This window comes from Ruegeria sp. YTSC230, assembly GCF_059609665.1.
This window is the reverse complement of sequence record NZ_JBXWMC010000006.1, coordinates 167,639-278,309: the sequence shown is the minus strand read 5'-3', so window position 1 is coordinate 278,309 and position 110,671 is coordinate 167,639. Positions and strand designations below refer to the sequence as shown.

121 protein-coding genes, 1 tRNA gene and 2 pseudogenes (2 of these 124 cut by a window edge) are annotated in these 110,671 nt (G+C 56.0%); 55 read left to right on the top strand and 69 right to left on the bottom strand.

From position 1 onward, the window contains the following. On the bottom strand, window positions 1–208 hold the 5' portion of the coding sequence (locus tag AC2FD9_RS14180; protein WP_496837464.1) for a hypothetical protein. Its footprint begins 188 nt before the window's first position; 208 of the gene's 396 nt are visible here — the first part of the coding sequence; its start codon is at window positions 206–208; its stop codon lies off the left edge, out of view. A 45-nt stretch (window positions 209–253) separates the two neighbouring features. Beyond that, window positions 254–1,453 (bottom strand): aminotransferase-like domain-containing protein, encoded by a 1,200-nt coding sequence (locus tag AC2FD9_RS14175; RefSeq protein ID WP_282120834.1) that lies wholly within the window; start codon window positions 1,451–1,453, stop codon window positions 254–256. Between the two features lie 155 nt (window positions 1,454–1,608). Here AC2FD9_RS14175 and AC2FD9_RS14170 point away from each other — a divergent pair, with 155 nt between their 5' ends. Continuing rightward, the gene (locus AC2FD9_RS14170; protein WP_496837462.1) at window positions 1,609–2,376 is read left to right on the top strand and encodes an FCD domain-containing protein; all 768 of its coding nucleotides are present in this window, start codon (window positions 1,609–1,611) and stop codon (window positions 2,374–2,376) included. A 7-nt stretch (window positions 2,377–2,383) separates the two neighbouring features. On the opposite strand, the gene AC2FD9_RS14165 is transcribed toward AC2FD9_RS14170, so the two are convergent. The 7 genes from AC2FD9_RS14165 to AC2FD9_RS14135 form a co-directional block, all read right to left on the bottom strand. Next, window positions 2,384–3,637, bottom strand: a complete 1,254-nt coding sequence (locus AC2FD9_RS14165) for a glycosyltransferase (RefSeq protein ID WP_496837460.1) — start codon at window positions 3,635–3,637, stop codon at window positions 2,384–2,386. 93 nt (window positions 3,638–3,730) lie between these two features. Further along, complete coding sequence (locus AC2FD9_RS14160; protein ID WP_496837459.1) at window positions 3,731–4,666, bottom strand: hypothetical protein; 936 nt, start codon at window positions 4,664–4,666, stop codon at window positions 3,731–3,733. 131 nt (window positions 4,667–4,797) lie between these two features. Then, the gene (locus tag AC2FD9_RS14155) at window positions 4,798–5,358 is read right to left on the bottom strand and encodes a F0F1 ATP synthase subunit B (protein ID WP_496837458.1); all 561 of its coding nucleotides are present in this window, start codon (window positions 5,356–5,358) and stop codon (window positions 4,798–4,800) included. A gap of 5 nt (window positions 5,359–5,363) precedes the next feature. After that, window positions 5,364–5,915, bottom strand: a complete 552-nt coding sequence (locus AC2FD9_RS14150; protein ID WP_058278974.1) for a F0F1 ATP synthase subunit B' — start codon at window positions 5,913–5,915, stop codon at window positions 5,364–5,366. 86 nt (window positions 5,916–6,001) lie between these two features. Beyond that, window positions 6,002–6,226: a F0F1 ATP synthase subunit C gene (locus AC2FD9_RS14145; protein WP_005981269.1), complete on the bottom strand. Its 225-nt coding sequence runs from the start codon at window positions 6,224–6,226 to the stop codon at window positions 6,002–6,004. A 48-nt stretch (window positions 6,227–6,274) separates the two neighbouring features. Then, window positions 6,275–7,033 (bottom strand): F0F1 ATP synthase subunit A, encoded by a 759-nt coding sequence (locus AC2FD9_RS14140; protein ID WP_058278975.1) that lies wholly within the window; start codon window positions 7,031–7,033, stop codon window positions 6,275–6,277. Window positions 7,034–7,035: 2 nt separating this feature from the next. Then, complete coding sequence (locus AC2FD9_RS14135) at window positions 7,036–7,368, bottom strand: AtpZ/AtpI family protein (RefSeq protein ID WP_058273313.1); 333 nt, start codon at window positions 7,366–7,368, stop codon at window positions 7,036–7,038. Between the two features lie 231 nt (window positions 7,369–7,599). On the opposite strand from AC2FD9_RS14135, the gene AC2FD9_RS14130 reads away from it, so the two are divergent. Continuing rightward, a complete protein-coding gene (locus tag AC2FD9_RS14130; protein ID WP_058273314.1) occupies window positions 7,600–7,935 on the top strand; it encodes an ArsR/SmtB family transcription factor in 336 nt (111 codons plus the stop codon). Window positions 7,936–7,937: 2 nt separating this feature from the next. On the opposite strand, the gene AC2FD9_RS14125 is transcribed toward AC2FD9_RS14130, so the two are convergent. The 4 genes from AC2FD9_RS14125 to AC2FD9_RS14110 all read right to left on the bottom strand — a co-directional run bounded on the left by AC2FD9_RS14125 (window position 7,938) and on the right by AC2FD9_RS14110 (window position 10,588). Beyond that, entirely contained in the window at window positions 7,938–8,351 is a 414-nt protein-coding gene (locus AC2FD9_RS14125) for a universal stress protein (protein ID WP_282169927.1), read from the bottom strand. 106 nt (window positions 8,352–8,457) lie between these two features. Next, a complete protein-coding gene (locus AC2FD9_RS14120; protein ID WP_282169928.1) occupies window positions 8,458–8,736 on the bottom strand; it encodes a hypothetical protein in 279 nt (92 codons plus the stop codon). Window positions 8,737–8,798: 62 nt separating this feature from the next. Beyond that, entirely contained in the window at window positions 8,799–9,713 is a 915-nt protein-coding gene (locus AC2FD9_RS14115; protein ID WP_282170082.1) for a DMT family transporter, read from the bottom strand. Continuing rightward, entirely contained in the window at window positions 9,710–10,588 is an 879-nt protein-coding gene (locus tag AC2FD9_RS14110) for a LysR family transcriptional regulator (RefSeq protein WP_058273318.1), read from the bottom strand. Before AC2FD9_RS14110 ends, AC2FD9_RS14115 begins: the two co-directional genes overlap by 4 nt. 118 nt (window positions 10,589–10,706) lie before the next feature. Here AC2FD9_RS14110 and AC2FD9_RS14105 point away from each other — a divergent pair, with 118 nt between their 5' ends. Further along, window positions 10,707–11,288, top strand: a complete 582-nt coding sequence (locus AC2FD9_RS14105) for an FMN-dependent NADH-azoreductase (RefSeq protein WP_058279048.1) — start codon at window positions 10,707–10,709, stop codon at window positions 11,286–11,288. Window positions 11,289–11,359: 71 nt separating this feature from the next. Beyond that, window positions 11,360–12,100: an aspartate/glutamate racemase family protein gene (locus tag AC2FD9_RS14100; protein ID WP_496837455.1), complete on the top strand. Its 741-nt coding sequence runs from the start codon at window positions 11,360–11,362 to the stop codon at window positions 12,098–12,100. Here the strand turns inward: AC2FD9_RS14100 and AC2FD9_RS14095 are convergent, their stop codons facing one another. Then, on the bottom strand, window positions 12,101–12,631 hold the full coding sequence (locus tag AC2FD9_RS14095; protein WP_109312303.1) for a prolyl-tRNA synthetase associated domain-containing protein: 531 nt from the start codon (window positions 12,629–12,631) through the stop codon (window positions 12,101–12,103). 88 nt (window positions 12,632–12,719) lie between these two features. Between AC2FD9_RS14095 and AC2FD9_RS14090 the strand changes: the two genes are divergently transcribed. From AC2FD9_RS14090 to AC2FD9_RS14030, 13 genes are all read left to right on the top strand, one after another. Further along, window positions 12,720–13,238, top strand: coding sequence for a hypothetical protein (locus AC2FD9_RS14090; protein ID WP_109312248.1), 519 nt, complete (start codon window positions 12,720–12,722; stop codon window positions 13,236–13,238). A 161-nt stretch (window positions 13,239–13,399) separates the two neighbouring features. Further along, complete coding sequence (gene ffh, locus AC2FD9_RS14085; RefSeq protein ID WP_496837454.1) at window positions 13,400–14,905, top strand: signal recognition particle protein; 1,506 nt, start codon at window positions 13,400–13,402, stop codon at window positions 14,903–14,905. Continuing rightward, a complete protein-coding gene (locus AC2FD9_RS14080) occupies window positions 14,902–15,459 on the top strand; it encodes a GNAT family N-acetyltransferase (RefSeq protein WP_496837453.1) in 558 nt (185 codons plus the stop codon). The genes ffh and AC2FD9_RS14080 overlap by 4 nt, the downstream gene beginning before the upstream one ends. Continuing rightward, window positions 15,456–16,001 carry a GNAT family N-acetyltransferase gene (locus AC2FD9_RS14075; protein ID WP_496837452.1) on the top strand — a complete coding sequence of 182 codons (546 nt, stop codon included), beginning with the start codon at window positions 15,456–15,458 and terminating at the stop codon, window positions 15,999–16,001. The genes AC2FD9_RS14080 and AC2FD9_RS14075 overlap by 4 nt, the downstream gene beginning before the upstream one ends. Next, entirely contained in the window at window positions 15,998–16,549 is a 552-nt protein-coding gene (locus AC2FD9_RS14070; protein WP_282120821.1) for a GNAT family N-acetyltransferase, read from the top strand. The genes AC2FD9_RS14075 and AC2FD9_RS14070 overlap by 4 nt, the downstream gene beginning before the upstream one ends. Then, window positions 16,546–16,842 carry a chorismate mutase gene (locus AC2FD9_RS14065; RefSeq protein WP_058273325.1) on the top strand — a complete coding sequence of 99 codons (297 nt, stop codon included), beginning with the start codon at window positions 16,546–16,548 and terminating at the stop codon, window positions 16,840–16,842. The genes AC2FD9_RS14070 and AC2FD9_RS14065 overlap by 4 nt, the downstream gene beginning before the upstream one ends. 42 nt (window positions 16,843–16,884) lie before the next feature. Then, complete coding sequence (rpsP, locus tag AC2FD9_RS14060; RefSeq protein WP_058273326.1) at window positions 16,885–17,274, top strand: 30S ribosomal protein S16; 390 nt, start codon at window positions 16,885–16,887, stop codon at window positions 17,272–17,274. A gap of 12 nt (window positions 17,275–17,286) precedes the next feature. Continuing rightward, window positions 17,287–17,922 (top strand): 5,6-dimethylbenzimidazole synthase, encoded by a 636-nt coding sequence (gene bluB / locus AC2FD9_RS14055; protein ID WP_496837451.1) that lies wholly within the window; start codon window positions 17,287–17,289, stop codon window positions 17,920–17,922. 6 nt (window positions 17,923–17,928) lie between these two features. Beyond that, window positions 17,929–18,078, top strand: a complete 150-nt coding sequence (locus AC2FD9_RS14050; protein ID WP_496837449.1) for a hypothetical protein — start codon at window positions 17,929–17,931, stop codon at window positions 18,076–18,078. Then, window positions 18,071–18,574: a ribosome maturation factor RimM gene (gene rimM / locus AC2FD9_RS14045; RefSeq protein WP_058278985.1), complete on the top strand. Its 504-nt coding sequence runs from the start codon at window positions 18,071–18,073 to the stop codon at window positions 18,572–18,574. Before AC2FD9_RS14050 ends, rimM begins: the two co-directional genes overlap by 8 nt. After that, window positions 18,574–19,389: a hypothetical protein gene (locus AC2FD9_RS14040; protein WP_282169937.1), complete on the top strand. Its 816-nt coding sequence runs from the start codon at window positions 18,574–18,576 to the stop codon at window positions 19,387–19,389. The genes rimM and AC2FD9_RS14040 overlap by 1 nt, the downstream gene beginning before the upstream one ends. Then, complete coding sequence (gene trmD, locus AC2FD9_RS14035) at window positions 19,386–20,195, top strand: tRNA (guanosine(37)-N1)-methyltransferase TrmD (RefSeq protein ID WP_282169938.1); 810 nt, start codon at window positions 19,386–19,388, stop codon at window positions 20,193–20,195. The genes AC2FD9_RS14040 and trmD overlap by 4 nt, the downstream gene beginning before the upstream one ends. A gap of 197 nt (window positions 20,196–20,392) precedes the next feature. After that, entirely contained in the window at window positions 20,393–20,755 is a 363-nt protein-coding gene (locus AC2FD9_RS14030; RefSeq protein WP_496755569.1) for a hypothetical protein, read from the top strand. On the opposite strand, the gene AC2FD9_RS14025 is transcribed toward AC2FD9_RS14030, so the two are convergent. Next, window positions 20,752–21,555: a glycoside hydrolase family 25 protein gene (locus tag AC2FD9_RS14025; RefSeq protein WP_282120816.1), complete on the bottom strand. Its 804-nt coding sequence runs from the start codon at window positions 21,553–21,555 to the stop codon at window positions 20,752–20,754. The two genes, AC2FD9_RS14030 and AC2FD9_RS14025, sit on opposite strands and share 4 nt — an antisense overlap. Window positions 21,556–21,933: 378 nt before the next feature. Between AC2FD9_RS14025 and rplS the strand changes: the two genes are divergently transcribed. Continuing rightward, window positions 21,934–22,317: a 50S ribosomal protein L19 gene (gene rplS / locus AC2FD9_RS14020; RefSeq protein ID WP_058273331.1), complete on the top strand. Its 384-nt coding sequence runs from the start codon at window positions 21,934–21,936 to the stop codon at window positions 22,315–22,317. An 11-nt stretch (window positions 22,318–22,328) separates the two neighbouring features. After that, window positions 22,329–22,550, top strand: a complete 222-nt coding sequence (gene rpmE / locus AC2FD9_RS14015) for a 50S ribosomal protein L31 (protein ID WP_010437577.1) — start codon at window positions 22,329–22,331, stop codon at window positions 22,548–22,550. A gap of 79 nt (window positions 22,551–22,629) precedes the next feature. Here rpmE and AC2FD9_RS14010 read toward each other — a convergent pair whose 3' ends face one another. The 3 genes from AC2FD9_RS14010 to AC2FD9_RS14000 form a co-directional block, all read right to left on the bottom strand. Beyond that, the gene (locus AC2FD9_RS14010; RefSeq protein ID WP_496837446.1) at window positions 22,630–23,094 is read right to left on the bottom strand and encodes a GNAT family N-acetyltransferase; all 465 of its coding nucleotides are present in this window, start codon (window positions 23,092–23,094) and stop codon (window positions 22,630–22,632) included. A 59-nt stretch (window positions 23,095–23,153) separates the two neighbouring features. After that, a complete protein-coding gene (locus tag AC2FD9_RS14005; protein ID WP_496837444.1) occupies window positions 23,154–24,749 on the bottom strand; it encodes an MFS transporter in 1,596 nt (531 codons plus the stop codon). A gap of 81 nt (window positions 24,750–24,830) precedes the next feature. Continuing rightward, window positions 24,831–25,718, bottom strand: coding sequence for an AEC family transporter (locus AC2FD9_RS14000; protein ID WP_472724392.1), 888 nt, complete (start codon window positions 25,716–25,718; stop codon window positions 24,831–24,833). Between the two features lie 217 nt (window positions 25,719–25,935). Between AC2FD9_RS14000 and AC2FD9_RS13995 the strand changes: the two genes are divergently transcribed. Then, window positions 25,936–26,745, top strand: coding sequence for a division plane positioning ATPase MipZ (locus tag AC2FD9_RS13995; protein ID WP_058273335.1), 810 nt, complete (start codon window positions 25,936–25,938; stop codon window positions 26,743–26,745). A 323-nt stretch (window positions 26,746–27,068) separates the two neighbouring features. Further along, window positions 27,069–28,535: a uracil-xanthine permease family protein gene (locus AC2FD9_RS13990; protein ID WP_108861328.1), complete on the top strand. Its 1,467-nt coding sequence runs from the start codon at window positions 27,069–27,071 to the stop codon at window positions 28,533–28,535. A 77-nt stretch (window positions 28,536–28,612) separates the two neighbouring features. Here AC2FD9_RS13990 and AC2FD9_RS13985 read toward each other — a convergent pair whose 3' ends face one another. Together AC2FD9_RS13985 and AC2FD9_RS13980 are read right to left on the bottom strand one after the other, a co-directional pair. Further along, window positions 28,613–29,857 carry an adenylate/guanylate cyclase domain-containing protein gene (locus AC2FD9_RS13985; protein ID WP_282169941.1) on the bottom strand — a complete coding sequence of 415 codons (1,245 nt, stop codon included), beginning with the start codon at window positions 29,855–29,857 and terminating at the stop codon, window positions 28,613–28,615. Between the two features lie 60 nt (window positions 29,858–29,917). Continuing rightward, entirely contained in the window at window positions 29,918–30,370 is a 453-nt protein-coding gene (locus AC2FD9_RS13980) for a MarR family winged helix-turn-helix transcriptional regulator (protein ID WP_108861329.1), read from the bottom strand. A gap of 57 nt (window positions 30,371–30,427) precedes the next feature. Here AC2FD9_RS13980 and hmgA point away from each other — a divergent pair, with 57 nt between their 5' ends. From hmgA to AC2FD9_RS13945, 7 genes are all read left to right on the top strand, one after another. Next, complete coding sequence (gene hmgA, locus AC2FD9_RS13975; protein ID WP_496837441.1) at window positions 30,428–31,783, top strand: homogentisate 1,2-dioxygenase; 1,356 nt, start codon at window positions 30,428–30,430, stop codon at window positions 31,781–31,783. Window positions 31,784–31,805: 22 nt separating this feature from the next. Continuing rightward, window positions 31,806–33,062, top strand: coding sequence for a fumarylacetoacetase (gene fahA / locus AC2FD9_RS13970; protein ID WP_496837439.1), 1,257 nt, complete (start codon window positions 31,806–31,808; stop codon window positions 33,060–33,062). Between the two features lie 10 nt (window positions 33,063–33,072). Continuing rightward, window positions 33,073–34,023 carry an MBL fold metallo-hydrolase gene (locus tag AC2FD9_RS13965; RefSeq protein WP_496837438.1) on the top strand — a complete coding sequence of 317 codons (951 nt, stop codon included), beginning with the start codon at window positions 33,073–33,075 and terminating at the stop codon, window positions 34,021–34,023. Window positions 34,024–34,160: 137 nt separating this feature from the next. Further along, window positions 34,161–35,771 carry an FAD-dependent oxidoreductase gene (locus tag AC2FD9_RS13960; protein ID WP_108861333.1) on the top strand — a complete coding sequence of 537 codons (1,611 nt, stop codon included), beginning with the start codon at window positions 34,161–34,163 and terminating at the stop codon, window positions 35,769–35,771. A 5-nt stretch (window positions 35,772–35,776) separates the two neighbouring features. Then, the gene (locus AC2FD9_RS13955) at window positions 35,777–35,974 is read left to right on the top strand and encodes a DUF2783 domain-containing protein (RefSeq protein ID WP_496837435.1); all 198 of its coding nucleotides are present in this window, start codon (window positions 35,777–35,779) and stop codon (window positions 35,972–35,974) included. Window positions 35,975–35,993: 19 nt separating this feature from the next. Then, a complete protein-coding gene (gene maiA, locus AC2FD9_RS13950) occupies window positions 35,994–36,632 on the top strand; it encodes a maleylacetoacetate isomerase (protein ID WP_496837434.1) in 639 nt (212 codons plus the stop codon). Between the two features lie 87 nt (window positions 36,633–36,719). Then, the gene (locus tag AC2FD9_RS13945; protein WP_496837432.1) at window positions 36,720–37,061 is read left to right on the top strand and encodes a DOPA 4,5-dioxygenase family protein; all 342 of its coding nucleotides are present in this window, start codon (window positions 36,720–36,722) and stop codon (window positions 37,059–37,061) included. Here AC2FD9_RS13945 and AC2FD9_RS13940 read toward each other — a convergent pair. Together AC2FD9_RS13940 and AC2FD9_RS13935 are read right to left on the bottom strand one after the other, a co-directional pair. Beyond that, complete coding sequence (locus AC2FD9_RS13940) at window positions 37,058–38,686, bottom strand: acyl-CoA synthetase (protein WP_496837430.1); 1,629 nt, start codon at window positions 38,684–38,686, stop codon at window positions 37,058–37,060. The two genes, AC2FD9_RS13945 and AC2FD9_RS13940, sit on opposite strands and share 4 nt — an antisense overlap. Before the next feature lie 92 nt (window positions 38,687–38,778). Continuing rightward, window positions 38,779–38,901: a hypothetical protein gene (locus tag AC2FD9_RS13935; RefSeq protein ID WP_267885466.1), complete on the bottom strand. Its 123-nt coding sequence runs from the start codon at window positions 38,899–38,901 to the stop codon at window positions 38,779–38,781. 3 nt (window positions 38,902–38,904) lie between these two features. Between AC2FD9_RS13935 and AC2FD9_RS13930 the strand changes: the two genes are divergently transcribed. Continuing rightward, a complete protein-coding gene (locus tag AC2FD9_RS13930) occupies window positions 38,905–40,302 on the top strand; it encodes an aminotransferase family protein (protein ID WP_496837428.1) in 1,398 nt (465 codons plus the stop codon). Between the two features lie 162 nt (window positions 40,303–40,464). Then, window positions 40,465–40,926, top strand: coding sequence for a hypothetical protein (locus tag AC2FD9_RS13925; RefSeq protein ID WP_496837426.1), 462 nt, complete (start codon window positions 40,465–40,467; stop codon window positions 40,924–40,926). 13 nt (window positions 40,927–40,939) lie between these two features. On the opposite strand, the gene AC2FD9_RS13920 is transcribed toward AC2FD9_RS13925, so the two are convergent. From AC2FD9_RS13920 to pyk, 6 genes are all read right to left on the bottom strand, one after another. Beyond that, window positions 40,940–41,650 (bottom strand): hypothetical protein, encoded by a 711-nt coding sequence (locus AC2FD9_RS13920; RefSeq protein WP_496837424.1) that lies wholly within the window; start codon window positions 41,648–41,650, stop codon window positions 40,940–40,942. A 186-nt stretch (window positions 41,651–41,836) separates the two neighbouring features. Beyond that, entirely contained in the window at window positions 41,837–42,202 is a 366-nt protein-coding gene (gene rplT / locus AC2FD9_RS13915; RefSeq protein ID WP_058273348.1) for a 50S ribosomal protein L20, read from the bottom strand. Window positions 42,203–42,216: 14 nt separating this feature from the next. Beyond that, window positions 42,217–42,417, bottom strand: a complete 201-nt coding sequence (gene rpmI / locus AC2FD9_RS13910; protein ID WP_010443552.1) for a 50S ribosomal protein L35 — start codon at window positions 42,415–42,417, stop codon at window positions 42,217–42,219. Window positions 42,418–42,599: 182 nt separating this feature from the next. Further along, window positions 42,600–44,150, bottom strand: a complete 1,551-nt coding sequence (locus tag AC2FD9_RS13905) for an alanine/glycine:cation symporter family protein (protein ID WP_496837422.1) — start codon at window positions 44,148–44,150, stop codon at window positions 42,600–42,602. Window positions 44,151–44,164: 14 nt separating this feature from the next. After that, the gene (locus AC2FD9_RS13900) at window positions 44,165–44,602 is read right to left on the bottom strand and encodes a universal stress protein (RefSeq protein ID WP_058279007.1); all 438 of its coding nucleotides are present in this window, start codon (window positions 44,600–44,602) and stop codon (window positions 44,165–44,167) included. Window positions 44,603–44,846: 244 nt separating this feature from the next. Further along, entirely contained in the window at window positions 44,847–46,292 is a 1,446-nt protein-coding gene (gene pyk / locus AC2FD9_RS13895) for a pyruvate kinase (RefSeq protein ID WP_058273351.1), read from the bottom strand. 132 nt (window positions 46,293–46,424) lie between these two features. Between pyk and AC2FD9_RS13890 the strand changes: the two genes are divergently transcribed. From AC2FD9_RS13890 to AC2FD9_RS13880, 3 genes are all read left to right on the top strand, one after another. Next, a complete protein-coding gene (locus tag AC2FD9_RS13890; RefSeq protein WP_496837419.1) occupies window positions 46,425–47,162 on the top strand; it encodes an N-formylglutamate amidohydrolase in 738 nt (245 codons plus the stop codon). A gap of 67 nt (window positions 47,163–47,229) precedes the next feature. Further along, complete coding sequence (locus tag AC2FD9_RS13885; protein ID WP_058273353.1) at window positions 47,230–47,469, top strand: DUF6868 family protein; 240 nt, start codon at window positions 47,230–47,232, stop codon at window positions 47,467–47,469. A 77-nt stretch (window positions 47,470–47,546) separates the two neighbouring features. Next, window positions 47,547–47,861, top strand: a complete 315-nt coding sequence (locus tag AC2FD9_RS13880; protein WP_282120799.1) for a DUF1244 domain-containing protein — start codon at window positions 47,547–47,549, stop codon at window positions 47,859–47,861. A 43-nt stretch (window positions 47,862–47,904) separates the two neighbouring features. Here AC2FD9_RS13880 and AC2FD9_RS13875 read toward each other — a convergent pair whose 3' ends face one another. The 3 genes from AC2FD9_RS13875 to dgcN all read right to left on the bottom strand — a co-directional run bounded on the left by AC2FD9_RS13875 (window position 47,905) and on the right by dgcN (window position 50,818). Continuing rightward, window positions 47,905–48,765: a D-amino-acid transaminase gene (locus AC2FD9_RS13875; RefSeq protein ID WP_109312218.1), complete on the bottom strand. Its 861-nt coding sequence runs from the start codon at window positions 48,763–48,765 to the stop codon at window positions 47,905–47,907. An 11-nt stretch (window positions 48,766–48,776) separates the two neighbouring features. After that, a complete protein-coding gene (gene dgcA / locus AC2FD9_RS13870) occupies window positions 48,777–49,742 on the bottom strand; it encodes an N-acetyl-D-Glu racemase DgcA (RefSeq protein WP_109312217.1) in 966 nt (321 codons plus the stop codon). Between the two features lie 74 nt (window positions 49,743–49,816). After that, window positions 49,817–50,818, bottom strand: a complete 1,002-nt coding sequence (gene dgcN, locus AC2FD9_RS13865; protein ID WP_496837416.1) for an N-acetyltransferase DgcN — start codon at window positions 50,816–50,818, stop codon at window positions 49,817–49,819. 295 nt (window positions 50,819–51,113) lie between these two features. Between dgcN and AC2FD9_RS13860 the strand changes: the two genes are divergently transcribed. Continuing rightward, complete coding sequence (locus tag AC2FD9_RS13860; protein WP_058279015.1) at window positions 51,114–52,073, top strand: L-malyl-CoA/beta-methylmalyl-CoA lyase; 960 nt, start codon at window positions 51,114–51,116, stop codon at window positions 52,071–52,073. A gap of 41 nt (window positions 52,074–52,114) precedes the next feature. On the opposite strand, the gene AC2FD9_RS13855 is transcribed toward AC2FD9_RS13860, so the two are convergent. Then, window positions 52,115–52,690, bottom strand: coding sequence for a PA14 domain-containing protein (locus AC2FD9_RS13855; protein WP_282169958.1), 576 nt, complete (start codon window positions 52,688–52,690; stop codon window positions 52,115–52,117). A 115-nt stretch (window positions 52,691–52,805) separates the two neighbouring features. Beyond that, window positions 52,806–53,258: an Lrp/AsnC family transcriptional regulator gene (locus AC2FD9_RS13850; RefSeq protein WP_058273360.1), complete on the bottom strand. Its 453-nt coding sequence runs from the start codon at window positions 53,256–53,258 to the stop codon at window positions 52,806–52,808. A 73-nt stretch (window positions 53,259–53,331) separates the two neighbouring features. On the opposite strand from AC2FD9_RS13850, the gene AC2FD9_RS13845 reads away from it, so the two are divergent. From AC2FD9_RS13845 to AC2FD9_RS13835, 3 genes are all read left to right on the top strand, one after another. Next, window positions 53,332–53,928: a LysE family translocator gene (locus tag AC2FD9_RS13845; RefSeq protein ID WP_109312213.1), complete on the top strand. Its 597-nt coding sequence runs from the start codon at window positions 53,332–53,334 to the stop codon at window positions 53,926–53,928. A 223-nt stretch (window positions 53,929–54,151) separates the two neighbouring features. After that, window positions 54,152–54,835 carry a hypothetical protein gene (locus AC2FD9_RS13840; RefSeq protein ID WP_282169959.1) on the top strand — a complete coding sequence of 228 codons (684 nt, stop codon included), beginning with the start codon at window positions 54,152–54,154 and terminating at the stop codon, window positions 54,833–54,835. A 101-nt stretch (window positions 54,836–54,936) separates the two neighbouring features. Next, window positions 54,937–55,899 carry an acetyl-CoA carboxylase carboxyltransferase subunit alpha gene (locus AC2FD9_RS13835; protein WP_108861352.1) on the top strand — a complete coding sequence of 321 codons (963 nt, stop codon included), beginning with the start codon at window positions 54,937–54,939 and terminating at the stop codon, window positions 55,897–55,899. 4 nt (window positions 55,900–55,903) lie between these two features. Here AC2FD9_RS13835 and AC2FD9_RS13830 read toward each other — a convergent pair whose 3' ends face one another. The 3 genes from AC2FD9_RS13830 to AC2FD9_RS13820 all read right to left on the bottom strand — a co-directional run bounded on the left by AC2FD9_RS13830 (window position 55,904) and on the right by AC2FD9_RS13820 (window position 58,516). Next, window positions 55,904–57,031, bottom strand: coding sequence for a lytic murein transglycosylase (locus tag AC2FD9_RS13830; protein WP_282153124.1), 1,128 nt, complete (start codon window positions 57,029–57,031; stop codon window positions 55,904–55,906). 111 nt (window positions 57,032–57,142) lie between these two features. Continuing rightward, window positions 57,143–57,790 carry a GntR family transcriptional regulator gene (locus AC2FD9_RS13825; protein ID WP_058279022.1) on the bottom strand — a complete coding sequence of 216 codons (648 nt, stop codon included), beginning with the start codon at window positions 57,788–57,790 and terminating at the stop codon, window positions 57,143–57,145. 30 nt (window positions 57,791–57,820) lie between these two features. Further along, window positions 57,821–58,516: a M48 family metallopeptidase gene (locus AC2FD9_RS13820; RefSeq protein WP_496837411.1), complete on the bottom strand. Its 696-nt coding sequence runs from the start codon at window positions 58,514–58,516 to the stop codon at window positions 57,821–57,823. Between the two features lie 100 nt (window positions 58,517–58,616). Between AC2FD9_RS13820 and AC2FD9_RS13815 the strand changes: the two genes are divergently transcribed. Then, on the top strand, window positions 58,617–58,943 hold the full coding sequence (locus AC2FD9_RS13815) for a TIGR02300 family protein (protein WP_108861356.1): 327 nt from the start codon (window positions 58,617–58,619) through the stop codon (window positions 58,941–58,943). A gap of 142 nt (window positions 58,944–59,085) precedes the next feature. Beyond that, window positions 59,086–59,161, top strand: a tRNA-Ala gene (locus AC2FD9_RS13810). Window positions 59,162–59,383: 222 nt separating this feature from the next. On the opposite strand, the gene AC2FD9_RS13805 is transcribed toward AC2FD9_RS13810, so the two are convergent. Further along, a complete protein-coding gene (locus AC2FD9_RS13805; protein ID WP_496837410.1) occupies window positions 59,384–60,802 on the bottom strand; it encodes an MFS transporter in 1,419 nt (472 codons plus the stop codon). Between the two features lie 69 nt (window positions 60,803–60,871). Here AC2FD9_RS13805 and AC2FD9_RS13800 point away from each other — a divergent pair, with 69 nt between their 5' ends. The 3 genes from AC2FD9_RS13800 (at window position 60,872) to AC2FD9_RS13790 (ending at window position 63,553) form a co-directional block, all read left to right on the top strand. Then, window positions 60,872–61,279 carry a helix-turn-helix domain-containing protein gene (locus AC2FD9_RS13800; RefSeq protein ID WP_282120794.1) on the top strand — a complete coding sequence of 136 codons (408 nt, stop codon included), beginning with the start codon at window positions 60,872–60,874 and terminating at the stop codon, window positions 61,277–61,279. 415 nt (window positions 61,280–61,694) lie between these two features. Next, the gene (locus AC2FD9_RS13795; RefSeq protein ID WP_282169986.1) at window positions 61,695–62,897 is read left to right on the top strand and encodes an Aq_097 family APC-type transporter; all 1,203 of its coding nucleotides are present in this window, start codon (window positions 61,695–61,697) and stop codon (window positions 62,895–62,897) included. 290 nt (window positions 62,898–63,187) lie between these two features. Beyond that, window positions 63,188–63,553, top strand: a complete 366-nt coding sequence (locus tag AC2FD9_RS13790) for a hypothetical protein (RefSeq protein ID WP_282169987.1) — start codon at window positions 63,188–63,190, stop codon at window positions 63,551–63,553. Between the two features lie 204 nt (window positions 63,554–63,757). Here AC2FD9_RS13790 and AC2FD9_RS13785 read toward each other — a convergent pair whose 3' ends face one another. From AC2FD9_RS13785 to AC2FD9_RS13770, 4 genes are read right to left on the bottom strand one after another with little or no spacing between them, the layout of a single operon-like run. After that, window positions 63,758–65,545 carry a DUF3604 domain-containing protein gene (locus tag AC2FD9_RS13785; RefSeq protein ID WP_496837407.1) on the bottom strand — a complete coding sequence of 596 codons (1,788 nt, stop codon included), beginning with the start codon at window positions 65,543–65,545 and terminating at the stop codon, window positions 63,758–63,760. Window positions 65,546–65,550: 5 nt separating this feature from the next. Further along, window positions 65,551–67,467 (bottom strand): DUF3604 domain-containing protein, encoded by a 1,917-nt coding sequence (locus tag AC2FD9_RS13780; protein WP_496837405.1) that lies wholly within the window; start codon window positions 67,465–67,467, stop codon window positions 65,551–65,553. 15 nt (window positions 67,468–67,482) lie between these two features. Further along, on the bottom strand, window positions 67,483–68,238 hold the full coding sequence (locus AC2FD9_RS13775; protein WP_496837403.1) for a hypothetical protein: 756 nt from the start codon (window positions 68,236–68,238) through the stop codon (window positions 67,483–67,485). A 26-nt stretch (window positions 68,239–68,264) separates the two neighbouring features. Further along, a complete protein-coding gene (locus tag AC2FD9_RS13770; protein ID WP_496698430.1) occupies window positions 68,265–69,242 on the bottom strand; it encodes a SphA family protein in 978 nt (325 codons plus the stop codon). 203 nt (window positions 69,243–69,445) lie between these two features. Between AC2FD9_RS13770 and AC2FD9_RS13765 the strand changes: the two genes are divergently transcribed. The 5 genes and pseudogenes from AC2FD9_RS13765 (at window position 69,446) to AC2FD9_RS13745 (ending at window position 74,312) form a co-directional block, all read left to right on the top strand. Then, entirely contained in the window at window positions 69,446–69,994 is a 549-nt protein-coding gene (locus AC2FD9_RS13765) for a Crp/Fnr family transcriptional regulator (protein WP_496837401.1), read from the top strand. 889 nt (window positions 69,995–70,883) lie between these two features. Next, window positions 70,884–71,387 (top strand): HupE/UreJ family protein, encoded by a 504-nt coding sequence (locus AC2FD9_RS13760; RefSeq protein WP_282169993.1) that lies wholly within the window; start codon window positions 70,884–70,886, stop codon window positions 71,385–71,387. 251 nt (window positions 71,388–71,638) lie between these two features. After that, window positions 71,639–72,308, top strand: a pseudogene (locus AC2FD9_RS13755) (transposase); the annotation flags it as partial. Between the two features lie 236 nt (window positions 72,309–72,544). Then, window positions 72,545–72,862, top strand: a complete 318-nt coding sequence (locus AC2FD9_RS13750) for a hypothetical protein (RefSeq protein WP_496837400.1) — start codon at window positions 72,545–72,547, stop codon at window positions 72,860–72,862. 436 nt (window positions 72,863–73,298) lie between these two features. Beyond that, the gene (locus tag AC2FD9_RS13745) at window positions 73,299–74,312 is read left to right on the top strand and encodes an autotransporter domain-containing protein (protein ID WP_496837398.1); all 1,014 of its coding nucleotides are present in this window, start codon (window positions 73,299–73,301) and stop codon (window positions 74,310–74,312) included. Window positions 74,313–75,214: 902 nt separating this feature from the next. Here AC2FD9_RS13745 and AC2FD9_RS13740 read toward each other — a convergent pair. The 3 genes and pseudogenes from AC2FD9_RS13740 to AC2FD9_RS13730 all read right to left on the bottom strand — a co-directional run. Beyond that, window positions 75,215–75,568, bottom strand: coding sequence for a putative quinol monooxygenase (locus AC2FD9_RS13740; RefSeq protein WP_496837396.1), 354 nt, complete (start codon window positions 75,566–75,568; stop codon window positions 75,215–75,217). Window positions 75,569–75,669: 101 nt separating this feature from the next. Continuing rightward, window positions 75,670–76,248, bottom strand: coding sequence for an IclR family transcriptional regulator domain-containing protein (locus tag AC2FD9_RS13735; protein ID WP_282170083.1), 579 nt, complete (start codon window positions 76,246–76,248; stop codon window positions 75,670–75,672). A 45-nt stretch (window positions 76,249–76,293) separates the two neighbouring features. Beyond that, a pseudogene (locus tag AC2FD9_RS13730) lies at window positions 76,294–76,431 on the bottom strand (helix-turn-helix domain-containing protein); the annotation flags it as partial. Window positions 76,432–76,501: 70 nt separating this feature from the next. On the opposite strand from AC2FD9_RS13730, the gene AC2FD9_RS13725 reads away from it, so the two are divergent. Genes AC2FD9_RS13725 through AC2FD9_RS13715 form a run of 3 tightly spaced genes read left to right on the top strand, consistent with a single transcriptional unit; the run spans window position 76,502 to window position 78,687 of the window. Beyond that, the gene (locus AC2FD9_RS13725; RefSeq protein ID WP_496837395.1) at window positions 76,502–77,857 is read left to right on the top strand and encodes a selenium-binding family protein; all 1,356 of its coding nucleotides are present in this window, start codon (window positions 76,502–76,504) and stop codon (window positions 77,855–77,857) included. Beyond that, a complete protein-coding gene (locus AC2FD9_RS13720; RefSeq protein WP_109310877.1) occupies window positions 77,854–78,219 on the top strand; it encodes a 2Fe-2S iron-sulfur cluster-binding protein in 366 nt (121 codons plus the stop codon). Before AC2FD9_RS13725 ends, AC2FD9_RS13720 begins: the two co-directional genes overlap by 4 nt. A 3-nt stretch (window positions 78,220–78,222) precedes the next feature. After that, on the top strand, window positions 78,223–78,687 hold the full coding sequence (locus AC2FD9_RS13715) for a CoA-binding protein (protein ID WP_496755601.1): 465 nt from the start codon (window positions 78,223–78,225) through the stop codon (window positions 78,685–78,687). Window positions 78,688–78,734: 47 nt separating this feature from the next. On the opposite strand, the gene AC2FD9_RS13710 is transcribed toward AC2FD9_RS13715, so the two are convergent. The 8 genes from AC2FD9_RS13710 to AC2FD9_RS13675 all read right to left on the bottom strand — a co-directional run bounded on the left by AC2FD9_RS13710 (window position 78,735) and on the right by AC2FD9_RS13675 (window position 89,283). Next, window positions 78,735–80,270: a M81 family metallopeptidase gene (locus tag AC2FD9_RS13710; RefSeq protein ID WP_496837392.1), complete on the bottom strand. Its 1,536-nt coding sequence runs from the start codon at window positions 80,268–80,270 to the stop codon at window positions 78,735–78,737. Continuing rightward, a complete protein-coding gene (locus AC2FD9_RS13705; RefSeq protein ID WP_496837390.1) occupies window positions 80,270–81,916 on the bottom strand; it encodes an amidohydrolase in 1,647 nt (548 codons plus the stop codon). Before AC2FD9_RS13705 ends, AC2FD9_RS13710 begins: the two co-directional genes overlap by 1 nt. Window positions 81,917–81,927: 11 nt before the next feature. Beyond that, on the bottom strand, window positions 81,928–82,851 hold the full coding sequence (locus tag AC2FD9_RS13700; RefSeq protein ID WP_496837388.1) for an oligopeptide/dipeptide ABC transporter ATP-binding protein: 924 nt from the start codon (window positions 82,849–82,851) through the stop codon (window positions 81,928–81,930). Beyond that, window positions 82,848–83,828: an ABC transporter ATP-binding protein gene (locus tag AC2FD9_RS13695; protein WP_496837386.1), complete on the bottom strand. Its 981-nt coding sequence runs from the start codon at window positions 83,826–83,828 to the stop codon at window positions 82,848–82,850. Before AC2FD9_RS13695 ends, AC2FD9_RS13700 begins: the two co-directional genes overlap by 4 nt. After that, entirely contained in the window at window positions 83,825–84,682 is an 858-nt protein-coding gene (locus AC2FD9_RS13690; RefSeq protein WP_496837384.1) for an ABC transporter permease, read from the bottom strand. Before AC2FD9_RS13690 ends, AC2FD9_RS13695 begins: the two co-directional genes overlap by 4 nt. A 12-nt stretch (window positions 84,683–84,694) precedes the next feature. Then, window positions 84,695–85,633, bottom strand: a complete 939-nt coding sequence (locus AC2FD9_RS13685) for an ABC transporter permease (RefSeq protein ID WP_108859860.1) — start codon at window positions 85,631–85,633, stop codon at window positions 84,695–84,697. Window positions 85,634–85,719: 86 nt separating this feature from the next. Continuing rightward, window positions 85,720–87,285, bottom strand: a complete 1,566-nt coding sequence (locus AC2FD9_RS13680) for an ABC transporter substrate-binding protein (protein ID WP_496837382.1) — start codon at window positions 87,283–87,285, stop codon at window positions 85,720–85,722. 21 nt (window positions 87,286–87,306) lie between these two features. Further along, a complete protein-coding gene (locus AC2FD9_RS13675; protein WP_496837381.1) occupies window positions 87,307–89,283 on the bottom strand; it encodes a CocE/NonD family hydrolase in 1,977 nt (658 codons plus the stop codon). A 129-nt stretch (window positions 89,284–89,412) separates the two neighbouring features. Here AC2FD9_RS13675 and AC2FD9_RS13670 point away from each other — a divergent pair, with 129 nt between their 5' ends. Both AC2FD9_RS13670 and AC2FD9_RS13665 read left to right on the top strand, forming a co-directional pair. Then, window positions 89,413–90,174, top strand: a complete 762-nt coding sequence (locus AC2FD9_RS13670) for a helix-turn-helix transcriptional regulator (protein ID WP_496837380.1) — start codon at window positions 89,413–89,415, stop codon at window positions 90,172–90,174. A gap of 364 nt (window positions 90,175–90,538) precedes the next feature. Continuing rightward, entirely contained in the window at window positions 90,539–90,772 is a 234-nt protein-coding gene (locus AC2FD9_RS13665; protein WP_496837378.1) for a hypothetical protein, read from the top strand. A gap of 396 nt (window positions 90,773–91,168) precedes the next feature. On the opposite strand, the gene AC2FD9_RS13660 is transcribed toward AC2FD9_RS13665, so the two are convergent. Next, window positions 91,169–91,993, bottom strand: coding sequence for a TauD/TfdA dioxygenase family protein (locus AC2FD9_RS13660; protein WP_496837376.1), 825 nt, complete (start codon window positions 91,991–91,993; stop codon window positions 91,169–91,171). Between the two features lie 79 nt (window positions 91,994–92,072). Here AC2FD9_RS13660 and AC2FD9_RS13655 point away from each other — a divergent pair, with 79 nt between their 5' ends. Together AC2FD9_RS13655 and AC2FD9_RS13650 are read left to right on the top strand one after the other, a co-directional pair. Beyond that, complete coding sequence (locus AC2FD9_RS13655) at window positions 92,073–92,981, top strand: LysR family transcriptional regulator (RefSeq protein WP_496755608.1); 909 nt, start codon at window positions 92,073–92,075, stop codon at window positions 92,979–92,981. Window positions 92,982–93,579: 598 nt separating this feature from the next. After that, window positions 93,580–95,562, top strand: a complete 1,983-nt coding sequence (locus AC2FD9_RS13650; protein WP_496837373.1) for an adenylate/guanylate cyclase domain-containing protein — start codon at window positions 93,580–93,582, stop codon at window positions 95,560–95,562. A gap of 618 nt (window positions 95,563–96,180) precedes the next feature. Here the strand turns inward: AC2FD9_RS13650 and kce are convergent. The 10 genes from kce to AC2FD9_RS13600 form a co-directional block, all read right to left on the bottom strand. Next, the gene (kce, locus tag AC2FD9_RS13645; RefSeq protein ID WP_496837371.1) at window positions 96,181–97,119 is read right to left on the bottom strand and encodes a 3,5-dioxohexanoate:acetyl-CoA acetone transferase; all 939 of its coding nucleotides are present in this window, start codon (window positions 97,117–97,119) and stop codon (window positions 96,181–96,183) included. A 4-nt stretch (window positions 97,120–97,123) separates the two neighbouring features. Further along, window positions 97,124–98,152, bottom strand: coding sequence for a branched-chain amino acid ABC transporter permease (locus tag AC2FD9_RS13640; RefSeq protein ID WP_108862214.1), 1,029 nt, complete (start codon window positions 98,150–98,152; stop codon window positions 97,124–97,126). Next, the gene (locus AC2FD9_RS13635; RefSeq protein WP_496837369.1) at window positions 98,149–99,012 is read right to left on the bottom strand and encodes a branched-chain amino acid ABC transporter permease; all 864 of its coding nucleotides are present in this window, start codon (window positions 99,010–99,012) and stop codon (window positions 98,149–98,151) included. The genes AC2FD9_RS13640 and AC2FD9_RS13635 overlap by 4 nt, the downstream gene beginning before the upstream one ends. Before the next feature lies 1 nt (window position 99,013). Next, window positions 99,014–99,721: an ABC transporter ATP-binding protein gene (locus AC2FD9_RS13630; protein ID WP_496837367.1), complete on the bottom strand. Its 708-nt coding sequence runs from the start codon at window positions 99,719–99,721 to the stop codon at window positions 99,014–99,016. Continuing rightward, the gene (locus tag AC2FD9_RS13625; protein WP_282121279.1) at window positions 99,714–100,442 is read right to left on the bottom strand and encodes an ABC transporter ATP-binding protein; all 729 of its coding nucleotides are present in this window, start codon (window positions 100,440–100,442) and stop codon (window positions 99,714–99,716) included. The genes AC2FD9_RS13630 and AC2FD9_RS13625 overlap by 8 nt, the downstream gene beginning before the upstream one ends. Window positions 100,443–100,492: 50 nt before the next feature. Further along, on the bottom strand, window positions 100,493–101,773 hold the full coding sequence (locus AC2FD9_RS13620; protein ID WP_496837365.1) for an ABC transporter substrate-binding protein: 1,281 nt from the start codon (window positions 101,771–101,773) through the stop codon (window positions 100,493–100,495). Between the two features lie 43 nt (window positions 101,774–101,816). Next, window positions 101,817–102,743, bottom strand: coding sequence for a 3-hydroxyacyl-CoA dehydrogenase family protein (locus AC2FD9_RS13615; RefSeq protein ID WP_496837364.1), 927 nt, complete (start codon window positions 102,741–102,743; stop codon window positions 101,817–101,819). Beyond that, entirely contained in the window at window positions 102,744–103,529 is a 786-nt protein-coding gene (locus AC2FD9_RS13610; RefSeq protein WP_108862219.1) for an SDR family NAD(P)-dependent oxidoreductase, read from the bottom strand. A gap of 11 nt (window positions 103,530–103,540) precedes the next feature. Continuing rightward, entirely contained in the window at window positions 103,541–103,885 is a 345-nt protein-coding gene (locus AC2FD9_RS13605) for a cupin domain-containing protein (protein ID WP_496837361.1), read from the bottom strand. Between the two features lie 66 nt (window positions 103,886–103,951). After that, the gene (locus AC2FD9_RS13600) at window positions 103,952–104,788 is read right to left on the bottom strand and encodes a cyclase family protein (RefSeq protein ID WP_085823200.1); all 837 of its coding nucleotides are present in this window, start codon (window positions 104,786–104,788) and stop codon (window positions 103,952–103,954) included. Between the two features lie 214 nt (window positions 104,789–105,002). Between AC2FD9_RS13600 and AC2FD9_RS13595 the strand changes: the two genes are divergently transcribed. Next, window positions 105,003–105,749, top strand: a complete 747-nt coding sequence (locus tag AC2FD9_RS13595; protein ID WP_472724740.1) for an IclR family transcriptional regulator — start codon at window positions 105,003–105,005, stop codon at window positions 105,747–105,749. Between the two features lie 188 nt (window positions 105,750–105,937). Here the strand turns inward: AC2FD9_RS13595 and AC2FD9_RS13590 are convergent, their stop codons facing one another. The 6 genes in view from AC2FD9_RS13590 to AC2FD9_RS13565 are tightly spaced (at most 59 nt apart) and all read right to left on the bottom strand, a layout consistent with a single transcriptional unit that may run on beyond the window. After that, on the bottom strand, window positions 105,938–106,999 hold the full coding sequence (locus tag AC2FD9_RS13590; protein ID WP_496837359.1) for a cytochrome-c peroxidase: 1,062 nt from the start codon (window positions 106,997–106,999) through the stop codon (window positions 105,938–105,940). A 59-nt stretch (window positions 107,000–107,058) separates the two neighbouring features. Continuing rightward, entirely contained in the window at window positions 107,059–107,436 is a 378-nt protein-coding gene (locus AC2FD9_RS13585) for a hypothetical protein (RefSeq protein WP_496837357.1), read from the bottom strand. Beyond that, a complete protein-coding gene (locus AC2FD9_RS13580; protein WP_496837355.1) occupies window positions 107,433–108,239 on the bottom strand; it encodes an amidohydrolase family protein in 807 nt (268 codons plus the stop codon). The genes AC2FD9_RS13585 and AC2FD9_RS13580 overlap by 4 nt, the downstream gene beginning before the upstream one ends. A 20-nt stretch (window positions 108,240–108,259) precedes the next feature. After that, entirely contained in the window at window positions 108,260–109,126 is an 867-nt protein-coding gene (locus tag AC2FD9_RS13575) for a dioxygenase family protein (protein ID WP_496837354.1), read from the bottom strand. A gap of 10 nt (window positions 109,127–109,136) precedes the next feature. Continuing rightward, complete coding sequence (locus AC2FD9_RS13570; protein ID WP_496837352.1) at window positions 109,137–110,441, bottom strand: TRAP transporter large permease; 1,305 nt, start codon at window positions 110,439–110,441, stop codon at window positions 109,137–109,139. Further along, a protein-coding gene (locus AC2FD9_RS13565) for a TRAP transporter small permease (protein WP_058273382.1) crosses the window boundary here: on the bottom strand, window positions 110,438–110,671 show its end. The gene runs 318 nt beyond the window's last position; only the last 234 of its 552 coding nucleotides appear in the window; the start codon falls outside the window, past its right edge; it ends in the stop codon at window positions 110,438–110,440. The genes AC2FD9_RS13570 and AC2FD9_RS13565 overlap by 4 nt, the downstream gene beginning before the upstream one ends.

Genomic DNA, 110,671 nt, shown 5'->3' with positions numbered 1-110,671 from the left:
GTGCCATAGCCAGTGCGGCCCGGTCGCGAATGGGGCCAAGGCGCGGAGCATATTGAGAGTTGATGCGTACAGCCTCGGCCAGTTGATCGCGGACCCGCACATCAAATACACTGCCGTTCACCGCCACACGGGTCGCAGGCACATCGCGAAAGTGGGGCGTGCCGGCCGAGCAAGCGGCCAGCACTAGGAGGGACAGATACCGGATCATACCCCCAGCATTGCGCCATCAAGGTTAACAAAACCTTTCCGCCGGTCAGGCGCGCAGAACCTCGCCCAATCGGCGAATACCTTCGCGGATCGTATCCTCATCCGAGTTCGAGAAGCTCAACCGGATCGTGTTGGTCCCGCTGCCGTCCGGGAAAAAGGCCCCACCCGGGACAAAGGCGACTTTGACCGTGTCCAGCGCCCGGGCTAGCAGTTCGGCCCCGTTTGTACCGACCGGCAATGTCAACCACACGAACATGCCACCTTCCGGCTTGGTCCACTGCACGCCATCGGGCATATGGTCCTGCAACGCCTGCAACATGGCGTCGCGACGGGCACCGTAGACACGACGCAGCATCGGGATATGCGTGTCGAAACAAACCCGTGCCACCTGGTCAATGGCCATCTGGTTGATGGTTGCCGAATGCAGATCGGCAGCCTGTTTCATCAACACCAATTGAGAAATCACTGGCTTTGCCGCCACGACCCAACCAACCCGCAACCCCGGAGACAAGGTTTTCGAAAAGCTTCCACAATAGATCGTGCGGCAATCCTCAATCGACCCTTTGCACGCCAATTCCAGTGCCAGAACCGGGGGGATGGCATTACCGTCATAACGCAGGGCCTGATAGGCGCCATCCTCGATCACCGCGCAGTTCAACTCATCCGCCAGATCCAGCAGCGCTTCCCGCCCCCGCAGATCCACGGTTTCGCCTGTCGGGTTGGCGAAATCGGGCGATAGATAGGCAAATTTGACCGCGCCTTCGCCCGCTGACGCCGCGTATTCTGCCGCGCCCCGGTTGCCATTGATGCTGAGCCGGTCAAAACGTGGTTCATAAGCATTGAATGCAGCCAATGCGCCCAGGTAGGTCGGCCATCCGACCAGCGCAGTATCGCCCGGCGACAGATAGAGTTTACCCAGATAATCCAATGCCTGCTGCGAGCCTGACGTGATCAGGATGTTCTCAAGCCCGCATTCCACTCCGATTGAACGCATGTGGTCGACGAGCCATTCCCGCAGCGGGACGTAACCTTCGCTGACGGAATATTGTAGCGCCTGAGCCTGCTGGTCAGGCCCCAACGCAGCTTGAAAGGCGGCCGCGAACCCTTCGGCTGGAAACAACGCGGGATCGGGGATGCCGCCTGCAAAAGAGATGATCCCCGGCTGATCCAACAGCTTTAACAATTCGCGTATCTCAGACGCTTTCATCCGGGATGCCCGCGTGGCGAACAATTCGTGCGTAGACATGAGTCTCCTCCGCTCTCAGTCATGGCCAGCGTAGAGAGGAACATCACAAAGTCAACAATGCTGACCTAATATTTTAGACCACGTGACCCCGCATTCTTGAACCTCGCCGCCATCCGTGGTCATATCATTTGACCAATTTCCGGAATGACGCCCGCATGCCTTTTCAAAAAGTTCAGACCGAAAAGCTTTCAATCGCGGTAGTTCGCCAGATTGAACTGCTGATACTGCGCGGCATACTGCGCCCCGGCGAACGTCTGCCCGCCGAACGCGAATTGGCCGAGCGGCTGGGCGTATCCCGGCCGTCCCTGCGCGACGCGATCGCGGATCTGCAAAGCCAAGGGTTGCTGACAGCAAAAGCAGGATCCGGGATCTATGTGGCCGAGGTTCTAGGCTCAGCCTTCTCCCCGGCGCTAATCCGGCTGTTCGGCAGCCATGACGAGGCGGTGTTCGATTACCTCTCGTTCCGGCGCGACATGGAAGGGTTGGCGGCCGAACGCGCGGCCCGGTTGGGGTCGGAAAGCGACCTGAAGGTGGTCCAGACGATTTTTGCCAAGATGGAAGCCGCCCATACCAGCAATGCGACCGAAGATGAGGCGCAACTGGACGCGCAATTCCACATGGCTATCATCGAGGCCAGCCATAATGTGGTCATGCTGCATATGATGCGGTCAATGTTCGATCTGTTGCGGCAAGGCGTGTTCTATAACCGCCAGATGATGTTCCGGCAGCAAACGACGCGCGAGGCCATCCTGGACCAGCACCGCGCCATCAACACCGCGCTTCAGGCACGCGACCCGGCCGCTGCCCGAGCCGCTGTCGACATGCACTTAACCTATGTCGAACAATGCCTTTGGGACGGGAAGAAGGCCGAACGCAACGAAAACATCGCTAAACAAAAATTGATGCACGAGGCCGAAGATTAGGCGGGTGTCAACACTCTGATGTTGCGCCAATTCCATACTCAGTGCTATCAGCGATCTCTTCATAGAGCGCCTGATATTGGCCAGCGACCACAGCCTCTGCAAAGCTGTCCACGGCATGTTGCCGGGCAGTACCTGACATGGCCAACCCGGTTTCATTGTGGCGGTTCTGCAGGATCGAGATAACACCTCGCGCGAGGTCTTCTGCCTCGAATGGTCGCGCCAAATACCCCAGGCTTTGATTTGGAACCAGATCCGACAACCCACTGGTTTTGAAACCTGCGACCGGAACGCCACAGCACATGGCCTCGACACCTGTATATCCCAGCACTTCGCGCCGGGATGGCAATACAAAGACATCTGCAGCCGAATAAATGCGCTTCAGCACCCGGTTGTCGCTAATCCGCCCCATGAAATGGATCGGATAAGGAAATTCGGCATCGATCTTGTCGCTACCAAATACAACTGCCTGAACATCAGGAACGGCGGAATGCACCCGTCGCATAGCCTCGACGAGGTGGGCAAAGCCTTTGTTGGGATCCTGAGTCGCTTGGACGGCACCAAACAATACCAGCGGAGCGTCCTGAGGCAGTGACAGATCGGCGCGCGCCTGGGCTTTTTCGACAGGTGCCCAGAAATCGGTATCGATTGCGTTGGGGATCACGGTGACAGGCCAATCGCGCATCAACGCACTTTGCCGAACACAGTCAGCCAGCCAATTGCTGGGGCAAACGATCTGGAAAGGTTTTTTCCAATGCGCGGCTTTTCTTTTCCAGACCCAGCGGTTCAGGTCAAAACCACTGAATTCGGATGACACGTAACCGTCACGCCACCTGTCCAGCTCGCTCACATGTTCGGCCCCGGAGAACGGCCACATGTCATGAAACGTCCAGACCACGGGATGTTTCACCGCTCCGATCTCGGCAATCGAAATCATGTCGGAATTCACCCAATGCAAATTTAATATTTGCGACGGTTGGCTGTTCAGATACGCGGCCAGACCCGACCTTGCCAGACCAAGAGACGCCAACCCGTTGACCTGAGTTCTTGCATATTTCTTTCGCAGATGACGTGCGTATTCACGCTGGCAAAGCCGCTTTAGTGTTTTCCGTGGCGCAAATTTTGTTATCCGATCCTCGTCCGGGCCATCGACGACGGTCATGTGCGAATTCGTCCCTTTGGACAGCAAGGCAAGATGCAGCCTGCGGGCAGCGATGGCGGCACCTCCGCCAGAATAGCTATGGCTAATATGGTTTACGCGCATTGGAACGAATTCCGTGAAGATGGCCGACGTCCAATCGTCAGAGCCTTTGGATTTTCGTCGCCAACTGACATCCCCATTTTCAAATGACGCCAATCAACCAAGAAGTTTAGCCCCCAGCCTTCTGATCTTGCGTCTTAAACGGGTCAAACGATCCGGTCTATAGCTGAAATGCGCCCGCAGCGCCTCGAGCGCGACCTTGTCTTCGGTGACATCGTCGGGAAGTGGCAGGTCAAAGTCATGGCAGAGATCTTTTGGCTCAACCTCGTCCACTGGTCCGCAATGGGTACCAGACCCGTCCAGGCCGATATTCTCGGCAAAAGACCTGCAAGGGGACAGACAAAGGCCATCCTGCCTGAAAATCGTTGCGTACCAGAAAATCGCCCAGGTCCGAATGTCACCGCGCAAATTGCCTTGTACCTGACCCCATAAATCCTCGGCCCCGCTCAGGTTGAACCGATGAATGTCATCATCGGAAAACTGTTGAACCAGTTTTTTCGGGTCGCGTTCGAAATGCTGCCAGCGGTCGGCCCAGCTGGCCCATCCCCAACAGCTCATGAAGCGCCAGAAAACCGCACCACGCCGATCCAACAAGGGAGGAAGGTCTTCGTTGAATCCTGCGATATGCCAGACCCGCGGGTCATCTTGGTATCGATCCAGCGCGCGGTTCATGTAGGTGAGAAACGCGGGCGAGGTCACAATGTCATCTTCTACAACAATCGCCCTGCCATAAGACTGCATCGTAGCGGTAACGCCTTCCTGAATCGACTGGGCCAACCCGGCGTTAGCATCACGTGCGCGCAATGTAAGAGTGGCAAAGCCAGTCTGCGCTTCAATCACCTTTCGGGTTTCCGCAACCGGGATAACATCATCTGCCGAACGCGGCCCATCTAGATAAGCAATTACATCGGTGCGCGCCGCCAAAGGCGACGCAGCAAGCGCCCGCAAGGTCCGCGCAGCGTGATCGGGTCGGTTGAAAGCGAACAGACAGACCGGTGCTGGATCGGCAATCGCAGGTGCTGTGTCAATCATAGCAACTCTCCCTCAGGTTTCGCGCAGGGTATTTCACGCCAAAAACATCGCCAAGAGCAGTTTCCTAAGAAAAGAAACCCGAAAGCGATCAGCCTTCGGGTCACTCTTTGTCGAAACGGCGTTGGAAGCTATCAGTGCAGCTTATCACCAACATCCGCGATGGCCGCGTCGATCAGCTTGTTCGCCTGTGCCGCGGTCATTTGCCTGGCCAGAACCGCGTTGGCAGCCGATACCGCAACTGTGATGGCCTGATCGCGGACTTCCTTGACAGCTGACGCCTCAGCCGAAGCGATCTGGTCCTGAGCTGCTGCCAGACGGCGGGCGATGGATTTCTCCAAATCGACCTTTGCCTGTTCTGCCGCCAGAATAGCGTCTTCCTTGGCTGCAGCCACGATGGCATCCGCTTGGGTCTGCACTTCACGCTGCTTGCGCTCGTACGAGGCCAACAGGCTGCGTGCCTCTTCATGCAGGGCGCGGGCTTCGTCCAGTTCGGACTTGATGCCATCGGCGCGATTGTCCAGCGCGCCACCGATCATGCCCGGAACCTTGAAGTAGAACAGGACCGCGATGAAAACGATGAAGCCAAGAGTGACCACAAAGTCGGTGTTGCCAAGCGAGAAGAACGGGCCGCTTGCAGCCAGCGCAGGGCTGGCGGCACCGACGGTCAGGATAAGGGCAAGAGTATTCCGCATGTCACTTATCCTTTCGTCTGCGCGTCAATTGCACTGTCGATGGCCTTGGCATCTGCCTCGCCGCCCAGTGCTGTGACCAGTTCAGCTGCCGTATCCTTGGCAACCACTTGAATGCTTTCCAGCGCACCGGCACGGATATCGGCAATAGCCTTTTCCGATTCAGCCGCCTTTGCAGCGATTTCCAAGTCTGCCTTGGCAATCGCGTCATCCAGACCTGACTGGATTTCCGCGCGGGCTTCCGCTGCGATACGCTGTGCCTCAGAACGGGCATCGGCCAGCGCCTTGTTGTAGGCCTCTTCAGCCTCGACCGCTTTGGCCTTCAGATCTTCGGCCGCAGCCAGGTCATTTGTAATGGTCCCCTGACGTTCCGCCAGGATTGCCGCGATGCGGGGCAAGGCCACGCGAGACAGGACCAGAAAGATGACGACCAGCGTGATGACCAGCCAGAAAATCTGGTTGGGAAACCAATCGAAGCAGAGCTGCGGCATACCGATGGCCGAGCCGTAGGCGTCGACGCAGGTGCCAGCTACTTCTTTGGCAAGGGGTTCAGTCGCCATGATGTCCTCCGTCGGAACGTTGTCTTTACAACAGGTGGGCCGCTATGGCTTGGACCCACCTGCGCGTAAGGATCAGGTTCCGCAGATTAGACGGCGAACATCAGCAGCAGCGAGACCAGGAATGCAAAGATCCCCAGGGCTTCTGCGAATGCGATACCGATGAACAGGGTTGCGGTCTGCGAAGCAGCCGCCGAAGGGTTGCGCAGGGCGCCGGCCAGGAAGTTGCCTGCTACGTTGCCCACCCCGATTGCGGCTGCGCCGGAACCGATTGCTGCCAGGCCTGCGCCGATGTGTGCGAGATCGCCTTCCATGATGTTTCTCCTTACGAATTGGAAGTTTCGATGTTTGGGTATCGGACCTTAGTGCGAAGGATGCAGCGCATCTTTCAGGTAAACACAGGTCAGAATGGTGAATACGTAGGCCTGAATAAAGGACACGAGGACCTCGAGGCCGTACATTGCGGTGATCGCCAGAACGGACACCGGTGAGATCACGGCAATCGCGGCAAAGCCTGCGAAAACCTTGATAACCGCGTGGCCTGCCATGACGTTACCGGCAAGACGAATGGAGTGGCTGACCGGACGCACGAAGTACGAGATCAGCTCGATGATCGCCAGGACAGGGCGCAGTGCCAGCGGTGCGCTGGACACCCAGAACAGACCTAGGAAGCTTGCGCCGTTCTTGACGAAACCCAGAACGGTTACGGTCAGGAACACAGCCAGCGCCAGCGGGATGGTCACGGCGAAATGCGACGTGGTGGTGAAAGACATGGGCAACATGCCCAGGAAGTTCGCGCAGACGATGAACATGAACAGGGTCATGACATAGGGGAAGTACTTCACGCCTTCTTTACCGCAAATGTCTTCCAGCATCTTGTAGATGAAGCCATAGGCCAACTCAGCAACAGACTGCATCCGGGTCGGAACAATGGCACGTTTCGAGGTGCTGAGAACCAGCAGGGCAAAGATCGCCGCAATAGCCAGAAACAACCACAGAGTCACGTTGGTCGGCGTGTACCACGCAATCGCACCGTCACCGAAAAGCGGTTTAACGATGAACTGATCCATCGGATGGAAAACCAGGCTGCTGCCTTCTGCTGCGGTGGTCTCAGTTGCCACGTTCAGTCCCTCTCGTCCTTATCGGCCGCCTCAGCAGCCGCTTGTTTCTCCTGAACCTCTTTCGCGCTGCGGAGCATAACCTTCACGCCCGCGACAAGGCCCAGCAATGTGAACAGCACCAGAAAGATCGGGATTGTCCCGAGCAGGCTGTCCAGCCCGTATCCGATGCCAAATCCGATCCCAAGACCGGAAACCATTTCGATGACCATCCTCCAGGCAAGCTCGCCCCCGGACACGTCAGCATCCGCACGAGGCTTTGGCGCTTTGGCCTTTTTCGCCGCTGTGATCTTGGCCTCCAGCTGCGCCATACGCTGCTTTTGGTCATCATCGGTCACGGGCAATTCCCTCGCACAGTCTTGGGTAGGGTGCTAAGGGGCGCAAGGCACAGAGTCAACGGTGTTAAATGTCCGACCTTCCGCAGGTTAAGTAATTGAATTTATGCAATTTATTCATGCAATTGAAGCACCATTAAAATGTCCCGATCCATCGGCGCGCGTAAAAACCACTCAATTCGTATATTCAACCAAATGGTTGACCAAAACCGGGCGCTGTGATTGAGCGATAGCATGTCCAATGACCTCGATACCGTTTTCGCGGCCCTCGCCGACCCGACCCGCCGCGCCATCCTTGCGATGCTGCTTGAGGATGACATGGCCGTCACCGACGTCGCCGACCCGTTCGAGATGTCGCTGGCGGCGATCTCGAAACATCTGATCATCCTGACCAAAGCCGGGTTGATCAGCCAGGAAAAGCGCGGGCGGGTGAAGTGGTGTAAGCTGGAACCGGATGCGCTGCGCGCGGCATCCGTCTGGATGCAGGGGTTCGGTCAGTTCGAACCGGTCAATCTGGATGCGTTTGAACGATTTCTGGAAGTCGAACTACCAGCAACAGACGATCCCTAGACCTATCTGACGACAAACACCGATACTTTGGCATGCTTGGCCAGATATCCGGCATGGCTGGAAAAGATGTGGTCCGTGATGCGCGGTGCGTGCGTCCCAACGACGATTAGGTCGGCCCCAATCTCTTCGGCGGCGCGCGTCAGGTCACCGTCTACCTCGGCAGCTACATCTACGGAATGGATATTGCGTGCCGAAACTTCAGAACCGCTCTGCTCAGTAAGTTGATCCACAATGGCTTGCAACTCGGCGCTAATCTCCGCGTCTGAATGCGTGACGTCGCCCGGCTGGGTTCCGGTCACGCTGACGATCGTGATCCGGGCGTTTTGCCATCTCGCCATTTGCGCCGCGACATCCAGAGCTTTGCGAATTTCCGGCGGCAGGTGAATATCAACCGGGATCATAATGTGACTAAACATGGCATCTTCCTCCTGCCGGCGATGTTAGCGGGCTCAGAAAAAGAGCACATTGATCTGCCTCATGTAGATGACCGCGACCATTTCCGTCAGTTTGGCCCGTTCTCAGCTAGCCTTCCTGACTATACTCGACACCGATGATCACTCCCGTTGCATCCGCAAGACACAACCACGGTGCCTGAGCGCCAGTGACCTCAATTGTCGTGATTGTTCCAGTCGGTACCGATTCAGTCGAAACCACGTTGACGTCAGCGGCCTGAACACCCGTCTCAGCCGACACGAGCGCCTCACAACTGCCTTGAAGGTCGGTCTCTGAAGACCCCTGCCCCCCTCCTTGCGTGCAGGCGGATAACATCGCACCGACGACAAATAGAATAGCTTGCTTCATCATTCCCTCCGGGTTGGTTCATCAGACCCGAGGGTTGTTAGATTACGGCCAAATGGCAAGGGTCATTCCGAGACCGGCGCAGTGTCTTTCGCAGGTTGCTCTTCGCTTTTGAGCAGCAGAACCAGCGCGATCGCGGTTAAAACGACACCGACCAGCACCATGACGGTTGGCGCAGGCCGCCCAAGCGCGATCTCCCACAGGATCACCCAGCTGGGGATCAGATAAGTATAGGCCATAACCTTGGCCGACGGCAGGCGTAGCGCTGCAAACTGGACCAGAACGAAACTGGAGGCCGTTGCGAAGATAGAAAGATACAGCAGACTGACCCAGACGATCAGCGGCAGGTTCGCCCAATCGGTTGCACGGATGTCTGACCAGCCGACCACCGTCAGGATCACGCAGCCAGCAACCAGTGTTCCAAATGTAAAGACTACCGCGGGCTCACCCCGGTTCAGTTTGCGCACCATCGGCGTGTAGATTGCATGCGCCATGCAGCCCCAGAAAAAGATGATCTCTCCGCCACCGATCTCGAAGGCGCGAAAGGACTGCCAATCGGCGCGAAAGATAACCCATAAAGCACCGGTTGCCCCCACCGTCAGGGCAAAAGCCATACGCGGAGTGGTGATCTGGCGCAGCAGAACCCATCCGGCGACCGCAGACATGACCGGCGTCAGGGTGAATACCGCAGATGTGCTGACCGGGTCGGCGGTTTTCAAGCCGTAAAACATAAGAACAAAGTAAGTGGCGAACAGCCCGCCCAAAACGGCGTATCGCCACGGCGCTTGCGCAGCGCTGCGCGGCAAACCGGTGGTGGCTAACGCGGCAATGCCGATGATGACGGCGGCAATCAGAAACCGCCCGGCTGTAATCGCCAACGGCGCAATCTGGTTGGCAACAATAGATCCCAACGAGAAACTACCCGCCACCAGCAGAGTGAATGTGATCATTGCCAAATGACCACGCCCCTGCGGTGTCACGAAAGCCAACCTTTGGACTCTTTCTTAAGGAACGATAGGAATGCCTGCACTTTGGTCGTGCGATGCAGGTCGACATGGGTCACCAGCCAAAGTTTGCCGAACCATTCGGGCAACGGCTCAATAACTTCGACCAACTCCGGATCGCGCGATGCCTCCCATCGTGCCATGAAACCGATCCCTGCCCCGGCTAGAACCGCCTCGCGCAAGCAGAAATTGTTGGTACAGCGGAATGCGATGGCCTCGGCCGGGACAGTGGCACGTAACCACTTGGAAAACGGAGCGCGGCTGTTTTCATCGTCCGTGCCGACAAACAAGTGGTCTGCAAATTCGTCAATGCTCGCTGGTTTACCTCGGCGCTCGATATATGACTTGCTGGCAAACAAGCCGACCTCCTGTTCGATAAACGGCTGCACAACATTGTCGGGTTGGTCCGGGGCGGCCCCCGCCCGGATGGCCACATGTGCCTCGCCGTATTCCAGGCGGAACAGGCGGTCCCCGGTGAGGTAGCGCACAATCAGACCCGGGTGCATGGACTGGAATTCGGACAGGGCCGGAACGACCAAGGGCGCCAGCGAGGCCAGAGACGTCACAACCAATTCGCCCGACACATCATCGCCACGCCCTTTCATTCGGCCCACTAACTGATTGAACTGATCTTCGGTGGCCTGAGCCACGCGCAGAAGGTCCTCTCCGGCATCGGTTGGGGTATAGCCACGCGCGTGGCGCTGAAAAAGTTTGACACCCAGCCGCGCCTCGATCGCGTCGATATGGCGGATCACGGTGGCATGGTGCACGCCCAAGATTTCGGCCGCGCCGCTGACAGTGCCCATCCGAGCGACCTGATAGGCGGTTTTGACTTCGTCCCAATTATCCATGCTCAAGCCCACTGTGCAAATTCCAACAATACCTGTTGGTATATCCGCGTTTCGTTCGCTGACGCAACACTCATATTGGAACCGGAAACAGTTACCCCGCCAAAAAGGAAACCCTGACATGACCAAGACCATCCTGCATATCGACGCCTCGGCCCGCCGTACCGGATCCGCCACCCGCGACCTTTCCGGCCAGATTATCGGGCATCTTGGCGCCGGGCGCATCATCCGCCGCGATCTTGCCAGCCCCCTGCCCCTGCTTACCGAAGACTGGATCAACGCCAACTTCACCCCCGCCGATCAGCGTGACGAGGTTCAACGCGATCTGCTGGCCCTGTCCGACGAGTTGGTAAGCGAGCTGCAAAACGCCGACACCATTGTTATCGGGCTGCCGATCTACAATTTCTCGGTGCCTGCGGCCTTCAAGGCCTGGATTGACCTTGTCGCCCGCGTGGGTCTGACCTTTGCCTATTCGGAAACCGGCCCCAAAGGCCTACTGGAAGGTAAGCGCGCCGTGCTGGCAATCGCGTCCGGTGGCACCGAGGTAGGGTCCGAGATCGACTTTGCCACCAACTATGCCAAGCACGTTCTAGGGTTCATCGGCATCCATGACGTCGACGTGATTGCGGCTGACAAGATGGCGCTGGATGCGGACGCCGCGTTGGCGAATGCCCAAAAAGCGGTAACTCAACTCGCCGCCTGATCCACCTCTGGCCTTTGTCTTGTGAAACGTCCAGTCTGCCTTAAGCGAGATTTGCAGACTGGGCGTTCATCATGAAGAAAATCGGCATTCTGGGCGGTGTGGGCTGGGCCTCGACCGTGGATTACTACCGAGCGATCGCAGAAGGGGCCAGCAGGCACTTTGCCAATCGCGGCCACGGCTCGCCCTTGCCGATCCCGCCTATGACAATCGAATCCGTTACGCAGGCCAAAACCCGCGCCCTGCGGGGAACCGCCGGGGACGAGACCAGTTGGTCCGGGTTTGACGCGGTGTTTCGCGAGGCATTGCTGAAGCTTGAAAACGCGGGCTGCGACTTTGGCATCATCGCCTCAAACACTCCGCACGCGCGACTGCATGCGATCCGGCAAGGTATCACCATGCCCATTCTCAGCATTTTCGATGCAACCGCTGAGGCCACAGCATCTGCCAGGGCGTCCACAGCCCTGGTTCTGGGAACGACAGTGACCATGCAGGCCAGCAATTATTCAGACCGATTGGCCGCCGAAGGGATCACTGCAAATGATCGCCTGCCCGAAACGGAAATTGCCGAGATGCAGGCGATGATCGACAGTGACTTCTACGGCGGCGCATCAGCCACGGCGCGCGCTCGTTTACTAACTTTCTGCGACAAGCACGCAAAACCTGGAACTGCGATCTTGCTGGCGTGTACCGAACTGCCGCTGGCCTTTCCCGACCACCTGGATGACCCTGTTTTTGAAGCTGACGGCCACCTGTTCGTCAATCCGTCCGCCGTCCATGTCGCCGCAGCCCTCGAAGAGGCGCTGAACGACTGATCACGGCAGCCAGGTGACTGCGCATCCGACCTGATCGAAGAATGCCATCAGGTCATCGCGCGTCATGGCGACGGTCCGATCGTTTACCAGAGGATGCATATAGATGATGTCCGTCGTTTGCGCGGTGGCGTCCATGAAGAACCGCACATCGTTTTGCACACCGTTTATCATGGCCAACGGGCTCACTGCTCCAGGGCGGATGCCAAGGTTTTGAAACAGCCGGTCCGCCGATCCGAAGGACAGATTACCGATCCCTAGCTCTGTGCCCAGCGCCTTGAGGTCAATCTCGCGGCTTTGTTCGAGCGTCACCAGATAGTTCCGCTTTTTCTTGTCGCGCAGGTACAGGTTCTTGAGGCGCAGGGAGTTTTCGCCCGGTACCAGGAATTGCTCTTCAACGCCTTTGGCATCCTCAACCGTGCGCAGGGGGATATGCGTGTGCAGACGATAGCTCAGCCCCCAGTCATCCAACCGCTGCAACAGCGCGTCTGAACTGATCGGCAACGTGTCCTGAAAAGCGGATGACGCGTCCATGGGAACCTCCTGTTGGATGCGCTCATCGCGCAACACGAGGATGAATTCAAGCCACGACAGTGCCAAAATTCAGTGTTAGCGTGCCGCCATGAAAGTGACGCGCAACACCCCGAACCAACTGATCCTGACCAACACGCCGTGGTTCATCGGCATCACGTTGGTGCTCTTTGTACTCTGTTTTGTTGGGGCTGGTTTATTCATGGTCAGCGACGGTGGCGAGGGCATATTGTTCGGCATCTTCTTTGCTCTGTTCGGTGGCGGGTTGGGTTTTGGCGCATTCTGCGTCTTTGTGCGCCGCGTACAGGTCATAATTGACCGCAGCAGCAATAGCATCTTGATCCGTCGCCAATCGATCTTTGGATATGACGCTGTAGAACATGAGTTGTCGAACCTGTCCCATGCTGAGGTGGAAACGACCACCTCGACCCGCGACAGGACCACGTCCAAGATGCATCGGCCCGTTCTGATCCTTGAAAAAGGCATGAGTGCTGGTCGTCACCCGATCGTCGAAGCCTATGTCAGCGGGCGCGGCGCAAAGCGGATGGTTGATGCGGTCAACAGCTGGCTACCCGCGCGAGAGGTTGACTCGGACAGCCAATCGGCCTAAGTCGCCGTCAAACATCCGGAAGCGTCTGATCTTCCGGTCCCTTGAGTCGTTCAGGGATCGCCCCCCACCAGCGTGTCACGCCCGTGGGGGCAATTGTGCATTTAACCGGCGCTTCCTACCTAGGAACTGCCATCAGATAACCGGCTAAGGAGGCCGAAGGCATGTTTGAAAATTTATCCGAACGCCTCTCTGGCGTCTTTGACCGGCTGACCAAACAGGGCGCCCTGTCCGAAGAAGACGTCAAAACCGCCCTGCGCGAAGTGCGGGTTGCTCTGCTTGAGGCCGACGTCTCGCTGCCGGTGGCGCGCGAATTCGTCAAGAAAGTACAGGAGCAGGCAACCGGCCAGGCGGTGACCAAGTCGATCACCCCCGGTCAGCAGGTTGTCAAAATCGTGCATGACGCGCTGGTTGATACCCTGCGCGGCGAGGATGACCCCGGTGCGTTGAAAATCGACAACCCGCCTGCCCCGATCCTGATGGTCGGTCTGCAAGGCTCGGGTAAGACCACCACCACCGGTAAGCTGGCCAAGCGGCTTAAAGAGAAAGAAGGCAAGAAGGTCCTTATGGCCTCGCTGGACGTTTATCGCCCGGCGGCGATGGATCAGCTGGCCGTTCTGGGCACGCAGGTCGGCGTCGATACCCTGCCGATCGTTCCTGGCCAGAAACCCGTCGACATCGCCAAACGTGCCAAGCAACAGGCAACGTTGGGTGGCTATGACGTCTATATGTTGGATACTGCTGGCCGTTTGCACATCGACGAAGTGCTGATGAACGAGGTCGAGCAGGTTCGTAACGTTGTTGATCCGCGCGAGACCCTGCTGGTGGTCGACGGCCTGACCGGTCAGGTCGCCGTTGAAGTGGCCGAGGAATTCGAAGCCAAGGTCGGAATCTCGGGCGTCGTCCTGACCCGAATGGACGGTGACGGGCGCGGCGGCGCGGCGCTGTCTATGCGTGCGGTCACCGGCAAGCCGATCCGCTTTGTCGGTTTGGGCGAGAAGATGGACGCGCTCGAAACCTTTGAGCCGGACCGGATCGCCGGTCGTATTCTGGGCATGGGCGACATCGTTGCCCTGGTCGAAAAAGCCCAGGAAACGATGGAGATGGAACAGACCGAGCGCATGATGAAGCGCATGGTCAAAGGTCAGTTCAACATGAACGACCTGAAGATGCAGCTGGAACAGATGATCCAGATGGGCGGCATGCAGGGCATGATGGGCATGATGCCCGGCATGGGCAAAATGGCCAAGCAGGTCGAAGAGGCGGGCATGGACGACAAGGTGCTCAAGCGCCAGATCGCCCTGATCCAGTCCATGACCAAACGCGAACGTGCCAACCCGCAACTTCTGCAAGCCAGCCGCAAGAAACGCATCGCGGCGGGTTCCGGCATGGAAGTCAGTGACCTCAACAAGCTGCTAAAGATGCACCGGCAGATGTCGGACATGATGAAGAAGATGGGCAAGATGGGCAAAGGCAAGATGCTGAAACAGGCCATGAAAGGCATGTTCGGTAAAGGTGGCCCCTCGCCTGAAGACATGGCCGCAGGCATGGACCCCAAGGCGCTGGAACAGGCGGCCAAAGCGATGGGCGGCAAGATGCCCGGTATGCCTGGAATGGGTGGCGGCATGGCCCTGCCCCCGGGTCTGAGCGGTTTCGGAAAGAAAAAGTGACAACAGCACGCTGCACCCAGCCCCCGTCCGGAAAGGCGGCGATGGCAGCAGCGCAATATCGCGCGGCCCTGCCGGTCATTCAGACCCGGCGGCTGGTTCTGCGTGCACCCACTCTGGATGACTTGCCTGTTTGGACCACAGTTTGCGGCGAGAGCTTTGGCAGTTCCGAACAGGAGGCTTGGACCGAGTTTTCCTACTATACCTCCGGGTGGCTTCTGCATGGGCATGGCCTGTTCACGGTAACCCTAAAGAACGACGATCAGATCGCTGGTTTCGTTTTGCTGGGGCTGGAATGGGATGACCGCGAACCCGAGCTTGGCTATATGTTCAGCGCTGAGCACCGCAAGCAAGCCTACGCGACTGAGGCCTGCGCGGCCGTACGTGACTTCGGTTTCGACCTGCTCGGATCGGGTCAGTTCGTCAGTTATGTCTCGCGGTCGAACACGCGTTCAAATGCGTTGGCGCAACGCCTTGGCGCGTCCCGGGACGCAGCGGCCGAGAGCGCCTTTGACGCAGATCAGCGTGTCTGGCGCTATGGCGAGGTGCAGGCATGACACCGTCGATCCCCAGGTTGGAAACCGAACGCCTGATCATGCGGGCCCCTTGCGAAGCGGACTTCGAGGCCGAGGCCGAGTTCTTTGCCAGCGATGCGTCGAAATTCGTCGGCGGCCCCCTGCGCCCTGATGAAACATGGCGCGCCATTGCCATGCTGTTGGGTCACTGGGCCATGCGCGGCCACGGGTTCTGGGGCGTCGAGGAAAAGGACACCGGCAACTATGTCGGCCATGTCGGCCTGTGGTGCCCGCACAGCTGGCCCGAAGCTGAAATCGGCTGGACGTTGATGAATAACGCAACTGGTAAAGGTTACGCGACCGAGGCCGCGCTGGCCGCGCGCGCGCATGCCTATGATGTGCTGGGTTGGGAAACGGCAATTTCGCTGATCGACCCGGAGAATCTGGGCAGCAAGGCCGTGGCCGAACGTCTGGGTGCCCAGTTCGATTACACTTTCGAACATCCGGCTTTTGGTACGATGCAAGTCTGGCGGCACCCTGCCCCGGCCGATCTGGTGAACGGCGGGATGGAGGCCTACGCATGACCTCGTACACCATCCCCACCGTAGAAACCAAAAACCTGATCCTGCGGGCTCCGCAAAAGGGTGACCTGCCCGCGATGACAACCTTCTTCGCGTCGGACCGCAGCCGCATGGTCGGCGGCCCAAAAACGCCACTGGAAGCATGGCGGTCCCTTTTGGGCCGGTTCGGGCATTGGGCCATTATGGGTTACGGTGGTTGGCACATCGTTGAAAAGGCCAGCGGCGCATTTGCAGGCTGGACCGGCATCATCAACGCGCCGGGCTGGGATGAGCCCGAATTGGGGTGGGTCATTTTTGATGGTTTCGAAGGCAAAGGAATTGCGTTCGAGGCCGCGATGGCTGCCCGCGCCTATGCCGCCCAACACCAGGGGGTGAATGGCCCGATTTCGTACATCGCCCATGAAAACAACCGCTCGCGCGCGTTGGCAGAACGTCTTGGCGCCACCTATGAACGCGAAGGCGAGGTTGTGGGTCAACGCTGCCAGGTTTGGCGGCACCCGAAACTCGAATTCCCTGACACCGCTTTGACCACCGAAAGGACCGGCCAATGAACAACCCTGTGACTCGGGCTGCGACGTTGCTGAAAGAGCATCGCGAAAGCATCGACCGGCTGGACGCGATCCTCGTCTACACGCTGGGCGAGCGGTTCAAGCACACCCAGGCCGTTGGCAAGCTCAAGGCCGAACACGACCTTCCCCCGTCCGATCCCTCGCGCGAGTCCGCGCAGATCGCACGGTTAGAAGACCTGGCGGACAAGGCCCATCTGGACCCAGATTTCGCCAAGGCTTTCCTGAATTTCATCATTCAGGAAGTCATCCGACACCACAAGAAACACCAGAACTAAACCGGTGAATCACCGGATACGCCATTCAAAGGAGATACCACCATGGCAATGAAAATTCGTCTCGCCCGCGGCGGCTCAAAAAAGCGCCCTTTCTATCGCATCGTAGCGGCTGACAGCCGTATGCCCCGCGATGGCCGCTTCATCGAAAAGCTCGGCACCTACAACCCGCTGCTGCCGAAAGACAGCGAAGAGCGCGTAAAAATGAACATGGAGCGCATTCAGTACTGGCTGGATCAGGGCGCACAACCCACCGACCGTATTGCACGCATGCTGGAAGCTGCCGGCACCCTTAACAAGGCCGAGCGCAACAACCCCAACAAGGGTACCCCGGGCAAGAAAGCTCAGGAACGCGCAGAAGAGAAAGCTGCAAAGGTTGCTGAAGCCGCCGAGGCAGCTGCTGCTCCGGCTGAAGAAGCAGCGGCAGAAGAGTAAGCAGGTCAGCGCGTGCAGGATCAGGATTTCACCGACGATTTTCGCACGCAGTTTGAACTGCTGATGCGGCTCCGGCGCGATGTGCGCCGGTTTCGCACCGATCCCGTGGACGAGGCGGTGCTGACGCGCTGCCTCGACACATTTCGTCTGGCCCCTTCGGTGGGGCTGAGCGAACCCTGGCGCGTCATTCGCGTCGAAAGCGAAGCGGCGCGTGCCGCAGCGCTAGAGAATTTCCAAAACGCCAATGAAAAGGCCCTAGCAGGCTATTCGGGCGACAAGGCGCTGAAATACAGCCGCCTGAAGCTGTCCGGCATGCAGGAAGCGCCTGTTCAGCTGGCTGTATTCTCGGACGAGACGACCAACAAAGGTCTGGGTCTAGGCGCGGGCACGATGCCCGAGATGCGCCGCTATTCTGTCGTCGCCGCGATCACCTTGTTCTGGCTCGCCTTGCGGGCCGAGGGATTGGGTCTGGGCTGGGTCTCAATCCTTGATCCAGAACAGATGAAACGCGACCTGGCTGTGCCTGACGATTGGTCTCTGGTCGGCTACTACTGTGTGGGCTGGCCGGAAGAAATGTCTGAAAGACCCGAACTTGAGCGTGCAGGCTGGGAACAGCGCAGCGCCCGATTGCACATCGAAACGCGGTAAAGCCAGATGTTCGGACTGATACGACTTCCCATCCTGTTGCTGATCGCTTTTATTGTGGGCGTGTTCTTTGAGCGCAATAACCAACGCGTGGCATGTGCCCCGGTTGGCGACTGGCAGGACGGATTATGTGTAACGACGGAAGAGCCAAATGACTGATCTGATCTGCGTGGGCAGCGTTGCGGGGTCGTACGGCGTGCGCGGCGAAGTGCGGCTAAAAAGTTTTTGCGCCATCCCTGAGGATATCGAGACCTATTCGCCCCTAACTGACGAAGACGGCAAGGAACGCTATCCCCTGGTGCTGACCCGCCCAATCAAAAACGGCTTTGCGGCGCGTTTGGGTGGGATCGAGACCAAAGAACAGGCAGACGCCATCAACGGCCTCCGCCTATTCGCGCGGCGTGATCAGCTGCCATCATTGCCTGATGACGAATTCTATCACACCGACCTGATCGAGCTTGAGGTCTACGACACCGGCGGAACGCTGCTGGGTCGTGTGAAGTCGGTACAAAACCACGGCGCCGCAGATCTGCTGGAACTGCACGGGCCGGGGTTGAAAGGCACCGTTTTTCTGCCCTTCACACTTGAGGTTGTTCCAACTGTGGATTTGGACAAAGGCCGCATCATCGCAGACCCGCCCGAGGGGCTGATCTGATGCGACGCGTTCTGCTGCATCTGGGGCTACACAAGACCGGAACCACTGCGGCACAATCGTTTCTGTATGAAAACCGCGAATTGATCTGGCCACATTTTGCACTGTTGCTGCCTTACAAGACGCGCAAATTGGGGCTGTCAGGTGCCGCGACCCGCCATTCCATCTATGGAACCGTGGGAACGCTGTCCGAATTCAGCTCGCAGACCCGAGAGTATCTGGCAACGCGGAACTTCGGCACGAAACGCGGCCTGATCGTCAGTGAAGAGAATTTCAGCGGCCTGCGTCCCAGCCGCAATATCGAACAGGGATATGCCGCCGCACCGGATCTGGCCGCTTGTCTGGTGGATGCCATCCGCGATCGGTTCGAGGATCAGGAGGTCGATATCACGATCTACCTGTCCCTGCGACAGCGCGGGGCGTGGTTGCGCAGCCTTTGGGCACACGATCTTCAGAGAACCCGCGAGGTCCAGGAATTCGACATCTTCCGCGCGAACATGGATCACCTGCCCCCGCTAGAGGAAACGGTCTCGGACATTCGCAAGAAACTGCCGTCGGTCACTGTGACCGAAGAGTGGTTGGAAGAGACGCATTTGCGACGCTTTGGTCCCGGTACGCCTTTTGCCGAATTCCTGAACTTGCCTCGGGAAAAAGCGCAGCTTTTGGTGCCGCCCACAAAATCTAACAGCAGGCTACCGGAAAGCGTGTTGGCGGAATTGCTGACGCTGAACCGATCCCATCTGGACGAAGCGGAGTTGACCCGGCAAAAAGCGCTGGTAGTAGAGCGGGCAAAGAACGCGATGGTCGGCACAATATGACAGACAAGCCAAGCAAATCTCACAGACGCAAGGCAATCCGACCCACGCTGAAGCCGCGTGAATTGATGACTCCGACCCCTGATCTGCACGGGGTCTGGAAGGCAAAAATCATCACCCTGTTCCCTTCCGCCTTTCCCGGCGTTCTCGGCGAAAGCTTGACGGGCAAAGCCTTGCAAGAAGGGTTGTGGCAATTAGAGACCGTGGATCTGCGCCAGTTCGGCGTTGGCAAACATCGCAATGTCGATGACACGCCGGCTGGCGGCGGCGCGGGTATGGTGTTGCGCGCAGACGTGCTGGGTGAGGCAATCGAACACACAATGGCTGGCGTGCAGGGCAACTGGCCATTGATCTACCTCAGCCCGCGCGGTCGCCGCATGGATCAACGTATGATGCAAAACCTCGCACGCTGCGACGGCATGACCTTGCTCTGCGGTCGGTTCGAAGGCGTCGATGAACGCGTGTTGGAACATTACGGCGTTCAGGAAGTCAGCCTTGGGGATTTCGTGATGACCGGCGGCGAGATCGCAGCCCAGGCGCTGATTGACTCAACTGTGCGGTTGATTCCCGGCGTATTGGGCAACCAGGCCTCAGCCGAAGACGAAAGCTTTTCCTCGGGTCTTTTAGAGCACCCGCAATACACCCGACCCGCAGATTGGAAAGGCCGCCCGATCCCCGACATTCTGATGTCTGGTCATCACGGGCGCATTGCCGAATGGCGGCACCAGATGTCTGAAGAGATCACCCGCAAGCGACGCCCTGATCTGTGGGAACGCTACGAGGAATCCGGGGACGACACACAGGATTGATACCCCGAGTGTGGCTTGTATGCAGCACGTTCCTGTATTTAGCGAACACCACTTGAAGCTGATGTTCTGAAAAAATACTCATCTTTCAGGTATTGCAAAATGCGATTTCAATTCAACGCATAACAGGCTGCTAAATGAAAAAAATCATATGCTTAGCTGTGCTTGCCCTTTCAGCTTGCACAACCAAGCCTCTTGAGATGGCAGTGCCCACTCAGGCGGGCCATAACCTGCACTCCGCAAAGGTCGCCGTGCAATCATGCGCCGCCGAGGAAGATATTGGGGGCAACAGCGCGGTGATTGGTGGATACGCCACGAATATCCTGCTGTGGGGCGTGATCCTGGGCCCCATCGTTACGGCGCCCTTCGACGATAAGCTTCGCTCACAGGGTGAAATTGACCAGGTGCACCGCTGCATGACCGAACTTGGCTTCGAGCGACGCGAACTGACTGATGGAGAGCGGTTCTGGCTGCATCACACATCTGGCCAAGAACGGGTACGCCGTCTGGATCACCTTGTGGCCGGAGGAACCATTGAAACTTATGGGGCACCAAGCGGCTAAGCGCCCCCCGCCTTCCATCTGGCCCATATCTCAGGCGGGCCGTTGAATGTGTTGATGTCCACTTTCCCCTGAACGCCAGGGACCAAACCCGTGCCCGTATACTGCCAAAACCGCCACGCGGCCTTGGGGTAAACGTTGCGCGGGTGCCCGGCGACCGACCGCAGCCAGAATTCCGTCTTGGGCAGGCGGGCGATATCGGTGTCACCGTAGAAATCCACGGTCGTATAGACGATCGGGCGGCGGCCATAGTGGCGCTCCAGGATATCAAGGAACCGCTTAGCCTCGGACCGGACGGTGGCGCCATCGGGTCTGATGGTGCAGGTCTTGGAATGTGGCGTCCATTCCATATCCAGCACATGCGGCAGTTCGGCACCTCGGGGCACGTTCTCGATGAACCATTTTGCCTGCTCATGCGCCGGTCGGCAAAAATAGTAGTAGTGATAAGCCCCCCAGGGAACGCCCGCGGCTTGCGCCCCGCGCCGATGATCATCAAACAAAGGATCGGCCACGTCGCCCCCCTCGGTCGCCTTGATGAATACGAAACTGACACCGGATGACTTGGCCCTGCGCCAGTCAATCGGACCCTGCCATCGCGAAACATCGAGCCCGTGAACCGGATAGTGCCCCGGATGCCGGCCTTCCCACTCATGCGGCTTGGCATCCCCAAAGCTTGGAAAAATGACCGAGGGCGACGTGGTGCTCAGAAATGCCTTAGCTTCGACCTGTTGGGGCGGAGGGCTGCTGCGACCGCAGGACAGGGTCGCGAAGGCCAAAACAGCCAGCATCAATGCTGTGCGCATGGTATGTTCCTGTTCTAAATTTCTGCTCTTATAATTCCCTCTAGAATGCCTGATCTGCCTGACAAGGCAACGGTGTTGTTGGCCGGTGGCGAAATCTTACCATCTGGCCCTGACCATTCTTGCGATTCAGGCTTGATCCCCGCCCACAAAGCCCGTAAAGCAGCGCAATCCGGTGCCGCGACATGCGACTCCGGTGTTTTGGTTTGCATCATGGCGTGACGCCCGGCTTTCTTCGGCCACGGCGCGGCAGGGCGGACCGAACCAAAGGAATATTCGATCTGACCTCTGGCGGGCTGTACGCAGGACCCGGTGAAGACCAAGAGCTCTCAGGCCGTGCTCAACTTCGTGGACCAACCACGAGCAGATAGGAGAAATGCGATGGACCTGATCGCACAGCTTGAGGCGGAACAGATTGCCGCCCTGGGGAAAGACATCCCCGATTTCAAAGCCGGAGACACCATCCGTGTCGGCTTTAAAGTGACCGAAGGGTCGCGTACCCGTGTACAGAACTACGAAGGCGTCTGCATCGCCCGCAAAGGCGGCAACACCATCGCCGGTGCGTTCACCGTTCGCAAAATTTCGTTTGGCGAAGGTGTGGAGCGTGTATTCCCGCTGTATTCGACCAACATCGACAGCATCACCGTTGTCCGCCGTGGCCGCGTCCGTCGCGCCAAACTGTACTATCTGCGCTCGCGCCGTGGTAAATCCGCGCGTATAGCAGAAGTCACCAACTACAAGCCTAAGGCTGGCGCCGAAGCGTAAGGAACGGAAAGATGAAAAAAGACATCCATCCCGATTATCACGTCATCGACGTCAAAATGACCGATGGCACCGTAGTTCAGATGAAATCCACCTGGGGCGCTGAAGGCGATCAGCTGGCTCTGGAAATCGACCCCTCTGTGCACCCTGCATGGACCGGTGGTTCGTCGCGCCTGTTGGACGCCGGCGGCCGTGTGTCGAAGTTCAAGAAAAAATACGAAGGTCTGGGCTTCTAAGCCGGAACCTTTTGAGATGCGAAGGGCCGCCCACCGGGGCGGCCTTTTTTGTGGGTAGAACGTTGCCAAAAATAAGTGGCTAAGCCAGCCGCATGATCAATTCGACCTCACCATCGACAAGCCGGCCAGTCGGCGCAAACCCGAACGATTGATAAAGCGGCAGCGCACTGCCGGGTTCGTCGACGACGCTGATCACCAGGTTAGAGCGACCCTTTTTCAAAGCCACGGATTTTGCAAAATCCAATGCGGCCATTCCATAGCCCCGGCCCTGACGAGATTTATCGACCATCAGCCGCCAGATATAGACGCCATCCGGGTCATCCTCGTCATCTAATTCTGCGTTGGGATGTGCCATGTCGATAATGGCAAGCAATCCCACCGCATCGCCGCCATCCCAAATGCCATAGATTTCTGACCCCGGTTCGAAAATCGACTGCGCCATCGTCATTAGATTTGTCGCGACAAACCCTGCCTGATTGTCGCGCACAGACAAAGCCGCCAAAGGGCGCAAGGTTCTTTGAGAGAGTAGCGCAAACTCAACCATGGAGGCCTACTATCACAGCCGGATTTCCAGCAAAAGAATTGCCAACAGTTGAAGCAAACTCAACTCTTCGCACGCGTCAGCTCGGCTGCGCTGTGTACGGGCGGGACCGGGCCCCGAAGCAACATCAACGCCAAAGCCATCCCGACTAGAGCCGCCACCGCCGCAACAAGCATCGCGCTGTCGAAGGCGTTGTCCTGCAAGTCCCTAAGGGCCTTGGCCAAAGCGCTGCTAGTTTCAGGATCCATTTTAGCGATTAGTTGTTGGATTTGGCTCGGCGTCCCATGGGTTAGGGCATGGGCCAGATCTTCTCGCTGGGCGGATCCGGTCGGCAAAGCATTCATGACCTCGGAAATACCTCTGCGGGTCGTTATTGCTTCGGCCAAACCTCCGACCACGGCGCCCAGTGTCGCGCCAAAATATAGGCAGGCGTTAATCACCCCGGATCCCTGCCCCACATGCTCTTCTGGCAACACGCGCAGACCGAGCCGGGGTAACAGTGAAAAACAGATACCCAACCCAATGCCTACGATCATCAACTTCCACCAGATCTCGACATATAGGGTGGAGTTCGAAGTTGTCATCAACAGCAAGAACCCACAGGCCATCGCCCCCAAGCCGATCACGATAGGCCATTGAAAGCTGTAGGGCGCCAGAAACCGGGGTGCGGCGACCGAGATCACGAACATGCTAAGGCTAAGCGGCATGATCGCTAAACCTGCGCCGATGGGCGAATAGCCGAAGGCATCCGGGGATTGAACGAACGTGTTGAAGTACACAAAGAAACAGAACAGCGTGAAGCCGGTGAAGAACATGCCAACGGCGGCCATGAAATAACGCGGATGCTTGAAGTATCGCAGTTCGATCAACGGATCGTCGCTGCGGCGGGACACGATAACAAGGATGATTGTCGCAACCGCCGCAACACCCAGCGGCATCAATGTCATCGGCGTTGCCCACCCGCTGCTTTCCCCATTGCTGAGCGCAAAGGACAGCGGGCCAAGGAACAATAGCAACGCAAAAGCGCCCGGATAGTCAAACTTGGCCCCGGCCTGACGCGTGTCCGGCACGTACCCACGTCGGCTGACATGCAGCCCAATCAGGAAGGCGAACACCAGCAACACCAGATCGGTCGCAAACACCGCGCGCCAGCTGATATAGTGGGCAAAGGCACCGCCGACGATCGGGCCGACGCCAATGGCAAGTCCGACAATTGCACCCCATGCACCGGTAACACCTGCACGCTGTTCTTCGGGTGTGGCGGCAGTGAGCAATGACAGAGATGTTCCAAACAGGGCCGCAGCACCCGCACCCTGCGCCCCACGTCCAAACAGAAGCATCGCGCCGTCTTGCGCAAACAGGACCGAGGCGGACCCAATTCCGAAGACAATCATACCAGCGAAGAACACGCCCATCTTGCCGGTGATATCGCCCAACCGGCTGACTATTGTGACCAGCGTGGCGCTGGCCACGGTATAGGTTGCCATCACCCATTGCAGACCGGATGGCGTCAAATCGAACTCGGCCTTGAGGTTGGGCAGGATGGTCGCAACAGCCGTTGTGTTAAACCCAACAACCATCATACAGATAGCCGTCATCGCCAGCACAACGCGGGCACCCCCCTCGTGCGATGGGTCAGAAGGCGTCTTGTCGGTCATAATTCCACCCCAAAACTCATTGTTCTTAAAAGCAATTAATCAGCAGTTTAGCGATTTTTGTCGCTGCGCATAGGGTCGGCTTTAGATCCAGTAAGACAGAGCCACCGGCAGGACGATGATCGTGGCCAGCGTCGACACAAGAATGAAACCAGCAACATCCGGCCCGTATTCCGGCACATGCTGGTCAATGAACAGGTAAGTCGCAACCGAGGACGGCATCAGGCAACACAGGATCACCGCGCCGCGCTCAGCCCCGGTGAAACCAAAAACCCATACCAAAGCGCTGGCGATTGCAATCGCCATGACCAGATGCAGAACGGTCAACAGCACCGCCCGGCCCAGGCTTTTGATCCGCAACGTTGCCAGCGTATGGCCCAATGTCAGCAGCATCAGTGGGATCGAGAGCCCCCCAAGAATGTCGAAGGATTTTGCCAGCGGTTGAGGCAAGCTTGATCCGCTCGCCATAAGGATCAGGGATAGGATCACTGCATAAATGATCGGGGACGTGACGAGCTTTCTGGGTGAAAACTCCCCCGCCGGGATCCACATGCCGACGGTGAAAATGCTGATCAGCACCACCACGACAAATCCCATTGTATAGGCCATTCCCGCATCACCCAACGCAAGAAAGGCGATAGGCAACCCGATATTGCCCACGTTCCCATGCATCAGCGGCGTCAAAAAGGCCCGAACCGGCAGACGCATGGTTTTCAGTGCCAGGAACCCCAACACTCCGAACCCAGCAATGGCCAGCGCTGCGGCCATCATGACGTCCAGAAAGGTGCCTACCGCGATCTTGGTTGTGGACAGGTGCGAAATGATCAGCGTCGGGTACCCAACGCGCGAAACGATCCCACCGATAACTTTGTTGTCGAACGGTGCCTTGATCGCGGCAAGGGCATAGCCGATTCCGGCGCAGATCAGCACCGGCAGAACCACGTTCAAAACGTTCAAAAACAGATGGTCCAACCGGTTCCCCTATTGCAAAACCCTGATTTGAACTGTGAAACAGCCTATTCGCTTTGGCAAGCGCGGGTCCTAACCGACCCAGCCGGTTGAGTTTTCCAAATTAGAGCCTGATATTGCTCTGCGCGGGCGCTTGGGGTTCTTCCCTTCCCGGCCTCCACAACATATAGTGGTCGGTAACAACGTGTGGTTAAGCACGGCGGGACGTGGGAATACAAGCATGGCACATATTATCGTAGTGGGGAACGAGAAGGGCGGCGCAGGCAAATCGACCGTGTCGATGCATGTAGCGACCGCACTGGCGCGATTGGGTCACAAGGTCAGCACACTGGACCTTGATCTTCGACAGCGCAGCCTTGGTCGGTACTTCGAGAACCGCGGCAATTTTCTGAAAAACGCGGACCTGACCCTGCCCGGCCCCCGCCATCATGACCTGCCCGAGATTGATGCGTCCAAACTGAAGCCCGGCGAGAATATCTATGATCACCGCTTGTCCGCCGCGGTGTCCGAACTGGAAAGCGACAGCGATTTCATCCTGATCGATTGTCCCGGATCGCACACCCGCCTAAGTCAGGTGGCACATTCGCTGGCCGATACGCTGATCACGCCGCTGAATGACAGCTTTATCGACTTTGACCTGCTTGCACGGATCGACTCGAAGGGTGAAAAAATCCTGGGCCCGTCGGTCTATTCAGAAATGGTGTGGAACGCGCGCCAACTGCGCGCGCAGGCGGGACTAAAGCCCATCGACTGGGTGGTTGTCCGCAACCGCGTCGGCACCCAGCGCATGGTCAACAAGGAAAAGATGCAGCGCGCGATTGAGATGCTGTCCCAGCGCATCGGCTTCCGCGTCGCTTCGGGTTTCTCCGAGCGGGTTATATTCCGCGAGCTTTTCCCACGCGGCCTGACCTTGCTGGACCTCAAGGATATTGGGGTCAAACAGCTGAACATTTCAAACATCGCTGCACGGCAAGAGCTGCGCGACATGATGAAAGAACTGAACCTGCCGGGCGTTGAGATCGACTTCTAACGGCCCCGTTTGGACGTTCCAACCCCAGCGCTACAATACCTCGCTAAAATTGTAGATCGGGTGTGCGCCCCTGCCCTTTTGGGCAATGAGTTTTGACAATACCGGCAGCTTGAAGCTTCAGCGTCGCGTTCAGGCTGACTCTGGACCGCCATTGGTATCTTTAACTAAAATACAACCATCCAAAACACCTTTTTGGTATTTTTGATAATCCCAGCTATCTGCTTGATCTAATAATAGACAACTTTGAATGGATCAGGATGTGAATTCCACACCAGGCTATCAAAGGACAGGACGCCAAAACGCGCGTTGACGGGAGGACAGCCATGACCGATTCATCCATTGGGACGCCGGAGCAACTTCGGGATCCAAACTATTTTCCAGCCATTTATCGGGCCGTACCGCTGGGGATACAGCACGTGCTTGCAATGTTCGTGTCGAACGTTACTCCGGCGATTATCGTTGCCGGCGCGGCGGGTTTTGGTTTTGGTTCAAACAGCCCGGACTTTCCCGAGTTGCTGTATCTGATCCAGATGTCGATGCTTTTTGCTGGCGTTGCCACGCTGTTGCAAACGGTAACGCTTGGCCCGGTTGGCGCAGCGCTTCCGATCGTACAGGGCACATCCTTTGCCTTCATTCCGATCATGATCCCTCTGGTTGCCGGAAAAGGCGTGGACGGTCTTGCTGCCCTGTTTGGGGGCGTGATTATCGGTGGATTGTTTCACGCCCTGTTGGGCACGGTAATCGGCAGGATACGCTTTGCACTACCGCCCTTGGTCACCGGATTGGTTGTGACGATGATCGGTCTTGCGCTGGTGAAGGTCGGTATCGAATACGCGGCCGGAGGTGTCCCAGCCAAGGCTTCTGGTGCTGAAAGTTATGGCTCGTTGTCCAGCTGGACACCCGCGCTGATCGTTGTGTTTGTTACGCTGGGGCTGAAGTTCTTCGCGCGTGGCATGCTTTCCGTATCGGCCGTCCTGGTCGGTATTTTAGTGGGCTATGTTTATTGCTTGCTGGTAGGGAAACTACCGGTCGAAGTGATCTCAGGCTCGTGGGAACGCTCTGCAGCTTTTGCACTGCCGCAGCCTTTCAAATACGGCTTCGAGTTCTCGTTCGCCGCAGTAATCGGTTTCTGCCTCATGGCCTTTGTGTCCGCCGTCGAAACGGTCGGCGATGTCTCGGGGATCACCAAAGGTGGCGCAGGTCGTGAGGCGACCGACAAAGAGATTCAGGGCGCCACATATGCTGACGGTTTTGGCTCTGCCATTGCTGGTGTCTTTGGCGGCTTCCCGAACACCTCGTTCAGCCAGAATGTCGGTCTGATCGCAATGACCGGCGTCATGAGCCGCCACGTGGTCACCATTGGTGCCATTTTCCTGATTGTGTGCGGTCTGGTGCCCAAGGTCGGCGGGTTGATCCGAACGGTTCCGATCGAAGTGCTGGGCGGCGGTGTCATTGTCATGTTCGGCATGGTTGTCGCCGCAGGCGTATCCATGCTGTCGGATGTTGTATGGAACCGTCGCAACATGGTGATCTTTGCGGTTTCGCTTTCGATTGGTCTGGGGCTTCAACTCGAAGTCATGAACGTGGCACCCGGATCGGCAAATGCGCTGCAGCACCTGCCCGACACCCTACGGGTTCTGGGCGCGTCAGGCATCCTTCCAGCAGCGTTTATCGCTATTGTGCTTAACCTGATCCTGCCAGAGACACTCGCGGATGAGGCGACAGAAGAAGTCTCTGGGGGTATGGCCGGCCACGGGCGCGGCGCGTTGGTTAAGGACGATCACGTCTGAGCCAGAAACCATTGCTTGGGCCTGTTCACAAATGGATAGGCCCAAGCCGCAATTAATTTCGGCCACGAAACGCAAACTCAATCCCGTGCGTCATTCGCCTTGTAAACCGTAAACAGTTCTTTCGGTTCCGGCACTCCACGCAGCATATAGCGACCGACAGAGACCAGCTCTGACGCGGCAGGTCGTGCAGCCTTTGCCACATCGTCCGAGATCAGGATCCGTTGCCCCAGCGACCGGTGCATTCCGGCAATCCGCGCGGTCTGGTTGACGGTCGGGCCGATGACGGTGAAGTCCAGGCGGTTCTCAGAGCCGATATTGCCGTACAGAATCTCACCTGCATGCAGCGCCAGCGTATAGTTCGACACAGGCAGGCCATCGGCAGAACGTTGTGCGTTCAGTTTCGCCATCGATACCTCCAATTCGCCGACGGCAGCCAGTGCCGCACGCGCGTCCGCATCGATCTCGCCCACATCGAACATGGCCATTAGCCCGTCGCCCATGAACTTGAGGATGCTTCCATCGCATTTGTGGACCACGTCTATCGCAGCGGCCAGATACTCGTTTAGCATCTCAATAAGGGCATCACCCGGCAGCTCTTCGGACAGGCTGGTGAACCCCTCAAGGTCAAAGTTCCAGATCACTGCGTCGATTTGCTGAAGCGACCCGCGCCTGATCTCGCCGGACAAAACGCGCCGACCGGCATCGCGTCCCAAATAGACGCGCATCAGGTCCTTTGATATCCGCTGGTTGTTTGCAGATTTCAAAGCCAATCCGAGATGCGGTAGGGCTGTATTGATCAACGCCAGATCGCTATCCTTGAACCCCTCGGGCGCGTTTGACGTCCAGGACAACAATACACCGTTCACCGCCTTTTTGGCGTCCTTCGGCTGATTGTGAGTCGGAATGTCAAAGGACACACCCGTCGCGTAATATTCAGTGGCGCCATGTTCGCGCAGTTCATTCAGCAAGGGAAATCGGCTTGGTTCGTTCTGATCCACCAACCGTTCGTGCACAACGCTTTCGCCTTCGTTCAGAACAGCAAACAGAGGGCTAGCACGCCATTGATCGCTGGGTTGTTCAGAGTATTCGAACTTTTGATATTCCCCGCCCTTGCCGTAATACCAGCTATAGCCGGTTCCGCCATAAATCGGGTGCAGGGTCGATTGGGCCGCGTGAAATCGCATCAGCGGAACGCCCAGTTCCACCAGGCGATTGCAGTACTCTTCCAGCAGTTCTTCTTTTTCGACACCCTCAAGCCCGCGCGCCACCAGCCAGTTGATCAGATCGCTTGATTTTGCCGTATCGGCATCCAAGGTCGTCATGTTTTGTCCCATTTTTGTTCTGGGCTTCATCTGGGAATTGCGGCAGTAAATTACCAGTGGTCAATTCATATGCGCCAGACGCCGAAGCATTTTGCGCAAGAGTTCTGCTTCGTCCCGGGAAAACAGGCCGGCAAGCTTTGAATCATAGGCCTCGGCCACCAGACGCAAATCCCTGTAAACCGTCTGACCTGCGGATGTCAGCGTCAATTGTTCAACCCGGCGGTCGGATGTGTCGCGATTACGGGCTAAGTATCGGCGCTGTTCCAATTTCGAAACTGCACGGCTGACCTTGGTTTTGTGAATTTTGGCGCGCTCACCTATTTCTTTCGCAGTCATCTCGCCGTAATTTCCCAGATGAAACAAGACGCGCCATTCGGTGCGAAGCATTCCGTAACGGTCCTTATAGACCTGCTGAAACTCCAGCGAACTTTCTTCGGCTGCACGGTTCAGCAGGTACGGCAGGAATTCCTGCAGATCAAAGTCATCTTTTTTGGCAGATTTGTCCTGAGTCATGCTTGTTAGTTACAAAATCAACTATTACTCGACAAGCAGCAATTGGAGGAACACGGGATGAACCATCCGACGGATCCGCACAAAATGACGCAAGCCAGCACACCCGTTGGCACGCATGCGGGTTATATGCCCGGCTTTGGAAACGACTTTGAAACCGAGGCCCTTCCCGGCGCGCTGCCGCAGGGCATGAACAGCCCGCAGCGTTGCAATTACGGCCTTTATGGTGAACAGCTTAGCGGCACGGCCTTTACAGCCAATCCGCCCGAGCGCACGTGGTGCTATCGCATTCGCCCGTCGGTCAAGCATTCGCACCGTTATGAAAAAATCGAACTGCCACATTGGAAATCCGCGCCCTGCGTTGACCCGGACGTGATCAGCCTTGGCCAATACCGCTGGGACGCAGTGCCTCATTCCGATGAGGGGCTGACATGGCTCACCGGTATGCGCACCATGACAACGGCGGGGGATGTGAACACGCAGGTGGGCATGGCCAGCCACATCTATCTGGTCACCGACTCTATGGAGGATGACTATTTCTTCTCGGCCGATTCCGAGATGTTGGTGGTGCCACAGGAAGGTCGCCTGCGGTTCGCGACCGAACTCGGAATCATTGATCTGGAACCCAAGGAAATCGCCATTCTCCCCCGTGGCCTCGTGTACCGTGTCGAGGTGCTGGAAGGCCCGGCGCGCGGATTTGTCTGCGAGAACTACGGCCAGAAGTTCGAATTGCCCGGCCGCGGTCCAATTGGGGCCAATTGCATGGCCAACCCACGCGATTTCAAGGCTCCGGTGGCGGCGTTTGAAGACCGCGAAGTGCCTTCGACCGTGACGGTCAAATGGTGCGGGCAGTTCCATACCACAACGATCGGCCAAAGCCCGCTGGACGTGGTGGCGTGGCACGGGAACTACGCGCCCTACAAATATGACCTGCGCACCTACTGTCCGGTCGGTGCAATTCTATTCGACCATCCCGATCCGTCGATCTTTACTGTCCTCACCGCGCCCTCAGGGCAACCGGGCACGGCTAACATCGATTTTGTCCTGTTCCGCGAACGCTGGATGGTGGCCGAGGATACGTTCCGCCCGCCCTGGTATCACAAGAACATCATGTCCGAGTTGATGGGCAACATTTACGGCCAGTACGATGCCAAACCGCAGGGGTTTGTTCCGGGCGGCATGAGTCTGCACAACATGATGCTGCCGCATGGCCCGGATCGGGAAGCGTTTGAAAAAGCATCAAACGCGAACCTCGGGCCAGACAAGCTGGACAACACGATGTCCTTCATGTTCGAAACCCGTTTCCCGCAGCATCTGACACCATTTGCAGCCAACGAAGCCCCGTTGCAGGATGATTACATCGACTGCTGGACGTCGCTTGAGAAAAAGTTCGACGGCACGCCGGGCAAAAAGTGACACCCAAAAGAGGTTTGAATACATGCCATTAATGAAATCCTGGGTGGCCTCGGCCAATGAGGCTGATCACCCGTTTCCCCTGAACAACCTGCCATACGGCGTTTTCTCGACCGAAGGAGGTGATCCGCGGTGCGGCGTGGCGATTGGCGACATGATTCTGGACGTCACCGCAGCCGAGGCCGGGGGACTGATCGAACTGGCAGACGAGCCGCTCTTTGACCTGCCTTTCTGGAACCCGCTGATGGAGGAAGGTCCTGCCGTCTGGGCTGCATTGCGCAACCGCCTGACCGCCTTGTTGGCCGAAGGCGCAGAGGAACAGGCGCAGGTTGAACCGTTGCTTATTGCCCAGATCGACGCCGAAATGCACATGCCTTTTGCGGTCAGCGAATACACCGATTTCTATGCCGGACGTCACCACGCGCAAAACGTTGGCACCATGTTCCGCGGACCGGAAAATGCCCTTCCGCCGAACTGGTTGCATATCCCCATCGGGTATAACGGCCGGGCTTCTTCCGTTGTCGTGTCGGGCACCGATATCCGTCGGCCTTGGGGTCAGCTCAAGTCGCCCGATCATGACATGCCCGCTTTTCTGCCCAGCCGTCGTTTTGACATCGAGCTTGAGATGGGCGCGATTGTCGGTACACCCTCGGACGGACCCATCTCGGTTCAGGAGGCCGACGACAACATCTTTGGCTATGTTCTGCTGAACGATTGGTCCGCACGCGATATTCAGGCCTGGGAATATCAACCCTTGGGGCCGTTTCAAGCCAAAGCTACAGCCACTTCGATCAGCCCGTGGATTGTGACAAAGGCGGCGCTGGAACCCTTCCGCTGCGACACGCCTGCGCGTGAATTCGAGTTATTGGATCACATCAAGGACTGCGGTCCGATGCTGTATGACATTGATCTTGAGGTCACGATGGAGCCCGACGGCAAGGACGCCACAGTCATTGCTCGGACGAACTACAACGAAATGTACTACTCGGCCGCCCAACAACTGGCGCACCATTCGACCTCAGGCTGCCCGATGAACACGGGCGACCTGCTTGGGTCTGGCACGATTTCCGGTCCAACAAAGCCAGAGCGGGGCTCGCTGTTGGAACTCAGCTGGGGTGGAAAGGAACCGCTGACGCTGGATACCGGTGATACCCGCACTTTTATCGAGGACGGTGATACACTGACCCTGACAGGTGCTGCCAAGGGCAAAGGCTACACCATCGGGTTTGGCGACTGTGTCGGGACCCTGCTGCCCGCCCTTGAAAACCCATACGCCCATTAAGGAACTCATCATGGCTAAGGCATTCGCATCCCAGGGGGACATGTCCGAAAAGAAGATCTCTTTCACCGAGGTCGGCGAGGGCCTTTATGCCTTCACCGCCGAAGGCGATCCGAATTCAGGCGTCATCATCGGCGATGATAGCGTCATGATTGTCGAGGCGCAGGCGACCCCGCGCCTGGCCAACAAGGTGATCGAATGTGTGCGGTCCGTCACCGACAAACCGATCACCCACGTTGCGCTGACCCACTATCACGCGGTTCGCGTACTGGGTGCCAGTGCGTTTGGTGCGCAACAGGTCCTGATGTCGGACATGGCGCGCGCGATGGTCGTTGAACGCGGGCAAGAGGACTGGGACAGTGAGTTTCAGCGTTTCCCCCGCCTGTTCGAAGGCCATGAAAGCATCCCCGGCCTGACCTGGCCCACCACCACATTCAGTGACACAATGACGGTTTATCTGGGTAATCGTCGGGTCGATCTTATGCATTTGGGCCGCGCCCACACCGCAGGTGATATCGTCATTCACTTACCAGACCAGAATGTCATGTTCACCGGTGACATCGTCGAATACCACTCGGCCTGCTATTGCGGCGACGGGCATTTTAGCGATTGGGGTGATACGCTGGATGAAATCAAGTGGTTCGACGTTGATGCCATCGCACCGGGTCGCGGAGACGCTCTGGTCGGCAAGGACATGGTCAATGCAGCCATCGAAAACACACGCGACTTCGTCGAAAGCACCTATCGGCCCGCCGCAAAGGTTGCAGCCCGTGGCGGTTCTCTGAAAGAGGCATGGGACGCGGTGCGCGCCGAATGCGATCCGAAATTCGCGGATTACGCGATCTACGAACATTGCCTGCCCTTCAATGTCGCCCGCGCCTATGACGAAGCACGCGGTATCGACACGCCCCGTATCTGGACCGCCCAGCGCGACTTGGAGATGTGGGAGGCCCTGCAGGGCTGAAGAAGACGGGCAAACTTGATCCAGATCGTTTTGCACAGGGGAAATAGGTGGAATCATAGGGCAAGGCCTTCTGGCGCGCACGTGCCATAGGGCGGGATCTAGTGCGCCCACGGCGCCTGAGTATCGGGGGAGAGCCCATGAACAAGATTTTCGAAGTTCCACTCTATGCCTATCAACGCAGCCCGGATCAGGACACGGCAAGCTCGGTACGACACAAGGTTATCGTGATTGGTGCCGGTCCGGTTGGGTTGGCCGCAGCCATTGACCTGGCCCAGAAAGGGGTCCCTGTCGTCGTGCTGGACGACAATGACAAGGTTAGCTTTGGTAGCCGCGCGATCTGCTTTTCACAGCGCTCTCTGGAAATCGCCGACCGTCTGGGCGCCGGGGGTAAGTTGGTCGATAAAGGCGTGCTGTGGGATGCCGGCAAAGTCTTTTTTGACAACCGTCAGGTCTATGAGTTTCACCTGCAACCCGACGCGGGCTATGCGCACCCCGCCTTCATCAATCTGCAACAATACTATTTTGAAAAAGCGCTTGTTGAACGGGTACGGGAATTGCAGGCCGATGGCGCGCCGATTGAAATTCGCGGCCAGAACAAGGTCGAAGCCGTCGGTACGCACAACGATCACGTCAAGCTTGAAGTCGAAACTCCCGAAGGCCCCTATAACGTTGAGGCGGATTGGCTGATTGCCTGTGACGGTGCAAACTCGCCTACCCGTCGCATGCTCGGCCTGGATTTCGAAGGCCGCGTATTCGAAGACAACTTTCTGATCGCTGACGTGGTGATGCAGGCGGACTTCCCGACCGAACGCTGGTTCTGGTTCGACCCGCCGTTCAATCGCGGACAGTCTGCGCTACTGCACAAACAACCCGACAACGTGTGGCGGATCGACCTGCAACTGGGCAGGGACATCGACCCCGAGCAGGAAAAACAACCTGAAAACGTGATCCCCCGGCTCAAGGCGATGCTGGGCGAAGAGATCAATTTCGAACTTGAATGGGTCTCGATCTACACGTTCCAATGCCGTCGGATGGAGCGGTTCCGTCATGGTCGCGTTTTGTTTGCTGGCGACAGCGCTCATCAGGTCAGCCCCTTTGGCGCGCGCGGGGCCAACTCTGGTCTGCAGGACACAGACAACCTGTGCTGGAAACTAAAGATGGTTATAGACGGCGAAGCCCCCGAGCTTTTGCTGGAAAGCTATAACCGCGAACGGGTCGAAGCCGCGGATGAGAACATTCGCATGTCCACCCTATCGACGGAATTTATCACGCCCAAATCCGATATGTCGCGTCTTTTGCGGGATGCGGTTTTGGACCTCAGCGAGCACTACGCATTTGCGCGCCCGCTGGTCAATTCCGGCCGGTTGAGCACACCATGCGCATATTCCGGATCATCGCTAAGTTCTGCGGATGCTCTGACCGGGCCAGAGATCACGCGCCCCGGTTCCGCCTGCCCGGACGCGCCTTTGGGCGAGGAATTTCTGCTGCCCAAGTTGGCCGGGAAATTCACTTTGTTGACTATAGATGCGGACGCTCCTGACAGTCTAGAAGAAGGCGGCGTTACGGCCACGCGACTGGCTCTCTCGGTCAAGGATGACCTGACTTTGGAGTTGAAGCGCAGGTATCTGGGCGATGCCCCGGGTGCGGTTTATCTGATCCGACCTGACCAGCACGTCGCCGCGCGCCGCGACACGTTCGAAGAAAACGCATTCCGGCAGGCGATCCGCCGGGCAACAGGTAAGGAATAAGCGACATGACAGATCTGATCCTCACCCCAAATCTGGAAAATGCCGACGGTTTCTATGCCGATCTGGTTGCGGCGCATGATGGGCTGGACAAAGCCGACAGTGACGCCCTGAACGCACGTCTGGTTCTGGTCCTGGCCAATCACATTGGGAACGCAAATGTATTGTCTAGCGCCCTGAAAGCCGCCACGCTGAAGGACACCTGACGAACTGAGGAGATCGATGATGAGCGGCGTGGTGCTGTATGACTTTTGGCGGTCTTCGGCCAGTTACAGGGTGCGCATCGCGCTGAACCTGGCTGGGATCAGCTATCGCGGCGTGTCAATTGATCTGGCTGCGGGCGAACAAAGGTCCGACAACCACTTGGCGCGTAATCCACAGGGGCTGATCCCCGTGCTCGAGATTGACGGGCTGCGGTTGACGCAATCTCTGGCCATTATCGACTATCTTGACCAAACTCGCGGCCTTGGACTGTTGCCTCCAGAGCCGGCGGCCCGGGCACATGCGCTGGCTTTGGCGCAATCCATCGCGGTCGATGTGCATCCGGTCTGCAATTTGTCCGTCGCGCAGTATGCGGCCGCGCTGAGTGATGGTGCTGACGAGATGCCCGGCACCTGGATGCGCCATTTCATTCGCCCCGGCCTACTGGCTTTTGAGGCGCTTCTCGAGGGTTTTGAACAAGCGCCCTATTGCACCGGGGCCAAGCCCGGACTGGCCGATGTTTGCCTAGCCCCGCAAATGTATAATGCGCGCCGTTGGGACGTGGGTTTATCGGACTTGCCGCGCAGTTTAAACGCCGAGGCCGCTTGTGCCGAAAATCCCGCCTTTGCCGCAGCCCACCCAGATCTCCACGCACCCGATTGATCTGGCGCACAGAGCCTGTGTGACGGCGCAAGTGGCAATACCATTTGCAGCGCCGTACCTTGTTCGAAACGTATGCAAGAGGTCCCAATGTCAGAGATCACCGGCTATCACGCCCATGTCTATTACGACGCAAATACGCAAGCCATTGCCCGGCAGGTCTGTGAAGAGGTCGCCGGCCTGTTTCCTGTTCAGATGGGGCGCATGCATGCCAAAAATGTAGGCCCCCACCCGCGATGGAGCTGCCAGCTGGGCTTTGGCCCGGACGCGTTCGATCAAGTCATGCCTTGGCTGATGCTGAACCGACAGGGCCTGACCATCTTCACCCACCCCGAAACCGGAGATCACCTGGCGGACCACCGGGACCGGGCGATCTGGATGGGCGAAATGTTGGATCTTGACCTGTCGATCTTTGGCAAGGTGGGCGCTTAAGTCAGCGCCTTTGCCTGATCCCGCAACTTGAACTTTTGGATCTTGCCAGTCGAGGTCTTGGGCAAAGGTCCAAACACCACCGTTTTGGGGGCCTTGAAATGGGCCATGTTTTCCCGACAGAAGCCGATGATATCCGCGTCGCTCGCCTGTGCGTTTGGCTTTAGTTCAACGAACGCACAGGGTGTTTCACCCCACTTGTCGTCCGGGCGGGCGACCACGGCTGCCTCCATAACGGCCGGGTGTTTGTAAAGGATATCCTCAACCTCGACCGACGAAATATTCTCGCCACCTGAAATGATGATGTCCTTGGACCGGTCCTTGAGCGCGATGTAGCCGTCCGGATGCATCACCCCCAGATCACCCGAGGCAAACCATCCACCCCGGAACGCCTTATCTGTGGCTTCGGCGTTCTTGAGGTACCCTTTCATGACGACGTTGCCCTGCATGAAAATCTCACCCATCGTCTCGCCATCAGAGGGCACAGGTTCCAGCGTGTCCGAGTCGGCAACCATCAGCCCCGACAGAGCCGTATAGCGCACACCCTGACGGATCTTCAGCGCGGCGCGGTCTTCGGCCCCCTTGTCGTTCCACTCGTCTTTCCAGGCGCAGACAACCGACGGACCATAAGTCTCAGTCAATCCATAGACATGGGTAACCTCGACGCCCATGCTTTCCATACTTTCGATCACCGCGGCGGGCGGCGGCGCGCCAGCGGTCATCACCTTGATCTCATGATCGAAGTCCTTGAGGTGATCGGGCGCGTTGGCCAGCATGTTCAGCACGATCGGCGCGCCACAGAAGTGGGTCACCTTCTCATCCCGAAACGCCGCGTAAATCGGTTCGTCCCGCACGGCCCGCAGACAGACCGAAACACCCGCATTCGCGGCCATCGCCCAAGGAAAGCACCAGCCGTTGCAATGGAACATCGGCAGGGTCCACAGATAGACCGAGTGCTTTGGCATATTCCAGTCCAGCAGGTCCGACTGCGCGTTCAGCGCGGCCCCTCGGTGGTGATACACGACGCCCTTAGGATTGCCCGTCGTACCTGACGTGTAGTTCAGCGTGATCGCGTCCCACTCATCTGTGGGTAAGGACCAGTTGAATTCAGGGGCGCCCTCGTCCAGCAAGGCATCATAGGTCAGGCCGCCCAGCTTCTCACCACCGTCAAAGCTCGGGTCCTCGATATCGACGACCAGTACATCGTGATCCACCTGTTTCAGCGCCTCTTTGACCACGCCTGAGAACTCGGGATCGACCAGAAGGACTTTGGATTCCGCGTGGTTCAGTATGAAGGCAATGATCGGTGCGTCCAATCGAGTGTTGATGGCATTCAGAACAGCACCTGCCATCGGCACGCCAAAATGCGCCTCATACATTTCCGGAATGTTGGCCGCGATGATTGAAACCGTGTCGCCCACGCTGATTCCACGTGCGGACAATGCGCCTGCCAGCCGGCGGCAGCGGGCATAGGTTTCAGCCCATGTAAAGCGACGCGCGCCATAGACCACGGAAGGATAATCCGGGTAAATGTGCGCTGTTCGCTCGATAAAACTCAGCGGTGACAACGGCGTATAGTTTGCCCGGCATTTGTCCAAATGACGCTCATAGATGCTGGCTTGTGTCATTTGCTGACCCTCCCTCTGCGGTTCTGGCGAATTGAGCACAAAGTCGTTCCTCTGACAAACCCGTAATAATACGGCGTGGCCATGGACTGGATTTACGGGATGGTGCAATCTGGCCCTATCTCCGACAGAGCTTTCGCGGTGATCTGAGCCATCGAAAACACAAAGCCGGGACGGCCCTTTTCGCCGCCCGCGCCCCAGCCATTCTGAAAGGACATGTCATGGACGGCACGTTCAACGAAAACGATCTCTCGCACGTGGTCGAAGCCGACCGCGCCCATATCTGGCACCACCTGCTGCAGCATAAGCCATTGGAAAGCAACGATCCGAAGATCATTGTCGAAGGCAAAGGCATGCGTGTCTGGGACCAGAACGGCAAAGAGCATCTGGATGCCGTGTCCGGTGGCGTCTGGACCGTTAACGTCGGCTATGGCCGCGAATCGATCTGTAAGGCGGTTCACGACCAGCTGATGAAGCTGTGCTATTTCGCAAATACCGCAGGGTCTATCCCCGGTTCGATCTTTGCTGAAAAACTGATCAGCAAAATGCCGGGCATGAGCCGCGTTTATTACACCAACTCCGGTTCCGAAGCGAACGAGAAGGCGTTCAAGATGGTTCGCCAGATCGCGCACAAGCGCTATGGCGGCAAAAAAACCAAGATCCTGTACCGTGACCGCGACTATCACGGCTCGACCCTGGCAACCATGTCTGCTGGCGGCCAGGACGAGCGTACGGCGCAGTACGGTCCGTTCGCACCAGACTTTGTCCGCGTTCCGCATTGCATGGAATACCGCAAGCACGAGCTGGGCTTGGAAGACCTGTCCGGCGAGGCATTCGGCAAAGCCGCGGCAGACGCCATCGAAGAGGTGATCCTGCGCGAAGGCCCCGAAACCGTTGGTGCGCTGTGCCTTGAGCCTGTGACCGCCGGTGGTGGCGTCATCGAAGCGCCCGAAGGTTACTGGGAACGCGTGCAGGAAATCTGCAAAAAGTACGACATCCTGCTGCATATTGACGAAGTTGTCTGCGGCGTCGGCCGTACCGGCACCTGGTTCGGTTATCAGCAATACGGGATCAAGCCGGACTTCGTGACCATGGCCAAAGGCGTTGCCTCGGGCTATGCGGCGATTGCCGTGATGGTCACCACCGAGGAAGTCTTTGACATGTTCAAAGACGACATGTCGGACCCGCTGAGCTATTTCCGCGACATCTCGACTTTTGGTGGCTGCACCGCCGGTCCAGCTGCGGCAATCGAAAACATGCGCATCATCGAAGACGAGAACCTGCTGCAGAACTGCATTGATATGGGCGACCGGATGTTGGGCAACCTGCAAGCGCTGATGGAAAAGCATGAAGTCATCGGCGACGTACGCGGCAAGGGTCTGTTCCTGGGTGCCGAACTGGTTTCCGACCGGGCCACCAAAGAGCCCATGGACGAGAAAAAGGTTCAGGCGGTTGTTGCCGACTGTATGGCGCAGGGCGTCATCATCGGGGCCACCAACCGCTCGATCCCAAGCCGCAACAACACGCTGTGCTTCTCGCCCGCGCTGATTGCAACGGCAGACGACATCGACCAGATCACTGACGCGGTCGACGGCGCACTGGGTCGTGTATTCGGCTGAACCTAACTAAAAATATCTGCCACCACCCATGCAATCACGGCAGATGAACTTAGACCGGCGCGTCCACCGCGCCGGTTTTTTTGTGTTTACACACGCGGGTTTGTCAAATGCGCCAACTCAAGTACCCTGTGGTTATCACACCCCATGCAGGAGACGTGTCCAATGGTACTCAAGCTCATCCGAAGCCTCGCCGCCGTGGCCATCCTTGCGGTCGCCACCCCTTCCAGTGCTGATGAAGGCAGCGGCTTTCCCCAGATCGTCGGCACCTGGCACGGCACCTATCTGGTGGCCTTCGCCAAATCTAACCCAAACCACGGGAAAGGCCTGCTGAAAACCGAGATGGAGCTGGAGATCACCAAACTGGACGGCAACCTGATCACCGCCACCAATCGCTGGCGGCGCATCGGGGACAAAGATTGGATCGTCGAAGAAGCAATGGGCACCTTCAGCCTGGACGATCCCACCCGCTTTGTTCTGGCTGAGGCCGGGATTTCGGGCGACGATGTGTCAGCCGGGATATTCAACGGAGTCTATCTGGATGACGTGATCATGGTCACCTATGCCGGGCCGGGAACGGGCGTGTCCTTTGCGGCGCAGTTGGTGAAGAAGAACGAAGATAAGTAGTGTTTATCGTGTCTTAATTGGGCCGTGATATTTCGACTTCTTGAAAGCGGAATGTACCGGTCCCAAAAGCTGCCAGACCAATGCCTGTACCGCCATCCGAGTTGCGGGAGCTTGCCGCCCTTTTCGAAAAGGGAACCTGGATAACCTTTGTGCCATTGGCAAAAAACAAGACATGCGCACCGCGCACCTGAAAACTAAGTTGATTTGGGCCATCCGTTTTGATCGCCTCATGCTTTGCACTATGCACAGTCCGTAGTTGGCGGCCGTCTTTTTTGAGGACATGAAAACGCCCCTGCCCATCAACAGTGAACGCCAGATAAAGGCCTGACTTACCACTGCCAACAAGAATACCCGCGCCACCATGCGCGTCGTTCTGACTTTCAACAACTGCAGAAATCAGAAGGTTCTGAGTTGCTTCAACGGATTCCGCGTCTGGAAACTTGGCCCAGGCGATATCGTTGTAATGAAGGCTTTGTGGGTTCTTTCGGTTCTCCAGCACAAGATCGCCATCAGAGACATAGATCACCCACTGCGATTTCGTCGGATTAAAGAAAATCTGACCGCCCAACATCAGAGATTGATCCTCTCCATCAAAGGATTCGTTGATGGTGGCAGGTGCAACGGCATCAATTTCCTGAACCTGTGATTTTCCCTCCGTGGAAAAACTGACGAACACCGTCGAAACCGCGAAGGCAATCTTTGCTAACTCTTTGATAAAGGCCATTTGTCTAAATCCCAAACTCAACCATTAAGGGTTATTTTGGAAACCTTGCATCTATAAACTGTTTTGGCCAGACCGGTTTCCCTTACCTCGGTTTTTTTGAACTGCCTCGAACTAATTCTTTTTCAATCAAAAAAAGGCCGCCCCAAACGGGACGGCCCTTCATTCACTGTCTCTGCTAAGAGAGGATCAGGCAGCCAGAGCGGCCTGAGCTTTGGCGACGATCGTGCCGAACGCTTCCGGTTCGTGCACGGCCAGGTCGGCCAGAACTTTACGATCCACTTCGATACCGGCCAGGGTCAGGCCGTTGATGAAGCGGGAATATGTCAGTGCTTCGTCATGCGAACGGACAGCAGCGTTGATACGCTGGATCCACAGCGCGCGGAAGTTGCGCTTGCGGTTTTTACGGTCGCGGGTTGCATACTGGTTCGCCTTGTCGACGGCCTGACGGGCAACCTTGAAGGTGCTCTTGCGGCGGCCATAGTAACCTTTGGCGGCCTTGATAACCTTCTTGTGACGGGCGTGAGTTACGGTTCCACCTTTAACGCGGGACATCTCTTAATCTCCTCTTAGCGGTCGTAGGGCATGTAGCCCTTGACGATCTTGGCGTCGGGGGCGGACAGGGTGGTGTTGCCACGGGCGTCGCGGATGAATTTCTTGGTCCGCTTGATCATGCCGTGACGTTTGCCGGCCTGGCCAGCAAGGACCTTACCGGTCGCAGTCACCTTAAAGCGCTTTTTGGCGCTCGACTTTGTCTTCATCTTAGGCATTTCCGTCTCCTTTCGGGGTTCGGTTTCAGACGCGACTCGGCATGCCATCTCGGCCGGTCACGCGATCAGAAGCGCCGTTTACGCAAGTTCGACCATACTGGCAAGGGGGTTTGGACCAGAATCTGCGCTTTTTGCAGCCTGATCAGGCACCGGGGCGACAAAGGCCGCCCCGGTGGTTTGATTTAGTGTTCGAATTTGCGGATTTCGCCAGTCTTCAGTCGGCTCGCATAGCTGGCCAGTTCTTCACGCACCACCTTCATCAGGAAGTAGAGCGCAAACACGTTCACGACCGCCATCGCAAAGATTGCCGCATCCGAGAAGTCGATGACAGGGCCAAGATTGGCCGCCGCGCCGATAACAACGAAGATGCAGAAGATGACCTTGAACACCAGCTCCTTGGCATGGCCTTCCCCGAACAGATAAGTCCAGGCCTTGAGGCCATAGTAGGACCAGCTGATCATGGTTGAGAAGGCAAACAAGACCACCGCAATCGCCAGTACATATGGGAACCAGCTGAAGGCACTTCCAAAGGCCGCCGAGGTCAGGCTGACGCCCGAGTTGCCATCAACAGTCGCAATGGCATTACCCGCTTCGTTCAGCATGTAATTGCCGGTTTCCGGATCGACGATCAGCTGCTGGGTGATGATGATCACCAGCGCAGTCATCGTACAGATCACAACCGTGTCGATGAACGGCTCAAGCAACGAGACGAACCCTTCGGTGATCGGCTCTTTGGTCCGAACCGCCGAGTGTGCGATCGCTGCAGAACCCACGCCCGCTTCGTTCGAGAACGCAGCACGACGGAAGCCTTGGATCAGCGCCCCGACCATACCACCTGCAACGCCGAGGCCGGTGAAGGCACCTGCGAAAATCTGGCCGAACGCCCAGCCGATTTGATCAGCATTCATGATGATGATCACCAACGCAGCAGCCACATACAGGATGCCCATGAATGGAACGACCTTTTCGGTCACCCGTGCGATGGACTTCAGTCCACCCACAATGACAAGGAACACGATGATTGCAAAGACAACCCCTGTGATCCATCCGGGATAGTCGCCCGTGATACCCGCGATCTGTTGATGCGCCTGATTGGCCTGGAACATATTGCCCCCGCCCAGCGCGCCCAGAATACAGAAGATCGAGAACAGGACGGCCAGAATTCTGCCTCCAGGCAAGCCAAGCTCGTCAAAGCCCTTGGACATATAATACATCGGGCCACCGGAAACGGTGCCATCCTCGTATTCGTTGCGGTATTTCACGCCCAACGTACATTCGGTGAATTTCGACGCCATGCCCAGAAGGCCCGCGACAATCATCCAGAAGGTGGCACCCGGTCCGCCAATGCCGACAGCAACCGCCACACCGGCGATGTTTCCTAGGCCAACCGTACCCGACAGCGCCGTGGCCAGAGCCTGAAAGTGGCTGACCTCACCCGCATCGTTGGGGTCGGAGTAGTCACCTTTGACAAGGCTGATCGCATGGCCAAAGAACCTGAGCTGTACAAAGGCAAAGTACAGCGTAAAGACAGTCGCCGCGACGACCAACCAACCCACGATCCACGGGAAACTGGTTCCCGGGAACGGAGCAAAGATAAAGCTGACAAATGGCCCGGTGAAATCGGCAAATGCCTGATTGATCTTGTCGTCCAGTCCAGGCGCGTCTTGCGCCATTGCCGGTGCGGCGATCAAGGCGGCAATTACAGCCAGCCAGAGATGTTTCAACATAGTCATTCTCATCCCTCCCGTCAGTTCACAACAGTGACTGGCACATCGGCGTGCATGACCAGATTTTGAGTCGAGCTGCCAAACAAGCGTTTCTTGAACCCATCGGCCGAGGCGCGCCCGACGATGATCTGCGAACCGCCATTCTCGACGGTGATTGCGTTCAGAGTTTCAGCCACGTCGCCATGACGCACGATGCCCTGCACTGTGTAACCATCTGCGGTCAGGGCTTCGACAGCCGGGGTAACAATCCGGTTCGTCGCAAGTTCGATTTCTTCTTCTCGCCGCTTGTGCCGCAATGCGTTCTCTTCAGGGGTCTGAAAAGTAAATGGGGACCATTCGATGACATAAACAACCAGCAATTCACACGTACCAATTCGGCCAGCCAGATCTTTGGCAAAGGCGATGGCGTGTTCTCCGGTTTCTGTCCCGTCCAGTCCAATGACAATTTTCGTTGTCATAACGTTCCTCCAATAATTTTGGTTATGCCGGGACCCGTGCCCCCGGCAGGGCAGCCGGAACCTGGAACTTATTAAGTGGACCGCCCATGCGCCCGAGTATCCCGGAAAAACCCTCAAAAACAGAGAGTTATCTTCCAAACACATCCGTTATTTCGGCATGTCGTTGAAATTTATATACTTTTTCCGCCTAAAATTTAGGCGTATCGGTTTGATACCAGCTTTTCAAGGCCCTGCATCGCAACTGTCACCCGGGATCAGTGTTGTAGATCAGCCGTTCATCGCAAGGCGCGATACGCAAAATATTGGTCGTTCCCGGGACGTTGAAAGGCACACCGGCAGTCACCACGATCTGATCGGCTTCGGATGCGAACCCACCGGCACGGGCCGCACGGGCCGCGTTGACGACAGCGCCTTTGAACCGCTCCAGCTCGGGCGTCATCACGCAATGACAGCCCCAGCTCAGACACAGACGCCGCGCGGTTCCCGTGGCAGGCGTCATTGCGATGATCGGAACGCCGGGACGTTCGCGGGCGGTCAGCAGCGCGGTGGTGCCGCTTTGGGTAAAACAGCAAATCGCCTTGATATCTGTTTTTTCTGCAATCTCGCGCGCGGCGGCAACGATACCATCGGCAATAGTGGTCCCCTTTGCCGTCCGGGACGCTGCGATAATCTGCGTGTAGGTCGGGTCCGCTTCGACCTCGATCGCAACCTTGTTCATGGTTTGCACGGCCTCGATTGGGTACGTACCCGCAGCGGATTCCGCGCTGAGCATGATCGCATCCGTGCCTTCGTAGATTGCTGTCGCCACGTCCGAAACTTCGGCCCGGGTTGGCATCGGGCTTTCGATCATGCTTTCCAGCATCTGAGTGGCCACGATCACGGGCTTAGCCGCCCCACGGCATTTGCGTACCAGTCGTTTCTGGATCGGGGGCACCGCCGACACCGGAAGCTCGACACCCAGATCGCCGCGCGCGACCATGATCCCGTCAGAGGCATCCAGAATGTCGTCGAATGCCTCGACCGCTGCAGGTTTTTCGATTTTGGACAGGATAGACGCACGCCCATCTGCCAGCGCGCGGGCCTCAAACACGTCCTTAGCACGTTGCACAAAGCTGAGCGCCAGCCAGTCCACGCCCAGTTGGCAGACAAATTCCAGATCGTCACGGTCCTTGGCCGACAAGGCGGCCAAAGGCAGCACCACATCAGGAACGTTCACACCTTTGCGGTTTGAGATCGTACCGCCGACCTCAACGGTGCAATTGGCAAAATCCTGGCCACAGTCCTGCACGGTCAGACGGATTTTGCCGTCGTTGACCAGAAGCCGCGCACCCTGCTCCAACGCGGCAAAAATCTCGGGATGCGGCAGACAAACGCGGTTGATATCTCCAGGCGCAGGGTCCAGATCCAGACGGAAGGCCGCGCCTTCTTCAAGTTCTTCTGCGTCGTTGGCGAACACCCCGACACGCAACTTGGGTCCTTGAAGGTCGGCCAGAATTGCGATTGGCCTGTCCAGGTCTTTTTCAATCTGTCGGATGATCCGGTGGCGTTCGCGGATCTCATCATGGCTGCCGTGGCTCATATTCAGGCGGAAGACGTCTGCGCCTGCCTCGTACAGCGCGCGGATCATGTCATAGTCATTTGACGCCGGTCCCAGCGTCGCCACGATTTTCACATTTCTCAGGCGTCGCATTGGTCTGGCTCTCCTACCGTCTTCTCTTGATTCTGCGCAAATGTTACCGCAAACATTACTCCGCCTGCTTATTGCGCAATTCCCTTTTCAAAGCAACTGCCCTAAACCTGCGACAAACTAGATGACAGGCTTATGACGTATTCCCCGTTTTTTATCCACGGCGCGGATCGGCCCTCGCGTTGGCTGATCACATGCGACCACGCATCCAACTTGGTTCCGCCCGACATCCACGGTGGCGACCTTGGCCTGCCTCGTGAAGATATGGAACGCCACATCGCTTATGATGTAGGTGCCTACGAGGTGTCAAAGCATCTGGGTGAGCTTTTGAATGCGCCCGTGATCGCAGCCAATTTTTCCCGCCTCGTGATTGATCCGAACCGCGGCGAGGATGATCCGACCTTGTTGATGAAGCTTTATGACGGGTCGATCATTCCCGGCAACCGGCACGCTGATGCGGCAGAACGAGAGCGGCGTTTGAACATGTGCTATCGCCCGTATCATGACGCGCTGGCGCAGATGGCCGCGTTGCCGCATGCAGTGATCGTGTCGATGCACTCGTTCACGCGGCAATTAAGGGGTCGTGATCCCCGCCCGTGGCATATTGGGGTTTTGCATACTCCGGACGAACGTTTCTCGGGCCCGTTGATCAGCCGTCTAGAGGCCGAGGGTGACCTTTGCGTCGGCGTTAATGAACCCTATACCGGCGTGCTGCCCGGTGATGCCATTGACAAACACTGTACCAGTTTTGGCCGCCCCAACGCACTGATCGAGCTGCGCAATGATCTGATTGCCGAACACGCGGGACAGCGGGAATGGGCCGAGCGGCTAGCCCCCATCCTGCAGGACGCGCTGGACCAAAGCGGCTTGTGACAAAAGCCCTCACTTCATTGTGAGAGCCAACCCCAGACCCCATATTATAGGGGTAAAGGAGGCCACTATGACCCAGGAGTTTCTGACGTCCGTCTTTGGCTGGATGGCCGTGCTCAACATCGCGGTTCTGCTGTTCACCACAATGATGATCTTGCTGTTGCAGGACTGGATCGCTGGCATTCACGGCAAAATGTTCCAGATGGAACGCCCCGCAGTGAAACGGGCTTACTTCCGGTACCTAGCAAATTATAAGATCCTGACGCTGATCTTCTGCATCACCCCATGGCTGGCTTTGAAACTGGCCTGATACGCTGATTGTTGAATCATCGCCCCCGGGCCGCTAGGTCACATACAGCACGCATTCCTGTAATCCGGAGCCAGACCATGGACAAGCAAACCGAAATCGAACTTCAGGCCGCCGCATTCCGTCGCTTGCAACAGCATCTGATGGAGGACCGCACTGATGTGCAAAACATCGATATGATGAATCTCGCCGGGTTCTGCCGCAACTGCCTGTCGCGGTGGTATCAGGAAGCAGCCAACGAAAAAGGTATTCAGATGGGCAAGGACGAAGCCCGTCAAATTTTCTACGGCATGACCATGGATGAGTGGAAAGCCAAATACCAGACGGACGCCAGCGCGGAAAAACAGGCCGCCTTCAAAGTCGCGTTCGAAGAGAATGTAACGAACAAGGGCTGACGCCCAAAACGAAAGAGGCCCGCCAATCTGGCGGGCCTTATCTTTAGATTGCGACCTTGCGGCTTTCGTCCAAATAGATTTCCCGCAAACGCTTGGCGATTGGTCCCGGTGTACCGTCGCCCAGCGCAACCCCGTCAATCTCAACCACGGGCATGACAAACGCGCTGGCCGAAGTGGTGAAAGCCTCATCCGCTTCCTTCGCCTCATCAATGGTGAACAGGCGTTCTTCGACTTCCATCTGTGCCTCGGCCGCCATGCGTAGCACGGCCTTGCGGGTGATGCCGTGTAGAATGTCGTTCGACAGTGGGCGGGTGACGATCTTGCCGTCCTTGACGTAGTAGGCGTTGTTGCTGGTGCCTTCAGTCACATAACCGTCCTCAATCAACCACGCATCGTCACAGCCAGCCTTCTTGGCCATCATCTTACCCATCGATGGGTACAGCAGCTGAACGGTCTTGATGTCCCGGCGGCCCCAGCGGATGTCTTCGATCGAGATGATCTTGGCACCCTTCTTGGCGGCTGGGCTATCGGCCAGACCAGGCTTGTTCTGGGTGAAAAGCACGAGGCTGGGCTTGGTATCTTCGGACGGGAAAACAAAGTCCCGATCGCCATCCGATCCACGGCTGACCTGCAGGTAGACAAGCCCTTCTTCGATGCCGTTCAGTTCCACCAGCTTGCGGTGAATTTCAAGCAGCTCATCCTTGGTGCAGGGCTCAGCCATCTCCAGCTCATCCAGAGACCGCTTCAGACGCACGGCGTGACCTTCGAAATCGATCAGCTTGCCATCCAGAACGCTGGTGACTTCGTAAACGGCGTCTGCGAACAGAAAACCACGGTCAAAGATGGACACCTTGGCCTCGGTCTCGGGCAGGTATTCGCCATTTACAAAAACGGTGCGGGTCATGTCTTGTCTCCTCAGCCCCAGAGGTCCGCTTTGGGCGGGTGCACTCCGGCATCATCAAAAATCAGCGGGTTGTCGCGGTCTTCGGCCAGCAGAAGCGGGCCGTCAAGGTCTGTCACCATCACACCTTGTGCCAACAGTGTCGCAGGTGCCATAGCCAGAGAGCTGCCAACCATGCAGCCGACCATCACGCGATAGCCTTCAGCCAGCGCCTGCTGGCGCAGGGCCAGCGCCTCGGTCAGGCCGCCCGTTTTATCCAGTTTGATGTTGACCACATCGTACTTGCCCTTGAGGCCCTGAAGGCTTGTGCGATCATGACAGGACTCATCAGCACACACTGGCACGGGGCGCTCCATTCCAATCAGGGCGTCATCTTCCCCGGCGGGCAAAGGCTGCTCGACCAGGGCTACACCCAAACGCACCAGATGCGGGGCAAGGTCGGCGTAAACCGCAGCTGACCAGCCTTCGTTGGCGTCCACGATGATCGTGGCATCTGGTGCACCTGAGCGCACAGCCTCCAGCCGGGGCATGTCATCCGGTGTGCCCAATTTGATCTTCAGCAAGGGCCGATGCGCATTGGCTGCGGCCTGCGCCTGCATTTTTTTCGGCGTGTCCAGCGACAGCGTATACGCTGTGATTTCTGGCCCCGGAACCGGCAGCCCGGCCAGATCCCAGGCCCGCTTTCCTGCGCGCTTGGCCTCAAGGTCCCAAAGGGCGCAATCAACCGCATTCCGCGCCGCCCCGGCAGGTAAAAAGTCCATTAGGCTGTCGCGGGTAAACTCGGCAGGCAAAGCTGCGATCTCGGCCTCGACCGAGTCCAGCGTTTCATCATACCTGGCATAGGGCACGCATTCGCCCCACCCCTGATGGGTACCGTCAGAAATCCGAACCGTCAGCACCTTGGCCTCGGTCCGAGACCCGCGCGAGATCGTAAAGACCTGCGCCAGCCGAAACACGTCACGAGAGACTTCTACCTGCACGCGCCAGCTCCTTCATCTTTTTCAAAATACTTTCGCCGAAGGCGGACAAGCCCGCCTCCGACGCGCCGCTTAGATCACAGTGCGGCCAGCGCATCCACCAGCTTGCCCGAACCAAAGCGGAACGGGTCAGTCGCGGGCAGGCCCATATCGGCCTCAACCTTGGCCAGATATGCGGTGGCGTCATCTTCGAACATGTGCTGCGTGTTGACCGAAATACCAACGACCTGGCAATCCGGGTTGGCAACCTTGGCCAGACCCAATGCCGTGTCGCGCAGCGCTTCCAGGGTCGGCAACTGATAGGTCGGCAGACCACGCATATGGTCGCGGGTCGGCTCGTGGCTCAGGATCAGCGCATCCGGCTGGCCGCCGTGGATCAGCGCCATGGTCACACCGGAATAAGACACGTGGAACAGCGACCCCTGCCCTTCGATCAGATCCCAGTGATCGTCATCGTTGTCAGGCGTCAGCCATTCGACCGAACCGGCCATGAAATCGGCAATGACCGCATCCAGCGGCACACCGTCCCCGGTGATCAGAATGCCTGTCTGACCGGTTGCGCGGAAGGTCGACTTCATGCCGCGCTCGCGCATCTCGGCATCCATCGCCATCGCCGTGTACATTTTGCCGACAGAGCAATCGGTGCCAACAGCCAGACAGCGCTTGCCCTTGCGCTTGATGCCGTTTGCAATCGGGTATTCCACCGAAGGTACGCGAACATCGTGCAGCTTGCGGCCGGTGGCTTCAGCAACAGCCACCAGATCGGGTTCGTCGCATAGCAGGTTGTGCAGACCAGAGGCCAGGTCAAAGCCTTCCTCCAACGCCATGACCAGAACCTTTTTCCATTCCTGGCTGATCACGCCACCACGGTTGGCAACGCCGATAACCAGCGTCTTGGCGCCGGCTTCTTTCGCCTCGGTCAGGGACATGTCGGTCAGGCCCAGATCGGCCTTGCAACCTTCCATACGGTACTGGCCAACGGCATTCTCAGGACGCCAGTCCTTGATGCCGATTGCAACTTTGGCCGCCAATTGGTCGGGCGCATCGCCCAAAAACAGCAGGTACGGTGTCTCGATCATTGCGGTTTACTCCTTTGATTCTGGCGCAATCTAGGGGACGATTTCCACGAGTGTTTCGCGTTTTCGTCTGACAACGCCCCGTCAGGTGGGAAATTTTTGCGCCTTCTTCCTAAATGGCGCACTAATCTTTCAAGCTTCCAAAGCGATTAAACTTTAATCACTGTTTTGACCCTGTATTGCGGCAATTGCTGCGATTGCATTGCCGCACCTGCACAAAGATGCTTGCTATGGCTTGCGCAATTTAATACCCCATGAGGCAAGAAAATCGTAATTTCCTTTCTCGCACGAGGTCCAGATGAGCTTTCGCATCCAACCCGCCGCCCCCGCGCGCCCCAACCGTTGCCAGTTGTTCGGACCGGGATCAAACACCAAGCTGTTCCCGAAAATGGCCGCGTCGGCCGCAGACGTAATCAACCTCGACCTTGAGGACTCGGTCGCGCCGTCGGACAAGGACGCCGCGCGCGCAAATGTGATCGAAGCGCTGAACACCGTCGATTGGGGCAACAAATACATGTCCGTGCGCATCAACGGACTGGACACACCCTATTGGTACCGCGATGTGGTGGACTTGCTGGAACAAGCCGGCGACCGGCTGGATCAGATCATGATCCCCAAGGTCGGCTGCGCGGCAGATGTCTACGCCGTAGACGCGCTGGTCACCGCCATCGAGCGCGCCAAGGGCCGTACAAAGCCCGTCAGCTTTGAGGTCATCATCGAATCCGCAGCTGGCGTCGCCCATGTCGAAGAAATCGCGGCCTCGTCTCCGCGCATGCAAGCGATGAGCCTGGGTGCAGCAGATTTTGCAGCCTCGATGGGGATGCAGACCACCGGTATCGGCGGCACGCAGGAAAACTATTACATGCTGCGCGAAGGTGAAAAACACTGGTCCGACCCGTGGCATTGGGCGCAGGCTGCCATTGTTGCTGCATGCCGGACACATGGCGTTCTGCCCGTGGACGGACCCTTTGGCGACTTCTCAGACGACGAAGGTTACATCGCGCAAGCGAAACGTTCGGCTACCTTGGGTATGGTCGGAAAATGGGCGATCCACCCCAAGCAGATCGCGTTGGCCAATCAGGTCTTCACTCCGTCGGATGAAGCCGTGTCCGAGGCACGCGAAATCCTGGCTGCGATGGAGCAGGCCAAAGCCAATGGCGAAGGCGCAACCGTTTACAAGGGCCGTCTGGTCGACATCGCATCGATCAAACAGGCCGAGGTGATCGTGGCGCAGGCCGAATTGATTGCCGCGAACTGATCTAATTGAATAAGGCGCCCTTAGGGGCGCCTTATTTGGGCCTAACGGCCAAAGACGTCGTTAGGCGTCCATGTAAAACGCTCACCTTTTTTCCCTGATTTCATCATCAGGCAAGATGTACCGAGCTTCTGAAAATAGATTATCTTCAGCGGATACCAACCCGCCTTCGGCACCTCTACTTCGGTTCGTTGATTGGCCTCACACCCCTGAATACTATTGACTTTGCCGATCTGCTGCCCGCCAACCCAGGCATCGATCCCATCGTTTGACCATGTCTCCAACTCGTAAACCCCCGGTGAGTCAAAGCGCATGTAACCGGTGATTTCTGCAGCGACGTTATAGTGGTGGTCGAATGTCAAAACATCCTCGCCCTCGTTTGTATCCCTATAATCCAAACCGATCAGCGGCTGCCCCGGCTGAGCCTTAGGCAACAACTGCTTGGCATGAGTGAGGTTGCGGATTTTGCGCTGTGTACCAGTTCCCACATATTTTACATTCAATCCCGCTTTTGGATTGGGTTGCGGACTGGCGGGCTGTAATTTGAGCGGCGCGGCCACTGCTGAACTGGCGATAAACGCCGCAGCTGCTATCAGCGCTCCAATGCGAACAAATTTCATTATCTTCTCCCTGTGTGTGGCCTGTTGGGGTTGTTCCCCTTCGATCAGGTCCTTGAGAAGACACTAGGCTGTGAAAATTCACCCGGCAAGCCGGTTGAAGATCACAATTCCAACGTCAGGCGCGCATATCTTTGGGTGAGTCCATCACCACATAAGACGTGATCGACGTCACATGCGGCAGTGTTCCCAGAACTTCGGTGTGGAATGTCTTGTACGAAGGTAAGTCCGCGCATTCCACGCGCAACAGGTATTCGATGGTCCCCGTGATATTGTGGCATTCGACCACTTCCGGCACACGTTGAAGGGCGCGTTCGAACCCTTCCTGTGCGGCTTTGGTGTGTTCACCCAGCCCAACGCCGATATAGGCGACGAATCCGACACCAATCTCGGATGGGTTCAGGACTGCGCGGTAGCCCGAGATTACACCCGAACGCTCAAGCTCCTGCACGCGGCGCAGGCAGGCAGAAGGAGACAACCCCACCCGGTCCGCCAGATCCAGATTACTGATGCGGCCGTCTTGCGAAAGTTCTCGCAATATTTGCTGATTTATGTGGTCAATTTTCGCCATTGATTGTGATATTAACGAGATCGCGCATTAAAACGCAATTTCATTTGTTCGGTTTGCAGCAATTATCCAACTTATGACCTACGATATCCTTCTGGCCCTGATCGCCTTTGCTTTTGTCTCGTCCATTACACCTGGACCCAACAACCTGATGCTGATGGCGTCTGGTGCCAACTTCGGATTTCGCAAGAGCATCCCGCACATGCTGGGGATCGGGCTTGGGTTTACCTTCATGGTACTATTGGTCGGCACCGGGCTGGTGCAGCTATTCGACAGATATCCGATCAGCTACACGGTGCTGAAATTCGCCTCTGTTGCATATCTTCTGTTCCTTGCTTGGAAAATCGCACATGCCGCCCCGGCGAAGGGGCAAAACACGACAGGCACGCCGATGACGTTCCTGCAGGCAGCAGCCTTTCAGTGGGTCAACCCAAAGGCCTGGGCCATGGCCCTGACAGCCACAACCGCCTACACACCTGATCAGACCCTTCAGGCGATCATTGTGGTGGCCCTTGTTTTCGGAGCAGTCAATCTGCCCTCGGTCAGCACATGGACCGTTCTGGGCCAGCAAATGGCGCGCATCCTGACGAACCCGCGCCGGTTGATGGTGTTCAACTGGACAATGGCGGCTTTGCTCGTCGGCTCGCTCTACCCGGTTCTATACCCGAACTGAGCAATTTCAGCGGCAGGTCTTCAGCCTGATTTCCATGACTGTGGGCCAAAACACTCAGAACGCGGTCTTCATCGGCATCCTTTCTATTTGCCTACCTGCGGATTCATATTCCGCAGCTACAAATCTTACTGAATTCACATCGGACCACACACGTAAGAATGTTACACTGGGCGTATAACTCACGAGACCAACAGACTTCCTAACATGGTAAATGAGGACCGATATGAACAATCCATCTCGCCCGCTCCGCCAAGTCCTGTTTGCCGCCATCCTTGCCACAATTCCGGCTATTGCGCAGGCCGATGACGTCCAGACACAAACCATGATTTCTGAACGTGTCAGCCAGCATAACCCGGCGCCCGAAGCCTATATCAAGGATCGCCCAATCCTGGGTTGGCAGCTGACCAGCGATGACTTCGACGCCATCCCCGACGCGATCCGCGAAAACCTCGGTTCGGTTGATGGCACCAGTTACGATCAGGCTTACCTGACCGAGAACGTCGGCTCGATCATTGCGCTGCAGTTCCGCAAGGATGGCCCGGACTTCTACATCATCGGCAAGAGCACTTATGATGCCGCCTACGAGCTTGTTTCGTTGGACGATGTCGCAGCCAAAAACACACGCTTGATCGAGCGGCTGGATATGGCCCCTGCGGTCAAGGCGATGTTCGAAGACCAAACTCCAGGCATAGTCGGAGCGCTCAAAACGACCCCGGTGGAAATGCTGCGCATGTCTGATCTGGGTTATGCAACAGGTGAAGCCCTGACTATCCAAGCGCCATGGGGTGAACAGACTAAACCGGAAGGCGCGGACGCATTTCTGGTCTGGGACGGCGGCGAAAACCAGTACTACATGGTGAACGCAGACGATGACGGCCTGCCGTCCAGCTATGTACCCGTCCAGTGACCTAAACCGGCGTGGCCCCGAACCACGCCCCGCTTTACCTTGTGTTGCATTCCTCTGACAGCAAGTTCATATAGCAATGAACTTCCGCGTTGAGAGGCGTCATGACCCAGTATCTGGATTTCGAAAAACCCCTGGCCGAGATTGAAGGCAAGGCCGAGGAATTGCGCGCGCTGGCCCGCGCCAACGAAGAGATGGACGTGGCCGAAGAAGCCGCCGCGCTGGATGCCAAGGCCGCCAAGTTGCTGGATGAGCTTTATGGCGATCTGACCCCATGGCGGAAATGTCAGGTCGCACGTCACCCCGAACGCCCCCATTGCCAGGATTACGTAGCCGAGCTGTTTACTGAATTCACGCCACTGGCTGGTGATCGCAACTTTGCTGACGATCTGGCTGTGATCGGCGGTCTGGCGCGTTTCGATGATCAGCCTGTCATGGTGATCGGACACGAAAAAGGCTCGGATACCAAATCGCGGATTGAACGAAATTTCGGCATGGCCCGACCCGAGGGGTATCGCAAGGCTGTGCGCCTGATGGAAATGGCCGGACGTTTCGGTCTGCCTGTCATCACCCTGATTGACACGGCCGGCGCATATCCAGGCAAAGGTGCCGAGGAACGCGGCCAGTCCGAGGCCATCGCACGGTCGACCGAGATGTGCCTGAAGATCGGCGTGCCCTTGGTGTCTGTGATCATCGGCGAAGGTGGTTCAGGCGGCGCAGTAGCGTTTGCCACGGCAAACCGCGTCGCGATGCTGGAACATTCGGTCTATTCGGTGATCTCGCCCGAAGGCTGCGCGTCGATCTTGTGGAAAGACTCGGAGAAAATGCGTGAGGCCGCCGAAGCCCTGCGCCTGACCGCACAAGACCTGCAAAAGCTGGGCGTCTGCGATCACATCATCACCGAACCCAAGGGCGGCGCGCATCGCGACCGCGCCGCAACGGTCGACTCTGTACGCGGCGCTATTGCTGCTATGCTGAAAGAGCTGGATGGCAAGGATGCGGCAGCCCTTATCAAGGACCGCCGTCAAAAATTCCTGGATATCGGCTCGAAGGGGTTGGCGGCCTAAAGCGTCAGCCACCGAGCTGGCGCAACAAAGCCGCCGAAGGTTCCCCGGTTACGGCCAAGCCACTGGCGCGTTGATACGCGCTGATGGCAGATTTCGTGTTGTTGCCGATAACCCCATCCGCGCCCTGCGTGTCGTACCCTGCGGATGTCAGGCGGCGCTGCAGCTCTTTGCGATCCTCAAGCGTCAACCCGGTCGCATCGGGCCCGAACGAGGCCTGAAATGGCGCACCACCAGCGATCCGGTCAGACAAATGTCCAACGCCGATCGCGTAGCTGTCCGAGTTATTATAGCGCTTGATCACCTGGAAATTGCGGAACACCGCAATGCGCGGCCCCGGCGTTTGCGGCTGTAACACCGCGACAGGTGTTCCCGAAACAGTGCCAGCTTCGCCACCCCATGGCTGTCCGCTCACCCAGCCAGCCCGCGCCAGATAGGCGGCGGTCGAGGCCAAAGAGTCCGTGGGATCCTCGGACCAGATGTCCCGACGGCCATCACCGGTGAAATCCACCGCATAAGCCAAGTAAGACGTCGGAATGAACTGCGTATGCCCCATCGCCCCGGCCCAGCTGCCGGTCATGTTCGCGGGCGTTGTATCGCCCTCTTGAATGATCTTCAGGGCAGCGATCAGCTGTTTTTCAAAAAACGCGCCGCGACGGCCGTCATAAGCCAGGGTCGACACTGCCGACACCACCGGCACGTCCCCCCGGCGAGATCCATAACGGCTTTCCAGGCCCCAGACGGCAACGATAACCTCTTTATCGACGCCGTACTTTGCCTCGATCTCTGACAGGGTTCCTGCATGGCGCACCAGCATCTGCTTGCCGGTTGCGATCCTTTCATCAGAAGCTGCAATCGCCAGATAATCCTCAAGCGAGCGTTTGAATTCGACCTGATTGCGATCTCGTTCGATCACGCCCGGCAGGTACCCCGCCCCCTGAAAGGCCCGGTTGATGGTGGTTTGAGAAATACCTTGCGAGGCCGCGCGGGACTTAAAGCCGGCAACCCAGGCGTCATAGCCTGCGTTGGGGACGGCCCGCATCCGCGTTGCCGGGGCGCTGGTTGGCGTGCCACCGGAACAGGCGGCCAAAAACGTTGACCCAAGTCCAACTGAAAATAGGCGTCGATTGATCATGTCTGAAATCTGCTCTTGTTGTGATTTGGGTCAGAGTATCGCAGACCAGGTGCGCAAGCTAGTTCTGCGGTGCTTGGAAACGGCAACCCGATCACTTCGGCGACAAGCCGCTTAACTGACCAGCATCCGCAGCCCCTGCGTCACATCCGACCGTACAGCCAGCCTCAATCCGGGCTCATCCCCCGCCTTCAACGCAGCGATGATCAGCTTGTGATAATGCGGCGGTTCTGTCCGCCGCAACCGCCCATAGAGCGCCCGCATTGTTGGCCCTAGCTGAAGCCATACCGTTTCCACAATGGCCAGCATCGCCGGAGCCTGAGCACGCAGATACAGCGTGCGATGGAATTCCAGGTTCGACCGGATGTAACCGACGGCATCCCGTTTGGTGACCATTTCCGCGACGGTCATGTTGATGCTCTGCAATCGGTCGATCAGGGCCATATGTGCACGGGGCAATGCGCGACTGGCCAGTTCGACTTCTAGCAGTGCACGCAGGGCTGCCAGCTCTTCGATACGGTCATTGGTCAGCTCGGGCGTGGACACCCGACCCGAAGAAGACAGGAACAGCGCCCCTTCGGCCACCAGTCGCCGCACCGCTTCGCGCGCAGGCGTCATTGAGACATCAAATTCCTTGCCGATGCCGCGCAGGGTCAACGCCTGCCCGGGCGCTATGTCGCCGTGCATAATACGTGAGCGCAGGGCTCGATAGACCAGATCATGAGCTGCGGGTTGGGTGTCGGTTGGGCGAGCGCTTAACATATCCCCATGTGATCACAAATTGCCGCGCGGTCAACTCGTCGCGCTATCAAATCTATACTGGTGAAGCTGCGCCCCGTTGTCGCGCAGCCAGCGCCTTTGGGCTTTGCAGTCACCAAACAGGCGCTCGACCTGCGCCCAGAACGCGGTGGAATGGTTCATTTCGGCCAGATGTGCGACCTCATGCGCGGCGACATAATGAAGGATGTCCGATGGCGCGAGGATCAGGCGCCACGAAAACATCAGACCACCAGTCGAACTGCACGATCCCCAACGAGACCGCGTATCGCGCAAGGTCAGGCTGGAATAAGGTCGGCCCAGCATTGCCGCATAATCGTCGCAGGCCTCGGTCAGGCGATCCCGCGCCAGTTCCTTTAGGAACCGTGCCAATCGCCGAGCTTCGGCCCCTTTGGGGATTGCAACCTCTGCGTCCCGCAGCAGAACGCGTCGGCCCTCTGCCGGTACGATTCGCCTCTCTTTGCCTTCAATGGGGATTGATTGCCCGAATCCCACGGACAATGGGTTGGGTCTGTCCTCAAGATGCTCACGGATCCAGTTTTCCTTGACCTTGGCGAAATTCAGCGCCTCGGATTCTGCGACACCTTTAGGGTAGGTCAGTGTAACCCGCCCATCCAATTGAGAAATTCGCAAGCTGATACGCCGCGCCCTGGCCGATTTGCGCAGCGTAAGCGGCACCGGCGGTTTTCCGGGCAATGCGTGGTCCCCCATGTGCCTGTTTCTCCTGCTCAAAGGCTTTGACAGTGCCCGCTGCATGTGGCACGTGACCTGAATCATTACTACGACTCACCTGATATCAAGGGGATCTGAAATGCCCAAGGAAGAATGGGGTGTAAAACGCGTTTGCCCGACCACCGGTAAGCGGTTTTACGACCTGAACAAGAACCCGATCGTCAGCCCCTACACCGGCGAGATCGTGGAGCTTGAAACCGGCAAGAGCCGGATGATCGCCGCAGATGCGGAAGATGCCGCGTCGGCAAAAGCACGCGAAAATGCGTCGGAAGAAGATCTGGTTCTGGACGATGACGACAGTGTCGACGTCGAGCTGGACGATGATCTGCTGGATGATGATGACGACAGCAGTGACGACGTTTCGCTGGACGAAATCACCGATATGCCAGCAGAAGAAGAAAGCTAAAACCGGTCCGGGGCGGCCGTTGCGCCGCCTCAAACTACCCCCGGATGCGAGGCAGAATCTTTTCCGCATAATCCATTTTTGGACTTGCGCTCATTGCCGTCGTCTCATAAACGTCCGTCCACCGCTACAGCGGTACCTGGAAGGGGCCTTAGCTCAGTTGGGAGAGCGCTTGCATGGCATGCAAGAGGTCAGGGGTTCGACTCCCCTAGGCTCCACCAAACTCCAGCAACACAACTAGATGCAAGCATTCGAGCGGTGTGACACACAGGTGTGACACAAAATGAAGCAGCATGCGTATCTCTCACTGTCCAGACACGGCATTTATTACTCCCGTTGGCCCCTAACCATTGTCGTTTCAAAGCCCGTTCTCATCAAAGAGTGTGATTTCCGGTTTTTCCACAATCGCCCCACAGTTAGCGGCCCCGCTTTCCTCAACCATCTTACTCAGCTGGGTTAGGTGCCTCGCGGGCGTGCCGAACTTGGCCGCAAATCGCCAATCCCATGGCGATCAGGGCCAAACATGCAGTGGCTGTAAAGGTCATCGAAAAAGCATGTGCAATATCCGCAACCGGAGCATTCGCAGTATCTCCCGTCCCGACTATGGCAACAAACAGTGTGGATATAGCAGAAGCACCCGTCATCAGACCCAAATTCCGCGAGAGCCCTAGGAGGCCAGAGAGTCGGCCACGCTGTTCCCTGGCAGCGTGGATCAGAACTGCTGTGTTGTTGGCGGCAAGAAAAAGTTGAAAGCCAGGCGTCAGCATGATGAGTGAGATCAAATAGCCGCCGACTCCGAAGTATCGCGGCAGGTATGCCAAGCACAGCAGACCAAACGTGGTCTGCACAAGGCCGATGATCATCGCGCGATCTGCGCCAACCCGATCTGTTACCCAACCGGCCGGAACACCGAAGAGCGCGGCGACCAATGGCCCCACCGCCATAACCAAACCAATGGCTGCATCGTTCAATCCCAGAGAAAAAGCTAGATAGAACGGACCAACAACCAAAGTTGACATCATGATTGCACTGACCAGCAGGTTCATCAAAAGCCCGATACTTGTTCTCTGGTCGCGGAGCAATTTCATGGGCACCAGTGGAGAGGCCACACGGGCTTCGACCATCCCAAACACGACGATTGCGATCAAAACAGTGAAAATAAGCACGCCCGGAGACAACGGAATGCTTGATGCCCCACCGCTGGTTGCCACCGCGTAGGCTGAGAGAGCTATCACCAACACAAAGGTTCCCGGAAAATCCAACTCTCGGAAAGATACGGTCCTCCGTTCGCAATCGCGCATGATAGAGGCGACAGACAGACAAAGCGTGACACTGGCGAACCCGGCAAGAAACCAGAATGCCATGCGCCAGTTGCCCATAGCAAGTAGCACACCACCCAGCGAGGGGCCCAATGCAGTCCCGGCAGCGGAAGTCGTCCCGAGCAACCCCATCGCTGTGCCCAACCTCTCTGTCGGGACGAGATCACGTGCGATAGACATCGGAAGCGCGATCAGGATCGCTCCGCCAAGCCCCTGCAACGCCCGTCCAGCGATCAACAAGCTGAGGCTCGGAGCCGTCGCGCTTAATACTGACGCTGCTATAAAAACGATGAGACCTAAAACCAGCAAGCGACGATGGCCGAATAGATCGCCAAGCCGTCCGGCCGATACAACGGCGATGGTCACTGATGTGAGATAAGCCAGCATGACCCATTGCACCTCCGACACTGTCGCGGAGAAGCTGTGTGCCAGTGTCGGAAGCAGTACCGCCGCTATACTGATTCCCAATGAGGCGGTCAGTGTCGCCGCAGCGAGGGCAATCAGGATGGGAGTGGGATTTTGTGCCTGTATCGCATCGGTCATCGTAAATTCTCTTGTCTCGTGTACCAGTGAGAAGTTACTCTGCCACTTCAAGTCAACTTAAGGTCAACCATGAAACTTCTTGATATCGGTGTCTTGTCAAAAAGGAGCGGCGTCCCGCCCTCAACACTGCGCTATTATGAGGAAATTGGACTGATCCAGTCGGCTGCAAGGAATGGCCTGCGGCGGCAGTTTGAGACCTTGGCGTTGACGCAACTCGCCTTGATCTCTTTAGGAAAAATGGCAGGATTCTCGCTTACTGAGATCAGGGGCATGTTCGCCAAAGATGGAACACCGAAATTACCTCGCCCCGAATTACACCTACGGGCAGACACTCTCGACGAACAAATCCGAGGCCTGACCCGGCTTCGGGATGCGCTCCGTCATGTGGCAGATTGCCCGGCAGAGACCCATATGGACTGCCCGAAGTTCAAACGCCTCATGGAGTTTGCGTCGCGCTCCGCCGCTGCTCGAAAGTGATAGGAGCGCCAGCGAAGGCTGCCTGCAACCCGCCAAGCAACAGGAAGGTCTTTTGCTGCGATCTGACGAATGGGATAGCTTTGCACGGACCTATACTTCGGTGATGAGACATATGATTTGATCCTGAACTAAAATCCGGCGTTTGGTTTCGGCCCAAAGCGGACCTTCATATTGATCGCAAGTGCTGCGGTGCGGCTTCGCCAAACCACTTACTCGGTGCACGCCCGAGTGTCGCATCCCTATGGATGGCAGCAACACGCAACGGAGCCTGTCAGGAAATTTTCTCAACAACAGCAAAATAATCAATGCTTAGATTAAACATAGGGAAAGGGCCGAAACACAGTTAGAAGTAGTTAAATCGGATAGAATTTCTCAAGAGGCGAAGAACACGCCCGAACCGGATAGGTCTGTTGATTTGATACCGACAATTACCTTTGTGGCCATTGGAGCAGTCGTTCTTTTAGGATTACTGTTCGCTCCGTTTTCACAAACCGCGATTTGGCGCGCCACAGTTACCCCACTCGCCTCAATCATCGGGAGTGGTTTTCTGGTTTCCGCCCCTCTGCTTGCCCGGGAGTTCGGGGGCTTTGCTGCGCTTGCGATGGCGCTGTTAATTCTGGTGGCAATGCTGATTGGATGGACAATTCGCTACAACATCAGAGTTGTCGAACCGCAATTGGCAGCTGACAAGGATCATGTTCTGCATTCGATTGAGCAACTCAGTCATATTGTTCTCGCATTTGCCTACTTCATTTCCGTTTCCTATTATCTTGCCCTTCTCGGGCACTTTGTCCTACAGGGCGCAAATATCGACCGGCCAGAGTTAGCAAAACCCATCGCGATAAGTCTTTTGATAGCAATTGGGCTATTAGGTTGGAGCGGTGGAGCGCAAAAAGTTGCCCGCGTTGAACGCTATGCGACAGCTTTAAATCTATCAGTGATAGCTGGTTTTCTTGCGGCTCTTGCGGTTTTTGCATTCGGGAAGATCGTCGGGCCAGGCGACTTTCTGTCAGCTGCTGGCAAATTCGAGCTTAAGTCACTTCCTGTTCTTCTCGGGTTGCTGATTGTTGTGCAGGGATTTGAAACGACAAGGTTCATGGGCGAGGAATTTGATGCGCAGACCAGAATTAAGGCGATGTGGAATGCGCAGTTGCTCTCCGGGGTTATTTACATTGTCTTCTTCATACTCCTTTCGCCGCTGCTGATAGATCTGTCTCAGGGAGAGGGAGTTGCTGCTGTTATATCTGTCTCGGCTTTGGTCGCGGGCATACTGCCGATTTCTTTGACAATTGCTGCGACAGCCAGCCAATTTAGCGCATCTGTTGCAGACAGTATTGGGGATGCCGGCCTGATCGGCGAGATCACTCATGATCGCGTAAACCCCAGCCACGCCTATGGTTTAATTGCGCTGGTTGGAATCGGCATTCTGTGGTCGACTGATGTTGACCAGGTAATTGCCTTGGCAAGCCGTGCCTTTGCCTTGTTTTATGCCCTTCAATGCCTGGTCGCATTTGAAGCTGCACGTAAGCGTAAGGGTGACGAGAAAAAAGCCGCTGCCTTTTTGGCCCTAAGTGTTGTTTCCGGAGCGGTTTTTATTTTTGGGGTTCCTGCTGGTTGAATAGGATTGCACCAAGGAATGGAAAACCGAACGCTTTCAACACTCGGTTATGTCAGAACGAAGCCGGCTTCGCCTCCTCGCTTAGATCAACTGAAGTGGCGTTAAAGGTTCGCAGACCCTGGAAATTTGACCCGATAGCGCCCAGAACACCAATTGAGGTGACGGCTAGGTGCAGAACGCCTAACCTATGAAAGAAATTATTCTTGTTTCCAGTTTCTTGGGGTCAATTCAGAAACAGATTTCAAAAAGCGCCATGTTCTATTGAGGAAAACGCAATAAAGGAGAGGGAAATGACCACTGAAGACCAACTTTGGGCAACAGAAGAGCGGCTGTGGTTAAACGGTTTCGATTCCGCACATTCAGAAATATCTGAAGATGCCGTGATGATCTTCCCGTACCCAGCGAAAATTCAACGCGGTACGACTGGTGCGCAAGGTACGGCAGGATGGCGGACGGTTCGAATGAGCGACCGACATTTCAATCAAAAAGGTGAGATTGCTGTTCTCGCATATCGGGTTTCAGCCGAGCGTCCTGACGCTCCGATTTACCATGCGCTATGTGCGTCGACCTATTTGAACGATGCAGGTATTTGGAAGCTCGTGTCACATCAGCAAACACCAGTCGACGATGAGGCGCCAGCGCAGCCCGAGCTTTGATAGATTGATACAAAGGATATTGTTCCGGCCGTCACACTGGGCCTGCAGTTGATCTCGGACACAACGCGGGAAGAAACCGTTAGTTGCGAGCTACATGCGTTACCGGTAAGGGCTACCGCACTTCTTCAGGATTTGGACCCGGCGTTGCTTTCCGCATGTTGTACGACTTGAAAACGCAACTGTTGCCCAAGTTGAATTCTCTGATTATCTGGTGGGTGAATACCAGATCGGCGAGCCCCAGGCGCGTTCCTGAATTGTGGCGGGGACTTCTTCCAACAAAGGAAGGCCAGAACGAACGGCATCATACGTCGACCACCTTGGTGTTGGAATCTCGATAGCACGTGCATAATAGAACGCGCCTTGCTCTGGGTCGAAACCGGGGTCAGTCCAACTGCCCATCAATGTTGGGGCGCCAATGTCGTTCGTATACAGTGCAGTTTTCAGATCGACAGTATTGCCCACCGAAGGAAGTTTGCCATCTGCGGCGATCTCGCGATCGCCGGACCAGGCCACGTCAATGATCTCTTCGTGGATCTCGCCCGTTGCGTCGACCCAGCCCTTGATGATTTGGATGCGATCCAGATTGGCGCCGTCCGGGTCTTTTTGCGCATATACGGTGAAAGTGGGCGCTTTGTCTCCAATCAAATCACCACCCATCGGTACGCCGTTTTCATAGCCATCTTCCACCATCGCAACGGGGTCGGTCGGATTGCCCGCAAGGTCCGCGCCACCGAACATCCGCACTTTGACCCGAGGCCCGGATGTAGCGAAAGTTTCACGCCGTTTCATCGCGTCCCAAATCGAAGATCGGGTGTTTTCCTCGGCCCAGACACCAGCAAGTGAACCAATCGAAAGGTCGATGCCGTCGATCCAACCGCCAACCCCGCCCTTGCGACGTCGATCAACACTGCCATCTTCGGGACCGTGACCGCCGATAAAGTCATCTTCGGCCACATCTGACGTCAGGCCGTTATGGCTGTCAGTGCCGCCGATGAACCCATATTTGTAGGGATTTACGCCCAACTCCTGTTGGGCCGCCAGTCCCAGTTTTAACCCTTCGCGCACAAAGTCGCGCTTGTGGAAATACCGGTTTGAGTTTTTCTGGATGGAATTTGCGTTTTCGAAACCGGCGAACTCATCCGCCTGCCAGAATGCTTCGTGTACCTCAGAATTACCCTTGATCTGCATCATTTCGATTAGCGGCTCCCAAACCTGCCGAGTGCTGGCCCAGTCCTTGTCTGGAGCTTCGCCAAAACTGTTGAGTTCGGGAAACATCTGCTGCTTTGACGCGTTCGAATTATGCGGGATCGCCAAAAGGGTTGATCCATTGTCTTGTGCGTTTTGCAGCCAGTCCCAGAGGTCTTCGACCTTGTTGGAATCATAGCTGGACATCGGAAGGTCCGGGACCACGCTATCGCGGAAAATCACGTTGCGATGCATGTTGCCACCGTTCGGCGCTGCGGACCATTCAAAGGCAATCAAGGCGGTAAAACTGCCCGGATCATTGTGTTCCTCGGCGGCATCGATGATGATCTGCCAACCGGATTTGGTGGTCTCAGGCCCCTGATAGAAAGGTGGGTGGGTAGGATTTTCACCGCGATTGTTGGCGATGACGTACTTGTAGAACCAATCCTGTTTGTCTTTCAGCGTTTCCAAGCTGCGTAGTTGTTGCAGATCTTCCTGCTCGTATCCTGGTGCCTCGGGGAATATCGTCGAATACATCTCGCCCAAATATTCCACGTGATCGCTGACCGCTGCAAAATCGAGCGGGCGCGACAATTGTTTGTGACGTCCATTTACCAAGACTGACTCGCCCTTGGCAAAGCGCAGGCTGTCAGACGGCATCAGTCGTGCACCACCGATATATGCATCCAGCGACAGTGCCGTATGCATATGGGTCTCGCCAAAGTATGCGTTACGCATTGGGTTGGGTTCCGCCAACGCCATAGTCGAAAGCGCCAAGGTGGATGTCGCAATAATAAGTGTTTTCATCGGCTTCATCCTTCAGGTGTGTACCAAATTGGCGAGGTGTAGGCGCGCTCTTGCGTGATCATCTTGACTTCATCGGGCATGTCGACATCAAAGCGAACCGCATCATAGGCGGTCCAGCGTGGCGTCGGGATTTCGATAACACGAGCATAGTAGAATGCGTGCTGCGAGGGGTCGAACTCCGGATCAGTCCACACGGTACCCAGTTCAGCCCGGCCAATATCATTGGTCCAGCTTGGGATGCTCAGATCGACGGTATTTCCGACGGGTGGTAATTTATCGTCATCACCGGGCGTGCGATCACCGGCCCAAACCACGTCGTGGATTTTTTCATGGGTCTCGCCGTTTGCATCAACCCAGCCCTTGATAATCTGGATGCGGTCCAGGTTAGCGCCAATCGGATCACGCAGGGCGTAAACAAGGAAAGACGGTGCATCGCTACCCGCCAGATCGCCCCCCATCGGGACACCCTTGGAATAGCCGATCCGGGCCAACTCGCGGTGTTTGATGTCGTCGGCCACGAAGTCTCCGCCGAAGAACCGCACTGTGATGCGTGGGCCCGTGGTCGCATAGACCTCGCGCCGTTCCATCGCGTCAAAGATACCCGCCCGGGTGTTTTCAGTGGCCCAGACGGCCGTCGGACCCGGAGTGGCATATTGCCAACCCTTATAGGAAATTCCCAAATCCGCATTCCCTTTGGCCACCGAGGTGGCGCGGGTTTTTGACGGCTCCATCCAAGTGAATGCGCCAAAGAAGTTGTTGTCGAGCTGCGTGGTCAGCCCGGTGTGGATATCCGAACCACCCACAAAGCCCAACTTGAAGGGGTTGATCCCATCGGATTGATCAAAAGCCAGACCATTTTTTAGCGTATTGCGCACCATTTCCGTGGCGAGCATCTCAGGCGTTTTGGCTTCGGAGACATCCAGATTGGCCCAATCCCACCGTTCGTATTCTGCAAACTCATCTGTCGGGGACAGCATCGGATGGGTTTCGCTGTCTCCTTTAGTCTGGCCAATTTCAACCAGTTTTTCCCATTGCTGCCGGGTTTGCAGATACTCTCGGTCAAAAGGCGCGTTGTTGTTCAACGTGTCATTCAGCGCAAACATGATGCCGTTGCTGAGGTTCGGATTGTGCGGAATAGCAAGCACGTCCCCTCCGGTCTTGTCCTCATAGCTTTGCATCCATTTCCACAAATCGCGGGGATCCGGGCTGCCCATTGGAGGCGCCATCAGGAATGGAACCACTTGCAACGCCCTCTCAGGTCCATCGCGAAAGATGACATTGCGATGCAGGTTATTGCCTTCGGTCAACGAGGTCCATTCATAAGCGATCATCGCAGTAAAGACATGCGGGTCGTTGAATTCTTCTGCGGCCTGTACCAGATCGCGCCAGGTATTGTCATAGCCTGGCATCCCGGGTTGATACAGCAACGCCTGGCTCAACGTGCCCTGACTGAATTGCGCGATCAGGTCGATGCTGGCCTGTTTGGCCTCGTCACCGCCCTTTGCGAACGCTTCGTGAAACTTCTTGCCCTGTGTGTCCGCCATGATATTTGGCGCACCTTTTTTGATGTCAGTAATCACCCCCATACCATCGGTGTGTTCAGTCAGCATGTAAAAGTCGAAAGGACGCTCAAGCTTGACGGGTTGCCCGGTGTTCGACGTCACCTGCTCGCCCCGGGCGAACCGGTACATATCTCGCGGCATCAAAGTCGTGCCGCCGCCACCTGCGTCCGCCGACAATGCCGAATGGACATGCGTATCACCGAACAGGACCCTGGTCGGAAATCCCCGGTTGGCATTGGGAGAATAAGGCTGCCCCTTGAGGTCACCAGCCGCGTTGTCAGCCGAGGCCGTATCCTGCGCCAGCGCGGGTAACGTAAGTGACACCGCAAGTGCAGTTGCCAGAGTCAAATGCATGGTCATCTCAAACCCTTTCGTTCAAATATCCGCCCATCGTCTTTTCGGCACCAACAGCTTTGCTGTCAGGCCAATCGTGTCTTGTGGCCCGGTGCCGGTATCATAGAAATTACGCTCATAGATCAGCTGCCACTGAACCGGGACACCGCCGAGTTTGCTCAACTTCGAGACTTTCAGCCCAATCGGCCGGCTGGTGAATTGTGATCGGTCCCAATCGTATACAACAGTCATGTCAGATGTGCCGACCGACCAGCCCTGATCAAGCGTGTAGCTGACGATGGGTTGCAGAGTCGAAATGTTAACGTCCGGTCGCGTGTTGTCGCCGGCAACAGTCAGAATGTTCTGATTGAATAGCCCTGCAAGCCCCCACCCGGGCCGCGCCACGAAACCAAGCGCTGGCCCCAACCCCCATTTTTCGATGCTGACACCATCAGCACCCGTTGGCAGCAGGGCCACGACACCGATCCCATAACGGCCCCACGAACGGTCAAAGGCTGCCAGATTGAATAGGGTGGCATCGCCGATCCCGGTGTTGCCATTTGAGTTATACGTAACCGAGGGAAGCGTCAGGCGGGCAATGTTACTGATCCCCCCCAACTGAAACGGAATGGCGGCGCGAAACTGGGTAACGTTCAGTGCCCCGTTCGCGTTATGCGAAGAAGGTGAATAGAAATTCTGCAGTTGAAACGACATCAAGGACGCGGTCGGGTCGCTGGCTTGGCTGGCCAATGTCTGATTGTCCTGCTGTGCAATCGCAGAGGTCGGAATGACAGCCATCAGGACAATAGACAGAACACACCTCATCAGAACACCAATCCAACGGTCATCCAGACCTTGTCGCTTTCAAATCTACGTTTGGCCCCAAACTCCTTGATGTACTTTGCCTTGATTGAAATCGGCGTCTGGCCAACCTGGGTTGACCAGGTGACGATCGGGCCCAGCCCATAAACACTGGCCTCCAAACTATCAGCGCCAAGCAATTGTTTGATCCCATCCGCCCCGCTGCCGCTGTCATCACCGATCTGATGGTAGGCATATCCCGTTAGCCCAAGGGCAAGTTTGTTGGGCAAATGCCGCATGACCGCGCCTTCAAAATGCGCCTCGGGCGCGGTCTGATAGTCGGTTGCGTCGTTCTCGGCGCTGAAGGTGACGCCAAACGATCCTGAATACTCCCATCCCGTGGTCGGGTCGAACCAGGTCATCGACAGGGTTGGGTCAAATGCAAATCGGTTTTTTCCGGCATTCAGGGCGTCAATCGACCGGTTTGCGACGTTGATTTGCGTCGTCTGATAGTGGCCAGTGGGCAGAAAGAACTGTAAGGCCAATGTTGTGTGTAACTTGCCTTTGCTCCAGTTGAAGAGAGGCGAAAGAACGATATCACCAAAGGCATGTTCGCCGTCATCGTTGAGGGTTCCGGAAAACCCCGAGCTGAGGTCGCCAGAATACTGCCCGTTTGCCGAAACGTAGGGCAAATTGAAATTGAGGCCCAATCGCGCATTGCCCCACTGCGCGTCAAAAACATGTGTGAAATTGAATTTATAAGTAAACACCTCTACATCAGGGTCCGTCACGACCACACCGCCCGAAGCCATGCTGGGAGCGGTGCCGCTGAAATACACGAAATCATTATTTAGGTATGTTCCGGGAGGCGGTAGGATGCCCGACATGCTGTCACGGCTGCCAAGAAGATAGGTCTCGATACCTCCCTCTGCGGCTTGCACCTTTTGCGCGCACAAGAACACCGAAGCAGACAACGCAAGTAGCACTATTGTTGTCTTCAAATTCACTCTCCCAGATACAGAGCGCTTGTTCGCACGCTTTCAGATATGATAATCCAAAACGCGTGCGGAGATTGTCTTAAATTGGATATTTGATGCAGAAACCACCCAGAACAAACGAGATTCAGGCCTTAGTGGCGGCATCTCCCTGGCTTCGTGCGATAGATACACGTCTGGCTAACAGCCTGGTAAATTCAGGTCGCAGTGTGAGTGTCGAAAGTGGTGCGGGAATTTATGCACTCTCTGATCACGATCAATCCGTCTTTGCCGTGGTGTCAGGCGCTGTTGGAATTCAGTTGGACGATGGCCAATCAGGGATCGTGTTGGGCCATGTGTTCGGGCCCGGTGCCTGGTTTGGAGAGGCGGCGGCAATCACCGGCTTGCCCCGTCAGATTGGCGCGATTGCTCTGACAGATTGCCAGCTGCTTCGGGTCCCGTACGAGGCTTTGATCCAACTAGAGCAGGACGACCAACCGATATGGCGTGCACTTGGGGCACTGGCCGTCATAAATGGCGCACTTGCCATTCGCGTTGCCCGTGATCTTATGCTGGCGGATTCCAAACTGCGCAGCCTTACAATCCTGACCAGGATATCCGACGCTTTTGCACCGACCCGCGCCATACCCCTGACCCAACAGCATTTGGCTGAGATTTGTCGCTTGTCCCGAAGTGCCTTCGCCAAGCTGGTGGCAGAGCTGGAGGCCGACGGGTTGGTTCAGCGAAAATACGGCTCACTTGTGGTCGTCCCGCAATAATGGTCCCAGGCAAAGGAGCGCTCTTCCGGTTTTGTGATCAGCTTTGTAGCAGCCAACAAACTTACCAAACTCCGGAATACACAAGCTATTTCGCAAAGAGCCGCTGTTACATTTCTTTCTTCTTGGGCTAGCAATATTTGGCTGGTATTCGTTCCTACATCCCGAGTTGATCTGAGCCAGATTGTCATTGATGACGTGGATATTAATCGGTGGATCCAACAATTTCAGACACCCTCGCAGCGACCTCCAACTTTAGATTAACTGACTTCGCGTCCAAACGGGTTGGCGCGCGAGGGGCGCGCACCAGTCCTTGATCGTGGCGAAAGTGCCATTCGCCGCAGATTGGCGAAAAAGACGCACTTTTTGACACTGTAGGTGGTGCAACCGACGGAACCTGACGATGCGGCACTGAAAGAGAACCTTAACAAATACTCTGAGCGTTTCCTGAGTCCAGTGGCAATTGCGTTTCATCAAATCTGATTTGGGCCTGATCTCGACCCAGAAACCACTGAGACAACAATCGCTGCGTTGAATTCCGGGGCGAACCTGGATGATTTTGGCACACTTAGTCTGCTACCGGCAATTATTGCGATAACACCTGGCCAACAAGTCGCCGGTACGTTTGGGTGCATTTTATTGAATCGACCAGCAGCTTGCCGCCTGGACAAAGGCCCGGCCCGGTGCCCTGGGGATATTGCGCCAATATTTTGTGGGTAGATACGCTCCAATAGCCCGCCTTGCGCGCGCTTGAGGACATTCGTGATGAGGTTCTATTTGACTGGCACCGCGATTTGAAATCCGAGCTTCCCGACACGCAGATAAATGAGTTGAAACGCAAAGTAGACATCTCCATGCCCACTCCGGAAAATCTGAGTGAAAAGTTGCCGCAATGATCCTGCGCCGATTTCTTGGATGTTCTTTGCGTTGCGCTGTCGCTGATGAATGCCGCTTGCCGCACTACCTCATGCTTCAATACCCGCCCCCGGTTGGAGCGATCATAGCGCTGCCTATTGTACTCCAGGCAGTTGAAGTGCTCAAACGGGACGAAAAGCAGGTGCGTTTGTTCGTGCGTTCAACATGGCTCATCGCGTTTGGCTTCGGCCTGTTACGCGGCCTCGATTTCGCCGGTGGTCTGCGGGATATTGAACCGCCTGGCAGTAATACTCCAACTACGCTTGTCGCATTCAACCATGGGGTCGAGGCAGGCCAGATTGCGTTTGTCGTGAACATCATCGCGACAGGATCTGTAATCCACCGTGCGTTCCATTCCTCTTTCGCCAATGGCAATATGCCCTCAGCCACCTCACTTCCGCAACGGGACATGTCATCGGCTGCGTGGCTACGTTTTTGGATAGCCGAGTGGCTCGCCTATTTTGGGTGCAATACCCAATAATAGGCCCAGAGTTGGGTAAGCAGGGTCAAACAAAGGAACCCATTCGCAACGATACTAGTTACGATTGTCGACACCTTCAGCAGCGAGGAACTCTGTAACGAAGTGCCAAGAAAAACATAGTTTGAGGCGTGCTCAATATCTGCTTCCGATTTCGCAACCTCACTAACTCGCGGCTGCTGCGAACCTCCGCTCTCCGCCCTGAAACACCCAATCTCGTTCGGGAAAGATGAGTCTTCTGAATGCTCTTGTTTTCGGTCTATCGCATCCTCAAGTAATTTGGCCTGATCATCAGCCCGGCCGAGGTGGTTCTGTCTGTCGCAGACGAGCTCCGTAACAAGACCACACAGCCGAACCAGCTGTGGCAGACAGACTTCACGTATCTGAAAGTGATCGGCTGGCTGGGGTTGCTTACTACTCTCGACGACTACAGCCGTACATCATCGCCTGGAAGTTCTGCGCGACGATGAAGGCCGAGGATGTGACCAACACGCTCGGCCTAGCGTTGCAAGCCTCAGGATGCGATCAGGCAATGGTCCTGCACAAGCCAAAACTGCTAGGTGATTACGGGTCAAGCGACGTCTCGGACAAGCTTGCCGAGTGGCAAGGTGATCAACAGATGAAACACGTCAAGGGCACGCCGAAACACCCGCAAACCCAAGGCAAGATCAAGCGCTGACACCAAACTCTGAAGACCCGCACCCTGCTGAAAACGGCGACATACCTGGTGAACTTCACCATCAGATCAGTGCATTTGTCGATCACTACAATCACAAACCCAAATGCAAGAACCTGCAAATCTTAACGCCCGCAGATGTCTATTTCGGGCGCGAGCAATCCATCCTAAAACGACGAGAAAGGATCAAACGAAAGACTACCGAAACGCGACGTTTGCTTCACCGCACAATCAAACAAAATAGATGAGCCAGATTCTCTCTAAGCTTACGCTGCCATCGGTTCAGTTTTGCGGGAGGCCGTCGAAAATTCTGTGTTTACGTGCCAGAGGCCGCGCCTGTTTCAGAGGCCATCGCAAACGGACGCTATCTTGATGCCTTTTCACAATGCTCTGACGTGCCAACACAATCAATTTGGATAGCGGGCTGCCAAATTGAGTGCACACGCAGCGTTCCAAATATGCTTAACAAAAAAGGAGCCAGAAGATGAAAAAAGTAGTGATTGCTCCCGTTGTCTCGCTTGTTATTGCAGCATTGTCTGGGGTGACATTTGCAAACACATTTGACGTAAGCCCCGCGACGTCACAAACGCAATTGCAGAGCACGATGTCATCTTCGGGGGGTTATGGGAAATCTCCTGTAGTATGTAAAGAATGCAGGGAAGCGGGCAGCCACGGGACAGAACTTATCGGCGGCGTGACCTTTTATTTCCTTGAATTGCCTGAGGTGGACATTGATGCAAGAAAGCTAAAGAACGTTTTTGACATTGATGCTGGTACAGTGATCAAACGAATGAGGCGCTGAGCCTACGATGCCGCAAGAGACCCGGCTGTGTGAACAGCGGGGCGAGATATGCCGGTGATTAACTCCAGCCGGTTAGCCCCTTTTGCTGGCTAAACGCTGTGATGTGACGGAGCTTCATTGACCCGCTAAATTCTTAGGTCACAAACCGATCAATTACTTTGCCATTACGCGTAGCCAGTGACCATTCTTTCAAACTAAACCAACAGCGGAATGGGTGCACTTGTCGGCTTCTACGTGATCAATCCGGCGCGCGGTTGCCGCAAAACCAGTGTTTGCCTGACAGTTAACGCCCACTGCGAAAGACGCCCGACCGGGCGTTAACTTGATGCCTTTTCTCAAAACCTTGACCTGCCAGCGCAATCAATCTGAGCCGCAGATTGCCATCTTTATTGCACCCACAGCGTACCAAACACGCTTAGCTGAAAGGCGCAAAAAGATGAAAAAGGTCATGATTACATCCGTTACAGTGTTCGCGATTGTTGCAAGTGCTGGAATCTGCATGGCCGGCCCGTCGCATGGCCTCGGGCAACGCGGCTATGCAAAGGATGTTCGCTCATCTGTTTCGCAAATACGCAACCACACTGCAGCGGAAAGCAACGGTTCCAAACCATTCAATAGTAGCCTGGCGCTGACTGACTTGACAACAACCGCAGGACCATTGTTCTGGGTTGAGTCCCAAGGTGAACGCGACAGCTATGATGTCGGTGACGGCGAGATGACGACGAACAGCGGCAGTCTGCGGTTTGGCGCGAATTTGCCTTTGGGTGAGGTCGGGGGCGGACAGCTGTTTGGCGGACTGGAATTTGGCATCGGCAGCCTGTCATCGAACATCGGCACCAGCTCGGCCAACGCCAATATCTCTACCAACGCCTATGATGCAACCCTGAGCGCGCTTTGGGTTGCGGATAGTATGTTCTATATCGACGGGCAGCTTCGCTATGGGTTTTTCGACAGCCAGGTACGTCCGAATGGCGGGGGCGCAGTGGATGCCGATGGCAGTGGGTATGAGATATCTATTGAGGTTGGCAAGCCCTTCACGCTTCCGAACGAATGGATGCTCATCCCGCAAGCGCAGGTCATGTACAGCGATATCGACATGGACGATGTCCCTGATCGAGTCGCGGGTAGTCAGATCGGATCTCTGGTGGATAGTGACACGTTGACCGCCCGAGTCGGATTGCGTGCTGAACGTGCCTTTGCAAACAATTCGATGCTGTATGGTCAAATCGACTTTTATCATGCGTTCGACAACGCGACCTCGGTGGTGTTTGGGCAAAGCGCAGTGTTCACGGAGCGAGGCCAGAACACAGCGGCCCTGAGCATAGGTGGCGATGTCGCGCTTTCGGATCGCTCATGGCTTTATGGTGAGATCACCAGTGAAACCGGTTTGGGAAGCAGCTCGAACGACCACTCCTTCGGCTGGAACATCGGCGTCGAGGTCCAGTTCTAAAGTATCTTGCGTTTGGTCTGAAGCGAAATGGGTTTCAGGCATTAGCTTAATACCTTTTCCTAAAACCATAGTCTGCCAGCGCAATAAATCTGAGCCGCAGATTGTAAAATAAAAGACACACACAGCGCTTCAAACATGCTCGACCGAAAGGAACCTAAAACGAAAAAAGTAATGATTGCATCTGCTACGGTATTTGCGCTTGTCGGCAGTGCGGGAATGTCTAGAGCAGGTTCGTTGCGTGCCTACGACAACCCCGGGCACGCGCACGATGTTCGAACATCTGTATCGCAAACGCAAATCCACGCAAGTTCGAAAGCACGCGATCATACTGAAACAAAATCTACCAAACTGCTAAAGAATCTGGCGCTGGTTACGGTTTGATATCAGAGTATTCGGTTGACGAAGATTGCAATGATGCATGCACTAATGCTTGGTCCTAAGAGCGTCGAAAATTGATGTCGGATGCTTGAGGTTGCGTTTCAATCGACAAGCATCCGCGAACCACCGTAGACCCTTGTGATGGTGCAAAAACTCTTGGACAATGTGATATCATCTGAACTGGGGCACCAGCTTGCTTACCCCACTGCGCATTGTTGGCCGACGTGCGGTTCCCCAGACTACCCTTACCTTCTCGAACACTACCCGGAGATCGGTCCGTCCAAGCCTGGTAAGGTCCGGTGTAGATCGCGTGTGTATACCCCTTGGGCTACTATGCCACGACTTTGCAAAAGTAGGTACCTGTGCAACCTTGCCGAAATATCCGATTGGGTAGTACGTGCAGCGAACGGCGGCGGCGTCCGCAGAGCATATTTTATTGTGCTTTTGCAACGTGCCCAAAGCCGGCAAGCGCTACATCCGGTCGCTTTCTCACAGCGACCAAAATTTCAAACGTCCGGTCGGATTCACCACTGCAGCAGGCTTGGTTTTTGGGCCTCGAAGCCTTTTTTCGTTGGGAAAAGCGAGCGCATCCGAGCAATAATTTCGATGTCACCATCCAGCATTGTTTGGACCGTGTTCAACCAGTTCTTAAAAGCTTCAGAATCCCAGTGATCCTGAACGGCTGCTTCGTCCCGGAACACTTCGTAGAAATAGAACCGATTGGGATTTGCCAAGTCCACCATGATCTGAAACTGGAAAACCTCTGCCTCTTCGCTTACAACACTTTGCGCTTCAAAGATGCTGGCGTTCAAAAAAGACTGCCGGTGCTCAGGTTTGACATTAACTGCGAAGAATCCCCCGCGCATTCCATCGTCCATACTTAGCCTCCTTGGCCGCCCGTAAACCCGTCTAATGGTATCAAACGTTTCGACGCCGCCGGATGGCGTGAACCTTCTCCACTGCTTTAGCCAACACTAACCTAGGCGGATTTCATATTCGCGTCTGCGCCATCCCATCCTAGGGCAGATGATAACTCATGCGACATTTCGATGAGTGCTTGGCCGATTTTGACCCGCATTGGAGGCGTAAACACCCGAACGGAAGCTGTGGCGCCAATGGACAACGTCGAACCAACACCTGTTTTGCCCAGTGTTGTTGCAACAGAACTTATACCTCTTTCCAGCTCCTCGACACATTCGGCGTATCCTTTGGCCCGAATGACATCGAGTTCTTTTGCCAGATCTTTTCCGCTGGTAATGGTGTGCTCGGTGTACCGCTTGAGCTGCCCGTTCAATTCGCCATGAGACAGCAGCTCTGGAGAAACGGCGGCAATTGCCTTGGCGCAAGAGCACGCGTGCATAGGCCGTTTGCCCACACCCGGGTGAAGATATGACACGCCCGTTTCTGGCGTGGCCACGTGAATGATCTCGACCCAGTTGCCGCGCAGTCGGGAAAGAAAGAACGCAGCCCCGTAGTCTCTGGCGCCGGTGGCCAGGATCGGCGCAATCACTTCCAGAAGCGCAGGATCAGAATGATCACTCCGGGTGATACGCTTCAATCGGGTTCCAATGGCAAACTCCCCTCTCGCAGATGTCTGCAACAGTCCGGACGAAACAAGATCCTGAACCAACCTATAGGCTGTTGGCTTAGGGAGATCGGATTGTGCACAAATTTCCGCGACAGTCGCATGCCCTTTTTGACCTACGACTTCCAATATCAGCGCTAAGCGTTCTAGATGCATTTTTCTCACTATACGATAATAGTATTTTCGATATACGATACCGTAATCGTGATCAAGGGAGGGTTCAACGATGGATGGTGCATGTTGCGGACCGGGCTACGCCAGCCCGCAAGAGGCAATCCAAGCCCCCCGTGAGAAGCTTCTTTACACGATTGCCATTTATACAGGCACGGGCATTCAGAAGCCCGACTATCTTGCGACAGTGGATGTAGACCCGGAAAGCCCAACTTATTCTCAGGTGATCCACCGGCTGGAAATGCCGGGGATCGGGGATGAACTTCATCACATGGGCTGGAATGCTTGTTCGTCCTGCCACGACGACGGCTCAATGTCGCGAAAATACCTGATCCTGCCCGGTGTGCGTTCCAACAACCTACATATCGTCGACACGGCCACTGACCCACGCGCACCACGGCTGCACAAGGTTATCGACGGGGCCGAGATTAAGGCCAAGGCCGATCTGTCAGGGCCGCATACAGTGCATTGTCTGGGTTCGGAGATCATCATTTCCTTCCTTGGAGACGCCAAGGGTGAAGCTCCGGGCGGCTATCTGCATCTCGATAAAGAATTCAACATCGTCGGCCGCTGGGAGAACTCGATGGGCGGCATCAAGTTCGGTTATGATTTCTGGTATCAGCCCCGTCACAACGTGATGGTGAGTTCCGAATGGGCCGCGCCCAACACCTTTATGCCGGGTTTCGATCTGGAAGAAGTGGGTCACCTGAAATACGGGCGCGAGTTGCATTTTTGGGATTTCGAAAAACGCGAGCCTGTTGAAAGCTTCTATCTAGGCGAAGACGGGCTGTTGCCGTTGGAAGTCAAATTCCACCATGACCCAGACAGCACGCATGGGTTTTGTGGGGCCGCGCTGTCGACCAACGTCATTCACTGGTGGAAGGACGACGCGAATAAGTGGCAATGGGCAAAGATCATCGACGTCGAGAATGAGATGCACCCTGAATGGCCGATCCCTCTGCCAGGAGTGATGTCGGCGATCCTGATCTCGATGGATGACAAATACCTCTATCTCAACAATTGGCTTCATGGCGACATGCGCCAATACGACATCACCGACCCGCATAATCCCAAACTGACCGGCCAGGTGTTCATGGGTGGGCTTTTGGGCAAAGCGCCAACCGTTAATGGGGTTGAAGTCGCCGGTGGGCCGCAGATGTTCCAACTCTCTCTCGACGGGCGCAGACTCTATGTCACCACCTCGTTGTTCTCGACTTGGGACAACCAGTTCTATCCCGAGATCCGCGAAAAAGGCGGTGTGATGGTCATGATAGATTGCGATCCTGAAAACGGCGGCATGAAGATCAACGAGGACTTCATCGTGGACTTTGGGAAAGAGCCAAATGGCCCCTCGCGCTGCCACGAGAGCCGGTATCCAGGCGGTGATTGCACAAGCGACATTTGGCTATGACAACGCATACTGTGACGATCGCCAACAGGGATGGCGCGACATATGAGGTGGACGCACGACGCCCACTACTGGATACGTTACGCGAACAGGGTGTTGATCTGCCCTTCGGCTGCAAATACGGCGGCTGCATTACCTGCGCCGCGAAACTTAAAACAGGCACGGTGGATCAGCGCCGACAGGTCGCGCTGAACAATAGGCAGATCGCCAATGGCTACGTAATCCTCTGCGTGGCACGCGCGACGTCAAACATCACCTTGGAGATCGGGGTTGAGAGCCATGACAAGCTTTACCGCAATCCGTTCCTCGATCCACTCAAACCCCACGAACTCAAAGCAGACATTGCGACGCCGAAGGAAGGTTAACCGATGCCCGAAGCAGATATCGACCGTATGTATGATTACGACCCCAAGTATCTCGCCGAGATCCTGAAGTCGGTCAAAACCATTGCAATGGTTGGTGCAAGCGCCGACAAAACGAAATTTAGCTACGGCGTTCTGCGACAACTCAGCGAAATTGGCTACGACATTCTGCCGGTAAACCCTAACCCGAACGTCAAGGAAATCAGGGGCCTGAAGGTCTATCATTCACTCGAAGAAATCGACAAACCCGTTGATATGGTGGATGTCTTCCGTCCCAAGGAAGAACTCTTTGGCTTCGCCGAAAAGGCCATCGCGATCGGAGCCAAAGTTCTTTGGGGACAGATCGGCGTCTACGACGACAAAGCAGCACAGCTCGCCGAGGATGCGGGCCTCAAAGTTGTGATGAATCGATGTCCGAAGATTGAACTCTTCCGGCCGTTTTGGAAGCCCCGCCTCGATCTGAAGATATGATGGATCCTAATGGAATGTGGTTTGCTGAGTAGCCAAACAGGCACATTTCATAGAGTGGGCAGTTTCCTAGTGCCTACAACTCCACGAACATCGAAATCAGCTTCACGGGCCTTAGGAAGCCTTCTAGTGATACAAGCGTAAGGGACTTCTTCCAAATCGCAGAGAAAGGCGCCTGGAGAAGAGACCGCAAAAACACTCCCTGCAATCTGTTCGAAGTCAGCTCGAAAGTGGGTGGTGCTCTTCACGCAAACCACTGAATAATTCGCAGGGTTTAGCCCGATATGAGTAAAATGTGCACGATCCAGGCATTGATTGCGTATGCTTGTGACGACAAGGTCAATATCGGCCTCGTGCCCAACCAATCGCAGAGCAGCTGTTTTGCCCAGCGTTGCCACGCCACCGCGATACATTTCTCCGGTATAGCGGCAAGTGCCATCACCCAAAGCCAGGACCTCAAACTCTGCTTTGACCGGAACGTGTCCAGCCAGGTTGGACTTTGCACCGATTGCCAACTCAATCAGTGCACCCTCTCCTGCCTCATGGGCTTGCATTGCGCTGTCCGGATCATGGAAAAGACCCATCACAACACTCTTTACCCCACCCTCAATCAGTGCGGCCAGCAACCCTGTGGTATCAGACGTCCCGCCCGCGCCAGCGTTGTCCTGAACATCTGCGAGAACAACGGGTCTTTCCCGTCTTTCGCGGCATGTCGAAACAGCTCCCTCCAACGACAGCATCGAACAATCAAGATCGGCTTCCCGGGATATAAACAAGTTGACGATTTCTTCGGCGGCGGCGGCGGCTTTCTGGGCTGTGGCTGAGTAGGCAAGGCAGGCCGGGCCGGTGTCAGGGAAGTCCGCCGCCGTGAAGCCCAAAGCAATGTCGGCCAAGGTTTCCTGCCGCTCAAGTCTAACTGGTAACTGGTAGATTTCGTCGAATGGCGCAGAGCCCGTATGTTGCGCATGCAAAGGGATGAGATATGGCACCGGCTGGAACACTTTGTATAGTGTTTCGCCCGCCAGCAATTGCTGCAGGACAGGAACGCATCGTGCGCCGGTTTCCGCCATATCCAAATGAGGATAGGTTCTAAAAACAGACAAATAGTCCGTATATTCGACCATCTGAGCAGAGATATTGGCGTGCAGATCCAAACTTGCGACCACTGGAGTTCCGGGACCCACAAGCTCTCGAATACGGCGCAGAAGCTCTCCTTCACCGTCAGCAAGGCTTTCAGTGACCATTGCCCCGTGGAGATCCAGATAAACGCCGTCAATGTGGCCGGCATCTCGGATTCCATTGAACAACATCCCGCAAATCGTTTCGAATGCATGATCGGTTACATGCGCAGACGGCTCGGCAGAACACCAAAGGATTGGAACAACCTCAACCCCTGCGGCTTGAGCAGCCGCAGCAAAACCTGCGACGGGTAAGTTCATGCCCTCCGTTTCCAACAAGACCTTTTCACCGCGCAACATGCCGGGCCAGGAATCTGCCATCTCAAACTCGGGGAGACCGGCCTTTGTCACACCAAAGCAATTTGTTTCATGCTGAAACCCCGCAATCGCAATACGCTTGGTCTTCATTAGGTGTGCTCGATTTCTTTTTTGGCATGCGTTGCGGCAAAAACACTTTGACCGGCTCGGATCGTTTCGAGCACCTGTGTATCCTTCAGATGGTTCGGATCGTGAAGGGGATTGCGCGAAAGGACAACGAAGTCTGCAACTTTACTCGGTTCGATTGATCCGCGCCGATCCTCCTTGAAGACCTGCCAAGCGGCGTCGATGGTTTGGGCACGCAAAGCTGACAGAACGTTGATCTTTTGATCCTCGCCAAGCACACGGCCTGAAGAGGTTTTCCGATTTACCGCACAATGGGCCAAGTGGATTGGACGTGTTGGCGTGACTGACGCATCGTTGTGGATCGTATAACGCACGCCAAACCGCTCGGCTGATGCGGCCGGGGATATCCTCTCGGACCGCTCGGGGCCCAAGAAGGTGTCGTAGTGGCGATCCCCCCAAAAATAAACATGGGCGGGAAAGAAGCTAACAGTAAGGCCAAGTTGGGCCATACGCTCTAACTGATCATCTCGCAGGGCCTGGCCATGAATAATGGTGTGACGATGATCTGTACGGGGGGACGCTCGCAGTACTTTTTCAACCGCATCAATGAACATCTCTGCGCCGGCATCGCCGTTACAGTGGCAATGAATCTGTAGTCCCTTGCTATGGAGTTTGCTGACATCAGCATCCAGCTGCTCTTGCGAGGTGTAAGTCATCCCACGTGGATGTTCTGGATCAGCCGGCTTGAAATACGGGGCAGTCAGATACGCGGTCTGCAGTTGAAAGGCCCCATCCGTGAACAGTTTGCGCGGACCTAGTGTGAAATGCGGGTTGCAGGGCCAGTTCGTGCCGATCCATTGGGTACTTAGTTCTGGTTCCAGACTCCCGACGGGTAACAGCTCGATATCAATTCCCGGATCCTGGTCTGCGGGCAGGCTGGCGAAGTGATCCAGCATGGTTTGCGACGTCCAGGCATTTTGGGCATAGGTCACCCCATGGGTCAGATATTCGTCACGGCAGGCATCAAAGCCCTGCCAGAACCTTTCGCGGTCGATCAGGAAATCGGTATCGCCCATCTCTCCCATGGCCGAAAGACCTTCGATCAATCCCGTTAGGGCTCCGGTTTCAGGGTCGCGGCCAAAACGGCCGCCGTCCGGGTCTGGTGTGTGACGGGTAACCCCACGCCTCTCAAGCGCAAGAGAATTTGCCGTGCCGTTGTGACCCGATGCATGAATAACCCAGATTGGATGACGCTGTGATACCTTGTCCAACTCGGCCCGCGTGGGCATGCGACCTTCGAGAATAGAGGTATTGTCAATCGACACCCCCATGATCCATTCACCCTCGGGCGTTGCATTAGCCTTTTCCCGAAGCCTGTCCAACGCCTGCGCCATGGTCCGGCAATCCCCTAGAGGAGGCGACGACAGGTCAACACGGAACAGCCGGATGAACCCGGGATCCGGAAAATGCCCGTGTGAGTCAATAAACGCGGGCATCAGAGTGCGCCCCCGCAGGTTGCGTTCCTTAGTATCCGCAGGCATGGAAGCGCGCAGATCGGCCTCGGTTCCAACGTCCTTAATCCTGTCTCCTTCGGTCAGAACTGCCTCCGGCGAAGAATTCTGCGCATCCATAGTCAGGATTGTGCCGTTGAAAAAAAGTGTACTTAGCATTGGACTTCCTACTACGACAACGGCGCCAGACAACGCAGCCCATGGCCGCCGTCCACTTCCCATTGTGGGGTCTGGGTGCAGATATCCTTGGCAAAAGGACAGCGTTCACGGAATTCACATCCCGAAGGGCGTTTAAGCAGGCTGGGGGGTTCACCTTTTAGGGCGATCCGTTCCAACCGCGCATCCGGATCCGGCTCTGGGTTGGCGCTTAACAGGCAGCGGGTGTACGGGTGGCCCGGATCTCTGAATATCGTCTCTGTTGTGCCTTCTTCTACCAACCGGCCTAGATACATGATGCCCATTCTGTCGGCCACGTGGCGTACAACGCTGAGGTTGTGGGTGATGATTACCATCGCCAGACCCAGCCGTTCGCGCAGATCGTTGAGCAGATTCAAAAGCTCACCCTGCACCGACACATCGAGGCCTGCGGTCGGTTCATCCGCGAGGATCAATTTCGGCTCCAACGCCAGCGCTCGGGCAACGCCTACACGCCGTGCTTGCCCACCCGACAACTGGTAGGGATAGCGGTCTGCGAAATGCGTGGGTAGATTGACCATTTCCAGCAGTCGCTTGGCTTCTGCATCCAGATCTTTGTCTTTCATACCCTGAATACGGTAAGGCTCAGTGATCAGGCTGCGGATTGTCAGACGCGGCGACAGGCTTCCCACCGGATCCTGAAACATCATTGCCATGTCTTTACGCAGCGGACGCATGACACGTTCCGGCGCGCCGCGAATTTCCTGGCCCTCAAAAGTGACTGAGCCGTCTTGCGCAGGCGCAAGACCCGCAATGGCGCGAATAACAGTCGTTTTGCCAGAACCGCTTTCGCCAACCAGCGCGTAAGTCTCGCCGGGTTGCACGGTAAAGCTGACACCCGCCAAAACATTGACTGGGCCATAGCTAGTTTTAAGGTCCACGACGTTCAGCAAGCTCATGTTGTGACCTCCTCGTGGTTCAGCCAGCATGCGGCGTGATGGCCTTCTTTCAATTGATCCAACGGCGGAACTTCGGTGGCGCACCGTGCCATCGCTTGATCACAACGATCGCGGAAGATGCAGCCACCCGGTAGGTTGGCCAGATCAGGCACTTCACCGGGAATGGTCGGCAAAACACGCGCTCGTTCTTTGATATGACCGGGGTCACATTCGATCAAGCGGCGTGTGTAGGGGTGTTTTGGGTTGTGAAAAATCTCACGTACGTCCCCGCTTTCGACAACCGCACCGGCATACATCACCACCACCCGGTCACAGAGTTCCGCGATCACGCCCAAATGGTGCGAGATAAACAGGATGGCACAGTGAAACTCGCGCTGCAGCTCTTGCAGGCGTTCGATGATCTGCACCTCTAACGTTGCGTCCAGCGCTGTCGTCGGCTCATCCGCGATCAAAAGGTCAGGTTCGGACATCAATGCCATTGCAATGGCGATCCGTTGGCGCATCCCGCCCGAGAATTCATGCGGATACTGCTTTAGGCGCGCCTCGGGATCGGGAATGCCAACAGCGCCTAACATCTTGGCTGCGTGGGCCAGCTTGTCCGCCTTTGACTGTTTGGAGCGGTGCTGAATGTCCAGCATCTGCTGCCCGATGGTCAGAACCGGATTGTGCGTTTGCATCGGGTCCTGAAAGACGATGGATATGTCCGACCCACGCAAGTCGCGCATATGTCGTTCGGAGGCCCGCAGCAGATCCTGTCCTTTGAACCTGATCTCTCCGTCGCGGAACCGCGTATTGGGCGCTGTCAAACGCAGGATGGACGAGATCAGAGTGGACTTACCGCAGCCGGATTCCCCGACAATGCCAACTATTTCGCCTTTGTTGACGTCGAATGTGATGTCCCTCAAAGCCTTGAGGTCACCACGGCCTGTTTCGTAATCGACGCTGAGGTGGTCGATTTCCAGAAGTGTGTCGGTCATCGCTGTTTCCTCAGTTTCGGGTCAACCACATCGCGCAGGCTTTCACCCAGGAAGGTAAATCCGAGCGTCGCCAGAATGATCGGGAGCCCACCACCGACCACCAACCAGGGGGTTTGGCGGATCAATGAGTACCCGTCCTTCAGCAAGGCACCCCAGCTGGGGGTAGGAGGTTTCACGCCCAGCCCCAGAAAGGACAGCCCCGCCTCCAGCGCGATAACCGTGGGAATATCCATAGCCGCCAGCACAGCCAGAACGCCGATGATGTTGGGCAGCATATGCACGCCCAGAATGCGCGCCATGCTGGCCCCCATCGAGCGTTCTGCCAAAATGAATTCAGAGTTGCGCAGCGTCAGAGTCTGGGTTCGCGCCACGCGCCCATATGTTGGGATTGAGGTCGCCATGACCACGAAGACCACCGTCTGCAGGCTGGGTCCGATCAGGGCCACAACGGTAAGCGCAAACATCACCGTTGGAAAAGATCGGATGGTATCGAAGAACAGCATCAGAAGGTTATCAAGCCATTTAGGCCCATACCCGGCAATCATGCCCAGCGTCAGGCCAATCGCCATAGCGCCGAAAACGGCGGGCAATGCCACCTTGAGCGCAACCTGCCCCCCGGCGATAACCCGCGAAAACGTATCGCGCCCTAACTGATCTGTACCAAGCAGGTGTGCGGCGGACGGTCCTTGCAAGCGGGATTTGATATCCATCGCAATCGGATCATAGGGTACAATCCAATAGGCGAAGATGGCGCAGAACACGATGACACCGACGATGATCAAGCCCATAAGACCAAGCGGGTCGCGGGCGACGCCGATGATGATCTGGCCAAGTTCGGAACGAGATTTTCCCATAACGCTCCCTCCTCAATGAGCCGTGCGCGCACGTGGGTCGAGCAACGCATTGATCAGATCTGCCAATGCGGTCGACACCACGAACAACGCCGTTGATATAAGGACCGAGCCCATAACAATCGGGTAGTTTCGGGTGGTAATGCTATCGATAACCAACTTACCCAAACCCGGACGGGCAAAGACGATTTCAGCAAAAACAGCGGAGCTAAGAAGAAAGCCCATCCCTACCCCGATCACGGTGACCACCGGCAAAATGGCGATCCGCAGTGCATAAACCATGACCACGCGACGCTCGGCGATGCCAAAGGCGCGCGCCGTGCGCACATGGCTTTCGCCCATAACCTCGAGCATCGAAGCGCGTACCAGCCGGGCAATATAGCCAACCCAGCTGAGGCCGATGGCAAAGGCGGGCAGAACCAGATGGTCGAGGCGATCCCAGAACCCCTCTCCGGCGCCGATGGCGGGAAACCACTGCAAATGCACGGCGAATACCAGCAGCGCCAAAAGTGCGACAACAAAGGCCGGGGCAGCCACGAAGCTGACGGAAATTGCTGCGGCGATCCGATCGATCAGCGTGTTGGGATGTGCCGCAGCATAGGCACCAAGTGCGATGCCCAGGCTTGCAGACCAAAGGATTGACGCAAAAATCAGTTCCAGAGTGAATGGCAATTGCTGGAACACGATGTCCGTCACGGACCGACCCGAAAATACATCGGTTCCCAAGTCTCCTTGCAGAAGATTCCCATAGAAGATCAAGAGCTGTTTCCAGATCGGTTGATCAAGCCCCAGCGCCGCTGTGAGTTGGGCCTGAAGTTCGGGCGTGGCACGCGGGCCCAGCATGATCTGGACCGGATCGCCAGGCACGGCGCGGATCATCAGGAACATGACGGTGACCGCCACGAACAGGATGAGCAGCGACAGCCCGAAGCGACGGGTTGCAAAACTTAGCATGGCCAACTGGCTCCTTGTGGCTTGATGGCGTTCAATTTGGCACGGCGAGCGTCACGCGCCCGCCGTACCCGGTCGACCTGGGGAGGTCAGGTCGCCTTGCCGAAATAGCGAAGCAACGACAGGCCATCTGGCCGCAATGCAGGAATGACCCGGGCGCTGTGAATGACCGGCGTTGCCTCATGAGTGATGAAGCGATAGGCACCGCTTTCTTCCATCAGATCCTGCGCGCGCTGATACATTTCCGCCCGTTTTGCGATATCCGTTTCCGCAGCCGCGGATTCATGGATTTCGTTAAATTCAGGGCTGTTAAAACGTTCCCAGTTCCATTTTCCGATCTGTTCGGGCGTGAACCACGACGTCGCATAATACGGGTCTGGGGTCATCGAAAAGCGGTTCAGAACAAGCTGCAGGTTTTCATTGTCGCCAGACGCCCAGAATGCACCGGATTCCAGCACGTTGACTTCAACCGTGATCCCAATCTGCGCCAGCGTCGCCTGAATAATCTGGGCGGTTGTTGTGAAGGTCGTTTTGTTCAGCGTGTCTAGGGTCAGCGTGACATTGGTTTCACCGGATTCCGCCAGCAGCTGTGCCGCCTTCTCAAAATCCGCTGCCGGTGGCACCAGCGAAGAAGCCCGATGCCCGGCGAGGCCCGGTGCGATGATGCCGGTCGCTGGTTCGGCAGCACCAAAATAGGCGGCCTCCAGAATGCTGGGAACATCCACCGCGTGCTGAATCGCCTGCCGCAGTTTTTGATTTTGCAGCTTTGGATGCTCAACGTTCATGCCCATCCAGACATAGTAGAGCGAAGGCTTCTCAACCAACGATCCACCATTGGGCACCCCGGCGCGGTAACGCTCGACCGAGCCCAGCGAAACGCGGGTTACATCCAGCTCACCGGCCTCGAACGCAATCTCGGCAGTGTTTTCATCGTCAATCGGATAGATCTCGACGGTGTCCCAAGTGGGCGCGTCCCCTTTCCAGTCGGGGTTGCGCTTAAGAACAGTCTTTTCCTTGGGCGACCAGCTGTCGCGCAGGTAAGGACCGGATTCCGCAACCGGATCAGCGCCGATCCGGCCACCAGCGGCTTCGACTGCGGCTTTCGAGACAATGTTCCCGGTAATGTACGGAAGAGCGATCGACCAGATCGGTGCGAACGGTTTGTTCAGCACGATCGTGCCTTCGCGTTCGCTGGTCACGTCCACGTGGCTGAATGGCCCCAGATCGGGCTTGTTCGGACTGTCGGTTGCGTCGTCCACGATCCGTTCCATGCTGAACTTGACGTCCTCTGCGGTCATGGCGCCAAATCCATTGGTGAACCCGATATCGTCACGCAATGCGAACTTGATATGGGTCGGATCAACCTGCTCGATCATCGTGGCGGCATCCAACTGCCAGCCCCATTCCTCGCCTGGTTTGTACTGGATCAGCTTGTTGTAGATCGAAGCATGCACCTCCTCTTCAACAACACCAACGGAATGGGCCGGATCCATGTTCTGCGCATCTCCATAGGCCCGCACCCGCAGCACGCCGTCATCTGCCGCAAACGCGCGGTTCGCCCATCCCATCGGAAGCGCCGTGGCGGCCCCAAGCGCGGTTGCACCTTTCAGGAACCTCCGCCGACCTACATTGGCCTTTGTCCATTCGATCTTCATAGTATCCTCCCTTGGATTAAGTCAGAGAAGTCCGCGCGGAACGGTTTCGGACCATTCCTTCGTCAAAACTTCGATTTCATCTGCACCTTCAGTGGCGCGTAGTTTGCGGTAGAGATAGAAATTTTGCGCGTCGCAGGTCATCCGGCATTCGGTTGAAATGGCGACTTGCCAATCTTCGCGCTCGAACGAAAAACTCCAATCGGTCTCGAAATGTGCGGTTGTCGGATCATCGGGGTGAATGCAGTAGCGCATACGAACGTCACTGCCGACAATCAGATCATGATACGGGTCGCGCGATTTTCCGTAGTCATCAAATGTCTCCAGAACCACCTGACCATTTTTGGTCACGGTGCGTTCGGATTGCGCGGATGGTGGACGCAATTGTTCACCGGCAAGAACTGGATAGTTCTGTGCCGGGCCAGGTTCAGAGGCTTGAACCTCATGCGTGACTTCCCGCACCGGCAAATGCAGGGTGCAATCCTGCAAGTGCATTGTCACCTCGGCCGAGTGCGGTGCTGGCCAGACGATCGGCCAGTATGACGTCGACAGCGCCAGTCGCAACACGTGACCCTCGCGCAAATAATGCGCGCATTCGTTCAGAACAATTTCGGCTTCATAGATTTCACCCGGCCGCAGACTTTCGGGCGTTTCATGGCTGCGGTAGTGGCACAGGTTCAGTGGACGATAGCTGATGCGCTGCGATACACCTACGGGCGAGACATCGCATAACCGCGCGACAAGTTGGGCAACAGGTCGATTTACCGAAAACCTAAACTTCAGCTTTGCTCGGCCCAGCAGCTCCAGCGGGGCCTGCAGCGGCGCGCTGTCAAAACAAACCGACAGGGCATCATCCCTTTCCTGATCCCCTGCAAGTTCATTGTCGATCCGCATGCCCGCACAGAAATATCCGCCTTCCCTACCGACATGACTGGGTGATGTGACAGCGACCGTGCCTGTAGCCGGTTCCCGAGAAAACCCCCCTTGCGCCAAATGCCAAGCCTGTTCAGACACATGCGGCGACGGCCACGTGGTTTCCGCAATCCAACGACCTTGCCGAGCAGAGTTGTGCGCCGTCGGATTGAAGTGTTCCTGCATGTAAGTCCTGTACGCAGGCAAGTCCTCGGCCCCATTTTCCTGTCCTTTCAGCCAGCGGTCAAACCAGCCGATCACTTCGGAGTGAAAGTCTGCAGGATCGAGTTTCGAGATGTGAGGATAGCGGTGTTCCCAAGGCCCAATGACGGCCTTGGTAGGCACGGTTAGGTTGGCTGCCAATGCCGTGGGCGCATTGACATAAGCATCTGCCCATCCGGTGATAGCCAAAACAGGCGTTTGGATCGCAGACCAATCCTCGCAAACCGAGCCATGTTTCCAAAACGCGTCACGTGTCTGATGGCGCAGCCAATCCGCAGCAGAAAATGGGACGCTTTGCAGTCGGGTTAGCCAATCCTCACGCCAATCTGCACGAAGGTCCGGATCAGCGGGTCGGGTCAGATAGGCAAACATTTGACTGCCCCAGTTCATGTTATCACTTAAAAGGCATCCACCCATAAAATGGATGTCATTCGCATAGCGATCCACGGTCGAGGCGACGCTGACGACGGCCTTTAATGCTGGTGGTTGTCGAAAGGCTAGCTGCAAGCCGTTAAACCCACCCCACGATATCCCGATCATCCCGATATGGCCGTCACACCAATCCTGCGCGGCGATCCAGGCTATGACTTCCTCACCATCATGCAGTTCCTGCTCAGAGTACTCGTCGTCGAATTGCCCTTCGCTGTCCCCGGTTCCTGCTATGTCAACGCGGATGCAGACATAGCCTGCCTCGGCAAAAACCGTGTGTGTCGTTTCATCTCTTGGCGCAGTGCCGTCACGTTTGCGGTACGGTAAATATTCCAGAATTGCGGGGGCAGGACCGGTTTCGGGCAACCAGATGCGCGCAGCCAGCCGTCGCCCATCGGCGAGCGTGATCCATGTGTTCTCGATGGTTTCAATTGGCATCTGGGCGCTTGTCTGTTGCGAGTTGATGCCGAAGAAGAAACCGATTTGCAGATAAAACAAATTGTGCGATCTTACGCGAACTGACGCATTTTGCAGTGATATAGCGTCAGAACGCGAAAGGTTTTGCCTGTGTCAGAGAATTTTTCTGCCAACCTGCGGTCGCTGTGCGCAGAGCATGGGAACATTTCACAGATTTGCCGCGATATCGGCGTCAACAGACAGCAATTCAATCGCTACCTGAATGGCTCCAGTCTGCCCTCTGCCCACAACATGCGTCGCATCGCGCGTCATTTCGGCCTGACAGAAGCAGAGTTGTTTGCTGAAACCGATGCTTTTGAACGAATGCTGAAAGGCACCCTGCCCCAATCCGGGACAGCGCCCACGGACGCATTTCTGGATCCATTTCGGAGCCAACAGAAAAACCTGAGGCGATATGTAGGCTTCTATCATTCCTATTTCTGCACGCCTTCTTGGGAAGGAAAGATTTTCTGCTCATTGATCCGGATTCAGGAAGTTGATGGGTTGTTCACAATCCGATCCAGGGAAATTGCCATATCGCCAGACAAGAGCACGCACCAGATTTCGCGCTATGCGGGTTTGGTGACAATGCGTGGGAACAGGATATTCGTGACCGAGCACGAGCTTGCGCGCGAAGGTAGCGTTGCCACCACCATATTGTATTCGGCACACCGTCAGCAGCTGAAGTACCTGCGGGGCATGACAATGGGTGTCGCATGGCGACCATACCCGCAGCCTTATGCTGCCAAGACAATCTGGAAACGCTTGCATGAGCGTGTGACAGCCCGTGAGGCTATTGCCGCTTGCGGGATCTACCCTGCCCAAAGCAACAGGATCGATCCAACTGTTCGAAAACACCTTTACGAGGCTTGAAGCGAGCGTCGAGCCCACAATTTTTGGGTTTTAGACAGGACAATTGATCGTCGTGGATCATAACCCCCACAGCATCGAACTCTCAATGATGAACCTCCGCCACCGAATTGGTCCACCCCAACAGTTAGGAAACGGAGGATTGGATATGGGACTCAAACGACACAAACCGGAAGAGATTGTCACAAATCTTTGACTCAATCGGTTGCCAAAACCTCAAGAAAAGCAAAATTCGCGTATTTAAATTCTGACTCAAACATCAAGCATTTCTGACCTAGACGGTGAAGCTGCTGTTAGATTGCCCTGCAGCTAAGGTTTGAGAAGAGCCCAAACTTGCTCATCTCCGCAGTACGGCTATACAGCAATCATGAAGTGGATTGCCCTCATTATTGGAATTGCATTCATTATTGCGGCTTGGCTGATTGTTCAGGTTGGTAGAGGTGTTCGCTTCACCCATAGCGGCTTCGAAGAATGGGATGATACGTTTTGGGCAACATATAGGGACTGTTGCCTCATGACCGATTTGAGGACTGCAGCGCCGCTTGGTCTTTTTGGCATAGCCATGCTTGGTTTCGCAGCATGGAAGTTTGTGCGAAACTAAACGCTATCAATACTACTGAGCACCCAAAAGCCAAGGCCCAAACCACGAATACAAGCCTTAAAAACCTTCCTGTGACCCAAAGATACGCGTGTCTTACCTGTCGCAGGGTTGATGCAAGAAAAACTGAAAGTTGGGTGTACATGCGGTTACCTCTATAGCGCTGCCCACGTTCGCGAAAGCCTGAGCTGCAATATTGTGGCTGATTACGGAGGTCAAAACACCAAAGTGGTCATTGCAGGCCGGAAGACCAACGGCAGCTTTGTCCGCCTTTCCGACTTTGACGGGCCTTGCGGTCCAAATTGGCTCCGCGCCCAAAATGTCAGATTCTACGCGGCATATGAATGACCGCTTCGCGCATCACATTCCTTTTGCGCTTGCACGACCAACATCGGGCTTCTAACGCGATAAGGCTACGCCATCCACAGTGATCCTGTGCATGAGACGCCGGAATCCGTGATAATCGTTGATCGCCTTGTGCCAGGTGGCGCGATTGTCCCACATGGTGATGTCGCCTTCCTGCCAACGGACTCGGGCCTGAAATTCGGGCTGTCTGCAATGCTCATAGATCATATTGAGGACGGCCGCGGATTCATCGAACGTCAGGCCTTCAATGTGCGTAGTAAAGACAGGGTTTACGAACAATCCGCGGCGCCCGCTGAGTGGATGTTTGATGACGACAGGATGGCGCGCATCTTGCGTCGCTGCCTCGGCATTAGCCAACCTTCCGCTTTTGGCCGCTTCACTATCCAACGTGGCCGCGCCAAAGACGTGGCGCGACGAATGCACGGCCGTCAGCCCATCAAGAAACCGGCGCATGGGTTCCGACAGAGCCTCATAGGCCGCGCCCATCGAAACGAAAAGCGTATCACCGCCGTAGGGGGGCATTTCGATGGCATGCAGGATTGACCCCATCGCCGGGACCTGGTCGTAGGAATGATCGGTGTGCCAGCCTTCGCCCACCGCTTCTTTCTGGTCCTTTTCCTTCAGGACGGTTGCAATTTCAGGGTGCCCGTCGACAGGTTTGAAAAAGCGGTTCACGTTGATCGGACCGAAGCGGCGCGCGAAGTCGAGGTGGTCTTCCGAAGCAATGTTTTGCCCTCTGAGAACAACGACGGAGTATTTGGCGAAGGCTGCCTGGATTTGTGCAAACTGCGCACCGTCTCTTACGTCGGCTCCGAAAGCTTCTGCCCCCAAGCTGCCTGTCAAAGGTCTGATGTCCATCGGTTCTCTCCCTGTTTTCTAGAGAGAAGAGTAGGATATTGCTTAAGATCGGAAAAACTGAATTAATCTGGCTCAAAGGATGATTTTACTGATGGTTCGGTTTTCACTACGTCAACTTGCCTTTTTGTCGGAAATCGCCCGTTGCGGTGGTATCGCGCCTGCGGCGCGAAAACTGAACGTTTCCGCTCCGGCGATCTCCTCGGCGCTTGATAAACTCGAAGCGGTCACTGGCTTGACCTTGTTTGATCGTTTTCCCGCACGGGGTATGCGGCTGACCAGCGCGGGTACGGAGTTCCTAGCCGATGCAGAAGCTCTGCTAATGCGGGCGAAGGCCCTGGACCGACGTGCCGCCGAAATGGCCAAAGGGGAAACCGGAACGATCCGAATCGGAACACACTACGCCATTGCCCAACGGATCGTGTTGCCCGCGGTTCTGACGTTCCGCAACCACTATGCCCGTGTACGTATCGAAGTCGTGGAAGATGATTTTCCAAGCCTCGTTGCTGCACTTGATGCTGGAGAGGTCGATGCGCTTGTTGTTTTTAATCAGGGCTTTGATAATACGCGCTTCGATGTCGAAATCCTGAAGGCGTTGCCGCCCTTGGTTTTGCTGCCCGCATCGCACCCTTTGGCAAAGGCAGACAGCGTGAAGCTCGAGGCCCTGTCCGACATTCCCTACATTGCCGTATCGCGCGCTGGTCCCGGCCCCAGCTATCTTGACTTGTTGCGGGCTGCCGGTCTTGATCCGGAGGTGCCGCTGACCTCGCAATCGCGCGAAATGGTTCAAGCATATGTGGGAAAAGGATTGGGCTTTACTCTTGTTGGCTTCCCGCCTGGCCGGAATCTGACGATTGAAGGCGATGCTGTCGTCACGCGTCCGCTCGCGCAAGAGATTGGCCAGTTCGAGGTCACCATTGCTCTGGCAAGGGCCGTGCAACAAACGGATCCGGTAACAGCATTTCTGGATATGTGCCGGACCCAAGTTTGAACAACAGTGTCACGCCCTTTTCTGAAAGCGTACCGTTGCGCAATTGATAAGAAAGGCGGATTTGTCCGCCATGAGGCCCTTCCAATTCGCCCAAAAACGTTCATTCAAGCTACGCACGCTCGAACTTCAGCACAGCTACCCCTAATGCTTCTTCCCCCGACCAAGGCCATCGCGCCGGGCACCGACCATCCGGCGCACAAGGGGGCTCGACATCCGGATCGAAGGATCACACCGGCCGACGCGAAAACAGGAAAAGATGATGGGTCGGTTCAACTCACTACGCCAAACGCAACGACTTCTCGTCGTCCACGACCAAATCAGAAGAATCCTCGTCCCGGCCGCTATCGTCCTTCCAATCACTCCTACTGCCATGCCAGAGCCGACGTGTCCGAGCTGTGGGAAGGGTGTGTGGCGGAACTATCGGCCTGATTGCACGGTCTCACGCATATTCCAATCCACCTCAGATAACTTGGCAATGCCGCACCTGTGCATAGGCTCTCTAGGTAGCGCGAGAGAATGCAAATAATGGGTGGCTTTGGCGTATGTCGCCCATCGGTCAGAGTTCCACAGGACCCAAGCCCAAAGCAAGCGTGAGTGGATGGCTGATCGCGAAAAGGACAACCCAGAAGACCGACGAATTGCCTACCGAATTGGCGTACACCTCGGGGACAACATAATCGATGGCGACGATATATTTGGCGATGGCGTCAACGTTGCCTCGCGACTGGAGGGATTGGCAGAGGCGGGTAGTATACGGATCTTGGAAGCCGTGTTCAACAATGTAAAAGGTAAGCTCGACTTGGGATTTGCCAATCTTGGTTCGCAAAAGGTCAAAAACATCTCGGAACCAGTCCAGACTCTCCAAGTGCTTCTCGACCCAAGTGACGCTGGCAAGTTGGTAAAAGCGACGCTGACCCGACTGCCGCTGGTGCGCTACGGGGCGTTGGCGATGATCGCGCTGGTGGTGGCTATCGCCGCCGGACTCTACGCCCGCGACCGGATGTTTGCACCGACAAGTACCGGACCACCGAAGCTGCTGGTGTTGCCGCTGGCCGCCGCCGATGCTGGCAGCCGACTGATTGCCGAGGCCGCGACGGAGAACTTGATTGCCTCGTTTGCCCGGCTGAAGGGGCTGACTATCGCACCTCGCGACGTGTCGATGCAATACAAGGGTATCGAACTTGCTGCCAGCGACGTGCCGGATGATCTGGACGTGCGCTACATCCTCGACGGCACAGCGATATTCCAAGCCGATTCCGTCGAGATCTCGGCGCGTCTGCGCGACATCAGTGCCTCGGGTGAGGACGTTGTCTGGGAGCAGAAAGAGGTCGGGAAGACTGACGAGCTATTTGGCGTTTTGGCTATGCTGAAACTGGGCGCTACGGCCGCCATGAAGGTCAGGCTCAACCAGACGGAGCGGGCGATACTCGAATCCAAGCCTACCACCAGTTTCGAGGCCTACCTCGCATTTGCCCAGGCTGAGTTGTTTCGGTACAGCGGAAACTTCTTCGATCTAGAAAAATCTCTGCCTCTCTACGAGAAATCGATTAACCTCGATCCCGGATTTATCGCCGCACATGTCGGATACGCGGAAGCCAATTTTACCATCTGGAGTATGGGCTACAACACCATACGCTACACCCTTGATGCACTAGATGCAGCGAGAGAAAGCATCGAAACAATCCTCCAAGCACAAGACGCGAATGTCTATGCGATTGGTCTGCAGGTTCGAATTGAGATTGAACTGTCAAACCACGAGCAGGCATTGGCGAAAGCGAGGGCGGCCGTATTCCTCCAACCTGACGAGCCTTGGCTACGATTTGTTCTTGGCCTGTCGTCGCTAGCAGCCGGCAACTATGAAGAATCACTACAGGAACTCGACAAATACCAGTCGTTGTCGCCGCGGCTGAATTCCGGCGAAACGAGGGACCTGTCTTTCTCCTTCCTTCTGCTTGATGATGTAGAGCAGGCCTTGGGACTGCTTAAGCAGACCCCTCCCGAAGAGTCCACCAAGATCGATCAGTACTCCCAACTGGCGAATGCTTATGCCCGACGTGGCGAACTGGAAGAAGCCAAATTTTACATGGCAAAGTTTCTCAAGGAGACCGTGTGGAACAATCTGGCCTGGCAGCGAGGTTATTTCGGTCGGTATGCCGATCCGGCTCTGTACGATCGTTGGAGTGAGGCAATGCGAGCCGCGGGATTACCGGAATCACCTTTCGATTTCGAAGCCGGGCGGGAGGCCGACCGTTTACAGCACGACAATTTGATTGAACTCTTTTCCGATATTTATCAGGAGACACAAACGCTGGGTCCCTTTGGAATGCCATATTCTCAAGACCGCAGCACTGACGGCACGCTCACTATGAACTTCGCCTGGATGAAAGGGCAACCGATTTCCGGTCACTGGTCGATCGAGGGGAACCAGTTCTGTGTACGCACACCTGCCATCCACGTTAATCGTGAACAGTGTCTCAATGTTTATATTGACCGAGACAAATCGACTGAAAAAGTAACGCACATTTCAACTGTCTATTCTTTCGGGGCCTTAAATTTCGAGTTTACCAGAGTGAGCGAATAGAGCACGTGATCAGGCTAATTTGGCCACGTCTACAGGTCGTTCTCAGCAAAATCTACCAACTCTAGTTGCGCCAAAAACAAAACGGCCGGCATCAATTTGGAAGGCAGAAATGTCCCGCAATGTGTGCGTTTGAGTAGTTCCTGATCTTGCGCGTGCAGCGAATGTCGGGAAAGCGGGCTCGCCCGCAGCATCTTGAAAGTAGGGTGAAGGTCTGGAGTAGGCCTAAAATGGCGACTAGCCGACAACCTGAGAGGCAACGCCACAACCCAATACCAACAACCAGTAAACAGCGCTGAGTTAAGATTCCCCGCACCTTGGGCGTTTGACTTAAGGTAAATTCCTATGTCGAACGATCAGACAGTTTTTGGTCCAACTGTGACGGTTGGGTCAGGCTCGTGTGACGTTCAACACTTACTGTGAAACGTCACAGATCTTTGATCTCAATCGACGGCAAAAACCTCAAAACCAGCTAATCACGTCAGATAATTCTGACCTAAACGTCAAGCATTTCTCAACCACACCGACCAACGGCCTCTCAACGAATCTGCTGCTAATGTCGAAACCCAGAATTGAACCAATCCCCAGTTTAGTATTGCAGAGTAGCAAGCGCCTTTCCTGCTAAAACGCTACCCGGTCGCCACCCTTCAAATCCAGAATTTCCCGGGCTTCGTCGGGCGAAGCTACCTGACTGCCCAAGTCCTCTACGATGCGGCGAATTTTGGACACCTGTTGAGCATTGCGCTCGGCTAGTTCGCCTCGAGAAATGAACAGGCTGTCCTCCAGTCCTACACGAATATTGCCACCCATCTGGCTTGCCGTCGTGGCAAGCGACATCTGTGCCCCTCCAGCCCCCAAGACTGACCACCGATAGTCGTCACCGAAAAGCCGGTCGGCCGTACGTTTCATGAAGATCAGGTTGTCGACCTCGGGTCCGATGCCGCCGAGGATGCCAAAGATAAATTGAATGAATATGGGTGCCTTGAACAACCCGATATCCATGCAGAATTTCAGGTTGTACAAGTGGCCGACATCGTAACATTCGTGTTCGAATTTGATGTCATGTGGGGCCAGAGTTTCTGCCGCTTCGCGAATGTCCCGGAATGTATTGCGAAATATGTTCTGATCGGAATTTGCGACATAGTCCTTCTCCCAATCAAACTTCCAATCGTCATCGCCATACCGGTTAGCCAGCGGATGAAACGAGAAGTTCATCGAACCCATGTTCATCGAGCACATTTCGGGGCTGAAGGTCTTGGCCGGATTGATCCGGTCCTGAATAGACAAAGTCAGCGATCCACCGGTCGACAGGTTCACGACAGCATCTGTCGCTTGTTTGATGCGCGGCAGGAAAGGTGCGAAGTCATTCGGGTCGACCGATGGTGAGCCGTTCTCGGGGTTGCGCGCATGCAGGTGCAGGATCGACGCGCCGGCCTCGGCAGCGTCAATCGCCTGACGCGCGATATCATCATAGGTGTACGGAAGTGCATCCGACATGGTTGGCGTGTGGATAGCGCCGGTTACGGCGCATGTGATGATCGTTTTTTTCTGACGGGCCATGGGTTCAGTTTTCCTTGGATTGTCCGATGTGCTTGACGCGATAGCCCAGCGGGAAAAGTTGCAGGTCATAACGGCTGCGGATAACGCCCCAGATGCCTTTTGGCGCCTTGAGCATGACAACGATTGCGACAACGCCGAGAACGATCAGATAAGTTGTACCGAGGTCTGCGAGTGTTTCGCGCAGGGCGAAGAAAACCAACGTACCGATAATCGGCCCTTCGATGGTTCCGATGCCGCCGATCACCACGATGAAGATAACAAAGGCGGTCCAGTCATTGACGCTGAACGCCGCATCCGGCGAAATGCGCAGCTTTTGCAAAAAGATGAGCGCGCCGATCATCGCTGTAAATGCCGATGTGACGACATATACGATGAATTTTGTGCGCCAAATATCGATGCCAAGACTACCGGCAGCCAGTTCGTTGTCGCGAATTGCCGTCAGCGCCAACCCTTGCCGCGAGCGTAGGAAGAGATACACGGCTGTCACCACCAGAACAGCGGCCCCGAGCGCCAGCCAATAGCTAAGCGCTTCCCGCATCGCACGACCCGACGCCAGCGATTTCACGATGGCAACGGGGAGCGAAGACCCCGATCCTCCGCCAAGCGCTGAGATTTGCGCGAAGCTAAGTCGAAAGACTTCGGCGATGACCCAGGTGCCTATGGCGAAATAGGCGCCCCTTAGCCTGAAGATCAGAACAGCAACCGGGATTGAGATCAAAGCCCCCAGCACTCCCGCCGCTGCGATGGCGGCCAACGGGTGCAGCCCGCCCAACATCGTCAACGCAAAGAGCATATAACCACCGAAGCCCACATAGGCCTGCTGACCAACCGAGACGAGACCGGCGTAACCCGCCATGAGGTTCCAAAGGGTGGCGAGGGATAGGTAGAGGAACAACTCGCCCATCAGACGCATGTCAGCGCGGCCCGCCCACCAGGGCGCTGCTATCAGAACGAGTAGAGTGACCGCCGCAAGGATCGCAGCAACCCGGGCTGCTTTTGACGATCGAGATACGGAATAGTCCTGCAGATTCATCCTGAAATCCTCGGGAAGAGGCCGTTCGGACGAACGGCAAGAATGACAAGAAAGGCGATATGGCCAGCAAGCACCTGCCAACCCGGATCGATCTTGGCACCGATGGTCTGCGCAACACCAAGGATCACGCCGCCGACCAGTGTACCCCAAAGGTTACCGAGCCCCCCGATAATGACGGCCTCAAAGCCAAAGATCAGACGACCGCCGCCGATTGAGGGATCAAAGCTGGTCCGAATCCCAAGCAGGATACCGGCAATCGCAGTCACACCCAGGGCCAGAGCCATGGCCAGACCAAAGATGTGCCGACGATTAAGGCCCATGAGCTGGGCGATGTCCTGATTGTCCGAAACGGCACGGAATGCGCGCCCCAGAGCGGTATGATAGAAGGTCCATTGCAGCCCCCAGATCACCGCGATGGCGATACCGAAAGTGAGAAGCGGTAAGATTCCGAGTGCCACACCGCCCACGGCAACGCTTGCTGTTTCCAGCGCACCGGCATTCAATGTTTGGGGGTCTGCGGTGTAGACCTCCAGCAACCCGTTCTGGATGATCACGCTCAAGCCGAAGGTGACAAGCAAGGGCGGAAGAATATCGTCGCCTAAAGTTTGGTTCAGAAGGCCGCGCTGAAGGGCATATCCGATCAATGCCATTGCGGGAACAACGATCACCAAAGCAGCCATCGGATGCATTCCCGTCGCGGTCGTAACCGTCAGCCCGAGATACGCGGCCAGCACAATCAGGTCACCATGGGCAATATTGACCATACGCATGACTCCAAAGATCAATGACAACCCTGCCGCGAACAGGGCGTAAAGCCCGCCGAGTAGAGTTCCCTGCACGATAGCGTTCAGCCATTCCATGTTATTCGATCCCGAAATAAGCGCGCGAGATGTCTTCGCGCGAAACGGTGTCAGACGCGCTCTCCAGCGAAACGCGTCCCTCTTGCAGGCAGTAGACCCGGCTCGAGACCGACAGTGCCTTGGTGATGTCCTGTTCAACGATGATCGCGCTCATACCCTCGCCAATGATGCCGGGCAGCGCTTCGTAGATGTCTTTGATGATTATCGGCGCCAGCCCGAGGCTAACTTCGTCAAAGAGGATCAAATCGGGGTTGGCCATGAGAGCGCGCCCGATAGCAACCATCTGCTGTTGACCGCCAGAGAGCGAAGTAGAGGCCTGATCTTTTCTCTCTTCAAGAATTGGAAATAGATCATAGACGGCTTTCAGATCCCAGTGGCCTTTGCGGCCAACTTGCGCACCTATCATCAGGTTTTCTTTGACTGACAAAGAGGGGAACAATTGACGACCTTCTGGAACCATGGCGAGGCCAAGTTCGGCAACCTCGTCCGCTCGAAGTCGGCTGACATCCTGCCCCCGGTAGTGGATCTGACCCGGTCCGTTCGTCAGCAACCCTGTGATGGACCGCATCAAGGTGGTTTTTCCCGCACCGTTTGCACCAATAATGGCAAGGACTTCGCCCTCGCCCACGTCCAGTTCGACGTCGTAGAGCGCTTGGAAGTCGCCGTAGAAAGAGTTTAACCCGCGTGTCTGGAGAATTGGATCAGGCATCGGCTTCGATCCCTAGATATATCTCTTTGACCTCAGTGCTTTCCATGATTGCCTGCGGCTCGCCCTCGGCGATCTTCTTTCCGAAGTCGATAACGATCAGGCGGTCCACAACGGCCAACAGGGCGTGCACAACGTGTTCGATCCAGATGATGGTGACGCCGGAGGCATGAATGTCCTTGATGGTTTGAACCAGTGATTTGCACTCGGCTTCGGTCAGCCCACCGGCGATTTCATCCAGCAGCAGCAATCTTGGCTTGGCGCAAAGCGCGCGTGTCAGTTCCAGGCGTTTTCGTTCCAGCAATGTCAGGCTACCTGCAACAGTGTTTGCCTTTGGCAGCAGCTCCGTTTGATCCAGTACTTCCAGACAAAACCGTTCAGCTTGGTGCCCACGCAGCCCAGCCGATTGCGTGGCGGCGATCATGGCGTTTTCGAAAACGGTCATGCCCGAAAATGGCTGCGGGACCTGAAACGAACGGGCGATCCCTGCATGGCTGCGTCTTGCTGCGCTCCATTTGGTGACGTTCTGACCATCAAACTCGATACGTCCGGAATTCGGTTTCAGCGTTCCAGTGATCAGGTTGAACATCGAGGTTTTACCGGCGCCATTAGGGCCAATCACCCCAAGTGCCTCACCTTGTTGGACCTGATAGTTCAGCGCATCGGCGACAGTGACTGCGCCAAATGCTTTGCTCAGGTCTTGGAGATTCAGGATTGTTGTCATGCTTCTCTCGGATGAAGGGTTCGGCACCAAGATCGGCGCCGAACAATTGGTCAGCCCAGCAGCTTCATGTCTGCCGTCACCGGAACCTCGGGCGCGGTGCTGTTTGCAACGATCTGCAACTCATACGCGTCCCCGGACTTTTGCCACTGACCACCGACCAATGGTGTTTTAGTGACATTGTTCATCGGCCCATCACCCCAGTTCACCGGCCCGACGATGGTGTTCAGGTTGGTGGATGTGATTGCCGAGATGATCGAAGTGGGGTCTTCCAGATCATCAGCCCGTTTGATCACATCGGCGACGACCTCGAACAGAGCGTGTTTGAAGCCAAGCGGTTGCGTCCATGGACGTCCCGACTCTGCTGTGTACCCTTCTGCCAGTTGTTTCGACGAAATGCCGGTCAGCGAGGACGAGAACGGGTGATGTGGAGACCACCAGACCTCGGTCGACAATCCATCGCCACGATCGCCGAGCGATTCAATGACAGACGGGAACAACAGCGCCTTGCCGATCGTGACAACCTTGGGGTTGAACCCCTGCTGTGCGGCCTGGCTCCAGAACGTTGCGAAATCCGGCGGGATCATGTTGCCGGTAACGATTTCACATCCAGCCGCCTTAAACGCTGCAATCTGGTTTGAGAAGTCATCGGAGAGCGGCTGATAACGACCGGGATCGGTCAGCGTGTATCCTGCAGCAGCAAGCGGTTTGGGCAGGCCCAGTTCCGCATCACCCCAGGCATTGCCATCGGCATCATTGGGGAAAAGACCGCCCACGGTCTTGGCCACGCCTGTCTTGTCCCACATGTCGAGGAACGCGGCGATAACGTCTTCAAGACCCCAGAAGAAGTGATAGGTGGTCTCAAACCCTTCGCCCGGAACGCCGTTGCGGCCAAAGAAGTATGGCTGCCATGGGCAGTCGGTTGTGATGCAGGGGACTTCATTGATCTCTGCCTGATCGGCGACAGGATTCACCGTGTCCGGCGTTGAAGCCGCAACAATGATATCGACCTCATCTCCCAGAATCAGGTCAGCGGCGACCTCAGCTGCGCGGTTTGGATTGGACTGGCTGTCTTTTGAAATGATCTCGACATTCCAGGTCTTGCCATTGTTGTCCAAGCCCGCCGAAAAGACCTGCTGAATGGCTTGCAGCACATATTCATCGGCCTCGGCAAAACCGGCCAGTGGTCCGGTGCGCGGGCTGACATTACCGATCCGCAGCGTCGGGTTCGCGGCATAGGCCCGCGTTGCCCGAAGGATGGCCGGCGCAGCAATCGCCGCTGTGGCACCGGCTATGAAACCACGCCTTGTGGCTGTTTTGAAAGTCCTTGTCATTGCGTCCTCCCTTCACCGGCCTCCCGCCAGTGTTTGATTGATCTTACAAAGTCTTCTCGAGAGTTTTCAGATGCGTTGCGACACGCTGGCGAACTTCATCTGCCTCGCCTTCGGCCCACTTTCTGAACCCTTCGCCGGATTTCATGCCCAACTTGCCCGCATCGACGAGCGCCTTGAGATAGGTTGAGGGGCCCTTGTGCGCCTCAAGATCGTGCAGCACGTTTTCATGGATATCGAGCGTCAGATCGGTGCCAACAAGGTCAGCGTTCTCTAAAGGTCCAAGCACTGCCAACCGGCGGCCAAAACTGGACTTGATCACGGTATCAACCGCCTCTGCGTCGCAGATACCGTTTTCCACCAGACTGACCGCTTCCCGCCACAACGCGTGTTGAAGGCGATTACCGATAAAGCCGGGCACATCCTTTTCGACCATCACCGGAGTTTTTCCGGCATCCTTCAATAGATCGTACATTGTCTGTGCAGTCTCTGGGTCTGTCCACTCAGTCTTGATGACCTCGACCAACGGGATCATATGCGGCGGGTTCCACCAATGCGTTCCGATGGCCCGGTTTTTCAGCCGCAAACCAGACATGATCTGAGTGATCGGCATGACCGAAGTATTGGATGCGAGAATGCAAGTCTCTGGTGCGTGCGCCTCGATTTCAGCAAATATCGCTTGCTTAAGTTCCAATTTTTCCGGCGCCGCTTCGAAAACCGCGTCCGCATTTCGGACCGCGCTTTCCGTTGTCGCAAAGATCTCAATCATCTTGAGGGTCTTTGTGATTTTATCCTCGTCATCCCCCATCGCCGCCATGCTGGCGCGAATGCGCTCTGACACCGTATCCCGGGCTTCTTTCACCGGATCCGTGATGGCGACGTATTGACCGGCCTTCGCTAAAGTCAGGGCAATGCCATGGCCCATCAGGCCTGCGCCAATCACTGCCATCTGCTGTTTTTTACGCACCATCATTTAGCCCGCCGTATATCCACCGTCGGCATGAAGGATATGCCCGGTGTAGAAATCAGATGCGCGCGACGCGAGAAACAGTAGAGGACCGGCAAGGTCTTCTGGCTCACCCAGTCGCCCCTTGGGAACACGGGTAAGGAAGCCATCGCGCACCGCTTTGGCCTCGTCGGTTTCTTCGAACATCCAAGCTGTTAAAGGAGACCTAAACACTGTCGGCGCGATCGCGTTGACGGTAATTCCAGTCGGCCCGAGCTCACACCCCAAGGCTTTAGTGATCCCGTTTACTGCAGCCTTTGATGCGCAATACGCAGTATAGCCAGCCGGGTGGCCAAGGATACTACGAGCGGAACTGACGAAGATGATCTTGCCATATTCGCTGACCTTCATCTGTTTCGCAGCCGAACGCGCAAGTAACCAGCTTTGATTGACGTTGGCATCCATCACCGCATCAAAGGTTTCGGGAGCCATTTCGTTGATTGGAGCGACTTTGTTCATACCGGACGCGACGACGAGAATGTCCAGCTTGCCAAAACTGTTGACCGCTTCATCGACCAACGCGTCGCATGACGCTTCATCGTTTGGGCGTGTGTTCACTGTTACAACAGCAGCTCCGAGCTCCTCGCACTCTTTGGCAATCTCATCGAGCGCTTGTTGGTTGCCTGCTGCCAAAACCAAGTTGCAACCGGCCCCGGCAAGAACACGTGCGGCCACCATGCCAAAAGCCCCAGAGGCCCCCGTGATCAGTGCGACATTGTCCTTAACATCAAACATCTTGAGTGGATTAGACATACTATTCGTCCTCAGCTTTCTGGCGGGTACGGAATGACGACAAGCATCTTGCAGGTGTGGTTCGAACGGTTTTCAATTTTACGAACTTCGCCCGGCGCGATCGTGCAGCTGTCCATGGGTCCCAGGGTGGTTCCCACTCCATCAACGATGACGGTCATTTCGCCGTCCAAAACCAAGTAGACCTTCTCGAACGGCGTAGAGTCCGGCCCAGCACCTCCACCCGGCAGGAACTGACTGAAGCCGATCCATTGATTTGTCGGCCCGCCTTCCTCGAACCCCTGCAAACGAAGCCCGTGGCATCCGAAGTGGTTCGGTGCTTCGTAGGGTTGGGCGTCTTTAAACCGCTTTAGATGCATGTTCGTCCCCGCTCAGGATTATAGTAATGGTGGCCGCCGGCGAACCGGCGGCCGGTCCGTGAGTGTTCAGAATTCTTCGCCAGCTTCGATGCGATAGGACTGGTTCTTGTCGATCATCGCCACCAAGCGGATGATGCAGCCATCACCACGGTCCCAGTTCCAAGGGAAGAATGCGAAGGTGCATCGCTTGCCGGTCACCGCATCAAGGTCACCGCCAACATTTTCAATTCCAAGAATACCTCTGGAGAACAGCATATTGTGCACCGGTTCCCACTCAGGGAAGTCAACTTCCCAAGGAGTTCCACCTGACCACTCAAGATATTCCTTCTCAAGATGCGGCATGATCGGACCGTTTCGCTGCGGGCCGATGGCTGTTGCCAGCGGGTGGTCGTTTGCCTGGGTGTCATGCCCGACAACTTTCACACCTTTTTCGATCATCCACTCGGCGGCTGAAGGGACAAGACCCGGGCAGTAGGCGAAGTAGTCACCATCTTCGTACTGCTTGTGCCAACCGGTATTGATGATCAGAACGTCGCCCTTGCGGATCGCGTGCCCGCAAGCCTTTTCCAGATCATCGCCTGTGATTTGCTCCCACTTTTTCTTGGGGACAGAAACCACCAGGCCCGAACCGAAGAAATGCGGCAGCGGTACCTCATCGATGAACGGCGTTCCCTGAACAACATGCGCCGGCGCATCGATATGCGTGGTCACGTGCATGGTCGTGGTAATCGTTTGCGACAACACGCCCGACTTGGCCATATAGTGTTTTCGGTCGATCTGGACGTCTTTGAAATAGGGCCAGTTAGGGCATTGAAACCCGTATCTGTGACTCAGGTTATAGAACTCCAGCCCCATATCATTGTCGGTGTTTGCCTGAAACTCAATGCCGCGGATTTCAACCATTGGGCATATCTCCTCTGTTCGCCGGCGAAGCGGCGTTGGTCGATTTGAATTGAATGGGTGGCCTCCCCACCTGTCCCGTATCATGATGCATACGCACCGCAATGCGGTCAACTTAAAACTCACATTACGGTTGACTTGCACCGCATAGTGGTACAGCTTGCCGGTGCGCCTGACACCCGCAGCGGCAGAACCAAGAAACGAAGAGGAGACGTAAATGCCTGATAAAAACGACAAAGGTGGCATTCAGGTCATTTCGAGAGCAGCTTCGATTCTGCGTGTTCTGAAGGAAAGCCAGTCCGGGATGAGCCTGGGAAAAATTGCCGAACGCGTTGACCTGCCCCGCTCTACGGTACAGAGAATCACAAGTGCCCTTGCGGAAGAGAAGTTTGTTATTTCCGATGCGAATGGAGGCGGTCTGCGGCTCGGCCCTGAACTGAACGCCCTTGCCGGGGCGGCCCAATACAGCATTGTTGAGCACTGCCGGCTTCTTTTAACTGAACTGACGCAAAAGACCGGAGAAACAACTGACCTCGCAGTTATGCGCGGTATCGGCATGGTTTTTCTGGATCAGGTTCCTGGCGTTTACCGTTTGACGACGGTCTCGCAAGTGGGCGAGGTTTTTCCTTTGACCACCACGGCGAATGGCAAAGCATGTCTTGCCAAACTCAGTAAAGAAGATGCGATCAAGCTAATTCGAAACGAATGGGACCGGAACGGAATCCAGAGGAACTTAGATGAGTTTTTGTCCGAACTGGCCATGATCCGAGAACAAGGCCTTGCCTATGACATGGACGAACATTCTGCCGGTGTGTCGGCAATAGGATTTTCCTTCGTCGATTGGGTTGGAGATTTGCACGCAATCTCCATCCCGGTGCCAACGACACGGTTTTCACGACAAAAAGAAACTATTGAACAAGCGCTTCTTGAGACAGCCGCCAATATCCACCAAACTTTTCACTGACCTGACAAGTGATATATGGGTTCGGTGAAGCCGTGCCCCCTGGCTAACACAATCGTTCGCGGTAATCGGGCAAGACTCGGGAATATTTTTTGTCTTGGTGTGATGAAGCACAGATTCCAAGGTCTGCAACGTTCGCCTAGGCCGCAAGCCAGATAGCCCATTTCCAAGCCGTTAACACAAGCGCTGTATTAAGGCACTTTGGACAGTGACTCCAAAAATGCAGCTAAGTCTGCAATCTCTTGCTCAGACAAGTTCAACTCCGACAGTATGGCTTCACCGTCGGCGTGCAATCTTTCCGTATCAATTTCGCTGTAGTGCCTGATCACCGCATCCAAGTCGATTAGGCTGCCGTCATGCATATAAGGCGCGGTTTCGGCCACGCCCCGTAGGCTTGGCGTACGAAAGGTCCCAAAATCTGAGTGGCTCCTGCGGACACTGCGAACCACCCATGAACCTTGCTTTCCCGGATCGTCGCTCCAGTTGCCGTCCAATGTGTAAGCGTTCGAAAGCAAAAAGTTCAATCCACCGAACCGCCCGTCGTCGACCTCGGTTTCGCTCAGAAAATATGGAACGCCTGCGTCATGGAACTCATTGTTGGAAAATCTCGGACCATTGTGGCACAACACACATTTTCCACGCCCTATGAACAGCTGAAGACCTCGCTGGGCAGCTTCGGGGTAGTTCGCAGCGGCTGCTAAATCTTGGTTCTCCAATGCATCGCGAAAATCGTCAAATTGCGTCCGGCCGGTTGCCAATGTTTCCAAGTAAGCGGATAGCGTTTTGGCAGTGTTCACCAGCACAAGTTCTGGATCTTGAATCTGGATGTCGCCAAATATGGCTTCAAAATCATCAATGTAGATACTTTCCGAGATAGCTGCCTTTAGGCTTTCTTTACTGTGCGCCATCTCTTGTTCTTCGATGATCGGATGCAAGCTGGCTGCCCACAGGCTATCGCTCTTACCGCCCCAACCGTACCAGCGGAGACCAGCAAGGTTCCGCAGGGATGGAGTGTTTCGATCTACCAGGACGCGACCAAATGCTCGCGCGTCGGACGTGGTAAATGCCTGTTCAGGGTCATGACAACTTGCACAAGTTAATGCTCCGTCGGCTGACAACACCGGATCGTTGAACAAGGCCGCTCCTAGCGCAATCGCTCTTGTATCGCTTGAAACCCTGTTGCTTGGGTCCGACTGAAACGAAATTGGCCATGGTCCGAAGGACAGCGTTTGCTGAATTTCGTCATCAGACAACAGGAATTCGGCATGAACGGCCCCCGCTAGGACTACAAACGCCGCTGTTACCAGCACCTTCATTTTAGCACGACATCGGAAGTGTAGGATATCGGTCGCCCGCCAAAGTTGGTGTCAACTCGCAGTTCCCACAGCCCCGGCATGTGAAACAGCATGTTATCTGCACGAAACACCCTATCGCCTAATGCGGTGATTTTGGGGGCGTAGTTTAGCCCGTGTTGGTGAGCAGGCATTATTGCATCGACGCGCACCTCACTCACGGCAACTTCATCACAGACTGTCAGAAGAATAGAAAACGGTTGGGACAATCGAATTTCGTCGAGCGCCACATGCACCTTGGGTGCGTTTTGAATTTCCGAACTCATGCGTTGCCCTGCCGTTTCACAAGCGACGGCCGCGCCAGATGATACTAGAAACCAGACAACCCAGCGGATCATTCTGATGCCAGTAAACGTTCTGCGTTTGCGTATGCGATGTTGTCTGCGATCTGGACCGGAAGCAAATCCAACCACTCCCGTGAAAAATCAGCATGAGGGCCTACGTAGTACCAACGCTCTGGAGCGAACGTATCCGTACCAACCATAAACCGATCCGGGTGCGCTTCGAACGCAGCCTTCCAATCTGGGTCAACACGGCCCCGCGAGACCATATCAGAGCGAAACGCAAGATCGGCCCAAAGCCTTGGATAGGTGTCCAAGGCATCAGTCACACTGGCCGGGTCGTCAAAGCCAGAGTGGGCCCACAATACCCGAGCTTCGGGCCAGGCCTCAAAAATCAGGTCAACGGCCTCTCGATCGCCGTGGTGATGCAGAATTAGGTTCCGTTCTTTTGCCAGCGAGATCATATGCTGGATGACCGGTGTTTTGATATCATCACCATAAGCGTGAAACTCGCCGATGGCTTTGTATTCGTTCTTCGCCAGATTTGCTTCCAGATAGTCGATTACAGTTTCATCGTGCATCCAGGTGTTGATCTCACCGCGGCGACGGTAGGGGCGAAGGGCCGGAACAACGATGTCCGGCGCTGCGGCCAACAGCAATTGGGTACCGTTGTCATCCGAGCTGGAAACCAGTGCTTTGCGCACGCCTGCGTCCCGAAGGATTTTGGCAACTTGTTCGGGAGGAACCAGTTTGACGGCATCATGGCTGTAATGAATATGCGCATCGAAGATCGGTCGCTCTTCTGCGATGGCAGTACCACAAAGAAGCGTTGCACCTAAAATTAAGGTATGTTTCAGCACCGCACCACCCTCAATAGCATTCAGACACTGGCAAGCTTCACATCGAACTTTACGTGCAAGAAAGGTTCAGTAATCTTGCCAGAAAGTTCCATGCCTTCGGGAAATTCTGAAGCCGGCCTTTCAACGTATGTCATCACCAGGTCATCCCGAACACCAAACACTGTATCCTGATCCAGGTAGGGATCGTTGTCGGGGAAAATCTCGGTAACTAAGGAACGGTGCCCGGGTGCCTTAACGATATAGTGCAGGTGCGACGGTCGCCAAGGATGGCGACCGCAGGCGCGCAGGATGTCCCCGACAGGCCCGTCTGACGGCACGGTGTATTCGACTGGCTTGACGGTCGTGAATGCATACTTACCGTCCTCACCAGTGGTCATCAGGCCATGAAAAGAAAAGGTGTCCTGTTCTTCATCCTGGCTTGCATACATTCCATTTGGCGCCGTTTGCCAGATGTCGAGCTCTGCACCGCTAATCGGATTACCCTCGGCATCCCTGATAACGCCCTCGGCCAGCAGAACCGGCCCACCGTAGTGACGCTTCATATCACCACCGAATGGCAGTGGCGGTGCGCCAGAAACGTGAAAAGGCCCAAGAACAGACGAGCTTGTGGCATCTGGAGTTGAATGGAGCATATCCACCAGCGATGACAGTCCCAGCACGTCCGAGGCCAAGACAAACTCATGCCTATCTTCGGTTTCCACAGCGGCGCACCCCTCCAGAAATGCAATTCCCGTGCGCCATTCGTCATGCGTCAGGTTGGTTTCACGGGCGAAATCGTGGAGGTGCTTGACCAGAGACCCCATGATTTCACGCATCCGCGGATCAGTGTCCTTGGACAGGTATCCCATGAACACATCGGTGATATTGTCTTTGGTGACAGAGCGCATCTTGGCCTCCTTAAATCAGGGCAAGGCTGAGGATCGGGAACTCGATCAGAATGAACAGAACGATTAGCATTACAAAGGCGAAGGGCAGCGCGCCCATAAACACGTCCTTCAGAGAGATGCGGTCGTCATTGATCGTCGATTTGATGACGAAGCAGGATATGCCTAGTGGCGGGGTCAAAAGCCCGATTTCGGCGCCGACCACGGTGATGATACCAAACCAGATCAGCGACATATCCAGCGCTTCGGCCATAGGCAGGAACAACGGTACAACAATCAGAATGATGGATGCTGTATCAAGTAATGTTCCTAAAAACAGCATCAGAAGCACGTAAAGCAGCATGATCGACCAGAAGGACGCGGAATTCCCCGCAAGCAGGTCCTGCAACTGGTTGGGCAGCCCCGCCAGACCCAGCATGCGGCTGTAGATCGAAGCTGCAGTGATCAGGAACAAGATCGCCGCTGTGATATGACCGGTTTCCAGCAACGCGTCCCAGAACGCTTTTGGCGACATGGATCTGCGTAGGATAGCGATGATCAACGCCACGAAGGCACCGGCTGCTCCTGCCTCGACCGCAGTAAGCCAGCCGGTGTAGATCCCGCCAAGAACGATAGTGATGATGCACAGTGTTGGTAGCGTTTTGGACGCAATCTCGCGCCCGGACATCCATTCGGTATCTGCCACGATGCGGCCACCGACAAACGCAGGTGTGAATCGGCCCATGGCCCAGATCGCGCCGACATAAGCGATCGCCAACATGATCCCGGGTATGACCCCGGCCAGGAACATGTCCCCCACGGATTGTTCAGCAACAAAGGAGTAGATGATCAGCATGGCCGATGGCGGGATGATCATGCCCAAAACCGACGACCCGGCCACCACGCCAACAGCAAAGCGTGGGTTGTAATCCTGCGCCATCATCTGCGGCACCGAAACTTTGGTGAATACGGATGCGGATGCAATGGACGATCCGGTCACTGCGGCAAAGACGGCGTTGGCTCCAACCGTCGCCATTCCAATCCCGCCTTTGACCTTGCGAAACCGCATGGTCATGACTTCGTAAATGTCCCTGCCTAACCCAGCCTTTGAAACGATGAGCCCCATGAAGGTAAACAACGGGATAGTCGCGAAGCTATATTCCATCGCGCTGTCGCCGACCGCCACTTTCAGCAGGTTCAGCGCTAGTGTGAAGTTGTCCCGCATCAACCAGATCGACACAAACGAGACGACGCCCAAGGCGATGGGAATGTAGACGCCCGCATAAATCAGGAAAACAATGGCAACGACCGAGATCAGGCCAATCTCAATCGGCGTCATTCTGCGGCCTCGTCATGTTCAGGAGTGCGAATAAGTTGCGGACGGTCCTGCGCCGTGACGACCTTGAGCAGGAAGATCACGCAGGCAAGCGCAGTACCGCACGCGATGACCAGTTTGACCGGCCACCATGGCAATGTGAAAAGACCGGGCACTCCGAAGTAGTCCTGCGTCTGCCACATGTGTAGGAATTCAGGGAATGTCACATAGGCAATCAATGCCATGAAGATCGC

Excerpts from the sequence above, each read along its gene's own strand:
- AC2FD9_RS14175 (WP_282120834.1), bottom strand. The coding sequence starts at position 1,453 with ATGTCTACGCACGAATTGTTCGCCACGCGGGCATCCCGGATGAAAGCG.
- AC2FD9_RS14170 (WP_496837462.1), top strand. The coding sequence starts at position 1,609 with ATGCCTTTTCAAAAAGTTCAGACCGAAAAGCTTTCAATCGCGGTAGTT.
- AC2FD9_RS14165 (WP_496837460.1), bottom strand. The coding sequence starts at position 3,637 with ATGCGCGTAAACCATATTAGCCATAGCTATTCTGGCGGAGGTGCCGCC.
- AC2FD9_RS14160 (WP_496837459.1), bottom strand. The coding sequence starts at position 4,666 with ATGATTGACACAGCACCTGCGATTGCCGATCCAGCACCGGTCTGTCTG.
- AC2FD9_RS14155 (WP_496837458.1), bottom strand. The coding sequence starts at position 5,358 with ATGCGGAATACTCTTGCCCTTATCCTGACCGTCGGTGCCGCCAGCCCT.
- AC2FD9_RS14150 (WP_058278974.1), bottom strand. The coding sequence starts at position 5,915 with ATGGCGACTGAACCCCTTGCCAAAGAAGTAGCTGGCACCTGCGTCGAC.
- AC2FD9_RS14145 (WP_005981269.1), bottom strand. The coding sequence starts at position 6,226 with ATGGAAGGCGATCTCGCACACATCGGCGCAGGCCTGGCAGCAATCGGT.
- AC2FD9_RS14130 (WP_058273314.1), top strand. The coding sequence starts at position 7,600 with ATGTCCAATGACCTCGATACCGTTTTCGCGGCCCTCGCCGACCCGACC.
- AC2FD9_RS14125 (WP_282169927.1), bottom strand. The coding sequence starts at position 8,351 with ATGTTTAGTCACATTATGATCCCGGTTGATATTCACCTGCCGCCGGAA.
- AC2FD9_RS14120 (WP_282169928.1), bottom strand. The coding sequence starts at position 8,736 with ATGAAGCAAGCTATTCTATTTGTCGTCGGTGCGATGTTATCCGCCTGC.
- AC2FD9_RS14110 (WP_058273318.1), bottom strand. The coding sequence starts at position 10,588 with ATGGATAATTGGGACGAAGTCAAAACCGCCTATCAGGTCGCTCGGATG.
- AC2FD9_RS14105 (WP_058279048.1), top strand. The coding sequence starts at position 10,707 with ATGACCAAGACCATCCTGCATATCGACGCCTCGGCCCGCCGTACCGGA.
- AC2FD9_RS14100 (WP_496837455.1), top strand. The coding sequence starts at position 11,360 with ATGAAGAAAATCGGCATTCTGGGCGGTGTGGGCTGGGCCTCGACCGTG.
- AC2FD9_RS14095 (WP_109312303.1), bottom strand. The coding sequence starts at position 12,631 with ATGGACGCGTCATCCGCTTTTCAGGACACGTTGCCGATCAGTTCAGAC.
- AC2FD9_RS14090 (WP_109312248.1), top strand. The coding sequence starts at position 12,720 with ATGAAAGTGACGCGCAACACCCCGAACCAACTGATCCTGACCAACACG.
- ffh (WP_496837454.1), top strand. The coding sequence starts at position 13,400 with ATGTTTGAAAATTTATCCGAACGCCTCTCTGGCGTCTTTGACCGGCTG.
- AC2FD9_RS14075 (WP_496837452.1), top strand. The coding sequence starts at position 15,456 with ATGACACCGTCGATCCCCAGGTTGGAAACCGAACGCCTGATCATGCGG.
- AC2FD9_RS14070 (WP_282120821.1), top strand. The coding sequence starts at position 15,998 with ATGACCTCGTACACCATCCCCACCGTAGAAACCAAAAACCTGATCCTG.
- AC2FD9_RS14065 (WP_058273325.1), top strand. The coding sequence starts at position 16,546 with ATGAACAACCCTGTGACTCGGGCTGCGACGTTGCTGAAAGAGCATCGC.
- rpsP (WP_058273326.1), top strand. The coding sequence starts at position 16,885 with ATGGCAATGAAAATTCGTCTCGCCCGCGGCGGCTCAAAAAAGCGCCCT.
- AC2FD9_RS14050 (WP_496837449.1), top strand. The coding sequence starts at position 17,929 with ATGTTCGGACTGATACGACTTCCCATCCTGTTGCTGATCGCTTTTATT.
- rimM (WP_058278985.1), top strand. The coding sequence starts at position 18,071 with ATGACTGATCTGATCTGCGTGGGCAGCGTTGCGGGGTCGTACGGCGTG.
- AC2FD9_RS14040 (WP_282169937.1), top strand. The coding sequence starts at position 18,574 with ATGCGACGCGTTCTGCTGCATCTGGGGCTACACAAGACCGGAACCACT.
- trmD (WP_282169938.1), top strand. The coding sequence starts at position 19,386 with ATGACAGACAAGCCAAGCAAATCTCACAGACGCAAGGCAATCCGACCC.
- AC2FD9_RS14030 (WP_496755569.1), top strand. The coding sequence starts at position 20,393 with ATGGCAGTGCCCACTCAGGCGGGCCATAACCTGCACTCCGCAAAGGTC.
- AC2FD9_RS14025 (WP_282120816.1), bottom strand. The coding sequence starts at position 21,555 with ATGCGCACAGCATTGATGCTGGCTGTTTTGGCCTTCGCGACCCTGTCC.
- rplS (WP_058273331.1), top strand. The coding sequence starts at position 21,934 with ATGGACCTGATCGCACAGCTTGAGGCGGAACAGATTGCCGCCCTGGGG.
- rpmE (WP_010437577.1), top strand. The coding sequence starts at position 22,329 with ATGAAAAAAGACATCCATCCCGATTATCACGTCATCGACGTCAAAATG.
- AC2FD9_RS14010 (WP_496837446.1), bottom strand. The coding sequence starts at position 23,094 with ATGGTTGAGTTTGCGCTACTCTCTCAAAGAACCTTGCGCCCTTTGGCG.
- AC2FD9_RS14005 (WP_496837444.1), bottom strand. The coding sequence starts at position 24,749 with ATGACCGACAAGACGCCTTCTGACCCATCGCACGAGGGGGGTGCCCGC.
- AC2FD9_RS13995 (WP_058273335.1), top strand. The coding sequence starts at position 25,936 with ATGGCACATATTATCGTAGTGGGGAACGAGAAGGGCGGCGCAGGCAAA.
- AC2FD9_RS13990 (WP_108861328.1), top strand. The coding sequence starts at position 27,069 with ATGACCGATTCATCCATTGGGACGCCGGAGCAACTTCGGGATCCAAAC.
- AC2FD9_RS13985 (WP_282169941.1), bottom strand. The coding sequence starts at position 29,857 with ATGACGACCTTGGATGCCGATACGGCAAAATCAAGCGATCTGATCAAC.
- AC2FD9_RS13980 (WP_108861329.1), bottom strand. The coding sequence starts at position 30,370 with ATGACTCAGGACAAATCTGCCAAAAAAGATGACTTTGATCTGCAGGAA.
- hmgA (WP_496837441.1), top strand. The coding sequence starts at position 30,428 with ATGAACCATCCGACGGATCCGCACAAAATGACGCAAGCCAGCACACCC.
- fahA (WP_496837439.1), top strand. The coding sequence starts at position 31,806 with ATGCCATTAATGAAATCCTGGGTGGCCTCGGCCAATGAGGCTGATCAC.
- AC2FD9_RS13965 (WP_496837438.1), top strand. The coding sequence starts at position 33,073 with ATGGCTAAGGCATTCGCATCCCAGGGGGACATGTCCGAAAAGAAGATC.
- AC2FD9_RS13960 (WP_108861333.1), top strand. The coding sequence starts at position 34,161 with ATGAACAAGATTTTCGAAGTTCCACTCTATGCCTATCAACGCAGCCCG.
- AC2FD9_RS13955 (WP_496837435.1), top strand. The coding sequence starts at position 35,777 with ATGACAGATCTGATCCTCACCCCAAATCTGGAAAATGCCGACGGTTTC.
- maiA (WP_496837434.1), top strand. The coding sequence starts at position 35,994 with ATGAGCGGCGTGGTGCTGTATGACTTTTGGCGGTCTTCGGCCAGTTAC.
- AC2FD9_RS13945 (WP_496837432.1), top strand. The coding sequence starts at position 36,720 with ATGTCAGAGATCACCGGCTATCACGCCCATGTCTATTACGACGCAAAT.
- AC2FD9_RS13940 (WP_496837430.1), bottom strand. The coding sequence starts at position 38,686 with ATGACACAAGCCAGCATCTATGAGCGTCATTTGGACAAATGCCGGGCA.
- AC2FD9_RS13935 (WP_267885466.1), bottom strand. The coding sequence starts at position 38,901 with ATGTCCTTTCAGAATGGCTGGGGCGCGGGCGGCGAAAAGGGCCGTCCC.
- AC2FD9_RS13930 (WP_496837428.1), top strand. The coding sequence starts at position 38,905 with ATGGACGGCACGTTCAACGAAAACGATCTCTCGCACGTGGTCGAAGCC.
- AC2FD9_RS13925 (WP_496837426.1), top strand. The coding sequence starts at position 40,465 with ATGGTACTCAAGCTCATCCGAAGCCTCGCCGCCGTGGCCATCCTTGCG.
- AC2FD9_RS13920 (WP_496837424.1), bottom strand. The coding sequence starts at position 41,650 with ATGGCCTTTATCAAAGAGTTAGCAAAGATTGCCTTCGCGGTTTCGACG.
- rplT (WP_058273348.1), bottom strand. The coding sequence starts at position 42,202 with ATGTCCCGCGTTAAAGGTGGAACCGTAACTCACGCCCGTCACAAGAAG.
- rpmI (WP_010443552.1), bottom strand. The coding sequence starts at position 42,417 with ATGCCTAAGATGAAGACAAAGTCGAGCGCCAAAAAGCGCTTTAAGGTG.
- AC2FD9_RS13905 (WP_496837422.1), bottom strand. The coding sequence starts at position 44,150 with ATGACTATGTTGAAACATCTCTGGCTGGCTGTAATTGCCGCCTTGATC.
- AC2FD9_RS13900 (WP_058279007.1), bottom strand. The coding sequence starts at position 44,602 with ATGACAACGAAAATTGTCATTGGACTGGACGGGACAGAAACCGGAGAA.
- pyk (WP_058273351.1), bottom strand. The coding sequence starts at position 46,292 with ATGCGACGCCTGAGAAATGTGAAAATCGTGGCGACGCTGGGACCGGCG.
- AC2FD9_RS13890 (WP_496837419.1), top strand. The coding sequence starts at position 46,425 with ATGACGTATTCCCCGTTTTTTATCCACGGCGCGGATCGGCCCTCGCGT.
- AC2FD9_RS13885 (WP_058273353.1), top strand. The coding sequence starts at position 47,230 with ATGACCCAGGAGTTTCTGACGTCCGTCTTTGGCTGGATGGCCGTGCTC.
- AC2FD9_RS13880 (WP_282120799.1), top strand. The coding sequence starts at position 47,547 with ATGGACAAGCAAACCGAAATCGAACTTCAGGCCGCCGCATTCCGTCGC.
- AC2FD9_RS13875 (WP_109312218.1), bottom strand. The coding sequence starts at position 48,765 with ATGACCCGCACCGTTTTTGTAAATGGCGAATACCTGCCCGAGACCGAG.
- dgcN (WP_496837416.1), bottom strand. The coding sequence starts at position 50,818 with ATGATCGAGACACCGTACCTGCTGTTTTTGGGCGATGCGCCCGACCAA.
- AC2FD9_RS13860 (WP_058279015.1), top strand. The coding sequence starts at position 51,114 with ATGAGCTTTCGCATCCAACCCGCCGCCCCCGCGCGCCCCAACCGTTGC.
- AC2FD9_RS13855 (WP_282169958.1), bottom strand. The coding sequence starts at position 52,690 with ATGAAATTTGTTCGCATTGGAGCGCTGATAGCAGCTGCGGCGTTTATC.
- AC2FD9_RS13850 (WP_058273360.1), bottom strand. The coding sequence starts at position 53,258 with ATGGCGAAAATTGACCACATAAATCAGCAAATATTGCGAGAACTTTCG.
- AC2FD9_RS13845 (WP_109312213.1), top strand. The coding sequence starts at position 53,332 with ATGACCTACGATATCCTTCTGGCCCTGATCGCCTTTGCTTTTGTCTCG.
- AC2FD9_RS13840 (WP_282169959.1), top strand. The coding sequence starts at position 54,152 with ATGAACAATCCATCTCGCCCGCTCCGCCAAGTCCTGTTTGCCGCCATC.
- AC2FD9_RS13835 (WP_108861352.1), top strand. The coding sequence starts at position 54,937 with ATGACCCAGTATCTGGATTTCGAAAAACCCCTGGCCGAGATTGAAGGC.
- AC2FD9_RS13830 (WP_282153124.1), bottom strand. The coding sequence starts at position 57,031 with ATGATCAATCGACGCCTATTTTCAGTTGGACTTGGGTCAACGTTTTTG.
- AC2FD9_RS13825 (WP_058279022.1), bottom strand. The coding sequence starts at position 57,790 with ATGTTAAGCGCTCGCCCAACCGACACCCAACCCGCAGCTCATGATCTG.
- AC2FD9_RS13820 (WP_496837411.1), bottom strand. The coding sequence starts at position 58,516 with ATGGGGGACCACGCATTGCCCGGAAAACCGCCGGTGCCGCTTACGCTG.
- AC2FD9_RS13815 (WP_108861356.1), top strand. The coding sequence starts at position 58,617 with ATGCCCAAGGAAGAATGGGGTGTAAAACGCGTTTGCCCGACCACCGGT.
- AC2FD9_RS13805 (WP_496837410.1), bottom strand. The coding sequence starts at position 60,802 with ATGACCGATGCGATACAGGCACAAAATCCCACTCCCATCCTGATTGCC.
- AC2FD9_RS13800 (WP_282120794.1), top strand. The coding sequence starts at position 60,872 with ATGAAACTTCTTGATATCGGTGTCTTGTCAAAAAGGAGCGGCGTCCCG.
- AC2FD9_RS13790 (WP_282169987.1), top strand. The coding sequence starts at position 63,188 with ATGACCACTGAAGACCAACTTTGGGCAACAGAAGAGCGGCTGTGGTTA.
- AC2FD9_RS13785 (WP_496837407.1), bottom strand. The coding sequence starts at position 65,545 with ATGAAAACACTTATTATTGCGACATCCACCTTGGCGCTTTCGACTATG.
- AC2FD9_RS13780 (WP_496837405.1), bottom strand. The coding sequence starts at position 67,467 with ATGACCATGCATTTGACTCTGGCAACTGCACTTGCGGTGTCACTTACG.
- AC2FD9_RS13775 (WP_496837403.1), bottom strand. The coding sequence starts at position 68,238 with ATGGCTGTCATTCCGACCTCTGCGATTGCACAGCAGGACAATCAGACA.
- AC2FD9_RS13760 (WP_282169993.1), top strand. The coding sequence starts at position 70,884 with ATGATCCTGCGCCGATTTCTTGGATGTTCTTTGCGTTGCGCTGTCGCT.
- AC2FD9_RS13750 (WP_496837400.1), top strand. The coding sequence starts at position 72,545 with ATGAAAAAAGTAGTGATTGCTCCCGTTGTCTCGCTTGTTATTGCAGCA.
- AC2FD9_RS13745 (WP_496837398.1), top strand. The coding sequence starts at position 73,299 with ATGAAAAAGGTCATGATTACATCCGTTACAGTGTTCGCGATTGTTGCA.
- AC2FD9_RS13740 (WP_496837396.1), bottom strand. The coding sequence starts at position 75,568 with ATGGACGATGGAATGCGCGGGGGATTCTTCGCAGTTAATGTCAAACCT.
- AC2FD9_RS13725 (WP_496837395.1), top strand. The coding sequence starts at position 76,502 with ATGGATGGTGCATGTTGCGGACCGGGCTACGCCAGCCCGCAAGAGGCA.
- AC2FD9_RS13720 (WP_109310877.1), top strand. The coding sequence starts at position 77,854 with ATGACAACGCATACTGTGACGATCGCCAACAGGGATGGCGCGACATAT.
- AC2FD9_RS13715 (WP_496755601.1), top strand. The coding sequence starts at position 78,223 with ATGCCCGAAGCAGATATCGACCGTATGTATGATTACGACCCCAAGTAT.
- AC2FD9_RS13710 (WP_496837392.1), bottom strand. The coding sequence starts at position 80,270 with ATGAAGACCAAGCGTATTGCGATTGCGGGGTTTCAGCATGAAACAAAT.
- AC2FD9_RS13705 (WP_496837390.1), bottom strand. The coding sequence starts at position 81,916 with ATGCTAAGTACACTTTTTTTCAACGGCACAATCCTGACTATGGATGCG.
- AC2FD9_RS13700 (WP_496837388.1), bottom strand. The coding sequence starts at position 82,851 with ATGAGCTTGCTGAACGTCGTGGACCTTAAAACTAGCTATGGCCCAGTC.
- AC2FD9_RS13695 (WP_496837386.1), bottom strand. The coding sequence starts at position 83,828 with ATGACCGACACACTTCTGGAAATCGACCACCTCAGCGTCGATTACGAA.
- AC2FD9_RS13690 (WP_496837384.1), bottom strand. The coding sequence starts at position 84,682 with ATGGGAAAATCTCGTTCCGAACTTGGCCAGATCATCATCGGCGTCGCC.
- AC2FD9_RS13685 (WP_108859860.1), bottom strand. The coding sequence starts at position 85,633 with ATGCTAAGTTTTGCAACCCGTCGCTTCGGGCTGTCGCTGCTCATCCTG.
- AC2FD9_RS13680 (WP_496837382.1), bottom strand. The coding sequence starts at position 87,285 with ATGAAGATCGAATGGACAAAGGCCAATGTAGGTCGGCGGAGGTTCCTG.
- AC2FD9_RS13675 (WP_496837381.1), bottom strand. The coding sequence starts at position 89,283 with ATGCCAATTGAAACCATCGAGAACACATGGATCACGCTCGCCGATGGG.
- AC2FD9_RS13665 (WP_496837378.1), top strand. The coding sequence starts at position 90,539 with ATGAAGTGGATTGCCCTCATTATTGGAATTGCATTCATTATTGCGGCT.
- AC2FD9_RS13660 (WP_496837376.1), bottom strand. The coding sequence starts at position 91,993 with ATGGACATCAGACCTTTGACAGGCAGCTTGGGGGCAGAAGCTTTCGGA.
- AC2FD9_RS13655 (WP_496755608.1), top strand. The coding sequence starts at position 92,073 with ATGATTTTACTGATGGTTCGGTTTTCACTACGTCAACTTGCCTTTTTG.
- AC2FD9_RS13650 (WP_496837373.1), top strand. The coding sequence starts at position 93,580 with ATGGCTGATCGCGAAAAGGACAACCCAGAAGACCGACGAATTGCCTAC.
- kce (WP_496837371.1), bottom strand. The coding sequence starts at position 97,119 with ATGGCCCGTCAGAAAAAAACGATCATCACATGCGCCGTAACCGGCGCT.
- AC2FD9_RS13640 (WP_108862214.1), bottom strand. The coding sequence starts at position 98,152 with ATGAATCTGCAGGACTATTCCGTATCTCGATCGTCAAAAGCAGCCCGG.
- AC2FD9_RS13635 (WP_496837369.1), bottom strand. The coding sequence starts at position 99,012 with ATGGAATGGCTGAACGCTATCGTGCAGGGAACTCTACTCGGCGGGCTT.
- AC2FD9_RS13630 (WP_496837367.1), bottom strand. The coding sequence starts at position 99,721 with ATGCCTGATCCAATTCTCCAGACACGCGGGTTAAACTCTTTCTACGGC.
- AC2FD9_RS13625 (WP_282121279.1), bottom strand. The coding sequence starts at position 100,442 with ATGACAACAATCCTGAATCTCCAAGACCTGAGCAAAGCATTTGGCGCA.
- AC2FD9_RS13620 (WP_496837365.1), bottom strand. The coding sequence starts at position 101,773 with ATGACAAGGACTTTCAAAACAGCCACAAGGCGTGGTTTCATAGCCGGT.
- AC2FD9_RS13615 (WP_496837364.1), bottom strand. The coding sequence starts at position 102,743 with ATGATGGTGCGTAAAAAACAGCAGATGGCAGTGATTGGCGCAGGCCTG.
- AC2FD9_RS13610 (WP_108862219.1), bottom strand. The coding sequence starts at position 103,529 with ATGTCTAATCCACTCAAGATGTTTGATGTTAAGGACAATGTCGCACTG.
- AC2FD9_RS13605 (WP_496837361.1), bottom strand. The coding sequence starts at position 103,885 with ATGCATCTAAAGCGGTTTAAAGACGCCCAACCCTACGAAGCACCGAAC.
- AC2FD9_RS13600 (WP_085823200.1), bottom strand. The coding sequence starts at position 104,788 with ATGGTTGAAATCCGCGGCATTGAGTTTCAGGCAAACACCGACAATGAT.
- AC2FD9_RS13595 (WP_472724740.1), top strand. The coding sequence starts at position 105,003 with ATGCCTGATAAAAACGACAAAGGTGGCATTCAGGTCATTTCGAGAGCA.
- AC2FD9_RS13585 (WP_496837357.1), bottom strand. The coding sequence starts at position 107,436 with ATGATCCGCTGGGTTGTCTGGTTTCTAGTATCATCTGGCGCGGCCGTC.
- AC2FD9_RS13575 (WP_496837354.1), bottom strand. The coding sequence starts at position 109,126 with ATGCGCTCTGTCACCAAAGACAATATCACCGATGTGTTCATGGGATAC.
- AC2FD9_RS13570 (WP_496837352.1), bottom strand. The coding sequence starts at position 110,441 with ATGACGCCGATTGAGATTGGCCTGATCTCGGTCGTTGCCATTGTTTTC.